This is a genomic window from Bacillus sp. cl96, assembly GCF_900100505.1.
Classification (GTDB): domain Bacteria; phylum Bacillota; class Bacilli; order Bacillales; family Bacillaceae_G; genus Bacillus_A; species Bacillus_A cereus.
Window position 1 is genome coordinate 115,344 of record NZ_FNDM01000004.1, and the last position, 115,343, is coordinate 230,686.

Below are 115,343 nucleotides of genomic sequence, written 5' to 3' on the forward strand. Positions count from 1 at the left end.
TTATCTTTTCTAGAACTAAACCATCCAGACAATCCTGGCAGTCTATTAAAATGTTTACTATTTACATAAAGGCCTGCAACACTACCCGGTCCTGCATTTAAATATTTATAATTGCACCAAACAGCAAAATCGACATCCCAATCTTTGAAATGATGCGGAATAGATCCTATTGAATGGCATAAATCAAATCCAATGTGAATGCCGCGTTTATGAGCTTCCGTTGTTAAACGTTTCATATCAAGAATTTGACCACTTCTATATAAAACAGAAGGTAATAAAATTAAAGCGATATCATCTTCCATCGCATGGATAATATCTTCTTCAGAAAGTGTTCTACCATCTCGGCTTTTCACTCTTACTAAATGCTCCTCTGGATCTAATCCTTTTAAACGAATTTGACTTTGAAGTGCATAAATATCTGATGGGAAAGTTAATTCATCCGCAAGTATTTTTGTACGTATTCCTTTTGGTTCGTAAAACGTCGCAATAACTTGGTGTATATTTGTAGTTGTAGAACCGGTTACAATAGTTTCTTCCGGTAAAGCACCAATAAGAGGGGCTGTAAGTTTACCTAATTTCTCTGAAAGGAAAAACCACGGGTGCTCACCTTCTGTCCAGCCGTCAATGCCATAATCTTTCCACGAATCTAGCAACGTAAGTAATGATTTCTCTGCTCTTTTTGAAAGTAGCCCTAATGAGTTTCCATCTAAATATATAGTACCTTCTTTTTTATAGAATTCAGTTTGAAAATCTTTCAGTTCATCATGTTTATCACATTCAAGCGCATACTCATAAGTTGGTTGAAATGGTTCTTTATACATGGTGTCACCTTCTCTTAATTTTCTTTTTATTCTAACTAATTGAAATATATCACCTTAATTGATACAACGTCAATGATATTATGTCAGTTGACTTTATATATGAACTTCTTTTACAATACAGTTATATTTTCAGATATTTCAGTATAAAGAGGTGATTCTTTGAAAAACCCTACTCTTTCATCAAGAAAACACCGCTCCTTAGAAACGAAGAAGAAACTATTACACTCTGGTTACACTATTTTTATAAATAATGGATTTCAAAAAACGACAATTACACAAATTATTAAACATGCAGAAACTGGTTACGGAACAGCATATGTATACTTCAAAAACAAAGATGATCTCCTAATTAGTTTAATGGAAGATGTTATGAATCGTTTTTATAATATCGCTGAGCGCTCTTTTTCTCCACAAACAAAAGAGGAAGCACGTATAATGATCCAAAATCAAGTTAGAGCATTCCTGCAATTAGCAGATGAAGAACGCGCTATTTTGCAAGTTGTAGAGGAAGCGATAGGATTATCAAGAGAAATACGGCAAAAATGGGATGAGATTCGGGAACGTTTTATAACAAGTATTAAACAGGATATTACTCACTCTCAAGAAAGTGGATTAGCACAACCTAATTTAAATAAAGAGATTGTAGCACGCAGTTGGTTCGCGATGAATGAATCGTTTCTTTGGACTATTACGCAAAATGATAAAAAGATTAACTTAGAGGAAATTGTGTATACGTTAACGGAGATGTATACGACCGGGTTATATAAATAGCACACCTTCAATAAGGAAGGTGTGTTATTTTACATCTATAAAAATATATTATCTGGGTATGGTAGCGCTAAAGTAGGCTTTTCAGAAAATGAGAAATATTGTAGTTTTAAAGATTCACCATCTATCGATTTCAGTTTTCCACTAGTAATTTCACATTCAAACACAACAACAATATATTCTACTTGATCGCCATTCGGATATATATGACGGAACCTTTCCCCTCCAAATACCCCTTTTTGTTTTTTTACTCGTACTTTCAATCCTGTTTCTTCCCATACTTCCCGAATTACTGCTTCTTCTGGAGTTTCCCCAGGTTCAATCGCTCCAGCTGGCAAACTCCAGTATTCCCCGCCAGGATATTGAAACAAAATATCTCCCTGTCCATTCTTTATAACAGCAGCTACACTCGGTATTAGAATTAGTTCATGGCCTAATTGCTCACGGATTTTTTTATAATATAGCGACATCGACATATAATTCTCTCCCACTCCAATAATAAACAACTGTATTTTCTGACACCTATTGTATAATAATACCAATAGCAATTTCTATATAGAAAGGATAAGAAAATTACTCCCCTTTATATCTGCTACACTAGATAATTTATACAGTTCTAAACCTCGCGTTTTCCATTCTTGTGAATCTTGTTTAATTATCTTTTTAAAATATTTTAGTAGTGGCCATAAAGCATACTCCTTATGATCTACATAACTAACAACATCCCATTTTAACTTTTCATTAATTTCACTCATAAGTTCGGGTATTACTACTTCACCATATTTTTTAAAACATTCATGAGTTTCTTCGTAATTTTAAAATAAAGTTTGATTAAAAATATCGTGTTAACCCGTATTCTATGGTAAATAAAAAGAATCCATTTTGAAAAAGATTGATCAAAATGGATTCTTATCCAGCAGGTTTATGTTTTGGTTTTATAAAAAAGTTTGATCATTTTCTATCAATGAAAACAATTAATTGACTATTTTTATTATGAAAAGGTCGGAGCAGGAAATTCATCAATTTTGATACGAAGTAAACTATAAGGTTTCTGTCGTAAGTCTTTTCCATAATGAAATCTAGGCTGTCGATGTAATTGGTTCACAATGACATACAAATATTGATCCGGACCAATTGAAAAAGTATCCGGCCACAAAATTCTCGGATCATGTGCGATAGTTTCCATTATGCCATTTGGCAATATCTTACGGATACTGTTGTTTTCATAATCTCCAGCATAAACAGTTCCCTTTGCATCAGTGATCATTCCATCAGACGCACCTTTTTCTCCCCAATACTCCACATGATAAGGTAAATTCATGTCCGGTATCGTTCTGTTTCTCAGGGCTTCTGTTGAGATCGAGAACAAATGCCGACTGGTTAGTGGAGCAAAAAATAATATCTTTCCATCGGGAGAAATCGCAAGACTATCAGACGCCAACCTAAATGGAGAAGTTGAACCGTCTTTGTTTCGATTCATTAAAATTTGACCTTCTACTTTCGGTAAAAAATAGGGGTCGGGTGAAGTTGAATTTGCTCCATTTAACCGTCTAAACGCGTTTCCATTTGATAAATCTACGACGATAATAGCTCCTGGTCCTCTCGAAGAAGAATCCGTTATATAGGCATAACCTGCTTTTCCAACACGAAAATCAAAACGGACATCATTCAGATAAGTTGTAGGCAGGACAATATCTTCTGTAAAGGTATATACTTTTCTTATTGTATTGGTTTCTAAATCAACAGCGACTAATTTTGCTCCCCCTTTAATAGGTTCAGAAAAATTGGGTGCCGCTGTATCTAATATCCAAAGCGTTCCCCTTCCATCAGCAACTACACTTTGGACACTGATGAAAGTCATTGGGATATTCTCGGGGTTAGCCAAATTGGTTTGTAAATTAGGATAAGGCTGCAATTTATCCTCAAAAATTTCCGCCACCGTAAATTTAACATCGTCTCCCCATTTCGGAAAGCAAATGAAAATACGACCGGTTTCTGAAACAGTAACACCTGTAGGCATAGCCCCATAAAATGCATAAACTAGTTCTAAATTACCGAAATATTTTTCACTAGGTAACATAGGTTTCATAATATCCTCCTCAAGCGTTCAAACGGGATATCTCCTATATATGATTTATATTTTTTCTAGTGCATGTTTCTTAATAAGTTTTTCTATACGAAAAGATGATTGAATTGATTTTTTTCGAAATTTAATAAGTCTGTCAGAAGAAAGGAAGCATTTTAATTTAAAGGTCTCCAGATGAAGTAGAATTCAATTAGCAGGTAGCGAAGTTCAATATTCCCGAATCAACGTTAAGCTGGTATAAAAAATGGGGAAATTTCCCCATTTAAATTTGTGAAAAAATGTACTTAAGCTAAACTGCCCGTTAGTTTAAGTGTAACACTTCACAAACAATATTTTGAGTATTCTTATTATTCCTGTTTCCTCAACAATCTGGCCCTTTAATTGAACAATACAACTGAAATTTAAGGGGCAAAAGAAAAACCTTATATTAATACAGGGTTTTATCAATCTTTTTTATAAATTATCAAACTTTATTTTAAATCAATACCACACTTTATTCCATGTTCCATGAGTGACTAACGGGGGCTTTGAACAATAAAATAAAGGTGAGTACATATTATACATGACTAATATGCGCTCACCTTTATTTTTTTAGGATTTTTAGCTTTTAGGTCTTGATAATAATTTTTAGTGGTTTTATTAACAATTTATATTTAGTAAAATTACTTTTTATGAGTTTGATATAAGTCAATAGAATTTCCTGGCCAATATAACTATGTATGTTAGCACACTTTTTCTTTATTCAGTCTACTTACAATTCCAACTATAAATTTATATTCAATCCTCTTCTTCTTAATCTTTTTAAATCCTTCTTTCGTATCAAAAATTAAACACGTTTTCCGAAACCACATTCGTACATATAGTGACTCAAAATAAATAGGTTTTATAATTCCTCGTTCTTCAAATTCAGTTCCATCTTTATTTTCGGTTTCTGTTCGAACGAACCACCTATTTCCGAAGCCAATTTCAATATACTTCACATAAGTCCCCCTTCCGGGAATTATTTTCTAACAATTCTATTATTTCCCCGGTAAGCGCACATTCCGACAGAACATGAGCCCACAAAGAAAAAGTAGATTACAAAAATCTACTTTATAGCTTATATTTCTGCATTCGTTTATAAAATGTACTACGGGGTACATCTAACAGTTTTGCGGCTAACGAAACATTTCCGTTCGTCTTTTCTAACGCTTCAATCATGCTATCACGCTGTATTTTTTCGCGAAAATTCAATGTATGTTCTGTTTTATTTTCAACTTGTAACTCAAGTTGTTGTTGATTTCCCATCATTGTTTGTATCAAAAAAGCGACTTGTTTTTCGCATATTTCCCGTCCTTGCGACAAAATGTAAATGCGTTCTAATGCATTTACTAGTTCTCGAATATTTCCTGGCCATGTATGTTGTAAAAATTGATTACAAATACTCTTCGGAAATACAACATTCCAATTCTTCCGTTCGCAAAAGTGTTGTATAAAATATGGAATATCCTCTTTTCTTTCTATTAACGATGGAACATATAGTGGATAAACATGTAAACGATAATATAAATCTTGACGGAATTTCCCTTCTTCTACTAACCTTAGTAAATCTTTATGTGTGGCAGTAATAATACGAATATTTACTGGTACCTCTTTTGAACTTCCTATTGGAGTTATTGTGCGTTCTTGTAAAACACGCAATAAGGCTACTTGCATCTCTGGTGGTACTTCACCAATTTCATCTAAAAATAATGTTCCTCCATTCGCTTGTTCAAATTTCCCTTTATACCCTTGACGTCGCGCACCTGTAAACGCACCTTCAGCATAACCGAACAATTCACTTTCCATTAATTCTTTAGGCAAAGAACCACAATTAACAGCTATAAAGGGCCCGTCTTTTCTTGGACTATTTTCATGAATCGCTCTCGCGACATATTCCTTTCCTACTCCTGTCTCACCACATACATACACACTAGCATCAGTCGGTGAAACAAGCTTAATTTCTTCTAGTGTGTGTTGAAATGCTTTGCTTGTCCCGGTAACTCCTGGAAAAGTAATTCCTTTTATAAATGTGAAAGCAGAATATGTATTCATTTGTTTGTTTTCCTTTAAATACATACATTTCCCAATCATTCTTTCATTACTATATACCGGTATCTCTAATTTAGTTTCCAATCCATGGTGCACTAAATCTTCAAGTTTCATTCTTGACCAATTAGTTACTCGTTCCCGAACGCTCTTACTCGCAGAAACGATAACATCACGATGATTACAAATAACTACTTGTTCATCACTATCAATGACATCTAAAAAACGATGGATTAAGTGTAATTCATTTTGATGAACTCTTATGCTACATTCACGTTCAATCGCATGTGCAATTGAAGTTACCATACCGAGCATATATGGATGTGAACATTCAATTGGACAGGAGAAATCTAGAATACCAATTAATTTCCCGTCATCGTTATGAATGGGAGCAGCCGCACAACTCCAGCTATGAGATGCCACGGAGTAATGTTCAGTACCACTTATCATAATAGCTTCTTCAATTTCTAGCGCTGTTCCTATTGCGTTTGTCCCCACAGCTGCTTCCGTCCATTTTACACCTTCAATAAAATTAATATGTTTCGCTCGCTTTAACGTTTGTTTATTTCCACTTAAGGATAGAACATAACCATCTGGATCGATTAATAATGCCATCATTTGTAGTTCATCAATGGTTTTTCTCAAATTTTGTATTTGGGGTAATGCTATATCAAGGAAAATTTCACTCTTTTTCTTTTGTTCTCGAAAAATATTAGAAGACAAAACTTTCTGACCTTTATTCATGTGAGGATTAACATTAGCCTGTTTACATCGATGCCACGATTCTGAAATTCTTTGATTTATGCGATTTGAATCAAGAACACCTTCATTAACAAACTTTTTCCATGCATGTAAGTAAAACGGTGAAGCTAACATTGTATCATCTCCCTTTTAATTGTTTTGGAGATTTATAAAACATACTTTTATTATAAAACTGAATAAAAGCGTTTTCAATACAACTAGCAATACGACACAAATATGTTAATAATTTGAATATCCTAATGCACTTCTTTATTCTTTTTTAGTAGCACTATATTTTGTATAATGGACGCAAACAAAATACATAACCAAAACCACTTTTGTGGATTACCATTTATAAAGAAAACAATCACGGCTATTGCAAATAAAATAGCGGATGCTAAACTAAAATATAATTTTGTTTTAATTTCTATTATCCCTCACCCCTCACCCCTCTGTTACTTTACAGTACATACTAACTCTTCATTTTTCATCTCTACTATGTACTCCTGTAAAACATATTCTTTCCCGCCATGGTTTTCATACCATTCATGTATTCCTTTAATATGCCTCTCGTCACTTCTAATTTTCGATTCTATTTCATTATACTGTTCATAACTATCATATTCCCATATGGCAAATACTTCAGACGTACCATTCTTATTATCTTTCATCCAGCGTCCTATTAGCCTAGAACCATGCTTTAATTGATTAGGTAAGTTCGTATTATTGAAATGATCATTAAATACTTCTATGAATTCATTTTTCACTACATAGTACTTCCTTCTGTAAAACATACTTCTTCACCTCTTTCATGAAAAGTATTAGTAAATCTTCCCATCAATACCGTATTATAATACTTTCCATCCGATAGTCTTTTGTCATTTTTCAAAATGCCTTCTACTTCAAAACCTAATTTTTTATACAGATGAATAGCTTTCTCGTTTGTCTCTAATACTTGTAAAGATATTTTATTTACTGCATTTTCGTCAGCCCATTTAATAGATTGTTGTAATAGGCTCTTACCCATTTTATATCCCCAAAACTCTTTTAAAATGCAAACGCCAAACTCCACTTTATGAGATAATCTCTTAAAATTTGATCCTTCACACCTTGAAAATCCAACGATTCGATTGTGCACTTCTGCAACTAAAAAGAGATTCTTCGTCTCTTCACTATCTGTTTTTATTATTTTTTGAAATCCTAGATTATCTATAAATCCCTCTCCAGCATCTCTATCCATATTTTCAGTTTCTCCATCAATCTGAACTCTAATTTTCGATAACTGGTCAGCATCTTTCTCAGCTGCAGAACGAATTGTATAAGTTAATCCATTTATATGAAACTCTTGCTCTTTTACAATCATGTCAAACTCCTTTCAAATGAATATAATGGCGCTATTACAACTTGTTTACCTTGTTTCTCAAAGTCCTGAACAGTTTCTTTACTAGCCTCTTCGTCAGTTATAATAATGTCAATTTCTTTTAGAGACTCTCCTCTTATAAAACAATCTATTCCAAGTTTATTATGCGGAACTAAACAAATATTTCTTCTAGCAATTTCACTTACTCTTTTACTAAAATAAGCAACTTCAGGTGTTGCAGTACTAATACCTTGTAATGAAATGCCTCCACCTGTGGAGAAATAAAGATCAATAGAAAATCTACTTATCAATTCAGAGGCAAGTGTATCAGTAATATTCCCTGAAGGTTTTACTTTTCCGCCAATTAAATACGTATCAATATTCTTATATTCTCGTAGATAACCAGCTATTTCTATAGAATTCGTAATAACCGTAAATGATACTTCCGGTAAATATTTCAGCATCGCATTATGAACGGGAGCCCCGCCAATAAAAATTGAATCACCTTCTTGTATATAAGATACCGCAACTCTTGCAATTGTGTCCTCATATATTGAGCTATCACTATAACGTTTAGTTGGTTCCGCAGCTAAGTTTCTCACTCGCGTAAGTTCAATTGCACCTCCGTGCGTTCTTTTTAATAAACCATCCTTTTCCATAATAGACAAATCTCTTCTTATAGAATCAATAGACATATCAAATCTTTCCGCAAGATCCTTTGCTATTACTCTTCCATCTGTATTAAGTCGTTCTAAAATTTTCTCTCGACGTTCTTCAGTAAACATGTTATCACCACCGTTATTGAAGGTTCAGAAACTTAAACTTTATTTTAATTATATGCATGCCTCTTCCGTTTTACAATATTTTCAATTCTTATTTATTCCGTTTTATACAGTCTTCTCCCTCTTTCTATCCTGTTAACTTGACAACCAAATAAATATATATCTGTATATTACGCAAAAACACTTCCATTTACCTTCCTATTGATGTAAAATTATTCCTATGTTTTACTTTTTAATACAGAAAGGGATTACTATGAAATCATTAATCAAAACGACATGTACAGCATTGTTATTTACTGGAATATTAACAGGATGTAATAGCAATACTACATCAAAACAAGAAAAGAGCGCTCTCGAAAAGAATGCAATGCACTATGGAGAAATAGTTAAAAACGAATACTATAGAGCGACAGTTGAGAATGCAAAGTTTGAAAAAATAGACAAAGAGCGGCGCCTTACTACTCGTGTTATGATTAATAATGTTCGAGACGATGGACAAACTATTGATCTTTCGGAAATAAAATATTTCATACAAGATGAAAAAACTGGTGAGAAATATGAAGGTGAAGCTCATCCGATAGATGACGAGCACTATAAAAATGTTCCACACGAGTTCTCTTTAACTACTGACGTTGTATTTGAACTGAAAACTTCACCAAAAGATTTAAATAATATGTATTTATACATAGATAGCAAAGCAGCGCCGTTAACAGATACATATTGGAAGCTTGATAATTTAGTATCTAAATAGAAAGACCAGTCTTACATGACTGGTCTTTTACATTCATACATTTAACTTTCATTAACACTTATATTCATTTTCTAATAACAACTTGAATAACATCAGCTAAACCAGTGTGCCCTTTCCCTTCAATTCGCTCTTGTTCGCCATTAAAGAAATGAATTACCTTATGTTCTTCACACCAAGTAAGGATATCAATTGGATCATACAGCATATCAACATCTTTTGGTCCACCAGTACCATAGTTTATTTGTTTTTTTGAGTAAACTTCAAACATAATTAAACCACCAGGCTTTATCGTTTGTATCATTTTACCTAATATCATTTTTTTATAATTATCATGAAAATGTCCAAATACCATAATTGCTGCATCATATTCATTTTCTGGCAAACTATCAGCTAATAAATCTACTTTTTTTGTATGCACGTTTACGTTATGCTTCTCTGCCAATTTTTTTGTCTTCTCTAATCCATCTTCCGAATAATCAATAGCTGTTACTTCGTTCCCTTGTCTTGCTAGAAATACAGCATTTCTACCTTCTCCTTCCGCGAAAGCTATTACTTTATTGTGATTTGCTAAACGAAATGCTTGTTCTTTAATAAATGTATTAGGTTCTTCCCCGTAAAAATATTCATCTGATTTATATCGATCATTCCAAAATTTAGTCATCATCTTCTCTCCTTCTTCATATCATTTTCTAACTACAATTAAAGATATCAAAGAGTCTTTTTATCCTTAATTAATTTAAAAATAAAAGCAGATTAAAAATCCACTTTTATTTTTTTCGCAAGATCTACGATTTTTTGATTTCGTAACTCTTCTTCCATTTTCTCTTCTGCTGCAAGCATTACTTCATTAATTAAACATCCCGGTTTGTCATGTAAACAACATTCAAACAATGATGTTTTACCTTCAATTGCATGTATAATATCTAAAAATGAAATATCTTCCCAATTCTTACTAAGCGAGTAACCGCCCTTTGGACCAGATGATGAATGTATCATCCCTTCCTTCGTCAACTTAGTTAGTATTTTAGACAAGTACGTTGGTGAAACATTTTGCATTTCTGCTAATTGGTGAACACTAACTAACTTATTTGGTGTAGCCTTTGCCAGAAAAAGTATTGTATGAAGAGCATAATTTGTAGCTTTAGAATATTTCATAGTACAGCCCCTATTGTAGACTTCATGTATCTACAATAACTTTATTTTTTTATTATGTCAAACGTTTGTAATGCTCCATAAAAAATTATTTATTCACAAGTAATACATCTGTCGCACAAATCGTCACTTCTCTAAATGGACAGTCAAATAAAACACCTAGTTCAAAACCATCTTCAGTAAGAGCTATTTCATGATATAACCACCAAGCATTTTCAAAGTTTTCCAGCATAGAACAATTTGTTACTCCTATAAAGGTTACTTCAAGTTTATCAAATTCACTAAAAGTACCACTGCAATCTAATACGATAGACAAAGTATCTTCTGATTCTCTCTTTATTACTTTAATTACACTATCGTGTAGTGATGTCTTGTGTAACTGAGCGACATTTGACGGAAGTTTTTTCTCAATGGAATTAAAATATTCTACGTATGATTGATCTAATTGTGCCATTCTTTTCTCATAATCTGTTGTCCACTCTTGCATACGTTTTTTCAGTTCACCTGATGGATATTCTGAATTAATTGTGATGTTTTGTATAATTGAGTATATCGATTCAGGAAGGAATTTTAATAAATCTATTTTCCTTTCCTCTATTTCTTCCTTTAAACTTTGTATATCCATTTCCGACCATTCTTTTATAGACTCTATAAAACTTACAAATTCTAAAACTTGCATTTTTTTATACCATTCTCTTGTAAAATATTTCAATGACACCTCTCCTAAAATATCTTTACATCCAGTAAAAGCAATACATCCACTTATTATATCATTCCAATAACCATTTTTTCTAAAGAAATAATGTAAAAATGTAAATATTCCGCCTATTATTTCTAAAACTTCAGAATATTTACAAAAGTATAAAATTAGAATACATTTTAGCTGTACAAGATTCACCTGTACAAAAATTCAAACAAAAAGGGATGGTTATATGTTGAAGAAATTAGTAGCAGGGACATTAGTAGCGGGTTTTGCACTAACTGGAGGACTAGGTGCGGTAAGTGCTGAAGAAAAAAGTAACACAATTAAGTCATTTGATTATTTAAAAGTGGATGAACAAAATGTTAATTCCTTTGCAAAATTAAGTGATCAGGATAAGAAAGATATCCAAATTACTATGGTATTACCTAAGCAAAATGAAAATGGAGATTGGCTAGCTTATGGTTTTACTAGCCGTGAAACATTAGATGCGTATATTGAAAAGGATAAAAAAGCAATTAAAAATAAAATTAATCCTTTAGGTAGCGGTGCTGGTAGTACTGATTTTTATGAACATAAAGATAAAGGTGGCCAATATATTTACTGGAGTAGCGGCTTTAAAAACTTACCATCTAGCTGGAATGACAGAATTTCTTCTGTAAGTACAGCGTCACCTTCTGCAAGTTATTCAACGACACTTTGGGAGCACACTTCAACACAAGGATATGGAAAAGGCGTTTTATTTAAACATGCTGATTGGTACGGTAAAACTGCTAATTTAGCTGCTGATTGGAACGATATTACTTCAGCGATTGAAATTAAATAGTAATAAGATATTTAATTTCTTCTATAAAAATTCAAACCACTATTCTCTCTTTCGTTTAGAGAATAGTGGTTTATCATATTTCCATTTAAGCATGTACAGCATGTCCTACCGCTTGCATTAACGCTTCATGAATCGCCTCAGATAAAGTTGGATGTGCTGCAATATAATCTCTCATTATATCAGCGGTAACTTCTGTATGAATCATTACGGTTCCTTGACCAATAAGTTCAGTTGCATAAGGACCGATAATAGAAATCCCTACAATTTCTTGGTATTTAGGTTCCACAATGACTTTTACTTTCCCTACTTGTTCTCCTAAAATAAGAGCTTTTCCGTTCGCTGTAAAAGGAAATTCTCCGATGAGAATATCACCATATTGTTCTCTTGCACCTTTTTCACTTAACCCGACACTAGCTATTTCTGGAGCTGTGTATATACATCGAGGCACAGCGTGATAATTTACTTTCACGTCTTCTCCACTTGCGTGTAATGCTGCTGTCGTTCCTTCATGAAAGGCAACGTGAGCAAGCTGAATTCCACCGATTACATCACCAGCTGCGTAAATATGCGATACGTTCGTTTGCATATGTTCATTCACAGAAATCCCTTTATTTGAAAACTGAACCCCTGCCTTTTCTAATCCTAATTGTTGCACTCGTGGTTTTCTTCCTACAGAAACAAGAACAAATTCTGGAGTTACTTCGTGAGTAATTCCCTCGTACTCAAATGAAGCTTGCTTCTTATAGTTATTTAATCCTTTTAAAACTGCTCCCGTAAAAATTTTCACACCATCTTTTTCTAATTTCTCTCTTAAAATATTCGCGATATCTTCATCTTCACCAGGTAGTAATTGCGGTGCCATTTCAACTATCGATACTTTTGTGCCAAGTCTACTATAAATACTTGCAAACTCACATCCTATTACACCACCGCCAACGATTAACAATGAAGATGGTACACTCTCAAGAGACATGGCATGGCTACTATTTAAAATCCATTTTCCATCGAACGGAGCGAATGGTAATTCTGTAGGTTCGGAACCAGATGCGATAATAAAGCTCTCTCCATCAACTACTTCTTCTTTATTTCCTTGTACAACTCGCACACGATGATCCGTTTCGAATTTCGCTTTTCCTTTTACAACTTTAATTTTATTTTTCTTCATTAAATATTGTATTCCTTGGACGAGTTGCATTACGATTTGTGATTTTCTCGCCTGTATTTGATCCCAATCAATTGATATACTTCCTGTATTAAGCGTAATTCCATAATCATTCGCTTTTCTCACAATGTCATGTATTTCAGCACTTTCTAACAGTGATTTCGTAGGCATACAACCAACATTTAAACACGTTCCGCCAAGTTCAGCTTCATCAATAAGAGTGACACCTTTGCCATTTTGAGCCGCGGTAATTGCCGCTACATATCCAGCTGGTCCGCCTCCCATTACAACTAGTTTACTCATTCTCTCACCTTCTCTTTATAAAAGAATTGTTATAGGTTCTTCTAAATAATGTTTAATTGTGCGTAAAAATGCAGCTGCTGGTGCACCGTCTAGTACACGATGATCGAATGTTAAACTTAAAGGTAACATACTACCTTTTTTTAATTTTTTCCCTTTATATACAGGAACATGTTCAATTGCGCCAATACCTAAAATGCCAGTCTCAGGTGTATTTAATACAGGTGTGAAATATTCAATACCAAAGCTACCTAAATTACTAATTGTAAATGTCGTTCCGTGCATATCATCACTACTTAAGCTACCTGCTCGCGCCTTTTGTGCCACATTCTTAATCTCTTTAGACAATTCTACTAAAGATAAATTATTTGCAAAGCGAATAGCTGGAACGATTAACCCTTTTTCTAATGCGACTGCCATGCCTAAATGCACATGTTCAAATTGATGAATTGCATCATCTATATAAGCGCTGTTCATTTCTTTATGCTCTCCAAGTGCTAATACAGCAGCACGCGAGACAAAATCCGTAATGGTTAATTTATTATCATATCTTTTTTGTACAATTTTCGCTATTTCTTTATGTAAAGCAACTAAATCTGTTACATCTACTTTCATCGTTAACGTTAATTGTGCGCTATTTTTTAAGCTTGCGTGCATACGATTTGCGATCGCTTTACGCATACCAGTAACAGGAATCACGTTACTTTCTTCTTGTTCAGATATTTCCGGAACGATTCCTCTTACCTCAAGTGCTTTTAATACATCTGCCTTTGTAATCCTTCCGCCAGGACCTGTACCAACTAATGCCTTGATATCCAGATTTTCAGACTTTGAAATTTTAATTCTTTGCTTCGATACTTCTTTCCCATTTGCTTCTTGATTTTGTACATTTTGTACTTCTATATTAGATGTTTTTTCTTCTACAACATGTGTGCTTTCCTGCATTTCTACCTTTTCATTCGGTTTACCGATGTAGCAAATTACAGTACCAGGCGGCACTCCTTCATCTTCACTTACAGCTATATCAAGTACCGTACCATCAGCTGGCGCTTCAATTTCCGTTTCAATTTTTTCTGAATTAATACTAGCAATTAGTTCTCCTTTTGCTACATTATCGCCTGCTTTAATATTCCAGCTCGTAATAATACCTTCTTTCATCGCCATACCTAACTTCGGCATTACAACTTCTACAGCCATGTCTCTCTCTCCCTTCTCATCGTTTTATTACACATGTAATAAAGATTGGTCTCCAATCATTTCTGATACAGTTTCAATTACTTTTTCTGGTGTTGGCAAATACAACTTTTCAAGTGGTGGTGAGAACGGAACAGGTGTATGTGGTGCTGTAATTCGTTTAATAGGTGCATCTAACAAATCAAAACCTTTATCCGCTACAATTGCCGCAATATCTGTTGCAATACTACATCTAGGATTCGCTTCGTCAATGACGATAAGACGATTTGTTTTTTCAACAGATGATAAAATAGTATCTTCATCAAGTGGTGATAAAGATCGTGGATCAATTACTTCTACTTCAAGCCCCTTTTTCGATAATTGCTTTGCAGCTGCAAGCGCTGTATGAACTTGCTTTCCGATTGCGACAATTGTTACATCAGAACCTTCCCGTTTAATATCTGCTTTTCCTAATGGAATTGTATAGTATCCTTCTGGCACTTCACCTTTCATATTGTAAAGTGTTTTATCCTCAAAGAAGATTACTGGATCATCATCTTCAATTGCCGCTAATAATAAGCCTTTTGCATCATACGGTGTGGAAGGAACAACAACTTTAATACCTGGTATGCTCGTAAATAATGCGTACAAACTTTGTGAATGTTGAGCTGCTGCACTAAAACCAGCGCCATGCATCGTACGTACTGTAACGGGTACTTTTGCTTTACCTCCAAACATATAACGGAATTTCGCACCTTGGTTTAATACTTGGTCAAGACAACTACCGATAAAATCATTAAACATTAACTCAGCTATCGGACGTAACCCAGTTGCAGCAGCTGCCATCGCAGCTCCCATATAACCCGCTTCAGAAATTGGTGTATCCAATATACGATTTCGGCCAAACTCTTGTACAAGTCCTTTCGTAACACCAAGAACACCACCCCAAGCTTCATCATCTTGCAGGTGATCAACTTGTGCACCTCCTGCAACATCTTCACCTATTAAAATTACATTTTCATCACGACGCATTGAGATTTTCATCGCTTCATTAATTGCAGTTGACATACTTACTGTTCTAGTCATAATTTTTCACCCTCCTCTTATTTGTAAGAAACGTATACATCTTTTAATAATTCTTCATCGTCTGGGTATGGACTATTTTCACTAAATTCAATGGATCTTTGTACTGCATCATCTACTGCTTTTTCCATATCAACAAGTTCAGATTCTGTTAATAAACCTTCATGAATTAAATGCTTACGGAAATTCACAATTGCATCTTTTTCGTTTAAATGTTCTTCTTTTTCTTCTGATGTTTTATATGTTTGCGCTTCACCTTCGAAATGACCATAATTACGATATGTCATACATTCAATAATTGTTGGACCATCACCATTACGCGCACGTTCCACTGCTTCTGCAGCAGCTTTATATACAGCTAGAAGATCTTTTCCATCTACTTGAACACCTGGAATATTATAAGCTTTTGCGCGATCAGCGATAGAATCACAACTTGAAGCATATTCAAATGTAGTTGCTTCACCGTAACCGTTATTTTCTGCGATAAAAATAACTGGTAACTTCCAAATCGCCGCTAAATTAACCCCTTCATGGAATGTTCCTTCATTATTTGCTCCGTCACCGAAGAAGCAAACACTTACATCTTTTGTTCCTTTATATTTAGCTGTTAATGCTGAACCGCAAGCAAGTGGGAAACCCCCGCCTACAATGCCATTCGCACCAAGCATTCCTTTATCTAAATCGGCAATATGCATGGAACCGCCTTTACCTTTACATAATCCTGTCGCTTTCCCGAAAAGTTCAGCCATCATACCATTTAAATCACAACCTTTTGCGATACAATGTCCATGACCTCTATGTGTACTTGTAATATTGTCACTATCCGTTAAGTGGGCACATACACCAACTGCTACCGCTTCTTCACCTGCGTATAAATGAACGAAACCTGGCAAAACGCCTTGCGCGAACAATTCATGCACCTTATCTTCAAACTTACGAATCTCTAACATTTTTTCGTACATCCAACGAGCTTGTTCTTTCGTAATTTCATTCCCTTTACTTTCAGTTGTTTTTAACATGTCCAGCCCTCCTATTTTCTTGTTCGTCTTTTATATTGCAAGTACCGTGCCAAATTCTAATCCTTGTTTTAATAGGTTTTCTCTATCTTTTAACAATAAAAAAGTGGACAAAATGAGACGTTTGTCTCGTTTTGTCCACTTTTGTTCCCTTAATAAGAGAATTGTTACTTTATTCATTATCAAAGCTCTTCTGTAATTTTCGGATGTAAATAATTTGACCAATATGATATGCATTATGAGTTGTTACATTCGCTAGCACTTCCCACCACTTTGCAGAAACAGGAAATCCCACTACATCACTTTCAACCTTTTCTTCATTTATGAGATTTTGCCATTGTAACAGTTTTTCTAGTAGTTTTTCCCGTAATTCATCGAAAGTTTGATTATCTGAGAGCATAAAACTTTTGTTATTATCTCCTATAGCGGGTACTGCATTCACATTTGATTCTTTATACCTAGTTTGCCACGTAGAGTTCCAATACAGTAAATGTTGTACGATTTCAGCTATACTATTACTCTCTTCATTCGGTTTCCAGAAAGCTTCCCTCTCAGATAAATCCTTAACTGCATCTGAAAATGGCATATACCAACTGGGATCATTTGCATTCGCTAATAGCTGATCTGCTAATACAGCTTTTACATGGACCATTTTTCTTCCCTCATTTCATTATCATATTAATATACACTACTCTATATACGCTGATTCCCTATAATCCCCTTTTTTTACATACAAATTGGTTTCATAATGAATGTAAGAATAATAGATTTTCTTATCATAACTCGTTATGATAAAAGAAAAAGAAAGCTGGCGAAAAATGAATAAAAAAATCGCAATAATTACTGGAGCCTCAAGTGGATTTGGACTATTAACTACACTCGAACTCGCAAAAAAAGATTATTTAGTTATCGCTACAATGCGAAACCTTGAAAAACAAGGAACCTTACTATCCCAAGTTACTCAACTTAACTTACAGCAAAATATAAAAGTTCAACAATTAGATGTAACAGATCAAAATTCTATACATAATTTCCAATTATTTTTAAAAGAAATTAATAGAATAGATCTCCTTATAAATAATGCAGGATATGCAAATGGGGGCTTTGTAGAAGAAATCCAAGTAGACGAATATCGAAAGCAATTTGAAACGAACCTTTTTGGAGCTATATCAATTACCCAGCTTGTTTTACCATATATGAGAAAACAAAGAAGTGGAAAAATCATTAATATAAGCAGCATTAGCGGCCAAGTTGGATTCCCTGGTTTATCTCCTTATGTATCTTCAAAATATGCATTAGAAGGCTGGAGTGAATCGCTTCGCTTAGAATTAAAACCTTTCGGAATAGATGTCGCTTTAATTGAACCTGGTTCTTACAACACAAATATATGGGAGGTTGGTAAACAACTAGCTGAAAACCAATCTGATACAACATCTCCTTACAAAGAATATATGGATAAAATACAAAAACATATTAATAGCGGTAGTGATACATTTGGTAATCCGATAGATGTTGCTAAAAAAGTCGTTGATATTGCTGAAGCTAAGCGCACAAATTTACGCTATCCAATCGGTAAAGGTGTGAAATTTATGATTTTTGCGAAGAAGATTCTTCCTTGGAAATTGTGGGAATACCTTGTTTTGAGAAGCTTTAAGAAGATGTAAATATAAAGAGTAACTATCAAGATAAATAATGGTAGCTACTCTTTTTAAATATTCATCATGAAAAACCAAAACGACATTAGTATGTAGAAAGAGGATCAAAATAAAGTAACATTGAAACCATAAAAACAAATGCAAAGAATCCAATTATAGAAAGAATATATTCCTTTGTCTCTCTGCTATACTTCCATTCCATCCATACGCGTAATAAGGAAATTGCTCCAAAATAAGTAAGTACAGCAATTCCTATATTAGCATTTTCTACTTTGAACAGATAAATAAAACTTACTATAAGATATACGATAAAAAGACCTATTTCTAATTTTACATGTAAACTATTTACATGCTTATATATCCAAGCATTGCCCTTTGGCATATTTAGTTTTTTTCTTAAAAACTTTTCTAAAAAATATCCTCCAATTATTATAATAATAACTATAATCCAAATAGTAGAGTTGCCCATTGCATTCCCTCCTATTAAATTAATTATGTTTTCGTAACAAAATGGATTATATATTTTTTAATATGTAGATAATGTATTCATTTTCTTTATCTTCTTTAGTAGTAGTTTTATCAAGACATGTTTTATGTATTGTATAACAACAATCTATTTCCCATCCCTTTTGTTTCGGGATGTTTAATCCTTTTTCTTTCTATTTTTTCAAAAACGAATATAGATAGTACCGATAAAATTAATAGAGTTATTTTTATAATTGACAGAAAACCCTATCCTTTTATTTTCTTACTTGCATTTTCTCCGGCTGATCACTCGGATACGTGGCATTCCTTTTATTTTCTACGTCCCAACTAATAATTGTCGCACTATCACGTCCCAACTGATGATGCACGTGTTCTAAAACATTGTGAATATTTTCTTTAAGTGTTTTATCATTTCTGTTCATAGCATTATACAAATTTACAGGTGTTTCATATCGGCGTTCCCCGCATTCTAATACTCCATCTGTCACCATCACAATTCGGTTCTTTCCAGTACGTAATTCACGAATACCTGATGAATAGCAAGGCACAGGTAAATCAAATGTGTTTACATTTCCAATCCATTCGTAAAAATGACGTTGATTTAATGCATATTGTCCTAACTTATGTAACTCTTCATGAAATACATACACTAAACAATCACCGATAGAAAGCCACCATATATAATTTTCTTTCCTTACACATAGTAAGCAAGCTGTTTCACCTTTAATTTTTTTACACTTTTCCTTAAATGAAGATGACTGAAAAATTGTAAGTATATGATTTTCAACAGACTGAAATACTGAATTAATTGGTTCATTCAAAATTACTTTTATATTTTCATATTCTTTTTCGATTGTATTTACTACTAAATCAACACTTTCTGCACTATTATGTCCATCTAATATAGCTGCAAATTCCCACTCACCATTTGACCAAACTAATGCACCATCTTCATTCTTTTTCGCTCCGGCACTAATATTCCCACCATATGCACCGAGCACGATATCACCATATTGCTTTACCGAAATTTCGTCTAAACACATTTCTCTACTTCCAACCCATGAATGTTGTCTATTATTTTTTGTATGCATATTCACTCACCATATACTCTCGTATTCTTTCGCATAGTTTTTTGATTTTCGCTGCGTCACCATATGGTGCGCCAGTCCATTTCGCTATCTCGCTTGGTGACCAAAACTCTTTTGGTGTATTCGGATAACGCGGAATTATGTTTCTTCACTATCCCAGTGGACATGTCCAACGTAAACGAGTTCATCTTCGTAAATAGCTCCACCTGGAACTATAATATTTCCTTTATGCTTTTTGCAAATGAAGCAGTTTTGTTCTACTTGATTGTTTGTTGACATGTCCATCACCTTCCTTTTCATATATAATATCACAAAAAAAGGAAAAACAGGTTTTGTATTCCGAATTTTCATTCTTTTGATACAGCAATTTTTGAAATGAATTTACACCTCATTATTTCTTCAAAAACACAATCCCAATTATAATCCCAATCACAATTCCGATTACTAAATTATTTGTAAAGTGCCCTTGAAATACACCAATTACAACCCCTATACCGACACCTATTGCCAAAGCATCATTTCTTTTTTTATTTTTAGCCAAAATTGCATCTCCTCCCATCATTTCTCCCTAAACAACATGCATTCACTTAAATGTATTAATATACGCACTATCTCGCTTGAATCTTTTCAAAAAATGCACTTTAACTTCATATATAATATTTTCCATTTTCTGTACATACTCCTTTTATAATGAAAAAATTTCAAGTAACCATTAAATATATATAGGCATTTACTATAAGAAAGATCCGTAATTTATTGAAGGGGGAACGATTCAAATGCATCCTCATTGGAATCGTTCCCCCCATCCTGTAAGGAATACATTGCATCATGATTCACAATATATGATGCAATGTATCGCAAGTCTTGAAAATCAAGTAACTAAATTAATCTCATTAATCGAGGAAAATAATCAATTCATCAAATCAATGGAACAACAACAAAACCAAGTTTGCGCACCAGCTGGAGGTTCTGTTATCGTTCGTATGTGATCTGGATGCAATAAAAAACACACTTTGTATTATAAAAGTGTGTCTTTTGGTCATTATTTTCTTTTCGTATGGAACCCTTGTGTAATACGGTCTAATATAATTGCGATTACTACGATAGCTAATCCAGCTTCAAAGCCCATTCCGATATTAACTTGTGTTACAGAGCGATATACATCAACTCCAAGTCCTGGAGCTCCTACAAGTGACGCTGTTACAACCATCGATAACGAAAGCATAATACTTTGGTTCACACCAGCCATAATCGTTCCGGTTGCAAGTGGTAATTGTACTTTAAATAGTTTTTGTGATGCAGTGGATCCAAATGCATTCGCTGCTTCAATTAAATCTTCTGGAACTTGTCTAATTCCTAAGTCAGTAAAACGAATTGTCGGTGGCATTGCAAAGATTACTGATGCAATAATTCCAGGTACTACACCTACTCCGAAAAATGTGATCGCTGGAATAAGGTATACGAATGCAGGCATTGTTTGCATAAAATCTAATGTTGGTTTTAAAAATTTTGAGAAACGTTCATTTTGAGATGCTAATATACCAATTGGAATTCCGACAATAATTGAAATAATAACAGACGTAAGTACGAGTGCTAATGTTTGCATCGTTTGTGCCCAGTAGTTAATATTCAAAATGAATAATAATCCAATAAGCGTAAAAATGACTAAAGATAATTTCCTCGTTGTGTACCAAATGAAGAAACACAAGATAATAATCATCAATATGGCAGGTATTATTGTTAAAAAATTAGTGAGTAAATCAACGAATCCACCAATAATATAAGAGAATCCTCGGAATAAGCCTTCAAAGTGCTCATATAAACTTGCAACAAATGAGTCGACCCATTCCCCTAATGGAATACGTGGTATACTATTCATCGTCTTTCACCTCTTCCTCAATGTTTCCTGCAAGAGCTTGAATGACACTTTCACGTTTAATAATTCCTCTTAGCCTTTTCTTCTCATCGATTACTGGTAACGGATATTTCATCTCTGCCATTTTTGCATATGTCTCTTCCAGTAAAGTATCCAAATACACATGCGGAATATCATTAAGTAATAAATCAGCAATCGGCCACTGTTTTTGTACTGCTTTACTCGCATCATCCGCAGTTAATATACCTAAAAACTCATACTTTTTGTTTACAACATATACAGTTGAGACGCCTGCATTCCTCATAATTTGAAGAGCCACACGAGGTCCACGATCAATTAATAAAGTTTCTGGTCGTTTTAAAATAGACTCAGCCGTAATTACTTTTCCTAAATTCACGTCCGCAACAAACTTTTCTACAAATTCATTTGCGGGGCTCATCATAATTTCTTCTGGCGTTCCAATTTGGACGATTTCTCCATCTTTCATTAATGCAATACGATCTCCAATTCGAAGCGCTTCATCTAAATCATGCGTAATAAATATAATCGTTTTTTCCATTTTATCTTGTAACTCTAACAATTCATCTTGCATTTCTTTTCGAATAAGTGGATCTAATGCACTAAATGACTCGTCCATTAGTAATACATCTGGATTATTCGTTAGTGCCCTTGCGATTCCAACGCGCTGCTGCATACCACCACTAAGTTGACTTGGATAATTATCTTTATGATGATCGAGTCCTACTAACTGCAGCGATTCTAACGCTTTTTTCTCTCGCTCTTCAACCGGAACTCCTTGTATTTCTAAACCATATGCAACATTTTGTATAACTGTACGATGCGGAAATAGAGCAAATTTCTGAAATACCATACTCATTTTCGTTCTTCTTACTCTCCGTAACTCTTCTTTTCCCATCGTTGCGATGTCTTCACCATCTATGTATATATGACCTGCAGTTGGTTTAATCAATTGATTTAACATACGAACTAGCGTAGATTTCCCGCTGCCAGACAAACCCATAATAACGAAAATCTCTCCAGAGTAAACTTCAAACGTTGCTTTTTTCACCCCAACGTTCATTCCTGTCTCTTTTAAAATTTCCGATTTACTTTTTCCTTCTTTTAATAAGGAAAGGGCTCTTTGCGGATGTTTCCCGAATACTTTTGTTACGTTTTCAACACGCACCTTTGTATTATCCATGTCACTACTCCTTTTCTACCCATCTATTCACATAGTGTTGCGATTTTACAAAGAAATATTACATAAAAATGACATTCATAAGATTTCTTTAAAATTCTCGTTTCCGTTCATAATAAGAATGCTTACTTATACATTTATTTTATAAGGCAAACGTTACTTAGGAGGTTTTCGATGCGAAAGAAAATTTGGTTTATATGCCTTGCATTATTTATTACTATGATTTTCACTTCATGTAATGCAACAAATGCAAATTCGAAAGGAAAAATTAAACTTGGTGTAACAAGTTGGAAAGAAAATATTGCAACTGCAAACATGTGGAAAGTTTTATTAGAAGAAAAAGGCTACAAAGTTGAGCTCATGTATTTAGAAAAAGCCGCAATTTGGACTGGTGTCGCTCGTGGCGATGTTGATGCGAATTTAGAAGTATGGCTACCAGTTACAGATAAACCGCTAAACGATCGTTATAAAGATGATATTGTCTTAAAATCAAAATGGTACGAAGGTACTGGACTAGGTTTAGTCGTCCCTTCTTATATGAAAAACATAAACAGTATCGAAGATTTAAATGCTCATAAAGATGAACTAGATAATAAAATTGTCGGTATCGAACCCGGTAGTAGTCTTATGAATTTAACGAATAAAGCAATGAAAGAATATGATATAAAACTAAAACTTGTCCAATCTTCTGAAGCTGCGATGATGAGTGAACTAAAGAAAGCATATACAAAAAAGAAACCAATCGCTGTTACGCTTTGGAATCCGCATTGGGGTTTTTCAGAATTTGACTTAAAATATTTAAAAGACCCTAAGAAAGTATATGGTGAAAAAGATGACATTTATTACTCCGTTCGTAAAGGTTTCGAAAAAGATCACCCGGATATCATAAAATACTTTGATAAATGGAAAATGAACGATGAGCAGCTTGGTACATTAATGGTCGAGTTAAATAAAACGAAAGATCCCGAAGAAGCGGCACGAAAATGGATTAAGAACAATCAAGCGCTAGTTGATGAATGGGTAAAGGATTAATAAAAAGGCTAGAGAATTAACATATCCTCTAGCCTTTTTCATCTTATTTTTTCGTAACAACATCATCTACAATCCCATATACCTTCGCTTCTTCTGCAGTCATAAAATAATCTCTTTCTGTATCATGTGCTACTCTTTCAATCGGTTGGCCTGTTTTTTCTGCAATCATTTTATTAATATCATGCTTTAACTTTAATATTCTTTTCGCAGTTATTTCAATTTCTGTTGCTTGCCCTTGTGCACCACCAAGCGGCTGATGAATCATAATTTCACTGTTAGGAAGCGCAAACCGTTTTCCTTTTGCTCCTGATAATAATAACAATGCACCGAATGATGCCGCAAAGCCCATGCATAGCGTTTGCACATCTGGTTTAATTAAATTCATCGTATCTAATATTGCAAAACCTGCTGTCGTTGAACCTCCTGGGCTATTGATGTATAAATATATATCTTTTTCTGCATCTTCTGCTTCTAAAAATAATAATTGCGCTACGACACTACTCGCTACTTGATCGTTAATTTCTGAGCCGATAATAATAATGCGGTCTTTTAATAACCTTGAATATATATCATAGGAACGCTCTCCTAATTTTGTTTGTTCTACTACATATGGAATTGTATTCATTTTAAATTCCTCCAATACTTGTTATGCTGCGCAAAGCATACAACTGTAGGAAGAAGGTTGTTTCACATTAAATAATAAGACTGGCTGTTTAGATGGTAACTTAGTAAAATCTATTGACGGAAGCAGTTTCGTTAATAATTCCGGTCTCTCTTCTCGAATAGACGTTACTACAACTTCCATATCATCTGTGAATTCGACTATCTCGACCCCTTCTTCACTTACAGTTTTCAGCCTATTTCTACTCCGAAATAAAGAAGCTTTCACTGCACCTTCTGATACAGAACACACTTTAGCAATATCAGCGATACTATATTGAAAAACATCTTTTAATAATAAAATTGCGGATTGCTGTACATTTAATGAAGACAATACTTTCCCTACCATTTCATGCAAATCTGCAATGTTCTCATGTGGTTCTTCAAAAGTGATTTGTTCTCTTATTTTTTCATGAACAGACTTAGACTTTATCTGATCTAACCAACGATTTCTTGCTATTTTATAGACGAGTGTCATACAAATATCTTTATTTCTATATTTTTGAAGTACTTTACACACTGTTTCTTGGGCGAGATCTTCCCCATCCCATTTGTTTTTCGTTAAAAAAGTACAGTATCTTTTTAACTCTCCATATTGTTCAATTAAAAAGTTTATATTTGAATGATTCATATCGATATGGTTCTTTAAAACATGAGTTACTTTTGTGCACAAAATAACCACTCCTTTTCAGCGCTTACTTAATAAACGATTCAACATTAAAAAAAGTTACGGGGATATAAAAAAATAATGTTTATGTTCAATAATTCGCGGTCATAAATATGTTATGTACAATTTTACGTGAGGAGGAACAAATTTGCCAAAATTAACAATTGAAGGTGCGGGAACTTTTGATGTAAAAGAAGGAACAAAGTTAGTATTAGCAATTGAAGATAGCGGTGTCAACATTCTTCATCGTTGCGGCGGGAATGCACGTTGCACAACTTGTAGAGTAGAAATACTAGCAGGTGATTTCTGTGAAGCGAGTGCGAATGAGAAACATGCAATGACGGAAAAAGGAATTGAAGATCATTTACGATTATCTTGTCAAATGCGTGTACATAAAGATATAGTCGTTCGTCCGGTACTTACAGTTGAAAATTCAGGTCTTGATGCTGGGCCACGTCCGGCGGAGTAAAGCGATGAATTTAAAACAGCTCGCTGGCGAATATGCTGCTAACTTTGTAAACGATGGCATGAAAATTGGGCTTGGTACAGGTTCTACTGTATATTGGACAATACAAAAATTAGGTGAGCGTGTAAAAGAAGGATTATCATTTCAAGCTGTACCAACATCAAAGGAAACTGAAGCATTAGCACAGCAACTAAATATCCCCCTAATTTCGTTAAACGACGTACAAAGTCTTGATCTTACAATTGATGGAGCGGATGAAATTGATTCAAATTTACAACTTATAAAAGGCGGTGGCGGTGCATTACTTCGTGAAAAAATCGTTGCCTCTTCCTCTAAAAAACTAATTATCATTGCTGATGAATCGAAACTTGTAACACATTTAGGTACTTTTCCATTACCTATTGAAATCATCCCTTTTTCATGGAAACAAACCGAAAATAAAATTCAGTCTTTAGGATGTCAAACAACATTACGTTTGAAAAACAATGAAACCTATATAACCGATAACAATAACATGATTATCGATTGTATATTCCCTAATCATATTTCTAATCCTGCCCATTTACACACTCAATTAAAAATGATTACTGGTGTAGTTGAAACAGGGTTATTTATAAGTATGACGAGTAAAGTAATTATCGGCGCTAAAAATGGGATAAAGGAATTGTAATAAAAGCTAACTTTTTAAAGTTGGCTTTTTAGTATGTTCTTCTCTTTATAGCGCTTTATTATGATATACTATGAAAACACAAGCTGATTACATTAGAAAGGACTGAATATTTTGCAATCCAAACTTATAACAGAACTTGCTGATTTAGAAACTGCCTTTCATATTCGAAAAGAAGTATTTGTAAAAGAACAAGGTGTCCCTCTTGCAGATGAATTCGATACATTCGATGAAATCGGAGAGCAATGTAAACATATTTTAGTTTATTATCATGAGCTTCCTGTAGGTACAGGGCGTATACGATTTGTTGATGGCGTCGGAAAATTAGAACGTATTTGCATTTTAAAAGATTATCGTACATACGGATTAGGTAAAGTCATCATTCAAACGTTAGAAGAAATTGCTCGTAACGAACAAGCTACAAAAGTGAAACTACACGGGCAAACACAAGCTGAAGGATTTTATAAAAAATTAGGTTATGAAACTTCTTCTGATATATTTATGGAAGATGGCATTCCGCATATACTTATGACGAAAATGTTATCATAATAAAAAGGGTAGTATATGAATCTTATGTATTCATACACTACCCTTTTTTATAAATAGAAAAGTGAATTCTCCAGATTCTCTTTTGAAATCAAAGCCCATCATCTCTTAGTTCATATCTAGGTAAAGCTTACACTGTTTTCCATAATGATAATGCATAAATCCAGTTCGGATCACCATTTCCTTGATAACTCTGGACTGCTTCATATACTTTTCCTTCGTGTAGAACTCTATCTCCCTTTTTATATGCTTTTTTTGCATCCCACGCTTCATATGAAGCGATTTCGGTTTTTGTAGTAATTGTGAATATATCACTCTGTACGGATTCATTTCCAGCTACATCAACAGCTTTTACTACATATTTATAAGTAGTATTAGCGAGCAGATTTTTATCCATATAAGAAGTTGTATTGGATGTTGCAATCTTTTTCATTGATCCTTCTGTTTCTCTATAAATATCGTAATGGTCTACACCAATATTATCGTCAGATGGACTCCACATTAAATCCACACTTGACGCTGTCGTTCCCATACTATGTAATCCTTTTGGTTGTGTTGGTGCTTCTGTATCTGGAATCTCAACTGTTGTTTTTACTGTAAGCGCTGTACTTTCCTTCGATACATTGCCAGCTGCGTCAATTGCTTTTACAGTATAAGAGTATTCTGTGCTTGGTTGTAATTTCTTATCAATAAAATGAGTGCCTATTACTGTATCAATCATCTCTCCGTTACGGAAGATTTGATATCCTTTTACCCCTACATTATCCGTAGAAGCGTTCCATGTTAGTTCTACACTATTTGCTGTTACTTTTTGCGTCTGAAGTCCATTTGGAATACTTGGCGCTTCTATGTCTGGTTTCACATCATTAATAAGATTAACATCAATTACATTATAGAATGCATTTGCTGTATCAGCTACATCCCATACTGCTAAAATCACATGATATCCACTACGATCAGTAGGTACATTGATTTTATGAGTTAAATTATTTGAAGCTGCAGAACCATCATGTTGTACAGTTCCAATTGGTTCAAAATCTGCTCTTGTTAGCGCTTTATTTGGATTCCATCCTTTTTTAGTAATATAGTAATGCCACTTACTCGTTAAGTGAGGCGCAGTATACTTCCAAGTAAATGTATTTTCCCCACCAGTGATTGTATTTTTAAACCAACGATTTGCTGTTTGTTGATCTAAAATACCACCAAATTTTCCGCCTGCTGAAGCAATTTGTCCATCTACTGGACCACCTTGTGGGAAACCTTTTGGAGCTTCTAAACTTTGTGGTTCATACATAACACTTCCACAGTTTACATTTAGCGCACCATAAGTTGAACTACATAAAGCGGATCGGCTACCGGGCTTTTCAACAAAACCGTGCGCATAAGCATTTTGAGGAATAAGTGTCGTACTAATAATTCCAGCTGTTAATGCTACAGCTCCTAAACTTTTTTTGTTCATTTTCATATTTTGTAGTTGTTTTAAAAATCGATTATTCATGTTCATGTCTCCTTCTTGTTATACTTTGTAGTGGAATGTGGGCTTTGATGTAAAAGAATAACAAGAGACAAACTTGTACCGATGTATGTGTTAATTATGCATACACCGCAGTGAAATTATATTTTTCTTGTGAAATATTTCACTTTATGAATATATCATGACATAGAAATTACCTGAGTATGTGCAGAAGTTGTGCAGAAACAGTGAAATTATTACTAACATGTAAAACTAAGTCCTAACATTTTAAAATAAAATTCGAATATATTTATCTATCATCTTTACTTCATAATTGACAATACATTTAACTGGTTAACTTTTATTCTTATACTTATATCTCTCAGTGCCTTAGTTTTAACCATACTAGATATTAAAAATAAGAATTATAAAGTTAAATAAAAAGCATCCTATTTAGATGCTTTTCTAATGTATAATTTCATTTTTTCACTGACCTACAAATATAAAAATTTCATCAACAGCTTCCTTATATCCACCTGATTTTTGGAAAGATTTCTTCAAATTCAAAGCAACTTCTTTAAATGACGGATTATTTAATACCATTTCTACACTTTCACTTAGTTGATCCGCAGTTAATCCTTGCATTTGTAATTTTATTCCTGCTCCAAGACTCTCCACTTGCTTTGCGACTACTGGCTGATCTGCACTTTGCGGTATTACAACGAGCGGAACCCCGTTATACAGTCCTTCATGCGCACTGTTCATCCCGCCGTGTGTAATAAATAGTTTCGTATATGTAAGCAGCTCAGTTTGGGGTACATAGTTTTTCACAATGAAGTTTTTAGGAATTTCGCCTAGATCACTTATTTTTGTTTTACTACCAATAGACATAACAATTGTATGCTCACTATTCTCAAAGGCCTTCATACACAGTTTATAAAAGTCAATCGCTTCATTAAAAACAGTACCTAATGAAATATAAATCGGACTTTTTTCTTCAATTGAAGTAAAATCAACGTCTCTGTTTTTCATTTGTGCAGAGATAGATGGTCCTACAAATTTATATATTTCATCAAACGTATCACCAAAAGGCTGGAACTCCTTAATTGTATATACAATAGTAAGGGGTGCAGGATTACAGAAAACTTCATACGATGATTTTATTTCAACACCATATTTTTCAGCAATTCCCTTCGTTAAGTTTTGAAAATCATTCTGTATTTTATCATAAATTTCTACTGGGATATTTTTTGATAGATGACCTAACATTTGCTCAAAGGATTTTTCATCCTGCGCAAAAGATGTGCATGAATTTATGGCTGGAAGTTTAAGGATTTGAGCAATTAAATGGCCACAGCCAAACATAGAATCATGAATTATGTAATCAAAATGTTCACCTTCAATTTGTTCTAAAACGCTAGGTATTACAATATCTGCTGTATGTAGAAGGCCATTTATTCTTTCCTGTAAATAATTTCTGCCTCCAGATAGAAACGCTTTTATAAATTTTTGATCATCAATCGTTCGTACAGTAGCACCTGTCTTCTCAATCCGCTCCCTGAAAGCTTCTATTGAAAAATAAACGACCTCTTCACCACGAGAAATCAATTCATCTACAACTTGTAAAGTTGGATTTATATGTCCTTCTGATCCAGCATTAATAAATAAAACACGCGCCATAATAAACACTCCTTACGTTAAATCATTTCTATGTTGGCAAGAGTACGGATTCTCTCCATACTCTTTTCCTAGCTGTTCGTATCATGTTCCTACTAAATTGACCTAGCAAGTCTAAAACCGAGATCATCTATATGAAATGTAGGATGGCTTCGACGACGACAAGTAGCGCCGCACCCTCTCGCTGTTTCAGCCCAACTACCACCACGAAAAATGCGGTATGATCCGTACACTGTTTCATCATACAAATCATAACACCATTCCCAAACGTTCCCTAGCATATCATAAAGTCCCCATGCATTCGGTTCTTTTTGGCCAACGTCATGAATCTCTCCATTTGAATCTAAATTACATTTCACAATTTGACCACCATCACTAATAGAATAATATTCTTTTAATCCCGCTTTTTTTGAAAGTACATTACAAAACGCAATGGCATCGTTCCATGAAATATTGACAACTGGTTTATGATTTTTATCAAAATTATTTAATGTACTATTTGTAATAGCATCATATAGTTTCATTGTTACAGCATACTTTGCAAGAAGAAATGGTTGAATTTGTACTAGCCATTCTTTTTTTATTCGATCATCTCTTAATACTACCTCTCCAGCTGGAATATTGACCATTAATGAATCGATTAGTTGAATTAAATCGTTAGTCATTTTCTATTCCTCCAAACGTTCATTTTATATGAAATTAAAGTCATATACTCATTACAAAATACAATTTTCAAAAAGCGGTAAATTTTTCATAATAAAAAACGATTAGTTTTATTAAACTAATCGGTAAGATTCACAAAGAATTTTTGTGTTACATTCTATAATTATATGTGCTCTAAAAATTTCCGAACCTCATTTGGAGATTTTAAAACAATAACCTTTTTCTCTTCCGGCAATTGCTCTAACTCTTTTAAAATTGTAGGTCGTTTAGCATTAGGATATTCCCATATCCATTTAAAAAATTGCAAATCAAATCTTTCTTCACATCCCGCGCCCATATCTGGTCTTGTTTTATTCCGGTATTTTACAATTCTTTTAAAAGCACGATAAATACAAATTGTTCTATGAATATCAAGGAAGATAATTGTATCAGCTGCATTCAGTCTTATACCCATCGTCCCGCCATAATTCCCATCAATAATCCACTTCTCATCTTTAATTAAGTTATTTTGAACTGCTATTTGTTCTTCTCTCGGAACACCTTCCCAATTCGGTTTCCAAAATAATGCATCAAGATGATGCACCTTAATATTTAATTTATTTCCTAACTGCCTTGCTAATGTAGATTTTCCTGAACCACCAGAACCAATTAATATTATTTTTTTCATACCTTTACGATACCTTCTATAACTTCTTCAATAGTTTCCTTATTAGCGAAAATCCAGAAGAACATTTCTTCATTTAACTTTAATGAATCTGGTAACTGGACAAAATAAGCAATAATATTTTTCTTTATATAATACATATTGTTCATCATTTTCTGTCTTTACTACTCTCTGTACTTTAATTCCCTTTTCATACAGTTGCTTCAAAACATCGAATTCAACTAGAAGTTGCTTTATTGATCCTGTTTTCTTTAAAATATACTCTTTATTCTTGCATATAACCTTCGCTACTTTTTGTTGAATTACAGTAGCTGTGACATGTTCATTTTGAAACCAAAACTTTGCAATTTCCAGTGCTTGTTCCATTTACAAATACCCCTTTTACAATTCTTATGTCTTCCGAAAAATAACCTCACACAGTACTCCCACTCCAACACCAATTGTATAGGCCACTAAATCACTCCACAAAAAACCGTATCCCAACACGAGTCCGCCCAAAGTCGTTGCACGCATGCTATCTATCCATTCCGCATGATACAATTGGCTCGCTTCAATCCCGTAGCAAAACATTAAACTAATAAAAGCCAACTTCTTCGTCTCTGTTTTAGGAAACAAAAATCCAAAGCCAGTGAAAATCATTAATGCCCATAAAGCATCGCCTAAGTAATCATTTAATAGATGTGGTAGTGCAAAAGAAAACTTTCTTGAGCTAAGACCTAAAATAATAATAACTATAGTAAATAGTGCATATACTACTCTATTTCGTTTCGTATTCATTTTAAAGTCCCCTAATATGTAATGTAAAACTGTAAATAGCTAGTAAAACAAAGTTATTTTACTAGCTATTTATTAGTTGCTTTAATGATAAGAAAATGTGGATTCGTATTTAGATAATAATATGATTTTTCGTCTACTTCTTTCATTTTTTCAATTGCCTTCGGTTCTACTATCTCTTCTAATACAAAATAATTTGTAGTTTCATTTAGTATGTCTTGTAATGATCTTCTAAAAAACTTGACTTCAATAGTAATATTCGGTTTAACCCAAGTATCTATTAATAACTGTTTTTCAAAATAATTTTCACATGGAAACTTTGTGAAATCCATAAAAGGATGATGAATAGAATATATAAGTTCTCCACCTGGCTTCAATACACGACGAAATTCTTGAAATACTTGATTCCAATTTTCTATATAATGAAGAGTTAATGAACTTACAATCACATCATATGTATTATCTTTAAATGGCAATGTTTCTTGCAGATCATGACAAAGGAACGTTGCTTCTTCTCCTATATTTTCTTTTGCTGCTTTTACCATTTCAGGACTTACATCAATTGCTGTAACATTTGCTCCTCTTTTTATGAATTGAGAAGTATACCATCCAGCTGCACATCCAGCATCTAGTATCTTTTTTCCTTCTAGTTCCTTTGGAATAAGCTCCATCATCGCCGGTCTTTCATAATAACTGTTATATGGATTTGCGAAATCTAGATTTTCTTTATATGTACTCGCTAATTTATCATACGTATCTTTAATCGAATCTTTCATTACACACACTCCTAATACATATTAATCCATTAACTCCTGCTGCTTTTTCTTTGAAAATGATTGTAGTACTAAATCATACGACCAATCAATCATTTTATTAATTTGCTCCTGCACTATATCCTTATGAATATAAACAGTATTCCAATGTTTTTTATTCATATGATACCCTGGAATAATGGTTTCTGGATAATCTTCTCTTATTCTTAATGCGACTTCTGGATCACACTTCAATGTAATCGCAGCTTTTTCGCCTTCTTCATGATTTACTATCGCAAATATTTTATTATTAAGCCTCATACATGTTGCACTCCAACCATCTGGAGAATCTTCTGTCGCTTTTCTTTTCGATAAACAGTATGCTCTTGTTGCATTCATTTTAATTGGCACCTCTTATTCTTTCCCTGTTTGATTACGATGCATCACAATTTGCTTCGTTGCTTGAAATTGCTGCTCACCGTAAAACTTTATTAGCTTCTCTCCGCAAAATAGACTAACAATATGAATATGAGATATTTCTCGAAGTAATATTGTAAGCATCTTCTCTCCAATACCTTTATTTCTTACACTCTCATGTACGACAACATCTTCAATGTATGCTCGAAAAACACCATCAGAAACGACTCTAGCAAATCCAACTAATTCATTTTCTTCCCATACTCCAATGGCTATACTATTCTTTAACATTTTTTCAATATCGACTTCTTTTCTTTCTGGCCACCAACCGACAGAATCATAAAGCTTCTTTATTTTTTCTGCACAGATTGGTTGTTCTTGTTGCAATTTATACGTGTACATATTCGTTCTCCTATCAATCAGTATACATAATATTATTATAATCTCTTTTCAAAAAAGTGCTGACTATAACCTTTCGGATGATCTTCAACGACACCATACTCCCTGTAACCGTGCTTTTTATAAAATTCTGGTGCTTGAAAACTAAATGAATCTAGCAATATTAATCTACACCCTTTCTCCTTCGCAATCCCTTCAATTTCATGTAAAAGTTGGCTGCCATAACCGTCATGACGAACTGATTCATCAACCCATAAAAAGTCGATATGAAGGTGATAAAAATACATCGTACCTGTTACGCCACCAAAAATTTTTCCTTCTTCATTTTTTACTACGAGGCTTACTTCTTCCATCGTCTGTCTTGCCTCATCTGTTAAGATGGACATATTATATTGAATAACTTTATTTTTAATATATTCTCCTTCAGTACGTGTACCGTTCTTTATATGTTTCATTTATATTGCTCCCTTTCAGCTTAGTAATCTACATTTTATTTTTTCTCTTTAAAATACTAATACATACGAATCCACCATATGTAACAAAACATGAAAAGCCAATTATACCTGGTACAGAGACATATCCTACCCTTATGTAACTTATAACCGCAAAACAAACGATAGACAATAAAATAGATGGCCAAAATATAAGAGCTGTTTTTCTTCTTCCTCGTTGCGATGTACTTTCTTTCTCTCCAGAAACACGTGTGCCAAAAAGCAATACAATACAAATAAGGATCGCTGCAAAGTAAATTGTATCTAATGACAAATTGTGATCATATAGTGCGATTCCAACTTCAAGAGCAATAATCGTTAAAATTAAAATAATGATTGTTGAAGTCTTTAAGTTTCTTTTCAATCGCTCACTCCTAGCATGCTTTCACTATATTCTTTGTATATGTACTTTAAAACTGCTGCAAAAGCTTCATCTACCTCTTTATTTTCACGTCGATTCGGTAAATCTTTTCCCCCCATCACATAAAGAAGCGGAAATTCGTTAAACATTCCTATTATACCAATAAATTCAATATCGAATATAAAAAAACTTTTCGGCAGCTCATATCAGCTATTTAAATAAGAAAAAGGTAGCATGAATTTTTTCTTGCTACCGAAAAATATTTATTCTTCTATAGGATTTTCAGGACCGTTAAGTTCCAGCTGATAAAAAGCTAAATCTAGCCATTTATTAAACTTATAACCAGCTTTTTTTATTGTCCCTGCATGAACAAATCCATAGTTTTGATGCAAGGCAATACTTTTCTCATTCTCTGCATCAATTCCAGCAATTAAGGTCATATACTCTCTTTCCTTCGCAATTCTGATTAATTCTTTCATTAATGAAGACCCAATGCCATTTTTTCTATATGCCTTATCTACATACACAGAATGTTCAACTGAATATTTATAAGCAGGCCACGCTCTAAATGGGCCGAATGTCGCAAATTCTACTACTTTATTATCTAATTCATATACGAAAATGGGATACCCTTCAGCCTTTTTTTGTTCATACCAATCTACTCTATTTTCAAGGGTTACAGGTTTATACGCATATACAGCTGTTGTATAAAGTATCGCATCGTTATAAATATCTAAAATGTATGCTAAATCTCTTTTCGTTGCTTCCCTTATCATTATTTTCTTCCTTTCATCATGTTCATCTTATTTCACTATTTTTTAATAGTTTTATTTTATCGAAATTTCCGTTTTTTATCTACATACGAATACTAGCTTTTCGGAAACCATCAAATATATTTATTGCAGCAGATAACATATAAAAGAAAATTCCTCCCCCAATGAGCCGCGTTTTAAACTCCTCTGGGGAAATAGTAAATGCATTTGCCAAATACGTAATAAATCCTGCGTTAAATAAATGTGGATTTACTACAATTACAATGAATACTATCGTCCCAGCTACTTGAAGAATAGCATTTCCAATCGCCAATCTTTGCGTCCATTTTCCTTGTACTAATTTATAAAGGGATATACCTATTTCAAAAACGATCATAATTACAACGATTGGCCAGTACTGCAGTAAAATATCTTGATTAAAAGTTGGCGAGACAAACTTCAGTCCATTTGCCGTACCATGATATACGCCAACAAGATGATTCGCATAAAAGTAAAGTGTAGCCCAAACTGCTGTCCACATTAAACCTCCAAAAACTTCAAACTTCGAGATTGCTTTTTTCTTTGGGATATACGAGATGTTTTTCAAATCATCTGGTGTCCATTTTTTAAAACTTGTCGTCAACGGCTGAATACCTTTGTCTTTATCTGTTCTTTCTAAAATAACAAACACAAGTGTCAACCAGAAAAATACATGAAGACCCACTTCAAAAATTTCCCCAATACCTTTACCTATCAATTGTAAAATAACATTTAATACCGCTTGATCACCACTATAGCCTATAAAATTTTCTGCAACCATTGATATGAGTGCAATGATTGCCGCGATTGGTATAATCATTTTTAACAATGTCGTATATACATCAAAATAACGTGGTCCAATTAAATGCATCGGTCTATCCAAATAACCATTAGCCAATGAAACCGGACTCCCCAATTTTTCGAGAACGCTCTTTACATCTTCTTCATTATAATCTTCAGGTAACATATCCTCTATAGTTGACCTTAGTTCAAGTGTAATATCTTCACGATTTTTTTCAGGTAATCTCTTCGCAACTTCCTGGATATAGAGATCAATTAAATTCATTCTCTTCCTCCTCCTTTAATAAGTTATAAAGTTCTTTCGAATCCTTTATCCATTCCTTTTTTAACTGCAAAAATATTTCTAATCCATATTCACTTAAAACATAATATTTACGAGGTCTACTCTCCGTTTTATCCCAACTACTCGTTACTAGCTCCTGCTTTTCTAATCTGCGAAGTAGTGGATATAAAGTACTTTGATCAATTGTAATCCCTGATTGCTCCAATAACTGGACAAGTGAATATCCGTACTGTGGCGTTCTTAATTGGCTTAAAACAGCTAACGTTAATGTCCCTCTTCTTAACTCAGTAATTAACGAGTTTAATAAAGTATCCATTCACTCACCTCATTTCCATTACTATATGTCATACAGTATGTGTTTTATACTATGTATCGTACAGTATTAGTGTGACAAAAACTGTGCTTTTTTTACCAAAAACAGATAATGAAAAGCGCAAATTATATGATTTGTGCTTTTTTAGCTAAGTTATATATATCTATAACACTCTAAAAGGTAGCAACCTTAACTACTAATTTTGAAATTCCAGTAATGCTATGTTACAAATATCGTATACATATGATGTGAACATAACATCTCACTATAGGAAGCCATTAAAACGGCAAATTACCATGGTTGAATGATTCCTGTTTTATTCTTTAGGCACTGTTGATTTCACACTGTTTTCAGCACCTAATCAACGTTATTTCCTTCATAAACTTCATCTTGTTCAAAATCTCTATTTTTATTTGGTTTATTAAAGTAAAATAAAAAAACAATTAAATTAGGTTAATTGTTTTTCAAATGCAAAATCTTTATTTTTTTAAATAACCTATGATATTCGAAAAGACAAACTCTCCAAATGCAAGTGGTATATAAATAAACCATAACTTTAATATTGCCTTTGTTTCTTTGTGATCAGAATCCCCCATTAAAACCAACCCAATCCTTTTTCTTCTAATATTTTCATTTTAATTCCAATAACAAGGAAATTATACCATTTATCAATATTATAGTCTATGTTTTCTAAAAATTAGATAAATAAAACTCTTGTATTCCCTCAACATTCAGATAAACATAATAATTTTTTTTACGTTTCATCTTCAAAGTCTATAATGAGTCCTGTTAGAACTGCTTCATTACCAATCGATTGGATCCCGTGACCAATAAAATCCATCTTAAATTCTTCCCACTTTAATTTATGTAATGATATAATAACACTAAATTTTCAACACGTGCTTAATAGATTGGGGACTTATAATGGATAAACCTCTCACTACATTACAAACTATTATTATACATATGAATACAAATGAGCATTGGCATGATTTTATTTGTTACTGTCAGCATCGCGAAGCGGGACTTCGAAAATTAGCTTATAAACATTTAGAGACATTTATTTCAAATGCAAAGAAATGGGAATCAAAAGATCAAGAAGAGTTTGCCATTTCACTGTTTACTATTTTAGATGCATTAAACGAAAAAGATGAGGTCTTAACTTTCGCACTAAATAGTTTTCTAATAGACATTCTATATAGATGGACAGAAAACAACCCATTTGATTCAAGACCTTTTAGATGGATAGGAATTTATATGGACTCTAGCAATAAAGATGACGATTTAGAAAAATTCCTTCGAAAAGCGATTGAATTAGGTGGTGATACCGAACAAGAAGCTATGATATACCTAGTTTCTAATTACATCCATACTTTAGAATTTGGTACACATGAATTCCCTTCAGGTTATTGCGGAGATTTAAGCGAATGTATAGAAAAACTTCCCTATATGCTTCAATTAATTAATAGAATTCAGAATAAGAACATAAAGGAGCAAAACATTGGTCAAATACAAGAACAACTACACCTTATTCTAGATTGGTTAAAACATACACAAACTCCAGTAGATGCTGTTCGTACATGGGAAAAAGAACAAACTAAGGAATTAGAAAAAGCATCGTATATCATTTAAACAACAGCTCAAGTCATTAATTCGTCTACCATTTTAATATAAAAAAGAGGATCTTCATACTGTACTAGAAAATCCTCTTTTTATATTTATCCCACATTAGCTTGCAGTAAAACTCCCCACTGATTATAGTTCCACTTTATTTTAATCCTTTAATTAAAGGTGACGCTTCCCCACTATGGAAAATCCATAAGTCATGAAGTGATCTCGTACATCCGACATATAGTAATTTTGCATCATGTTTTGTGTTTTTGTAATGTTCTTCATCCACATCAATTAAAAGCACCGCATCAAATTCTAAACCTTTCGCTAAATAGACAGGTACTACTGATATACCACCTTCATATTTACTTTGGTTTGCTTCAATTACGTTGACCGTTAATCCTGCATTTGTTAATTTCACATATATATCACGGCATTCATCTTCTGTTCTTCCGATTACCGCAATTGTTTTCACATCTGCATTTTGCAAATGTTTTACCGTCTTCACAATTTCAGTAAATTGATTTTCTGCATGAATTACTTTCACATCTTCTCCACTGCGGAAGACTGGTGTTGCGAGTCCTACTGGGATTTCTGCATTTTTAATTATTTCATTTGCAAATTCAATAATTTCTTTTGTAGAACGATAACTTCTTGTCAATTCATAATAACCGGTTTCTTGGAATACTTCCTTAAAAGCATTCCAATCTTCAATTCCTTGGTAATCATAAATCGCTTGCGATAAATCACCTAATATAGTGAAAGAATTACCTAATGTAATTTCTTTTAATACATAAACTTGGAAAGGCGAAAAATCTTGCGCTTCATCAATAACAACGTGATGAAACTTCTGTCCGATTTCAATCCCTGTTATACGATGATGTATGTATATTAAAGCTGGTAAATCTTCTACATACACTTCTTTTTTACGACAACTCTTTTCTGTTTCTTGAACAAGTTCTTCAGGTAATACTTCGAGTATTTCTTTGCTTTTCAACATTGAACTGTATAGTGAAAGTGGGCTCATTTTTGGCCAAAAATTCATATAGGTGTTCAATCTCTTTGTTGCTTCTTTTTTTAGTAACTTTTTCTCGTTTGTTTCTCCATACTTTTTAAGTTCAATTTCAATCCAACGTTTCATACGGCCGACTAAACGTTCTCTTCTCTTCTTTAATGGATAATGTTTATATTCCACTTGCATCCATTTTTTAACGTCTTCCACTGGAATAACAGCTTTATCCCATGCCTCAAAATCTTTTGTTGGCACTAAATCATTTTCAAATTGAGTCATTCTTTCTTCTATAAACGCCTTAAATTCTAGCGTACCTTTTAATTTACCGATCATAAGCTTTCTTTCATCGCGATTAATTGAAAAGGCTTCTTTCAATTTTTCTTCTGTCTGCTTTAGTTTCACTGAACCCTCTAACGTACGTAATGCCCAATTTGGAAACGTTGTTTGACTAATATTCCCTACACCTAATTCAGGAAGTACACTCGAAATATAGTCTAAAAACAGACTATTCGGCGCAAATACGATCATTCTTTCTGCTTCTAGTTGTTCACGATATTCATAAATTAAAAAAGCAAGGCGATGTAAAGCGATTGTTGTCTTTCCGCTCCCTGCAACCCCTTGAATTAATAATGGCAAGTTTCTTTCCGCACGAATAATATCATTTTGTTCCGATTGAATCGTTGAAACAATATCCTTTAGCTTATTATCTTTATTCTCACCTAATCGATATAGAAGAAAATCATCGGCATGCGATACATCTTCATTTCCTTTTACATATGTATCAACAACACGTTCAAGTTCTCTTTTTCGAATGGAAATGTTTCGTTTTAAATACACATCACCTTCTACTAACCCATCTGGTGATTGATAAAATGCTAATTCTTCTCCACCGGTAAATGAATAAAACATACTTGCGACAGGTGCTCTCCAATCAATAATGATTGGTTTCATCGTGTCCATATCCGAAACCCCTACTTTTCCAATATAAATCGGCATAACTGCTTCTTTACCATCTTCCTGAAAATCTAACCTTCCAAAGTACGGCTCTTGCACACCAATACGTAAATTTTGTCTATTAGACTCTCTCATACTTTCAAGAATTTGCTCTTTAAAATCTTCTCCATAATAAACTGGGATTTTTTCAAGCTTATCCAATTGCTCATCCATCGTATGTAAAGTATCCTTCATTTTTTGTAACTCATCTTCAAATATGTTGCTCATTTCGACGATTCCCTCCTGTCCGTTCTAATTTTTCAGTCGAAATACCATTGTATTAAAAATTCAATCGTAAAGTCAATAGTTTCCAATTAAATTTTCCGAAAAAACTTACTTTTTATCTTTCTAATTTTAAAGATATATACAACATCTAAATCACATCACTACACATATAGTATAGTGATGCATACAAAAGATACCTCTTTCTATTTGTGACCTATTTAATTTATATATTGACAAACAATGTAAAAATCAAAGATACATAAAGTGAAAATTTTATAAGGCGGTTTTACTGCCCACAAATAGTAGGCTAAATAAAAGTAAAGGAGTCTATTCAAATGAAATTCGCGAAAAAGAAATCACTAAAGTTATATTTACTTATTTTTGTATTAACTGTTTTGGCCAGTGGATGGATTGGGGTATTTCTAGATTCTCTTCTAACAAATCAACCTGAAGGAAATACTTTAGGTATGGGGTTATGGCTAATATTACCTTTCCTCGTAAGCATTTTACTTAGAGTTATTAGCCGAGATTGGAATCATTTTGGCATCAAGCCAAATTTGAAAGGAAACTTTATATGGTATTTCACTGCACTACTTATTTATCCATTCGTTACAGTAATAACGATAAGCATATCGCTCATTTTTGGAGTAGCTCATATTTCTAGTTTTGATATATCCACGTTATTGTCACTCATAGTCATGTCTACTATTGGTAACTTTATTAAAAATATTTTTGAAGAGTTTTCTTGGCGTGGTTATTTAACTCCAAAGTTGATTGAACTAAATCTAAACGATTGGTACATTTATATTATTTCTGGTTTAATTTGGGCACTTTGGCATGCTGCATATTATATAGTCTTTTTGCCAAATAAATATTTTGAATCTATCTCAAGATTAAATATGCTTTTATCTGGCTGTATCCTTATGGTTTGTTGGTCAATTATGTATGTTGAAATATATAGACTTACAAAATCCGTCTGGCCATGCGTTATCATGCATGCGATCGAGGATGCTGTTCCTACTGTTTTAGTCACAATAACAGGGATTATTACTCTTACAAACAGTAGTGATTTTTGGTTAAATCCTATTAGCGGGGTCGCTGCTACTGTTTTATTTCTCGGAATTGGAATCGTACTAAGAACTATAAGAATAAAAAGAGAACGACAATTATTCACACAATAAAAGTAAAAAGAGTAAGGATTTAGTGAACTGCACCCCAATTGTTAGACACAGTCTAACAATTGGAGGTGCAGTTTTTCTATGGCTAAATTTACAGCTGATGAAAAAATACAAATCGTTCTACGTTATTTGAATGGAAATGAAAGTTATCGAGAAATGGGTAAATCGATTGGTATAAGTGACACAATTATTTTGAATTGGGTAAACCAATATAAACAGAATGGTATGGAAGCTTTTCTAAAACGATGTACAAATTACACACAACAATTTAAACTAGACGTACTAAACTTTATGATTGAAAACGGTATGTCCTTATTTGAGACGGCAGCTATCTTTAATATTCCTGCCCCTTCAACGATTTCTGTTTGGAAAAAACAGCTCGAAACACAAGGAATTGATGCCCTTCAATCTAAGAAAAAGGGGCGTCCATCCATGAAAAAAGATTCAAATAAACAAGTAAAACAACCTTTAGCTGAAGGATCAGTCGAAGCACTTGAAGCACGTATTCAACAGCTTGAAATGGAAAATGAGTACTTAAAAAAGTTGAATGCCTTAGTTCAAAACAAGGAAAAATCACGAAACAAGACAAGGCACAAGTAGTCTATGAATTAAGGCATAAATATTCGGTGAAGGCACTCGTGGAACTAGCTACTATTCCTCGAAGCACGTATTATGATTTAGTAAAGAAAATGAATCGTCCGGATCAAGATGCCGATTTGAAAGCTGAAATTAAAGCAATTTATGAGGAAAATGAAGGTCGTTATGGCTACCGTCGCATTCGTGATGAGTTAACGAATCGTGATCAGAAAGTGAATCACAAGAAGGTTCAGCGCATTATGAAAGAGCTTGGATTAAAGTGTGTTGTGCGTATGAGGAAATATAAATCCTATAAAGGGAAAGTCGGTAAAATTGCACCTAATATTTTAGAGCGTAATTTTTATACAGATGCCCCGGATCAAAAATGGGTAACGGACATCACAGAGTTTAAATTGTTTGGAGAGAAACTGTATGTATCACCTGTATTAGACTTGTATAATGGTGAAATTATTACCTATACAATTGGTTCTAGACCGACGTATTCGCTTGTTTCAGACATGTTAGAGAAAGCATTGGAACGTTTACCTGAAACCCACCAGCTACTGATGCATTCGGATCAAGGATGGCATTATCAAATGAGACAGTACGTCCGGACACTTGAATCAAGAGCTATCGTCCAGAGTATGTCTCGAAAAGGCAACTGTTACGACAACGCAGTAATAGAAAATTTCTTTGGGATTATGAAGTCGGAGTTCCTCTACATAAAAGAATTTGAAAATGTAGAGCACTTTAAAATAGAATTAGAAAAATATATAGATTATTATAATACGAAACGGATTAAGGCGAAATTAAAAATGAGCCCGGTACAATACCGGACTCACTTTTATCAAGTTGCCTAATGAAATAACCGTGTCTAACTTTTAGGGGTCACTTCATTAGTCCCTACTCTTTTTCACTTTTACTCGATATGATAAACATTCATTTAAAGATGATTGCTCTTCATATTTCCCAGCTTCAAAATCATACGCTCCTCCTGGGAAAATCCCAACTATACTTAAATGAGCCTCGGCACATAAATTACTAATCTCATCTACAGCATAGCAGCGTAAAGATTGTGTCACGATATCATTTGAAGAATCTATTTCCCACCAATGGTCTAGCATTCTTGCATTTTCACTATCATATTCATACTTTCGCATTGCAGAACCTATCGGCATTTCTTGTCCATTGGCCTTTTCCCAATATAACGGTTGATAAATATCAATAAGTGCACATCCATCATCTTTCAACCAGTTATGTATACGTTTTAATAAAAATAATTGTTCTTCATCGGTTCCTACACCAAATCCGTCTAAATAACAAATAACATCAAACTTTTCTTTAAAGTTAATTTTATAAAAATCGGCGCAATGAACCTCAATGTCATTAGTAGAATGTTCTTTTGCAAACATAGCTAACTCCGGTACAAGCTCAACAGTAGTCATTTTTACATTCAAATTAGACATCGCCCTTGCAAATCCGCCATTTCCAGCCCCTAATTCTAACATCGTCTGAATTGGATATCCAACTTGTTCTTGCACTTCTTTAGCAACTTCCTGTAACCAATTTTCATTATTTATATCATAGCTTATTAGTTCAAATTGTTTTTCATAAAATTCTTTTACATTTAATTCGTTCATTATTATTCTCCTCCTGCAAATTATTTTACTGTTACAGGTGAGAAACTAAATTTCTAATCCCCATGAAAAATCCTCCTTTTGATTTCCCTATATTTACAATTTATCAAAATAATAAGGATTTTGAAAGTGAAAGTATAAAAAATAGATAATGGATTATTCCACTATCTACTCTTTAGCTACTCTTATTTTTCTTTTTTATACTCCACCCAGTCACCAGAATCAATAACTTTTAATATCATCTTTTTATCTTGAGCGATATACACATATGCCTCTATTTTCCTATCAGCAACATATACTGTTTGCGTAATTCGATCATATAAATCAGTCTCCGCATTACCTGTATATTCTTCTAGTTCATCTAACTTACACAATATCTCATCATTTACTACATAAACTTCTCCATACACCTTTTCTTCAATCGAATAAGTCATGGCCGGATATCCTTTGTTCGTATCAAATAATTTTCCATATGTCCAAGCTCTGTCTGCAATGCATGTTGCACCTAGCATATAATGAGCATTCGTTTGTCCTCTTCTTAACGTGCCATAAACGAAAACATGATACATAAATTCTTATCCCCTTTATATGTCTCTACTTTCTTATTTGTAAATAAGCACGAATCATAAAGTAACTCACTTCATTCGGAAGCTGTTCTTTAATAGATTTCAGACCACCCTCTGCATTTTGAACGGCAGTTTCAATAAGAGATTCATACTCTGATGGAACAAAACTTTGCCACTCTACTTCCATTCCATCCTCGTAGCAGCGAATTAAATGGTTTTCGATTGTTTGTCTTGATAAGTTGCGTTCTTTTGCAATCTCATTCAAATCAATACCTTGTTTATACATTTCATACGTTTCTAAATGAGAATTTGCGGACGCTTTTCCTGACTTTTTACGCTCTGAAACTACTTCTGTCTTAATCGTTTCAGCATAATTTGGATTTTCCTCAATAAAATGCTGAACTGCTTGTAAGAAGTGCGAGCCATATTTCACAAGTTTGTGTTCTCCGATACCTTTTACCGTCAACAATTCGGAATCACTTTGCGGCATTTTCACACACATATCTTTTAATGTTTGGTCAGAGAAAATAACGAACGGAGGTACACCTTCTCCTTGTGCAATTTCTTTACGTACTTCACGAAGCACTTCAAATAAAGGATGGTCTTGAACAATTTGTCTTGTCTCTACTCGTTCTTTTCGTAAAACATTCTCTTTACCAAGTAATACTTCTTTCCCTTTTTCAGTTACTTTTAACGTCGGATAAGTGCCATGCTCAACTGCAATTAACTCGTCTGAAATTAAAAACTCAATAAACTCACTGACCTCTTTTACACTACGGTTCGATAAAAGCCCATACGTTGGTAAAGTCTGAAAATTAAATTCAATAACTTTCTTATTCTTCGACCCAGTTAATACTTGCGCTATCATTTGCTTTCCAAAGCGTTGGTTCGTTCTAATCATGCATGATAAAACCATTTGTGATTCCCTTGTCACATCGATGCTCTCGCGATTGTCTGTACAATTACCACAGCGTCCACAATCTTCTTTCGGTTCTTCTCCAAAGTATTGCAAAATGAATGATTGTAAACATTGTTCTGTATGACAGTAATCGGTCATATTTTGCAATTTTTCAAGTTCATTTGAAAAACGTGATTCTCCAGTTGATTGATCAATTAAAAAACGCTGTACTTGTACATCTTGAGAAGAATATAACAATATACATGTACTATCTAATCCGTCACGACCAGCACGTCCTGCTTCTTGATAGTAACTTTCCATATTTTTTGGAAGCTGATAATGAATTACGTAACGAATATTCGATTTATCAATACCCATCCCGAATGCAGATGTTGCTACCATTACACTTACTTCATCTCGTAAAAAGAGTTCTTGTTGCTCATTTCGATCACTATCACTCATACCAGCGTGATATTTTGATACAGAAACTCCTGCCTTCATTAAATCTTGATATAACTGATCGACTACTTTTCTAGTAGCTGCATATATAATCCCAGATTCCTTTTGATTTTGACGAATATAATCCGCCAAATATGCATTTCGATCTTGCCCTTTAATGACAGAAAACGATAAGTTCTCACGCTCAAACGTTGTCATAATTGTATTTTCTTTATTAATTTCAAGTGTATTACAAATATCATCACGTACTTGCGGTGTTGCTGTTGCTGTTAATGCTAATACGAGCGGCTTTTCTGGAAGATAATCTAATATGCGATGTATATGTAAATAACTTGGACGGAAATCATGTCCCCACTGTGAAATACAGTGTGCTTCATCAATCGCAATCATAGGGATTTTCATATCGATAAGTTGGTCAACAAACTCCATCGAATCAAGACGCTCAGGCGCGACATAAAGTAATTTGTAATGTCCTTGCTTCGCTAATTGAATTCGTTGATTCGCTTCAGCAATCGAAATAGAACTATTAATATAGGTAGCTGAAATACCGTTTTGTACTAATGTATCTACTTGGTCTTTCATAAGTGATATTAAAGGCGATATAACTAACGTTGTTCCTTCAAATACTAATGCGGGAATTTGATAACAAATTGACTTACCACCACCTGTAGGCATAATACAGACAGTATCTTTCCCATCTAATACATTTTTAATTGTTTCATCTTGTCCTCTTCGGAATGACGAATAACCGAAATAAGACGCTAAAAGTTCTTGTGCTTTTGTAAACAAAAAAGAGTCACCTGCTTTTCTTTATCTTTCATCTACTCCTATTATATCATCTCTTATGCATCATGAAAGTGATGAATACATGACTAACAGCCTGCTTTTTCATTATTTTATGCTTCTTTACATTTTTGAGAATGATTAGCAATTATAACGAATTTCAAAATAAATACACATTTTATTAATTCTCCTTGAATACTACTAATCTTATACATATGAATTCAGGGGGTTACTATATGAAGCACCGTAATATTAGTTCCATCAAACAGAAAACGGTATCGAACCAACTCCAATTCTCAAATAATGAAGCGTGGAAATATGAATCATACTATAAGTACCAGCCATTACTCTCTTATAAAAAGCTTTTACATTTTCTTTCTCAACTTTTTAGACGTTAATATATGCGCAAAAAATGTATCATTCACAGAATTTTTCTCAATATTAAATGTATAGACTTACTACAATTCAGTTGTTACCATATATAATAATCTGTTGGATAAACCCCTTAAGTTGACCTGCTTATATTAGCAGGTCTTTTTCATGATTACATACTTCTGTGTACCTCGATCTCACTTCCAAGTCTTTTCTCCATTTTATAACCATATTTAACTCCCAACAATTCATGATAATCATGAATTGTTGGGAGTTAAATTGTTCACATATAATTATGCAATTCTTCTTTCTCAATACACAAAAGACATTTTACTTGCTACTATAAAAGTACTCCAGATGAGTTTTTTGCTCATCGACATTATCTAGTTATTGGGGCCTGCCGCGGGAAGCAGGTCCCTTTGACTGTATGAAGGTCCTAATTTCATTTGGACACATTTACCAGGGTTTTTCAAAAGAATTTTATGATAACATTACGTAGTCGAGTCCGACATCTCGGCAATACCCTTTTGAGGGTCTGCAACTTCCCTTGCAGACCCTCTTTTACTTTATATTCAATTTATTCATATATACCACAACATCATTCATTGAATTTCTCCATTTCAAATTCCCTAAAAATAATCTAGGACACGTAACTAAAAATAAATCTTCATCATACTTTGAGTTATACATGTTCAAAGGAGTGTTACTATTTATGTATTCTTATTGGCAATCGTATTACTCCCCCTACCATAACCCTTATGTAAACTATGATTTATCCGTACGGAACTACCGAATTAGTAAAAATGAGAATTTTTTAAAAGGGTATATGCGTTCTTTATGGGAACAACACGTCGCTTGGACGAGATTGGCTATTATAAGTATAGTCTTTAATTTACCAGATGTTAACGTTACTGTTGGACGACTTCTACAAAACGCAACACATATGGGACTATCACTTGAACCATTTTACGGTGAGGATGCAGTGAAAAAATATAGTGCATTAATTAAAGATCACTTAGTAATTGCAGCGGATCTTGTTAAAGCCGCAAAAGCTGGTAATCAAAATGCAGCGGCCGCTATAGAGAAAAAATGGTACGCTAATGGTGATGAAATTATTGAATTTCTTAACAGTATCAACCCATATATAGATAAAGAAGAATTTAGAAAAATGTTTTATGAACATTTAGCACTAACGAAAGCAGAAGCACTTGCCTTCCTAAATAAAGATTATGAAGCAGGAGTAAAACTTTACGATAAAATTGAAAAAGAAGCATTAGAAATGGCCGACATGATAACAAACGCAATCGTAAAACAATTCCCGCAAGTATTTCAATAAAGTGAAACTTTAATCAGAGTAGGTATTACTACTAAGTAATACTTGATAAAAATAAGTCGGTTTCCAAACATAAATCGGCTTATTTAGTTTTCTCTCCATGATATTTCACCTCTCCTCTTTACATTTAGCTTATATCGATATATTTTATTAATATCCGTTTTTTATAGGAGGAAATAGTTTGATTAACGCGATTGGTCTCGTTTTTATACTTACAAATAAACACGAGAAAAAAAAGAAAGTTTACTTAAATGAAAAATTTGCACTAATAGATATTATTGATTCTAAAGAAGTATTTGATGATGAAGGGAATCCTTTAGTAGAACTAACATGTAAATACAGTATATATTTAGATGAAAAATATTACTGTAAATCTCTCGATGATTATACCGGACAAGTATTTCCTTTCTTAAGTGCAAAAATAGGAAAAGGTCTTCTAAGAAACTTAAACTACTACTTTTCTTACGTTGATGCCTATGATAAGAAACCACCAGTTAAAGAAATAAGACCACTTATGAAACAAGTAACGAACAGATAGCCAAAAATACAAAAAAAGAAAGCATCTAACTCTGGATGTTTTCTTTTTTATTGAAAACTCATTAACTTTCATCCTCTTCTAAAAGTATGTATCCAAGCATATTTTAAATTAAAAACATTGGAGGATTAGAGTGAATGAAATACTCAGAAACAATTATAAGCAAACGACTTCGAATACTTAAAATGACGGGTATGTTTTTCATGCTAGTGTTAATAGCATGGATTGGCTATACAAAATTACTTTATGAAAACGGCTTTCTTCAAGAAAAAAAGAATTCAGTAGAAGTAATGAACACTAGCATTACAGGAGAAATAGAGCAGCTTTTTCATATAAACTTGCAAGGTTATCGAAAAACAAGCCTTGATGCTGTTATAGAAGCAAGCAAAACCGATCCAAGTGAACTATCCCTAATTGAACTGGTCAACAAATCCTGCTCGCGAGATTGCATAGGCGAACCAGTAACATATGTAAACTCAAACAATGGATATATCTTTTATAAGGAATCTAATGGAACTAATGTAGCTATAACGGTTAAAAAGAAAGACACATGGGTAATTGTAAAGAAATCTGTTCAAGATGGAATATAATCACCCAAAAAAAGAGTACGTATCGTACTCTTTTTTATTATTAATACCCTTCCTCTTCATGAATACAATGGCATTTCGGTTTTGTTTTACAATGACATTTTTCACACTCACATTTCGGTTTCTCTTTGCAACAACATTCGTGAAAATCATTGCGTTTACATCTACATCTCCCAAACATTAAATTATCCCAAAATGTATTACAATTTCGGGAATGCCCACAATGACAAGTATTCCCCATGAATCTGCTTCCTCCTTAATAGAATTCATCATATTCTATGTTTGAAAGTATACAAAGGCTTGTTTATTAGTCTATTTTCTCCATATTATAAGTAGAGTTAAAAGATTACATAAAAATAAAAAACCGTCACATGACGGCTTTTTATTTAGCAAACTACTCTTTTGTATAAAAATATTTAATTCCTTTCGTATCTAACCAAGCAGTTGCTTTGTCCAGTTCGTTCCCTTGACGATAATCTGTTTCGAAATACACAAGCCCTTGATTATCTCCACGAGATATTATTTTAGAAGTATATCCAAGCTTATCCATCATTTGAATCATGTCAGGAATTAAATTTACACCAAATTCATAAGTAACTACTTTGTTATATTTATTCACTATAATTCCAACCCCTTCTTGTTTTTTTATCGGCTCAACAATTTGATTTGTAAACCAAGCTAACGGCTTATTTCCAATCAGCTTATTTAAATCACATTTGCCGATACCAGCCACATTGCCTGTTTCTGTGTATTGCCAAATATCACATGGATATGCCGGTTTGTTACCACCATAACGAGGAATCCATACAAAATCAGAATTGACATTTGCCATTCCAAATGGAGCATACATATGATGAGCAATATATAAACCAGCCTTCTTAGCTCCTAATCTGCGTAATTCATCAATAAAAGCTTGTGTACCTGCTCTCATATCGTTCATTGTTCTTACTTCTACGTCAGCTACCCAAACTGTTGCATTTTTATCACCACGGTTCCAAAAGTCTCTTGCTTCTATCCGTGCATCCTCTACTGAAACGAAACGACAGAACGCATAATTACCAAACGGAATATTTCTTGCTTTCATTGCTTGTACATAATTTTTATATAAAGGATCTACATAATTTGAACCATCTTGCACACGTGCAATTACAAAATCTAATTGTGGTGCTGCGATATCCCAGTTAATGTCGCCATTCCATTTCGAAATATCTACAATATAACCCATTATTTAACATCTCCTTTTTCATTATTATATTCAAAGCTTGTTTTTTTGCTATTATCAACTAATAAATAGTATGAGAGGTATTATATTATTGGGTAATAATTTAAAATTCGGCTTATGTATTGAGAAAACAAAATATTATTACGGGTTGAATAAGTAAAGGTTTACAAAACTCTAAACTATATAAAGTGAAACTATAATTAGTAGGAGGCTACGAGCAGTGGAATTCCCACCTAATTTCTTAGCTTCATCCGAATTTTGAGGTGAGAATTTTACTACCCACAAATAGCTTGATAAATAAAACCACCTTTCTGACAGGTGGTTTTGTGTACTAATTTACATATACATTGTCCATATTTTTATAGTTACATAATTATTAGTTACTTAATATACTTGTTAACTAAATATAAGACAATTTTTAGTTTTTAATCAAACTAATTTTCATTTTATCTCACGTACTCATAGTACCATTTTCGTGCATCTAACCAAGCTGTAAATTTATCGATATTTCCAGACGGATAGCCATTCGTTATAGCATAACCAATGCCATCTTTCTGAACGACAATTTGTCCATCAATACCCGCATCTACCATAGCTTGAGCCAAATCTTGTAAATTACTAAATGCTACACCACCAGTTTTTACTTTGAGCAAATCCGCTGCACCTCCTCCAGTTTGTCCTGTAAGAGCAAATACAACAGAATTAGCGATTTTATCAACATTCCATTTTGCCATATCAGATTCATTGTCAATAAATCCTAATTCTATAAGAATAGCAGGTGCTTTCGTCCCATTTAATACCGCTAAATCTGTACGCTGTTTCGCACCTCGATCACGCCATCCAATATCTTTTGCTAGTTGAGCTGAGATTTTAGCCGCCAAATCTTTCTGATCATAATACAAAACCTCAACACCCTGTCCATTTCCATCACTTGCATTAAGATGAAAAGAAATAACTAAATCCACAGCATGGGAATTGCTATTCCGAATGATATTATTTAAATTTTGTGATTGAGTTGCCCCTACCTCGTCCGTATCGTCATAAACCGTGTGTCCTAGGGATCTTAACTTAGCCGCCACAGCATCTTTAACTTGCCTATCTAAAACGTGTTCTTTCCGATTCCCAAAATTAGCACCTTGAACAATACTATTGTGTCCTCCGTGCAAACTATATCTGGCCATTATTTATCAACATCTCCTTTCTTAATATCCTATTCAAAACTTGTCTTATTGCTATTCCCACTTACAATTTTAACTGTACCCATATGTCCTACATTTTCTAGAAGTGAAGCAATTTGTTTTCGATATAAAAAAGCTATCGCTTCATAAATCGAATGATTTATTCTCTAAATTACTTTTACATGAATGACGACACGAACAAAAAAGCATCACCCTTTCGGCGATGCCTAAAAACTCTATTTTACTTTTCAGCTCCCTAAATAAATAGAGTTTAAAATCACTGAAACTACACCTATATTTCCTCCCCTTCCTTCACAGCTTCTTTCAACCTCTGCAACATATATCCAATCCCTTTACACCCCTCTAGCGGATATGTAATCATTTCTTCTGGATATAACTTTGTCACTACTTTTTTATGCTTCTTCCCTGCTAGTAAGACGATTTCGTCAAACTGTAATAAACTTTTATCTACCATCTGTTTTTGTAATTGCTCTATATTTATTACCTCATCGCTTTTTGAATCAAATGCAAGATCATAGTTTTCTAATACAATATCATTTGGTCTTAAAAATCCATGTTTCGCCGATAATATAACCCAGTTTTCGAAAAACATAGTTGCGTACGCCTGACATGCTTTTCCGAACGGACTAATATACACATCTTTTGCTTCCATCGGTCCGTAGTCTGAATGTTTATCCCAAATTTTCTTTTTTCCACATGGAATTATACATATCCTTTTCATATATATTTCTACTCCCTTTACTTTGGTAAATAAAATTCATTATTTTGTACATTTTTCTCTCAAAATACTATATAATAATTCTGAAAAGTTTAAATTACACATTTTACCATATATGTACTATGGATCACTCTCATTGCAAATATTATAATACCATAAAAATTTTTGCATTTTTTTCTTCAAATTTTTATAATTAAATTTAAATATTATGATTTATAAATTAAATTAGGAAGGAGGTCCATAAAAATGAAAAATATTATCCCTGCACTATTAGTCTATTTTATTGTTTGCGTTATTTCCGTTATCATCCCAGCATCTGAAGGCTATAATTATGTCGGCTGGAAGTTATTTGTTGGGCAAGTGTATGCGATACCTATTTTCTTCATTACTGCTATAATTACATTTTATATAAACAAGAAAAAATCTTACGAATAAACGATTATAAGGATAGCTAACGCTATCCTTATTTTAATTCGTTAATCAAATTTAGAATGACCCTTGCAGTACTTTATATCCTTTCTTCTAAAAAGTCAAACGCCACTTCTGTATTTCAGCGTTTAAACGTAGCTCCTCCGAGAGCCAGCTCTCTAATTCTGAAACCGACGTAATATTTCGTTCTAAAAGTGACTGTAATTTACTCTCCAAATCATTAAACATACACAATCCTCCCGTTTTTAATTTTCTGTTTTTTAGAGATAAAAAAGGACAAGTAGCCAATCTGACTACTTGTCCTTACTGTTCATCTGTACGCAATACGATTAAGCTTGGAATGCTTCTGTTAATACTGGTACGATTTGTTTTTTACGAGATACAACACCTTTTAAAGTAGCTGTGTTGTTTTCTAGTGATACGTTGTATGCTTTCTCAACAACGTTTGCTGCTTTACCGATCGCAAGACCGACAGAATCATTAGTTAAGATATCAGTTACAACGAATAAGAATAGGTCTAAACCTTTTTCTTCTACTACTGCAGAGATTACTTTTTCAAGTTCCGCTTGGTGTACAAGAACGTCGTTTGTATCAACAGCGTTTACTTGTGCGATTTCAACTTTCGCATTACCCATTTGGAATTCTTTAGCGTCAAGAGAGATTAATTGCTCCATTGTTTTTCCGCTTAAGTCAGCACCAGCTTTTAACATTTCTAAGCCGTAGTTATCTGCATCTACACCAGCGATTTGCGCTAATTCACGAGCAGCTGCTACGTCTTGTTCTGTGCAAGTTGGAGATTTGAATAGTAAAGAATCTGAAATGATTGCAGATAACATTAAACCTGCAACTTCTTTATGAATTGTTACGCCATTTTCTTTGTACATTTTGTTTAAGATTGTAGCTGTACAGCCAACTGGCTCACAACGATAGTATATAGGATCGCTTGTTTCAAAGTTAGCAATACGGTGATGGTCAATAACTTCTAACACACGAACTGATTCGATATCGTTAGCACTTTGTTGACGCTCGTTATGGTCAACTAAAATAACGTTGTCCACTTCGCTTGCTACTGTCTCAACAAAACGCGGTCCTTCTACTTTAAAATAGTCTAACGCAAATTGAGTTTCACCGCTGATTTCGCCTAAACGTACAGGCTCAGCATTCATTCCTAATTCTTTTTTCAATTCTGCATAAGCAATTGCAGAACAAATTGCATCTGTATCTGGGTTTTTATGCCCGAAAACTAGTACTTTTTCCATGTTTTCCACCTCTTCATGAAAAGGATATCTTAAAGAAGCAAATATGACAATATTTAAAGCATATTTTTTTATAAATAATTGCACTTTCTTCTATATTTTTCATCATTTTCATAAAAAAAATCATCTAAAATGAATTAGATGATCGAAATGTATGTTTCAATTAAAATAGTGTAGGAGCTTGCACTACATTGTTAAAAGCGAAATTTGAGGATAAGCCATTATTCAAAAGGTTTACATCTATAACTTGATAAAACGCATTTCCAGTGTCTGCAATTTCCCAAACAGCTAAAATAAGATGGTATCCACTACGGTCAGTTGGTACATTTGCTTCGTGCGTTACTGTTGTCCCTGGTCTAGCTCCACCGTCATTTTTCACATAGAATGGCACTAAATCTAAATCTGATCGCGTTAAAGGTTTATTTGGATTCCAACCTTTTTTCGTAATATAATATTTCCACTCTTTTGTACTATGAGGAGCCGTTAGTTTCCACTTGAATGTATTCGTCCCGCCATTTAACGTAACTTTCTTCCACCTATCTACAGTTTGAACATCTAAAGCGGGAAAATGACCAGCCCCTGCAATTTGTCCATCAGAAGGTCCTAGTTGCGGAAATCCACCTATCCCTTCTACGCTTTGTGGTTCATATTGAATCGGTCCACAATTTACATTTACCCCTTGCTTACATAAATAAGATCGGCTCGCTGGTGATTCTACATATCCATGAGCTGAAGCCTTTTCTGAAAATCCAAATGTTAATAATCCCGTAAGTAATACTCCACCACTTAAAATAACTTTCTTCATCTTTTGTAAACTATTCTTTTTCATACTTTCATCCCCTTCCGATAATAAAGCGAAAATAACTATAGTTGGCTAGTCATCTTCTCTACATTTATTATAAGACGAGAATCATTACTAAAAGAACCCTCTAAAAAATTTCTCAAATTCATTTAGTGCGTTAATTAGATTATAATTAACTATTTTAACACCGCCAGAAAAATATAGACGGTGTTAAAAATAGTCGTTTATTATTCACTTACTAATAATTAAGCACTCTCCCCGTTTGATTATACCTTAAATGTTTTTATAATAAATAACCGTAGCATCTAACTTACCATTCGGGGAAATTGCATACCCTGGTATTGTTCCAACTTCTTGGTAGTCTAGTGATTTGTACAGTTTATTGGAAGGATCTCCTTCTCTAGTATCTAATACTAAAAGAGACCTGTTTTCTTGCTTTGCTCGTTCCTCTGCTTTTTGCATAAGCGATCGTCCAATACCGTTACGTCTAAAGTTTGGATGAGTCATTAATTTGCAAATCTCGGCTCTATGAATTCCGTTAGGCTTAGTAACTAATTGTAATTGAATACTCCCTGCTACTTCGTTGTTTATTTTAGCCACATACAATATCACTTCTGGCGCTAATACTGTTTGCCAATACTTTGTTGCGTCTTTTTGTTCCAGTGGAGGCAAAAAACCAATTGATGCCCCATCGTTTACAACCATTTTCAAAAGTTTCGAAAGTTCTTCCATATCATTTTCTAGTTGCTTTATTTCTTCAATTACTAAATTTCGCATTACTTTTCCCCCTTTTGTTTCATTGTAACAATTTTTAAAGAAGGAATAATGAAATAATAAGATGAATTTATAGAAAGATATGACTTTTTGTGAAAGGATAACGATATGAAATATATATTAGATAGAACGTACGCAAAAGAATTACTCGAATGGGCATATGAACAAAACCCGGGCCCTTGGTTTGAACATTCACTACATGTTGCTCATGCAACTGAAAACATAATTATAGAACTTATTAAAAATGGGTATAACCTAGATGCTGACATAGCATATAACGCTGCCCTTTTGCATGATATCGGAAGATACAAAGGTTTTACCAAATCGGTCATTCATTCCTATGATGGTTATATGTATATGAATGATTTAGGGTATACAGGAAACGCTGTTATTTGTGTGACACACTCATTCCCATGCAAAAATGAACATATAGATATCGCAGCGGAATGGAGTCTCGTTCCTGACCATATGAGAAGCCGGTTAGTTGAAATATTAAATGAACATTGTAACTACGACTTATACAATAAAGTAATTACTCTTTGTGACGCTCTTGCTGATGCGGGTGGCTTTACTACGCTGGAAAGAAGATTAATTTCTGTTGGTTTGCGTCATGGTACAACATCTCATACATCTTTACATTGGAAAGGGTTTTATGCGATTAAGAAAGAATTAGAAGCTTTAATCGGTAAGAGTATATACACAGTTCTTCCTGATGTAGAAAAATCTATTTATGAAGATATAGAATATTAAATTGAATACAAATTTAATTTCAAATAAAAAACGTTTTAAACATAAAGTTTAAAACGTTTTTTATTCAATGCTTTTGATTTTTCAGTTCTGTTAAACACTCTTGCACTAAAGTTACCGCTTGACTCATCGCAGCTCCGCCAGCAAATGCTGCTGAAACACCACATGCTTCCAGAATCTCTTTATCTGAACATCCTTGATCAAGACAACCTTTTGTATGATAAATTGTACAATACTCATCTTGCGTTGCTAAACTAATTCCTAATGCAATAAGTTGCTTTTCTCTTTTTGTTAAAGCACCCTCTTGAAAACAAGCTTGCGTGAACGCATTATATGTCTCAGCGATTTCAGGAATTTGATTTGTAAAACTACCTATACCTTCTTTATAATGATGTAGAATATCATTTATCGAACTATGTTGCTCATGTTCCATCTTATTCCCTCCAGTCATATTATCCATACCTATTGTAGTATGTGATGAAATGGAGGCAATATACCTTCTTTTAAATTAAGAATTTTCAGTTAATTTACGTTATAATTTTAAATTATCATCTACAATAACTTTTTCTCTAGAACTTTTTCTTTCAACCTCTTTACTTCTTTCTTCCCAAAATGTTAATCCTTCAATCTCCACATTTTTAGGATTAAATACTGGATCTTTCCCTTCTTTTTTCTGCCTTTCATAGTCTTTTAACACTTTTAATGCGATTTTACTTAATAATAGAATCGCGATTAAGTTTAACCATGCCATACTACCGATTCCTAAATCTCCGAGATTCCATAAAAGCGACGCTGATTCAACACTACCGATGTAAACCATAATTAAAAATCCAAATTTTAAAACTGGTTTTAACCAGCCATACTTCAATTGACGATCTAAATAAGTAAGTGTCGTTTCAGCGATATAGTAATAAGCGAGTAACGTTGTAAATGCAAAAAAGAAAATCGCAATTGAAATAAATATTGGACCAAACCCTGTTATCACAGTTTCAACTGCTTGTTGTGTATAAATTGGACCAGCTTCCACATTTCCTATATTTTGTACAATAGCGGTTTTCCCTTCAGGTATAACATTATACATACCTGTTATTAAAATCATAAGAGCTGTCGCTGTACATACGACAATTGTATCGATATATACTGAAAACGCTTGAACTAATCCTTGTTTTGCAGGATGCGATACTTCAGCAGCCGCCGAACTATACGTCGCTTCTCCGACACCAGCAACGTTTGAAAATACAGCGCGTTTTACGCCCCATGCAATAGCTGCACCAACAATTCCACCAAACATTTCATTTACACCAAATGCACTAGAGAAAATTAAAGCAAACATACTTGGAATCTCCGTTACATTCGCAATTAATATGATACATGTAACAATTACATAACCAATTGCCATAAATGGCACAAGCATTTGAGAAACACCGGCAATTCTCTTTACACCACCAAAAATAATTGCTGCTAGTAACACGACTAAAAATATACCAGTTATATATTTGCTAATACCATTAGAATTTTCGAATCCAACTGCGATACTACTAGATTGAATACCTGGTAATAACACGCCATATGAAAGTGTTACAACTACCGCTACAATGACTGCAAACCATTTCATTTTTAAACCTCTCTCAATGAAATATGGAGTACCGCCGCGATATTCATTCCCTACTTTACTTTTGTATACTTGAGATAATGTTGATTCTACAAACGCGCTCGCTGCCCCTAACAAAGCCATTACCCACATCCAAAATACAGCTCCAGGCCCGCCGAAAGCAATTGCTGTCGCTACCCCTGCAATATTACCAATTCCCACTCTTCCCGATAAGGCTAAACAAAATGCCTGAAAAGATGATATTCCCGTCTCTGAACTCTTTCCTTCAAATAATAGTTTAATCATCTCTTTAAAATAACGAATTTGCAAAAAGCGTGTTGCAATCGTGAAATATACGCCTGCCCCTAATGCAAAAACAACTAAACCGATACTCCACACTTGCCCTACTAACCATTCTACTAAATTCTCCATCCAAATCCCCCTTATCATTCTTTGGAAAAGCAATTTTGTATATAAGAAAACGGACAACTATTATCAAACTTTCTAGTTGTCCGCATCTTTCATTATTTCATCCCTCAATTTTTGTCAGTAAAACACCCTATTACTTTATATTTACCCAAACACTTTTCACTTCTGTATAATTATCAAGCGCATATGAACCTAATTCGCGGCCAATACCAGATTGTTTGTATCCACCAAATGGTGCAGCTGCATTTTCTAAGTTATAATCATTAATCCACACTGTTCCTGCTTTTAATTTATTTGCCACTTGATGACCCGTTTTGATATTTTGCGTCCATACACCCGCAGCAAGGCCATAGGATGAGTTGTTCGCTCGTTCAATTACTTCTTCTGTCGAATCAAATGGCAGAACAACAACAACTGGTCCAAATATTTCTTCCTTAACGATTGTCATATCGTCTGTAACATCTGTGAATACAGTTGGCTTAACGAAATAACCCTTTTCAAGTGCACGTTCACCACCAGCCGCAACTGTAGCGCCTTCTTTCTTCCCTTGCTCAATGTAATGTAACACACGCTCTTGTTGTTTCTTAGATACAAGTGGACCCATTTCCGTTCCTTTCTCCATACCTGCTCCAAGTTTTACGTTGTTCGCCATTTTCACAAGTGCATCTACTACAGTTTCATAATGTTTACGATGAACAAATACACGTGATCCTGCGCTACAATTTTGACCGTGATTATACATAATACCTTGGAATGCACCATTAATTGCTTCTTCCAAGTCCGCATCTTCTAAAATGATATTTGGTGATTTGCCGCCAAGCTCTAACGTTACATGCTTAATCATTTCTGCAGACTGACGCATAATATACTTTCCTGTAACAGTAGATCCTGTAAAAGCAACTTTATCAATGTCATGATGATTTACAATTGCTGCTCCTGCTTCAGGACCAAAGCCTGGTACAAAGTTTACAACACCGTTTGGAAATCCAGCCTCTTTAAAAAGTTTTGCTGTATATAGTAAAGATAAAGGCGTTTGCTCTGCTGGCTTTAATACGATCGTACAACCTGTCGCCAGTGCAGCTCCCATTTTCCAAGAAGACATAACGAGCGGAAAATTCCACGGAATAATCTGACCTACAACACCTACAGGTTCATGTCTCGTGTAATTTAAGTAATCTTTTGAAATTGGGATTGTTTGCCCAATAATTTTTGTAGCCCATCCTGCGTAATAACGATAATTTTCTACAGTTGCTGAAATATCATCATCAAGTGCTACTTGATATGGCTTTCCATTATCTAAAGCTTCTAGTTGCGCCAATTCTTCTCTATGTTCTTCAATTAAATCTGCTAATTTATAAATAAGATGCGCTCTTTCAGCAGTAGTCATTTCTGCCCACGGACCGGATTCAAATGCAGATCTTGCCGCTTTTACTGCAGCATCAATATCCTCTTCTTGCGCTTCACATACGACAGCTAGAACATCTTCTGTAGCTGGATTATACGTTTCAAACGTCTTTCCCCCAATAGCAGCAACAAATTTGCCATTAATAAACATTTTAATTTCTTCATTTAAAAACGCTTCCACTTTTGGTTTCAGCTCAATATTTGTCTTTAACATTATGTTCTCCTCCTTATTTAAACAGCTACATGAGCTGCAATATTTGATAAAATCGTTTGAAGCTTTTGATCTTCGTCAACAGTTAATCCTAGTCTTGGATAGCGAGAAGGTCCTCCCGCTTGCCCATGTAATTCCATGGAACGTTTAACGATTTGAACATATTTCCCTGATCCTTCAAGAAACTCGCAAAGTGGTAAAATAGCATCGTTTATTTCCCACGCCTTTTCTAATTCACCATTTTGAAAATGCTCATACATTTTTGTAACGAGACCGGGAACGATATTTCCTGCTACTGAAACCCATCCCGAAGCACCAACTAAATATGATTCCATAACTAAATCTTCAGAACCACAGAAGACTTGGAAAGCCCCTTCACTTTGTCTTACTAAATCTCTCGCTTTTCGAATATCTCCGCTAGATTCTTTAATATGTGTAACATTTTCACACTCTTTTCCAATACGGAGCATTAGCTTTGTACTCATATCAACACCAGAAGTAAATGGGTTATTGTATAGCATAATTGGTATATTTACAGAATTTGAGATTTCTTTAAAATGAAAATAAATCTCCTCTTCCTTCGGTTTACAATAGTAAGAGTTTATAATTAATGCACAATCCGCTCCGTGCGCTTCTGCATGTTTCGTATATTCAATTGTTTCTTTCGTCGTCTCTGCTGCAGTTCCAACAATGACTGGAATACGGCCATCAATTTCTTTCAACACGGTTTCTACCATTTTAAATCGTTCTTCTTTTGATAAACTTACAAACTCTCCTGTACTTCCATTAATGATGACACCTGCAACCTTTTGTTCGATAAAGTAATTTACATTTTGTTTTACCCCATCCCAATTAATTTCCTGAAATTCATCCATCGGTGTTATTAATACTGGAAATGCCCCTTTAATTTTTTGCATATTTATCTCTCCTTATCACATTTTATTTTAATAAGAAACCTGCCGGAAATGGATCCGTAGGGTCTAATAGAAACGTCTGCATTCCTGTAATAAATCCTCTACTTTCAAAACGGAAAATGTATCCTAGTTCCTCCTTCTTCACTTTTTCCACAGTTATAAAACTATTAAATATACTTTCATTTTTAAAAGGTTTATCCGCCATATAATCATTTTTAAATAACGCATGAACATAGGAAACGATAGTAGAAACAAAACCTGGCGAACGTACGATAAAGTTATCTTCATGAAATGTAATCGACTTTATATGGTTCTTTTCTTTTTGCGAAGGATCTACTAAAATAAGCCTTTTTATTAGCGACTGTTTTTGTATAACCTGCAGTGTAGCTTCTCCCCATCTTTTCAATTCTGAAATGTTTTCAACACGAATTTCTGGCGAATACGCACCTTTTTCTACAACTGCATATACTTTATCTGCTTGTATGAGAGAATAACTTACATTACCAACCTGTAAATTTTCCTCAATCAAATAGCATAGTTTGCTTTCAAACGAAACCGATATAACTTCATCATTCTCTACATACGCATGAACTAAAAATATTCCAGATAACGTTTCAATTTTGTATTGATTGGACTCTCTCTTTTTTAAATACCCACTTTCGAGTAACATCGTTATTACTGCAACAATGCCTCCATAATGAAGCGGAATCGAACCTTCATGATTAAAAAATAATACAGCTGCATCCACTTCATTATGGATAGATGGAACGACAATACACCCGTTCAAACCGATAAAACCACGTGGTTCATTTAATAAAAGCTTCATCTCTTCTGCTAATTCACCCGAAAATTGTTCATTTAATTGCTCCAAACTGTAGTAGTATTTGCATGGTACGTCTTTCATTACACGAAATGCCTCGCCATTTACATGTACGTCTACTGCTGTATACATTTTTTGAATGTTCATTTTATATCCTCCGTTTCATGTTCCATCGGCGGAATTAGCAAAAATCCTTCTTTAAGTGGATCCATTTCATTGTAAAAAAATTTATGCATACCCATAAGCCAAGCTGATCCCGTAATTTTCGTTATGACAGCTTCAATATTTTCAACATGTGTCGTATTCATGACATATCCTTTAAATAAAGAACCAACGATACTCTCATGAATGAACTCTTCACCAATTTCGATTTCTTTCTGAGCGTATAATACAGCTAGCTTCGCAGATGTTCCTGTACCGCATGGAGATCGATCTATTCCGCCTGGTGGTACAACAACTGTATTTTTCACATGCGCACATTCATGAGTAGGATCTGTATAAAATTCAACATGTGTTAATCCTCTTATAAACGAATACTCTGGATGAGTGATTTCAAACTTCTCATTAATTGTGTTTCTTATATGAATCGCCTTATCGATGATTGTAGATGCATTTTCTGGTACTAATTCTAGATCTACTGATTTCGCATCAATAATGGCATAAAAATTCCCTCCATACGCAATATCAGCTTCTATAGTTCCAATGTCTTTCACTTGTACAGTAATATTTTTTAATAAAAAAGCTGGTATGTTACAGAAAGATACTTCTTTTGCTTTTCCATCTTGAACAGCAATATCTACTTCAACTAAGCCAGCCGGTGTATCTAGTTTTAAAGAAGTAATTGGTTCAACTACCGGAATTAAACCTGATTCAACTAACGCTGTACATACACCGATTGTATCGTGACCACACATCGGTAAATATCCACCTGTCTCTATGTATATAACACCTATATCAGCCTCAGGATGACACGGGTCTGTTAATAATGCCCCTGACATTACGTCATGACCACGCGGTTCATTCATTAACAATTTTCGAATCCAATCATACTCCTTTTTCATATGTAACATCTTCTCTGCCATCGTCTCTCCAATCAACTTTGGAAGTCCACTAATTAATGTCCTCGTTGGATTCCCACCCGTATGTGTATCAATTGTCGTAAAGACTCTTTGTGACTTCATCCGTTTAACACCCTTTCTGTAAAACGACTCAAACGAAGTGGTTCAATAGGAATAATTGTCTCTTTTTCATTTAATAACTCTTCAATTACTTTCCCAGTAACTGCTGCAAGACTAATTCCATCCCCTTCATGCCCAGCGGCAATGAAATAATTTGGAATATGTTCCACTCGTGAAATAATCGGTAAATGATCTTCTGTCCACGGACGTAAACCAGCGTAAGAACGAATTACCATCATATCTGCCATTTTCGGATAAAAGCGAATCGCTCTATTTGCAATACATTTAATGACTTCATTGTTTATTCTCGTATGAAACCCTACAAATTCACGGCTACTTCCAATTAAGAAATTTTGACTTTCAGTAGGCTCAAATACGAGCGCAACCCCGTATTTTTCAGTTAAAGCATCTACTTTTCGTTTTCCGCCAAATTTAGAAATTAAATAACCGAATTCCATTACTTTACGGCATCCTACGTGTTGTTGCCTTGAAGCTACAATAATATGCCCTTTTCTCGGTTCAATTGGTATATTTATATTTAACATCTGACCAATCTTAGGAGCCCACACACCCGCTGCATTTACAACTTGTTGTGCTGTAAAAGTTCCATTCGTAGTTTCTACAACAAATGAACCATTCGTATCTATGTTTATACTCTTTACTTCGGTCTGTTTAAAAGCTTTTGCGCCAAACTTTTGTGCCTCTGACAGAAGCGAGAATGCAAGGAGATATGGATTCACAGTTGAATCCGTCGCACATTCTAAACCGCCTAATAAATCATCAGCAAAAAAAGGCGACTCTTCTCTTATATCTTGCCTATCAAGCATTCGAAACGGTAATCCAGCTTCTTTTTGCCGATTTACCCATTGCTGCGCAGCTTCCATCTCTTCGTCTGACTCACATACGAGAATACTTCCTGGTGCCCTATATTCAAATGAATGCTCTAATTCTTCACTTAAATCAGTTACTAATTTTTGACTTACTAAAGACATTTGACTATCAAACCCTGGGTCTTTATCAATGGCCAAAATATTCCCATCACACCGTGAAGACGTCCCGCTGACAAATTCTCCTTTTTCAATGATTGTTACGTCTCTTCCGTATTTTGAAGTGTAATAAGCGATAGAACACCCTATTATTCCACCACCTATAATTAAAACGTCGCAGTGCCTCACACTATACTCCTCCTTTCCCTAAACCTCTCACTTTCTTTTATGCAATTGACGTGCCAATTCTGTACATATACAATTTTTATAAATAATATTTTTATTTGTAAAAATATTTTAAATTTATAGTAAATAGGTGTATTATTTTTTTATCACTGTCAAAATTTTTATACATAACAGGAGGACATTATGGCATTTTCATTTCCGACTATACAAGAATTTTTGGAAAGCGCTTTAATCAATCATACATGTAGCCTTGATCGCATTAAGAAAATAAACGAAAGGTTTTATTATCTCCCTTCTACTACAGAAGAATATAATTGCGCAATTATTTATGTAGATGACTCATTCACTGCATTAATTGACGCTTTTTCTTATGAATTAGCTGTTATCATCCTTAATGAAAACGATGAGCCGCTATGCTGTATAACTTCTCAGCAAATGATTCCATTTCTTTATAAGTCCTACAATGAACTACAGTCATTTTATGACACTGTAATACAAACAACTGACTCTTCTGTTACAGTCATTGATAGTAAAGAATACGTTCGAACTTGGACAGATGGCGCTGAAAAAATATTTTCAGTCAATCATAATGAGATTATTGGGCAACCGATTACTCGTTTTTTTGATTATAAAGACTTGGAAATTTTACAATCTTTACATGATGGAAAAAGCATAGTCGCTCAGTTCCATCAGCCTCGTCCCGATTTATTCGTATTAATTAATTCAAATCCAGTTTATTGTAATGATGAAATTATAGGAGCAGTCGTTTCAGAAACAGATGTTACAAATCAAGTCGCTTTAAATGAAAAACTATTTAATATGTCACATGAAATGCACCGTTTAGAACAAGAAGTGGCAAAGTATAAAGATGAATCCGATCCATTCCTTGCGATGAATGGGAAAAGTCCTGTTATACAAAGAACGATACAATTAGCTAGAAAAGTTTGTTCGGTAAAATCAACTGTTTTAATACTTGGGGAAAGCGGAGTTGGAAAAGAAGTATTTGCGAAAGCAATTCATGAAGCAAGTGAGGCAGCGAAGGCGCCTTTCATTTCGATTAACTGCGGGGCAATTCCAGAAGCGTTATTTGAAAGTGAATTATTTGGTTACGAGCGTGGGGCGTTTTCTGGAGCAAATAGTAAAGGAAAAAAAGGGAAAATTGAACTCGCGCAAGGCGGTACTTTATTTCTTGATGAAATAGGTGAAATGCCACTTGATATGCAAGTAAAACTGTTACGTGTACTGCAAGAGCGAAAGTATTACCGAGTTGGTGGTGAAAAAGAAATTAATATTGATTTCCGCATTATCGCTGCTACAAATCGTGATTTACAAGAAGAAATGAGAAAAGGAACTTTCCGAGAAGATTTATATTACCGCTTAAATGTAGTTAGCTTGCATATTCCACCGCTGCGCGAAAGACGCGAGGATATTATTGAATTAACTTATTCTTTCTTAAATGATTTTTCAATCAACTATAACCGACCAATTCGTGACCTACCTTCAAGCATTATGCATGAACTGCTTCATTACAATTGGCCAGGTAATATTCGCGAACTTCGAAACGTTGTTGAACGGCTTGTGGTATTCGCAACAGACGGAATTATAAAACAAGAATATCTACCATTTCATACGACTGAAACTTTAGACAACCATACAGCTCATTCCCTATTACTCAGCAACAATAATACAATCCTTTCTTTACAAGAAGAGATGGATGAGCATGAGAAAAAAGTTATTGAAAGGGCTTTACGAATTTTAAATGGGAATAAATTAGAATGCGCAAAACAACTTGGCGTAACAAGGGCTACTTTATATAACCGTTTAAAGAAACTTGGACTTCAATAAAGAATCATTATGCACCAATCAGGCGTTTACAGGTAGCCACCTCCTCTCTATATTGGCATGATTTTTGCTTATATAATTTGTGAAAATCGAACTAGAGGAGGAATACACATGACAAATAAAAACAACTTAATCGTTTGTCGTTGTGAAGAGGTTACATATGGGCAACTTCAATCAACAATTGCTGAATATAACTGCTCGGCAAGAGAATTAAAACTAAGAACACGTGCTGGCATGGGATTTTGCGGTGGGCGCACATGCAGAATAATGATAGATCGAATGATTGAAAATGCGAATCCTGACGTAAATCTTAATGAACTACCGTTAAAATATCAACCACCAATACGTGCAGTTACTTTTGGATCAGTAGGTGAAAGTAAATGAGTAGAATTACACATCACCCTATTTTAGGTACTTTACAAAGTAGTGAGCGTATTACCTTTCAATTTAACGGTCATCAATACGAAGCATATGAACATGAAACGATAGCTGCTGCCCTGTTAGCAAATGGAATACGGACATTAAGAGTTCATGAAGATAGCGGAACACCGCGAGGTATTTATTGTAATATCGGGCACTGTTCCGAATGCCGCGTGACAGTAAATAATCAAACAAATGTACGCGCATGCTTAACTGTTGTAGAAGAAAACATGGTTGTTGAAAGCGGGAAACAGCATCCGAATATCGTGAGAGAGATGGTGAAAAAGCGATGAGTGATGTAATTATTATAGGTGCAGGGCCAGCGGGATTATCTGCTTCTATCTCTTGTGCTCGTTTCGGACTAAAAGTGCTCGTTATTGATGAATTTATGAAGCCGGGCGGGAGATTGTTAGGACAGTTGCATCAAGAGCCTACTGGAGAATGGTGGAACGGAATAGAAGAATCGAAGCGACTTCATGAAGAAGCAGAATCACTTTCAGTACATATCAGGTGCGGTGTTTCGGTCTATAATTTAGATAGAGATGAAAACAATTGGTTTGTACATACTAATATCGGTACGTTAGAAACACCTTTCGTACTACTTGCTACTGGAGCTGCGGAATATTCTATTCCCCTTCCTGGCTGGACACTTCCAGGAGTGATGTCAATTGGAGCAGCTCAAGTTATGACAAATGTTCATCGCGTGCAAGTTGGAAAAAAAGGAATTATTATTGGTGCTAACATTTTGTCTTTCGCCATTTTAAGTGAATTGCAATTAGCGGGAATTACAGTGGATCATATTGTACTCCCTGAGAAAAGCGAGTTAAGTCAAAAAGCTGGTGAACCTGAAGAAGTTTTAAACTCTCTTTTAAATGCAGCTCACCTCGCTCCTTCTGCTTTCTTGCGAATAGGTAGCCACTTTATGAAATTTGATTGGATTCGAAAAGCTGGATTAACATTCTATCCAAACAACGGAATGAAAATAAACGGAACGCCACTTCACCTTCGGAAAGCAGCTCTTGAAATTATCGGAACAGATCAAGTTGAAGGTGTACGTATTGCTAATATTGACTCTAAAGGAAATGTTATTAATGGAACAGAGAAAATATATGAAGCAGATTTTGTATGTATTGCCGGGGGATTATACCCACTTGCCGAACTTGCAGCTGTAGCCGGTTGTCCCTTCCATTACATTTCAGAATTAGGCGGACACGTTCCTCTCCATTCCGAAACAATGGAAACTCCTCTTCCTGGTTTATTTGTAGCTGGCAATATTACAGGCATTGAAAGCGGAAAAATTGCGATGGCGCAAGGAACAGTTGCAGGTCTATCTATCGCAAAATATGCAAGTAAAAAACGTGATATAGTCGACCAACAATTATCTCACGCCATGCAAAACGTTCACTTTGTTCGTCAGAAAGCTGCAATTCAGTTTAATCCGATGGTAGATATCGGTAGACGAAAAATGAATGAAATTTGGCGTGATTATTCTTCTACATATGCACATACTAAAAAGAGCTGCTGAGATTATTCTCAACAGCTCTTTTCTCTACTCATCTGAGTTATTAAATTTCGCTAATGCGTAAATTCCTTCTTCATCATCTAATTCAAGTTGCAATCTCGCTGCGAATGGATTGACATTATATTCTCTGTCAAGCAATAAGCGTAAAGCTTCGATTAAGTTTGCTTGAATTAAAATTTGCTGGCGACCATTTACCTCTACTTCCGCAGAGAAACCGTAGTCATCATCATACATAAGTTCAACTAATACTTCTTCTGGACCCACTTGTCTTTTTTCAGCGATATATATACAAAGCGCATTTATAAGCTCTTGTTCAGAAATTTTTATTGTTTCCATGCTACTTCATCTGCCTTCTTCTTACGTTGGTCTTTGAAGTATTTAAATGCACGAACCGCTAACATTACGATACCAGCCATTACTAACATATTTACCATAAACGCTAATACAGAACCAAGAGCTCCCATATTTGCAAATAAGCTACCCATTAGTAAACCACCAAGACCACCTAGTAATAAACCTTTCATAAAGCTTCCTTTATTACTTTTTGGTGCTGTATTTGTTGCTTTCGTTTTTGAATCTGGAGTCGTTTTTTGAGAATTTACATTTGAGTCTTTTTTGTTTAAATCAACTTTTGACTTTTGACCTGAACTTGGTGTAAATGATTTTTTACCAGATTTGTAACTTTTCGCTGCCGCATGATCTACGAACATAAAGCTGCTAGCCCCAAAGATAACCATGAATGCTGTCATTACTGCTACAAGTTTTTTCAACATATTATATCCATTCTCCTTTTATATAGATATATGTGAAATCTATCTTTCTAGTAAATTCAGAATGATAGATTTGTTTTTAAGAACATTTTAAAGGTTCTTATGAACTTATTATATGAACTTTTGTCGAAATATGCAAGTATTATTTACTTCCGACAGTTTGGTGACAAAGGAAAAATTAAGCAAAACAGAATTGACTTTAAATGAAACAAAACATATTATAAGTTCATAAGAACTTTTTATTATTTTGGAGGTGAAAAGATGGAAACATTTCATCTCACACGAAACGAAATGGCTACCCTTCTTCTATCACTAAGAGGATGGAATACGAAAAAGCCTCTCGGTATTTTACAAGAAGCTTGGGCAAAGTCACATAAAAAAGATATTGAAAGCGGACAAAGCGTTACAGCTTTTATTACTACCGCACTTTCACCTATTTTTGAAAAGCTGATTAAAATTGACGATACTGATGTCGGTTTTTCTTTAAATGAAATAGTTGCGCTTGGCAATCAGATTGAAAACACAAGTTTCTCTGTAACTGCTATGCAAAACTGGGTGAAACGAGATATAAAAGAAATGATTGGCTCTCCTCAAAAGGGGAAAAAATATTCAATTGAACAAGCAGCCTTACTATTTATTGTCGAAGATTTAAAAACAGCACTTGATTTTGAATCCATTCGTAAGCTATTACGCCTTATTGTAAATGACCCAGCCGATCGAAGTGATGATTTAATCAATCCTGTTCATTTATATGTAGCATACTCTTCTCTATTTGAAGAACTCAATCAAGGGAATTGCTTACAATTAAATGCAACAGATACCGTTCATACAATTGAAAACATCGTAAAAGAAAAAGCTGATAAAATCGCAAGCAAGTTCGATCAAATTAATGACGAACAACGCGAAGCAATTCGTAACGCTATTATTATTGCGACCCTTTCTGTACATACCGCATATGTACAAATGTTAGCAAAACGTTACGTAACAGCAACTTTATTTTTACAGAACTTAGATGTGAAGCCTTAAAAAACAAGCATCCCCCGTCATATACGTAGTACAGGGGGATGCTTGTTTTCAATCAATATAAAATACAAAAATCATTTTACATCTAAATTTACGTTTCCATCTCATTCATTTTTTATTTTCGAACCAAATCAAATTGAATAGGCATATTCTTTTTTAGGCAATTTTACTATCTCTTGAATGAAATTTGATTTCTCTAAAATGTCCTCTAACTGCCCCTCACTATAGACGTAAATACCACCTACATATGAACTGTACGCCTTTTTCTCAGTTATTACTGCTAAGGTGCTATTTTCCTTTTTAAAATCACCCTCTAGTCCTTTTTCAAAAGATAAACTTTTGGCTTCTGAAAAATAAAGGTGAATTAACGTCGCTAATTGTACGTCCTCTGATTTTGCAAAGTACTTTATTTCATTTAAAATCATTTCATCTTGTAACGGAAGAAAGTCTTCTACTTCTAACTTCTCTCCTTTATGAAAGAAGTTTTGAAGTTCAGGAGTATAGAACGAAAGATTTTTCTCCTCTATCATTTTTAAAATTGTTTGCAGCAATATGTCTTTTCCTATCACAAACGGATGGCCAAATCCATTATTGTAAAGCTCTTCTTTCATTTTCATTAATTGTTCGATGAAGGGGATTCCTGATTCTTCAATAACAAGTTTATCGTCAATTAAACGCATGTTAGCAATCAATTCTTCTATCTGTAAACCTTCTAATTCAAGCGATGAGTAATATAAATCTCTATTCCAAAAATCTAATTGATCCATTCCTAATGAATTAAATAAGAGCTCATCTATAATTGGAAAAACTCCATCTTCTGTTAAAGCTTTCGTTACATCATCTAATAATCTATGTGTTTGATTTAAAATCGTACGTATTTCTTCGTCCTCTTGAATGATTCGTACCGTCCACTCACCATGATCTTCACCCGATATTTGCTGAAAACAATGTGAATATGGCCCATGTCCAACATCGTGTAGAAGGGCTACAGTAGATACTAGCTTTCGTTCATATTTCGATAAATGTATGTCACCAATCTCAGTAAGATGTTCTATCACTTTATTTACTAGCACATATACACCTATCGAATGTTCTTCCCTCGTATGTATTGCGTTCTCATGTAAAAAATAAGTATGTCCTTGTTGTTTAATATTCGCCAACCTTTGAAATGCTTTTGTATCTATCAATCGAAGGATATCTCTATCACGAATAGAGATTGGTCCATAAATCGGATCTGTAATATACATACGTTCTCCTCCTATTTTTGTAAATGAAAGACCTATACCATTATACTTAATTTTCAGTCTATTATCATTGATATATGAGAAATTTTTAATAATCTTTTCATTAACCCTTCATGAAAACGTGGCTTATATCTTTTACTATAATAATTATGAGAGACATAAAAGAATTGAAATAGCAATCCCCTATGTAAATAAGGTATAATCTACATATAGTGAACCTTTTACGTCATTAAATAAAAGGTTCTTATACTCAAAAATTCATAAACTAGAAGGTGCAACAATGTTAAGTAGTTTTATTCATTCAGTATTAACGTTTTTTGAAGGATTAGGTTATTGGGGCATTATGCTTGGACTTATGATTGAAATTATCCCAAGTGAAATTGTCCTTGCTTATGCAGGATACTTAGTATTCAATGGAAGTATCTCATTTATAGGCGCTGTTGTATTCGGTACAATTGGCGGTGTTATTGCTCAAATCTTTATTTATTGGCTTGGACGATACGGCGGACGCCCTATATTAGAACGTTACGGAAAATATATTTTCATACATAAAAAACAAATAGATGCTGCAGAAGATTGGTTTAATCGTTACGGAACTGGCGTCATTTTTACAGCACGCTTCATTCCAGTAGTGCGTCATGCGATTTCAATTCCTGCTGGTATTACAAAAATGCCATTACTACGTTTCACTACATTAACAGCACTTGCGATTATCCCTTGGTCTATTATTTTCATTTATTTAGGTGAAAAACTAGGTGAAAATTGGGAGAATATAAACGATATTGCTGGTCCGTATGTGAAATCATTCGCAATTGGTGGCGTCGTACTTATACTTTTATACTTCGTTATAAAAAAATGGACAAAAAAGCGTAAAAATCTCGCTTAAGAATATAATAAAAACCGCTATAAATTCATTCGGAATTATAGCGGTTTTTTATTTATATATGAATTAATCTTCAGGAATTATATAATACCTTTCCATCTACATTTACATGGATAAGCAACCATTTGATCATTTCTTTCGTATATTATCTCAAAAAGGAGTGATTCCCCTATGCATTGGCAGCAAAAAATACCGTACTTAATCGGCCGCCCTATCGGCATTTCCTTCATAAATGGGCAAGGAACTTCTGGTGTATTATGTTCAGCGCATGATGGTCAATTATATGTGTATGAATACCTTTATCAAGCTCAGTTTGCAATGAAACATTATGATTATAGACAGATTCAAGATATACATGCATTCCCAAATTGTCCTCACCAAAATCCTCTATACTAAAAAAATCGGAACGGCTCATAGCCATTCCGATTTCTATACTTTATTTCTCAGAATAAAATTTCTGCACTGCTTCATCAAAATAAATCCAACCTTTCCAGCCCAAATGAATCGTATCTTTTAAGAAATACTTATCATATTCATGACCAGAGAAATCAATTACTGGATATCCTGCTTTCTCAACCTGTTCTCGAACTTTTTTATAATACACTTCACGGCGTTCTTTCGGGAAGCCAGTATAATCATACCAAGGCCCATTTACAGGTACAGAAATAAAGAGTGGTTTGACATTTTTCTCTTTAAATAACTCTAAAATAATTTGTAAATCATCGTATTCTGGTGATTCATCATATGTTTCATTTGCTCTAAAGTTTTTTAAACCTTTTAGTTTTTTCTTCAGATTATTCTTATGATAATACGGATTTTCAATTCCGAATGTATTTGTAGTAGATTCAGCTTTCCCTTCTTGTTCTGCGTGTTTACGTGCGTCTTCCCAAGAAATTGAACGAAGTCTGATATTTGTTTTCTCCTTCATCGGTTCGATTTTAAATAAAGAGTTAAATATATCTCTATGATTTAAAATATTTCGATGCATATAAGCAAGTGGTTTAACTAAACCTGCTTTTATGTTATGTTTCGTATCATTATATACAATACCTTCTAATGAATTTTTTAATATATCATCTTCTTGAACAACTTTATAATCTAATAGCCGTTTCGCGATTTGCTTTTTCATTCCTGGATTTATCTCATCATTAAAAACAAAATGATATGCTTGTTGTTTGGAGAAATTATTAGTGAAATCCCCTTGTGAGACACCAGTCTTTGTAAACCATTGTGGTGAAAGAACAAAGACTACTTTTTTACCTTCTAATTCATCCATAGTAGATGTCATATTTAAAATATGAGCTAAACTTTGTGTACCGCCAGTTCCAATTAAAAACGGTGTAAAACCAGCTGGATTTACTTTGAAATAATTAGACGGATGATATGCATCCATTCGTAAAAATTCTGATGAACCGTACATCGGTAAATACTGTGAATTCTCTAACATTTTTTGCTGTAAGAAAACACTTTGTAATTTCTCTTTTTGTAAAGAAGTTGCCGCATCTTCTACCTTCTTATCACTAATAAGCGATACTAAACTTTTCGATGGGATTAGAATGATAATGAAAAAAAGCACACATGCTAAAATTATAGGACCAAAAGCATGCTTCATTTTCATCTTCTGTCCCTCTTTCTATCGTTATTAAATTGTAACCCTTGTTTTTGACACGTCATCTTTTCTCTCCTTTGTCTCTATACATGTTCCATTCTATTTATCTATTATATACATGTATGTATTTCCTTCCTTGTTCTATTAAGCCCTATATAAATAGCGCAAGAAAATGTTTCCATAGAAACATGTTAATTATACAAGATTCTACATAAATTTCACACTGGAATTTTAGTAATAATTTTATTTTTTAACAATAAAAAAACATATGAAATGTCTAGAATTCTTCGGATGATGTATGAAGTTCAAAATATGATAATAAACGCCCGCTATGATTAACTTCATGAGTATATATAAACCCGAGCTTTCGTAAAAGTTTTTTCGAGCTCTCATTTGCTACTTTAACTCTAGCAATTATTCTTGTTACATTCAGAGTCTCTATTGCATATTTAATGGAAGCCTCTGCTGCTTCTAATGCATACCCATTCCTCCAATGTTCTGGGTCAAGGAGATACATAATTTCTATTGCACCTGTTTCATCTACCTTTCTTAAACCACAATGTCCTAAAAGCTTTCCTGTTTCACTATTAAATAACAACCATACCCCGAAGTCATACTGTTCCCAATGTAAGATAAGTTGCCCAATATAATCATTTGTTTCTTCCTTCGACATTCCTCTTGATTTAGCCAACCATTTGCCAACAGTATCTTTTTTTAATATGTTATAAAACTGATTAATATCTTCTACAATTGGTTTCCTCATAAATAATCTTTTTGTATAAATTACTTTCTCTTCTTCAAACATAGACATCATTTCCCCTCCAAATACTGTTTACAGACTAATAAATTATACCATGAACTATTTTTCTAACTTTAAATAAGAAAAACAGACTATCACATACATGAAGTCTGTTTCTCCATTCTTTTATTTTTGTACATCTGCCCATTTTAAACTTGTAGCTGGACCAAATTGATGTACATATAAATCTTTCACATATGGTTTTTGTAAGTAAGATAATCCACGCTGGAATACCGGTGCAATTACTGCATCATCAAGTAGCATTTTTTCAGCATCTTGCATTGCTTTCCAGCGGGCCTTTTCATCATTACCTAATTCTGTTTTAATCTTCTTAATTAACGCATCATATTCTGGGTTTGCATATTCTGTATTATTGACGCTACTTCCAGAAAGGAATACTTCTAAGTAAGTCATTGGATCTGGATAATCCGGTAACCAGCGTGATAACGACATTTCATATTCTTTCTTCTTCTCAAGTGCTAATTTTTGCGTATGTGGTTGTAATTTCACATTCACTTTTAATCCTGGTAAGTTTTTCTCAAGCTGCTCTTTAATGTACTCTCCAACTTTTTTAAAGTTTTCCAAGTCATAATTTAATAGTTCTAACGTCACTTCATCTGTACCTGTTTCTTGCTTTGCCTTTTCCCAATATTCTTTCGCTTTTTTTACATCAGTTTTATTAAACTCACCTGCCGTACTTCTAAAATCTTTTTTATCTGGCCCCTTTAAAAATCCTTTTGGTACGTAATAGTTTGCTGCAACCGATCCATCATTTAAAAATGAATCTGCGAGTCCCTTCTTATCAAAAACTGTACTTAGCGCAAGACGTGCATTTTTATTTTTAAGAATCGGTACATTTTCATTAAATCGGAAGAAGTACATAACTGGATCTGTATATTGTTTTAGCTCTTTATTATTTTTATATTTATCTACGAATTCTGTAGAAATAACAGCTCTATCAACTTTATCTGTTTCATATAAATTTACCGCAGTTGAAATTTCTTTTACAATTTGATAGTTTACTTCATCTAACTTCACTTCTTTTTTATCCCAATACTTATCGTTTTTCTTCATTGTAAAGCTAGCTTCATGCTTCCACTCTGATAATGTAAACGGTCCATTATATACCGCTTTATTTGCTTCTAATCCATATTTATCACCTTGCTCTTTTGCATATTTTTCTTTAATTGGATAGAAGGATGGTAAAATTAATAATTTCGTAAAATACGGTACAGGATGTTCTAGCTCTACGACGAATGTTTTATCATCCTTCGCTTTTACTCCTAATTCATCTAGACCTAGTTGTTTTTTATTTATCTTCTCAGCATTTTTTACATCGTACGCAATGTATGCATATTGAGAAGCAGTATCTGGATTTATCAATTGCTTCCAAGCGTATACGTAATCATGAGCGGTTACTGGCTCTCCGTTAGACCATTTCGCATCACGCAATTGGAATGTATATGTTTTTCCATCTTTACTCACTTCATATTTTTGTGCGCCGGCTTCAATTATTTCATCATTTTTCGATAGACGAAATAGTCCTTCCATTACGTTATTCAAAACGTTAAACGAGACTGCATCTGTTACTTTCCCTGAATTTAACGACGGAATTTCACCTGTTTCTAGTAACTGTAATACTTTCTTCTCATCTTTCGGCTTTGTTGCAGTTTTTTCTTTTGCGCAACCAACTAAAAATGAAGAAACTAATAGAGTACTAACTAATGAGTAACGAATAACTTTTTTCATTTAAAAACCCCCTTCTATTTTTCAGGTAAGTAACGACGAGCACCAGCGTATTCTTCTATATATCCTGGTGTATTTAGCGGTATAATCTCTACCGACCTTTCAGCTCTTGGTGAGTGAATCATATTGCCATCACCAATATACATTGCAACGTGATGGACACTACCTTTCCCTTGATCATGTGCAAAGAAAATTAAATCTCCTTTTTGTAGATTTTCTTTATCAACTGCAACCCCTGCTCTTGATTGCGGTCCAGAATCTCGCGGAATTGTAATGCCGTGCGATTTATAGATCGTATGTGTGAAGCCAGAGCAATCAAATCCAAAACCACTTGTACCAGCCCATATATACGGTAAGCCTAAAAACATTTTCCCTGTGTTAATTAAATCATTGGCCGCCGGAGTTGGAATATCAGTTTGAGATCGGTAAACTGTTCCATCATTTTTTCGTAGCCATGCTTTCTGACCGTTTGGCAACAATACACGGTATGAAATTGTGTCTTCACTTAATAGCGGCAGTCTTGTATTATAACTGACTTCAAGTGATTTATGTTTTTCAGAAGGATTTATATATAAAATCGCTGTTGGTTTGGTTATTAAGACAAAAGGTTCATTTGTTTTATCTGCAAATTCTTGATTATATGTTAATTGTTTTTCAGGCATCCAGCCCGGATAACCTTCTTCATTTCGTGGTGTTGGCTGTCCATGCACTAATACCTTCACCCATTCACCTTTCTTATCAATAACAGTTACTTCTTGACCGAGTAAAGCTTGTGTTTCTAATTTATTTGCATTTGTTAACCATAGTTTCTCGTCAAGTGTCATTGATTTCGTCCATTTCCATAGATCCACTGGATTTGTTGCACTCGGTGTATCGATTGGTCTTAATGAATCAGGTGCTGTCCATAACGTTGCAGCAGATACATCTATAAATGCTTTATTATCCTTCTTTTCTTCAGCATTTGCCGATGTAAACGATGAAAATATAAATAAAGTTGTTAAAAATGCAGTTCCTACTTTTTTCATATATATCCCCCTTAAAAGATAGTTTACTTGTCTCTTCTCCTAAGATTTACTATTCACTGTCGATTGAAGGTTTACCTTTGATCCAGAATAAGTCATTCCTTCTGGCTCTTCCATTAACCAAAGCGGTGCATCAAGATCAAAATAATGAATATTAGGATGCGCTGCCGCTAAATGCGCAACAGCACTAACGGAAAGTGAAGACTCCATCATGCTGCCCACCATACACTTCACACCAGCTGTTTCTGCGATATCAGCAATACGCCATGCTTCACGTATGCCACCACATTTCATTAATTTAATATTAATGAAATCTGCATATCTTCCTTGAACGAGCTTTAATGCGTCACTTGCTGAAAATATACTTTCATCGGCCATAATTGGCGTTTGCACACGATCTTTGACGTACTTTAACCCATCCCAATCTTTCGCGTGTACTGGTTGTTCAATAAATTCTATATTTAAATTACGATTTTCCATCTCTTGAATGATAGAGACCGCTTCTTTTGGACTCCAACCTTGATTCGCATCTAAACGTAATGTCGTATTTCTTGGTACCACATTTCGAATTGCCTCAATACGTTCCAAATCTAAATGCGCCTCTTTACCCACTTTAATCTTTAATGTTTGAAATCCTTTTTCTATATGTTTCTTCGCTTCTTTTGCCATTAATACAGGCTCATCCACACTCACTGTAATATCGGTATGAATTTCTTTCTTCCCGCCTAACAATGCATATAACGGCACATTTTGATATTGGCAATATACATCATATAAAGCGATATCTACCGCTGCTTTCGCACTTGAATTTCCAATACAACTCATTTGAATGCGCTGTAGTAACTGCTGAAATTGAATGATATTTTGACCAATTAAACATGAACGCATCGGCCCTAAAATCGCTTCTTCCATTCCGCTGGTGAAATCCCCCGTAATAACTGGCGTTGCGGCTGCAGCCCCCTTACCAATCACTCCTTCGTCTGTATGAATATAAACATCTATACTTTCAATTTCGGTTACAGTACGAAGCGCGGTTTTAAACGGTGTATGCAGTTTTACACGTCTACGATTTACTTTTACATCTGTAATTTTCATTTTGTTCATCCTTTCGTTCTCCAATGAAATGAAATTTTAATCCACCGGAGATTTATACCCACGGATTATTAGGTAAACCCATTGGGCATTTACTCTCCTATCTCTCTACTTTATTTTCGTTTACTTTTAATGTAGGACGATAATGTGAAATAAAAAAATCCAGCCATAAGAATGATTCTTACGGCTGGATTTTGTCTATGATTGAGTAGACAAAGCAGCAAGCTGATTATATTTTTTCTGTGCATCTTTTAGCGCTACAAGTAACGCTTTTTGAGAAGAACCGAAATATCGGTTCTTTACTTCCATTACTAACGCCGGGTCATTTATATTTTTATGTAGAAATAAATATTTAACAAATTGAGATGTTAATGCAATTGTCGCTGAGCAGTCTGCATCTACAATTTCCCCTGTATCCTTAACAAGGATAAATGCTACGAAATAGCTTTTAAACTTTTCAGTAATGGGATTATTTTGAGGTGCTTTCGCATCCCCTACGATATAAATTGTATTTGAAGCGTACACAGCTATCTTCCTTTCTTATACGAGGATAACGGGTTTCTTAATAGTCGTATGAGCGAGGAACTCAACGTTGATTAAAAAATGTATCCGCTTACCTTGTATTATAATATAATTGACAGAATTTTAACAACATTTATTTTAGTGTATATTCCATATTTATGAAAACAGCTTAAACTCTTCATTTTTACAATATGTGATTGTTCCTTGTACCATGACATTCATACATAAAAAACTGCACCTCCAATTGTTAGACGGTGTCTAACAATTGGAGGTGCAGTTCAATGGCTAACTGTTTTTTATTACTTTGGCATCACAAATATAGTTTCATTTGACTTAGAAAATTGATACTCTTTTCTCGCTAACTTCAAAATTTCTTCCTCATCGTCTGTTAAATTTTCTATGTTAGTCTTTAAAGAATCTTTATCTTTCTTTAAAGATACTAATTGTTTCTTTTGATCCATAATCGTATCTTTCTTTTTATCAATTACTTCTTGTTGTTTCGTTAAAATATATTGAACGTACAGAGTAGTTGCTGCAATAAAAAGGACCATTAAAATAAGACGCCTTAACTTCTTTTTATTTACCCTACGCTTGTCACTAGGTTGTGATGATTGTTCTGGTATATTAGGAACATTTACTCGTTTGAGTTTCCTCATTCAAATCCCCCTAACCCATATTTTTCACTACCATCGGCACGTTTTCTTACTAAACTAAATTCTATTCTTATAAAATAAACTCCTTCACAAAAATATCCCATAAATTAACCAATTAAAGATAGCATTCGACGACATTTCTACATTTACACCGTTTTTTTTTATACATGCTGCTATAAAATAGTAGTTTCTGTAATTCTTTTTCTACTATTGTAGAAGAGTTTTTTCACACACAAAATTCTTACCCCACATATCCATGTTATAACATGCTTACAAGGAGGAGAAATATGCATTACCGCACATTAGGTAAAACTGGAATAACTGTTTCTGAAATAGGTTTTGGGGCATGGGCAATCGGTGGTGATGAATGGGGACCTGTTAACGATAAACAATCTATAACTGCTATAAAAAAAGCAATTGAGTGTGGTGTGAATTTTATTGATACTGCGGATGTGTATGGTTTAGGACATAGTGAAAAGTTGGTGGCTACCGCGATTAAAGGACATCGTAATGATATTATCCTATCAACGAAAGGTGGTTTAATCGGACACCACTACGACCCTAATGGAGTTCCTGTATATGATACTCCCGAAAAAATCATCGCCGTATTTGAAACAAGTTTACAACGTCTTCAAACAGATTATATTGATCTTTATTTTTGTCATATTTGGTGGCATAATCGTAGAGAAACAGAAGCATTTCTACGTGCATTTGACATATTAAAACGTGATGGAAAAGTAAGGGCAGTCGGTGTTTCGACTCATGATTTACAATACATTCATCATTTCAATAACAACAACGAAATTGATATCGTACAGCTTGATTACAATATATTAAATCGAAAACCAGAAAAAGATATATTACCATTTTTACAAGAGAAAAATTTAGGAGCTGTTATTCGTGGTCCATTAAAAATGGGCATTTTAACTGGAAAATTCACAAATAAAACAATTTTTCCGGATGGAGATTTACGCAAAGATTGGCCAAATGAAACTTGGTTTCAAGAAGACTTACAAACTGTAAAGAAACTTCGGTTGCTCTCAAATAAAAATCAGACCTTAGGGCAACTTGCACTTCGCTATGTACTCTCTCATCCGGCAGTAAGTGTTGTAATTCCTGGTGCCAAAACAGGAATACAAGCACAAGAAAATGCAAATGCATCTGTTCGCCCTATGTTGAGTGATGAAGAGCTTAACTATATTCATTCAATATAAAAAGCCCAATTCGGGCTTTTTAATTTGGGAAACTAATATCATACTCCATTCGCTTCGCTGTGTCCTCCGCAACATGCACACCTAACAAGTTTTTCACAATATGAAATGCCATATTAATTCCAGCTGAAATTCCGGCAGATGTTATAATATGTCCTTCATCTACAAACTTTACATTTTCTATAACTTCAACATTTTGAAACTCATTTTTAAACTTTTCAATACTAGCCCAATGTGTTGTTGCTTTTAAACCTTCCAATAAACCTGCTTTCGCCAGTAATAGCGCTCCTGTACAAACTGAAGTCATCAGCTTTACTTCTTTCATTTGTTGGCGAATCCATTTTATTACTATTTCATTTTTTATTTCATATTCTCTAGCACCTAGCCCACCCGGAATTATTAAAATATCCACTGGTGGTAAATTTTCAATACTATAATCTGGCTGTACCTTCAATCCGTTCCTTGCTGTAATCATTTCCCCATTCTCGCTAACTGTATAAACAGTAAATGGTTTTTCCTCATTCACCTCAGTTACAGAAAAAACTTCAAATGGCCCTGCAAAGTCTAACACTTCTACTTCATTAAATAAAAATATACCAACACTCCATTTATTCATCATAAGTTCACTTCCTGTTTCAAATGATGTAATAGATGATCATATCCTTTTTCTAATGCAATATCATACGCTGTTTTCCCATCATTTTTCTTTATCATCTTATTAGCTCCATTTTTAAGGAGTAACATAATTATTTCTTCATTTCCTAATAATGCCGCTTCGTGAAGTCCTGTCCAGCCACCACTTTGCATAATATTTACATCTAATCCTTTTTCAATTAAGAAAGCAACAAGTTCACTTTGCTTGTTCGCAATTGCTGCTTGCAAAGGCGTATTTTCATTTTCGTTTTTCGCTCTACTATGTATATCTGCACCACTTTCTAAAAGAAAACTCGCTATTTCTTTCTGTCCAAAATAAGCTGCTAAATGAAGTGGTGTCCATCCATCTTCACTACATTCGTTAACAATACTTGGACTCGCCTTTATAAACTTCACTACTTTTTCCTTATTACCACTTATAACAGCTTGTGCTATTGATTGTAAATGCTCCATAATAATCTCCCATCCTTCAAAATATTTAAGCATCTCCTTCTACATGTTCTATTCATTATTATATTTTCCTTTTAAAACCTTAAGTTTACATAATAATATTATATATCACTTTTTGTGCTTAATGCTGAATAGCAATAATGTTAAAAATACTGCCTTTAAACAATGAAGACCATGATTTCATTAGAATGACTGAAAAAGCAAGCAAAAAACTATACACATAGTTTTCATCATATTTGTTCAGTTGCATGAACTAAAACAGGTAATGTTTATTCTGCTATTTATGCTTTCAACATATCAAATAATATTATTCCAATAAAAAAACAATCCATTTTAAAAATGGATTGTTTTTTTATTTCTGTTTTATGCGGTTTATTTTATTTTTGTATTTTCAATGATAGAATAATTATATTTACAAAAATGAAACGCTACTATCTTAGCCCCTCTTATAGTAAATTTTTCGTTCGAAAACAAAAATACAATTTCACCTTACAATTGAAAAAACATATGTAAAAGTTTCTAAAACAGCTGCCTTATCATACTAATCTATAGCAATTCTGTCTTCTTCCCTTACCTGTTTCCTTTAACACATACGATTTTAAAACTAGCGCCGTTAATGCATCTGTTAATGTTTTATATGATAAATTTGATAATGCCAATAGATCGTTCGTATATAACATTCTATGCTTCTCTAATAATAATAGTACTAATCGTTCAGACGGTTTTAATGCTTCGTCACTTTCTAGTATAAAGTCTATATTTTTCATTTCTCTAATTACTACTCCTTATATAAAAAAATACTTTAGGTGCTAATTTAATATGAAAATAATACATAACAAAATTATAGATATATTAAAATAGTACCATCTAAAAACACTATTATACTATAACATAGAAGTAGTGTTTCCCCAAATAGGAAATGCTTTTTTATATCGCTGTAAGATTCTTGCAAATGTACATAATATTTTGTACCATTACCCGCCAAGTTTTCTTCTAATTTCGCTGCTCATCTCGATGTATTTGTAATCAATGAAGTTCTTCTAAAATTATAAACAAATAAAAAACGGTTCGTCTATCATGCCCTAAACATGAATGACAACCGTTTTCTAGTTTCTTCTTAATTAACATGCTCTATCTTAAATATTTCTTGCAATATGCGGCTTACTGTAATGACTTGTTCCACCGCCACCTACAACTACTTTACCGCCTTTTTCGAAAATTAATAATTTACTTGAACCATCTGCAAGAAGCACTATTACTTCAGCATTATTACTTGTTGCTATATAAATTACATAACCACTCTTTGATATACAAGTTTCCCAATTCGCATCAAATTCTGATCTTACTACACGATTTGAATACACTTGATTTTCAATTCTATCTTGTTCTACGTTTTCCAAATTTATTCTCCCCTCTTCCCTGCATAGTTATATATATTAAAATAGCACCATCTAAAATAGTGACCGATTTTAACATAAATAGTATATGTAATTAGTAGGAGAATGCTTGGACAATAGAAACGAAATAGACTTCGGGAATTTTACAATTGAAACTTCTCTTTAATCATTTCCGCTACTTCTTTTGCACTCAAATACGTGTTATTAATTTTTATATACTCTTCTTTTTCAATTTCACCATGAAGAGAGTTTAATCTATGCATTTTCATCGTTTCTTTCAAATTATTTTCAGACCACTCAATATCTCTTTTTTTCGGTTTATGTTCTAATCTATTCGGGCTTTTATTTCGTTCTAATCTTTCATCTAATTCCGCTTCCAGCTCTACAAAATACACTGTCCCACCTTTTGATTCAAAAATATTTTCTACATGATGTATATAATCCCAATCCTCTTGGAGGTCAAATGCCCATATATACGTAAAAATCATTCCAGATAAATCACTTTTAGATACTTCTTCAAATATTTCATTACGAAATAAACTTACTAGTCTTTTTGCTTCTTTCGTACTGTAATCAAAAATTGGACTTACTAAATCAATTGTCATGTGGTTATGAAAAAGTTTTAAACCGGTTAATGTTGCTAATTCTTGCCCCACTGTCATTTTTCCAACTGCTTGTGGGCCAAATATTAATATAAGTTTCATTTATTTCCCCCAATCTTTCTCTATAAACCATTACATAAAATAAAAAATAAGACAGCCGATTTTAAAACGATTGCCTTATTTTTTATTCATAGTTTTAGTTCTATTCTTTTCGCACAGCTTCAAAAGTAATCGTTTGATTTGCATTTGACGGTTCTTTTTCATAAACATATTCAGTAGAGCGAGTAATGTTTGAGAAACCTATACTTTCTAAAAGAAGTATAAACTCTTCTATTCCATACCAGCGCAGCGCAAAGCGTTGCAATTCTGTTTGTACTAACTGTCCTTTACTCCACTTTTCATATTTCAAATATGATACTGTAACTTGGTTCAGCCAATCTATTTCAATTGATTTATTTTCTAATGTGATTCCGTCTCCGCTTGGCAAAGAGAAAGTCGATGTATGAATTTCCCCAGTCTTCCATTTATGCGGGAGCATAATATCTACGATTAATCGTCCACCTGGATTAAGATGTTCATAAAAACATTTTAATGCATTTATAGAATCCACACGATTTTCAATTAAACAAAAAGATCCAGTAGGAATGATAATTGCGTCATATTTATGCGGAAGTGAAAATTGTTGCAAGCTTCCTTCATACAAATTAGGATGTAAGCCTCTCTCTTTACAGCGCTTACGGCAAGAATCTAGCATTTCAGGTGAATAATCTATCCCATCCACTTTAAAACCAGCCTCTAGAAGCGGAATGATGACACGCCCTGAACCTACTGCAGCTTCGAGGATTCTTCCTCTACAATCTTTTAAACGTTCTTTGTAATACTCAATATCACCATTTAAAGAATAACCGACTGGTTTTGTGTAATCATACAGTTCCGTACAAAGTGTACTATAAAAGCTAAACATTTATTTTCTCCTCCGTTTTTACGTACGGAAGATTTCAATTCAACTAATCTTCCTATACCTCTAATTTTAATGAGATTTCGAAAGAGCTGACTGTCATAATATATCACTCACTTTCCATAGAATATAATGATATTGTATTACATAACCTTCCAATTTGAAATATAAAAATTAAAAATTCAGACTACAAATTAAAGAGCTTACTTTAGTAAGCTCTTTAGAAAAAATATTTATTTCACAATCGGCAATGTCACTTCACTTAATTTCACAGTAAGTTTTGTACCAGCTTTCGGTCTAATTGTATAATCATAATCACTTGCAATTAAAACCACTCCGATTTGATGCCCCGCTTTAAATACATAATCATCTGGCTGCATGTCCCATGTGAATGTATAATCTTTGCCCGGTTGAATCGCTGTTGAATTTTCTATACTCTTTACGTTTTGTGGGTCCATCCAGCCTCTCGTTACGATTTCCGGCTTCGCTCCTCCATAGTCAACAAGTAACGCTGTTAAATTTGATACAGATCGATCAATATTTCCTGTAATTGAAATCTTTGGTGTACCACTTATACGCGTATCTTTTTGCAGTACAGGCATTGTATATACTAATCGATTTGCTACTTCTAATTCTGGGTTTGCTACTAATTGGTTTGATTTTATTTGTGCATCATCTAAGAATGAGAAAACTTTATTAGCCGATCCCATACTTAGTGGCAAATTGACTGATTTATTGCTTAAATACATACGGATTTTTGAAGGTACAGCTGCTGGATCTGGCCAATTTTTTATCTTTTGCCACGTTTTATTTTCTCTTTGCACATCAACCATTGGTTCATCCATAATTCCATTTTCAATTCCGTACAACCAATAATCTAACCATTTATTTTGTGTTTGCTGCCAGTTATTACTTGATGTCCCACCATGACCACCTTGGTGTAGCCACATTTTACGCGGAACATTATTTTCTCCAAGTGCTTCCCACCATTGCGCGAACTGTTTCGTTTTAACATTCCAATCGTTTAAACCATGAACAACAAATACACTCGCTTTTACATTTTTAGCATCTTTTACATAGTTACGTTTATCCCAAAAATCATTATAATTACCTGTTTTTCGGTCTTGTCCAGCCGTTAACTCTTTTATAACTTGTCCGCAAACTTCAGGGTTTTCCCTTGTCAGTACTGCTTCTGCCATATTATCTGTATCTTCTCCTTGATATCCGCCTGGAGCAATGACTGCACCATTTGCACGATAATAATCATACCAACTACTAATTGCTGCGATTGGAATAATTGTTTTTAAACCTTCAACTCCAGTAGTCGCAACAGCATTTGGTAATGTACCATTATAAGAAACTCCAGTCATACCTACATTGCCTGTAGACCAATTTGCCTGAACTTCCTCACCCTGTTCTGTAAATGCTTTCGCGCGACCGTTTACCCAATCAATAACAGATTTTGTCCCGAGTATCTCTTGTTCATCTCCAGTTGTAGGGCATCCATCTGATTTTCCAGTACCGATACTTTCGCCTAAAATAACTGCATAACCTCTTGGCACGTAATAGTTCCCATACGAACCAAGATTAATCGCTCCATACGGTTTTCCTTCATACGCATACAATTCTTCATCTACATTATATACAGGAACATCTTTTAATCCAGATCGATATGGACTCATTTCATAAATAACAGGAACTTTCACATTCGGATCTGTCTTTGGACGCATAACTTTTATCGATACTCTGTCTTTCTTACCGTCTTGATCACTATCAACTTCTGTCTCTACATATAAATTTTCGATAATAGCTTCATCGAGAGAATAAATCGGTTTTGTCATCCCATTTTCTAATTCAATTTTCGTATTTTTAGTCTCTTCCTTCTTCTCTGCATGCACATCCATAGTAAAGCTAGGTATAATTGTTGCAGATAGCATTGCTGACAGTGTAATTGCCATTTTCTTTTTACTCAAAATATTCCCTCCCCTTATTCGTTCTCTTTTACTATATAACAAAATAACTGAAAATTCAGTTTTATTTTTATATAAAAGTTGAGAAACTCAAAGATTTCTTATTAAGTAAAATTTAATGGAGGTGTGAAATTATTTTCCCACTCCCACCTTCTTTATAAAGTGAAACTTTAATCAACCCTCACCAATTGGACGTTTACGATCAGCAGGGCCACTTCTTTGCTTTCGCTGAATTTTGAGGTGGGGTCTTACTGCCCGGCAAATAGCGGGATAAATAGAGAAAAAGACAACCAATATTTCTATCGATTGCCTTACATTCCATTTATTATTTTTCTAACTCTTTAAAGGTATCTTTCAAGTCTTTATCAGATACCTTTATATCTGCATTTTTAAGCAGATCTCTAGTAACTTGTTGATGGAATTGAGGATCTTGTATACGTTGCTGTTCTAATTCTTTACGAATATTCTCTTTCTCTTCCTCATACGGTTTAAGCTCTTTTTTATCCGTTAGCTTAATAATATGATATCCGAAAGAAGATTTAACAGGTTCACTCAATTGACCAACTTCTAACTTATACGCAGCATCCTCAAATTCTTTCACCATCATACCAGGTCCAAATTCAGATAGTTCCCCACCTTTTTCTTTAGAACCTGGATCCTCTGAATATTGTTTAGCCAATGCCGCGAAATCTTCGCCACTATTTAATTTTTCTTTAATTTCTTTTGCTGTCTTTTCATCTTTTACTAAAATATGGCTAACTTGAAGCTTTGGCTTATAATGATCTTTAATATCTTTTTCCGTTACGGTTGCTTTAATAGCTTTTTCAAAAGCAAAAGTAAGCTTTAATTTCTCTTTCAACTGATCTTCATTTTTCACACCATTGGATTCCATATATGTATTAAAATTATCGCCCATCTTGTCTTTTAATTCTTTTAGTTGTTTCGTTACCTCTTCATCCGTAACTTTATATTTATCATGTAATACTTTCTCTACTACCATTTCAGATAAATTCTGTTTACCGTAGTTTTCTTTTAATTTTTTGTTAAAATCACTTTCTGAAATGCTTCCTGATTTTGTCGTTACAATATTATCTGATGAACCACATGCAGATAAAGATAACGTCATACCCATTAAAATGCTACCAATTACTAATTTCTTTCTTTTCAAATCTGAATACCTCACTTCATTAAATTCAAATATAACTATGTAAATATAACGTTTTCCTGTGAACTTCACGTGAATTTAATGAAAGTAGAACATTTGCTAATTCTCCATTTAATACATCAATTTTGAAAATTATGGTGATTCATCCTATATCGCTAATCTCTAAAGCTGCAAAAAGGACTAATATTTTCATTAGTCCTTTTTCACATTTATATAAAATTGAATTTCTCCATCTATAGAGGAAACTCCATATTCAAAACCATGCCTTTCTAAAATACTTTTCACTATCGCTAAACCTAATCCTGTACCTGATTTTTCTTTACTACGAGAAGATTCTAGTACATAAAAAGGCTCCCAAATTTTCTCGATATCCTTAATTTTATCCGTAGGAATGCCATTTTTTATTTGGAAATATATACTTTTATTTCTATCTTCTAATGTAATTATTATGTTTTGATTTGCTGTATATTTTATCGCATTAGAAATTAAATTTTGAAACACCATTCTCATTTTATTTAAATCTGCATAAACGATTGTATTGCCCGCATTACAATTTACTTGCAAGTTAATTTCTTTCGAATCCAGTTCAATCTGATGCTTATCTAATATACTCTGGACCAGTGGTTCAATGGGGAATTCTTCTTTTTGTAAAATATCTCTTTCTATTTTAGAAAATCGTAATAGTTCTTCAATTAAGTTTGATATTTGATCTGTTTGTTTAATAATTGTATCTACGTAAGTCCCATCATCTAATCCATCTTTAATCCCCATAGAGTATGCTTTTACTAATGCGATCGGTGTCTTTAATTCATGCGTTACATCACCCATAAATCGTTTTAAATGTTCATTACGATCAGTTAAGTCTTGATGTGCTTCATGTAGTTTTTCACTCATGATATTAATACTATTGGCCAACTCTCCTATTTCATCATTCGTTTTCACTTTCGTTCTTTTAAACTGCAAATGTGAAATATCCTGAGCCACATCACTTAACTCTTTCAGTGGTGTCGTTATTATTTTTGAAAGTATCCACACAAGTAAAATAATAAGAAGGAGCGAGAAACATAGGATATATAAGTAAAATGTATTTAACGTATTTATAATTTCATTTGAATTCGCAATGGAAGTCCCAATTAAAATTATCGTATCATCTTTCGCAATATATTTAGCAAAAAAACTCGCTTTTACCTTTCCTTGATCGTACAGTTTATTCGATTGCCCTTCCGTCTTCACTTTCATAACTTCGTCTTTCGTAATCCAAAGCTTATTTAACGTTACTTTCTTTTTCGTAAGTTGCATGCGTAACGCGTCGTTCATAGCATCTTCTGACTGATTAATTGGCGTATACGCAATTGTAACATTATTTTCACTTTCAATTGTATGAATAACATCTTCTAAATCATTGACTGGCGCATTTTGTATTTGAGTTGTAAATTCATTTAAGTTTTCACGTGTTTTATAAATATTATATTTCGGCAGGAGAAAGTTAATTAATAATAAAGAAATTGTAAATATAAGAATAACGGTTAAAGAAATGCTGAGAAATAGCTTTTTCCCAAGTTTATTCACTTTGTTCCTCCAAACTATAACCCAGCCCACGATGCGTCTTAATAATATCTTCTCCAATTTTTTTACGCAGCCTTCTTACATGTGTATCAACCGTTCTCTCTTCTCCAAAATAGTCAAATCCCCATACAATGTCTAACAATTTTTTACGAGTTAAAATCGTTCCTTTATGATTTAAAAAGCATTTTATTAATTCGAGCTCTGTTTTTGTAATTTCTAACTCTATATCATTTTTATATACTTTATTTTTGGCGAAATTTATCTTTACATCTTGTACTTGAATAATATCATCGTGCTGAATAAGTTTTTTCGCTCGCGTAATTAGTACTCCTGGATGAAATGGTTTTTTCACGTACTCATCTGCCCCACTTTGAAGCGCTGCTAATTCATCTTCGCTTTCACTTTTCGCCGTAAGCATTAATACTTTCACGCTTGAATTCTTTTTTATTTCCTGACAGACAGTAATACCACTATGTTTTGGCATCATCCAATCCAAAATAGCTAAATCAATTTTTTCATCATAAAATATTTGAAGTGCTTCCTCTCCGTCTTTTGCTAAAAAAACTTCGAATCCTTCTTTTTCAAAATAAGCTTTTAAAATCCTTAACATATCTTGTTCGTCATCTGCAATTAATACTTTCATATTTTTTCCTCCATTGCTTTTAAACAAAAACCAATTGTATCATACAACATCTTTGTTACATGAATGTGACAGAAAAATATTTAAAGCTTTTGAGGGGATAGTAATGGTGAGGTGTTGTACTATGATAAAAAAAATCGGGGTCATTTCTCTTCTTATATTTCTATTATCAACAAATGCGTTCGCAAATACAAATCAACAAATTGAAGTATTTGATTGTCAAAAAGAAATGGTCATTCAAAAACAATCTTTAGATCCAGTAATCCAAAAAGAAGCAGTTCAATACGCTAAAGCAATAACTGGTCCATTTAAAAACTTAAATGTCGTTCCAAAAGATGGCTATATGATAAAAATCCCTTTATCTAAGCCGGTTTCTATTACTAATCAATGGTTACACACTACAATAGACGAAGTACTTATACTGCTCCCACTAAATGAAAAGCCTTATATTATGCTTTATGATGATGAAAATAATCCGCATTTTTATTATGTAAAAGGTAAACCAGGATTATTATTGAAACACATGAAGGTTAAGTTATAATGTAAGAAAGATCCCACAAATATGATTTGCGGGATCTTTCTTTATCAATTAACAATTTGATTTTCATTTAAAAAATGAATAACCTGTCTTTTATGATGGTTATCATGATCTACAAATTCTTTAATAATATATATAAGAGAATATGGCGTTCCGGTATGAGGACAATGTGATACTCCATTGGCCGTTAAAGGTTTCTTTAGATTTCCAGCAGATAGTAATCTAAGTTCTTTTACGAGTAACTCTCTTTTAGATTTTGCTTCTTCAAGAAGTTTCATCTTAGATATACCGGATTTGGCATAACTAGATGCTAGTTTATTATATGTATCAAAATCAGGGAACTCCATTCCCTTCCCATCTCTCACTGATGATAATGTCTCACGTAATAGATAGTCATCCCAGTTCATAATATGAGATATTATTTCGCCAATAGTCCATTTCCCCTCTGATATTGGTGCCACCCACAATTCCTCTTTCATACCTTTCAATGTATTTATCCAAATTGAATATTCATTGAAATCATTAATAATTTTATTTTCTCCCATCATCCAATTCTCCATTCTAATATTAGATTCTTATAAATTATAACATCAATCTACACGAAACAGAACAAAAGTTCTACTGGAGAAGTAAACAATAATTCACTATATCCTTTTATATAAGTTCAAATAATAGCTCACTCCCATATATTTTGTCCCTTTCAGAAATCCACTCGAAGTATAAAATTTGTCACCCTGTACTGTATCTGTATTTAAAACAACAATATTAAAATGTTTTTTCGCATCGTTTATAATTCTCGCTAATAATAACCTCCCTAATCCTTTCCTTCGGTATTTTTTTGCAATATAAAATCTCCTTATCCTACCAATCTTATTGTTTATTGTATATGGATCCTCATTTAACCCTCCTATTCCAATTAACTTTTCCCCTTGAAAAATCCCATATAAGCATTCACCAGTTTTATTAAACGTGTTTATTTTATTTTCATATTCACTTATTAGTTTTATTAGGAAATAAAATCCTTCGTCTTTGCTTTCCTGAACAAGATAATCGTGTTCGTATATCATTAAATCTTCAATTTGTTGAATATGTATATCTTTCAAGTAAATCTCCCCTTACTATGAAAATACATAAAAATGCTCTAGAATTTTTGATTCTGAGCATTTTTATGATTGTTATCTTATTCAATTCGTAGTATGTGTATTCTTCACTTTAGATATAAATCGATAATATAGTTGTTTAATTCTTATTTAACTAAAGCATCTGTTTGTTTAAGTGTATACATTCACATTTATATTTTCTCTCAAATATACTATCAGTTTATATATTCCCCCTTCTTCTCTAACAGGTTCAAGATAAATTGTAATTTGTTAATCAATATGTTTGTGTAACCACTGTTCAAATATTTTTAACTGTTCTTCAGTATGAAGGTAATGTTCACCCGTCTCCATAACTTCTAATTCACAACGATGTTTTTTTGTAAAATAGTTAATAGTTTCAAATTCGCACAGTTCATCCTTAGCTCCGTACATAATATATGTATCTGTATTCCATGTACTAATAGGATGCTCTTTTACATAGCATAAATAATCCCAATATAACTTTTGACCAATAGGTGTCTCTATAGTCATTTCTTTTTGTAAAAGCTCCGGTGTTACATTAAACCATTTCATCATATTTTCTATAATTCGTTCCATATTAACTACTGGTGATAAAAATAATGCCTTTTCTATCACATCATTTTGAAAAGCTAAAAGGCTAAAATATGCTCCCATACTACATGCAAACACGTTTATTTCTTTCCAATGTTCTTTTGCGTAGTTCATAATTATAGATAATTCATTAACACAAAACTGTACTTTACAAGGAGTGTTATCATTCTTTCTTTCTCCATGCTCAGGTAAATCAAAGCTTAATACTTGATAACCTTTTCGATCGGCTTCTTCAGCTACTATTTGAATAACTGCATCTTCCTTATTTGACATATTTCCATGTACTGCAATAAAAATTTTTTCACTCTTATCTCCCCACAAAACCGCAGGAATATTACTAATTTTAAAAATATTTTTAAGCATATTCCCCTCCATAAAATAAGACATATAGGACTCGAAAAAAATGCACACACTTTATTTATCTCTGTACAGCAGGCAGTATCCGCTTTAAATCTATTAAATCATCTATTACTATATCAGCCTGAGCAAGTTCATCTTCTTGCGCAAAATCAAAATTGCATCCAATTGCCAGTAAACCGTTGTCTTTCGCTGCATTTATATCAGATAGCCGGTCACCAACTACGGCTGCCTCTTTTATATCATATTTGTTCATAATACTTTTAACTAAGTCACCTTTATTTAGCGATTGTATTTGTTCGATACTAAACGTTTCAGTCACCCACTTGTCTAAAGCATAATAAGTTACGATTGCTCGTAAATATTCTTTCAAACCATTACTAGCAATGTAAATGGAACAATTATTTTCTTTTATATATGTAAATATTTCTTTTACATTTGGATATAAAGCGCCTTTTCCGCTTTTTATGTTTTCAATTAGTCTATCTAAAAAATATGCATCTGTTTGTTCTCTTATTTCAATAGAATGTTCCGGTAATAAAGCTTCCCAAACTTTCGGTAGCGGCACACCCATAATTTCACGGTATTTTTCAATCGGTGTTACCGTATCCCATAATTGAAGTGATCTTAAGTGATCAAAAGTATCATCTAACGATAATTCTAAAATTTTATCTGTTTGAAATAATGTTCCATCCATATCAAAAATTAATGCTTGTAACATTCATATCTCTCCTTTTGGACTATAGTTTTACCAGATATATTTTTAAGAATCTCAATAATAATTTCTGAGCAATAATTTGCAGCAGTTTTCGCGAAATTATCATAAGAAACTTGAGCTTCATCATCTGCACTGTCAGAAATACATCGTATAACAAGAAACGGTATATCATTTATGTAGGCAACATGTCCAATTGCTGCACCTTCCATTTCTGTACAATGAGGTGCATATTCGTCTATTAATTTTGCCTTTAACTTTGAATCTTCAACAAAACATTCACCACTTACAATTCTTCCTTGGTGAGCTTGAATATTTGAACTATTACTGTTACATGCTTTACGTGCTAACTCTATCAATTCCTTACTTGCAATAAACTCCTCTTGAAACGGGAATAATTTTTTCATTTGATTTTTACTTACATCATGATGGGTAACATTAGTTGAAATAACTACATCACCAACTTTTACATCTGGATGTAATCCACCAGCAACGCCCGTATTGATGATAGAGTCTACATTAAATTTATGAATTAATGTTTGCGCACATGCAGCTGCATTTACTTTCCCTACACCAGAACGTGCAATAATTACTTCTGTTCCCATGAATTCTCCAATATAAAATGGCATTCCCGCTATTGTCTGTTCTTCTTGTATTACTAGCTTTTCTAAAAGTAAATCTATTTCAATTTGCATTGCTCCGATAATGCCGGTTCTGTTCATGTATGTAGTCCCCTTTATTAATTAATCCCTTTAATCCTCTCTGACATAACCGACAATAAAAATTTCGGAAGTACAAGTTGTCTCTTTAACCTTTTCGGCTGTGAGAGTAACCTATACAGCCATTCAGTTCCAGTATCCCTCATTATTTTCGGTGCTCTTTTTACAGTACCAGATATTATATCAATCATTCCTCCGATACCAATAGATAGCGGAACGTTTAATGTTTGTATGTTTTCATAAATGAACTCTTCTTGTTTTGGTGAACCTAGTCCTACAAGTAATAAATGCGGTTTGAATTGCTTAATTTTCATTTTTATTTCTTCTATTTCTTCACCATTTACAAATCCATGCTGTCCTTTAAATTGTGCTCCTGGGAACTGCTCATTTAATTTTTCTAATGCCTTTTTATTACTTTCTGGCGCAGCTCCAAAAAGAAAGACACGATATTCATTGTCGTTACAATATTTTATTAAATCGTGAGTTAAATCCGCCCCAGTAACACGTTCTTTCAAAGTTCCTTTTAATATTTTCGAGCCAATTATGACACCAATCCCATCCGCTGTTATTAAATCCGCAGATAGTAACATCTTTTTAAACTCCTTTGATTTTTCCGTATTTTCCTTTGCAGACATAACAATTTCAGGATTTGCAGTTACTACAAACCTTGGTTTCTCTTGTTGTTCATATAACCAACCTTTTAATAAACTTATAGCTTTTGCATATTCTAAAGTTGAAAAAGGTATACCTTTTATAAATTGCTGATCCACTGTACTCTCCCCTTATATAAGCTGCAAATATTCATCAATGTCTTTAGAAATTTGAATAAAAGCTTTATTCCAAAATTCATAATTTCTTATATCTATTTCAAAATGTTTTTTCATAAGCTCCTCTACTGAAGCCTTTCCTGTTTCTCGTAAGAACTCTTTATATTTCGAATGAAAAGTACTTTTACCTTCTTGAGCTATTTCTAATAAGCTAAAACTTACTAAATATCCAAACGTGTATGGATAATTGTAAAAAGGAACATCTGCTATATAAAATTGAATATATTTCATCCATACAAACGGCTGGTATTCACTTAAAGCATTTCCATAAGCTTCTTTTTGTGCAATTATAGATAATTTCTCAATTTCATCAGCACTTAAAGGACCCTCTTTACATTTTTCATAAAATGTTTTTTCAAACTGATACGATGCTCGTATTGCCATTACATAATTAAAACTATTTCTTATTTTCCAGCTAAGTAATGACTTTTTCGTATCTTTACTATCCGTTGTTTCAATTAGATAATTTAAGAGTACCGTTTCAAAGAAAATAGATGCTGATTCAGCCGTACTCATTGGCAAATAATCATCTAAAAAAGATGTAGATTGTTCAAAACTCATATTATAAAAATGCCAAGCATGTCCTAATTCATGAGCGAGCACTCTTACACTATTTATACTCCCATCATAACGAATGGAAATTCGCGATTCTTTCTCACTGAAAAATGGAGCACAAAACCCGCCTGGTGGTTTATTCTCTCTCGGTTCAGCATCTACCCAACCACTTTCTATCGCATTACGTGCAAATTCTGCTAATTCTTCATCAATATTCTTCCATGCATCATAAACGTTTTGTATTGCTACTGAAAAAGGAATCATGACCTCATTACTTTCCTTTACTGTCATAAGTTCATGCCATGTAATCGAAGCTTTCCCTTTCTTATACACGTTTAAAGCACTTACTAATTTATCAAGGTTTTCTTCTGTCGCATTCCACATTTGGAATAATACAGTTTCTGAAATGCCATTCGCATGAAAAGATTGTGTTAAAATCTCTCTATCTTCTATTTCATCACTCTTTGCATTACGCAATCTCCCTACTTGATTTAATACAGTAGCAAAGATTTCTTTTTCCTTATGTAAAGCACATGTTAATGAATCGAATACTTCTAATCTTTCCTTTTCATTATCACTATTCATTGCAATAGTATTTGCTTGTCCAAAGGATAATAGTTTATTATTGTGCTCTATTTCTATCCTATCCCGTAATTGTATGTACATATTTTCCCACGCATTAAGTTCATCTTTTATTAACTTAGTATTATCTGAAGTTTCCACTTCATTATGTTTTATTACTTGCTGTAATTCACTTTTTAGTTCCTTCACTTTCACGGTCAATTTAGTAAGGTCAGATGGAACACTTTCTTCAACCGATCGACAGTACAAATAGTATTCTGCTTTTTCAATAACTTGTATAAGCTTTGAAAGAATCTCTACATCTTTTGTTACAAAATATTGCTCTTTCAACTCCAAAATCGGAAATAGAATATCCTCATTCAAATACAAGCGATTTAAATCCCATCTAGCACTTTCTTGCATTTTTATAGCCACCTCCTATTTTTACAAATAGTTACAGATATTTCTCCACACACAATTATATATGAAATGGAAAAATTTTGATATCTTCAAATATTTAAATTCCTATAAATATATTCTTATTTATACTCTTTTCTTCTACCATTAAGTATCATTACACATATAAAAAATACTCCCTCTACAAGATTGCATTTGATATAGGAAAACTTCAAAGATTTTATCTTCATCAATACCATATCGACCGATTATCACAGATTAAAAAATAAAAAAGGATTGATCAAAAGATCAATCCTTTACTCTACTTCATTTAAGAAAAATAACGTTATAACGCCAGGTCCTGTATGTGCACCGATTGCTGCACCAATTGTATTTACGATAAATACTTCACAGCCAAATCTTTCCGTAATTAATGATTTTAATGCTTCCGCTGTTTCTAAATCGTCACCGTGAGTCATACCGATTGTTTGACCTTTAAGGTCTTTACCACGTTCTTCCATAATATCAACAATACGGCTTAATACTTTCTTTTTCCCTCGTACCTTTTCAAGTGGTACAAGTTTTCCTTCTTCCACGTTTAAGATCGGTTTAATGTTTAGTAAACCACCGATAAATCCTGCGACTTTACTTAAACGTCCACCTCTCACTAAGTACTGTAAGTCAGCTACAGTGAAGATATGTTCCATATGGCTCATTAGAAAATCAACACGCTTTAAAATATCTTCTTTTGATGCGCCGTCTTTTGCCATTTTAGCAGCTTCTAAAACGACAAGACCTTGACCAAGCGAAGCACATTTCGTATCAATAATTTCTAAATCTAAGTTAGCATATGTTTCTTTTACTTCCTCTTTAATGACAACTGATGATTGATATGTACCAGACAGTTCAGATGAAAAAGCTAAATATATACAAGGATTACCTTCTTTTGCATAAGAAACAAATTTTTCTTGGAACGTTTCAAGTGAAGGCAATGACGTTCTATAAACAGCGCCTTCTCTCATTTTTTGCAATAATGTAACTGACTCTAATGTTACTCCATCTAAATACTCTGTTTCTGCTTCATCATATACACGGAGTGGAATTAAATCAATATCATATGCTTGCAGCAATTCTACTGGTAAATCCGCCGCACTATCCGTAATGATTTTAACACCCATTTTTAAACCTCTATTCTGTTATAAATATAAAATAATAAAATAAAAATAGTACTTTTAAATTATATACGTAAAACTTAAATGAAGAAAGGAAAACACTTTATATTGTATGCACTATTCTTCAAAACTTGAACTGTTAATGAAAATGATTCTATTTTAAACACCTTTTTCTTATTATTTTTCTAAAACACGAATAATTTTATAAGTATTTTGTATCATTATATTTTAATTCTTTATCTTAATATAATCTTTTCAAATTCATACTGTTTAAAATTGAAAAGCCAAATCCAATAAAGGAAATGGCTTTTACATTTTCATAAAATAACCAAACTTTATTTTCCATCAAATTGTTTGTTTACATTCATACTTTGGTGATGTTGAATATTAGTCCAGTTATGATAAATATTTATAGCCTGTACTATAATTAAAACAGTGAATATTCACCTGTAAGAATCACTAGATAAAAACAAGTTAAACATTTTATAAAATATTTAATTTTACTAGTAAAGCTAATAAAATTTGGAGAAGAATTTGAACATTTACTGCTATGTCTGTATCCGTAGTCGTAACTGTAACATTTCTAGAATTTCTAATAACAGTTTCTTGTTTATTAATTTGTTTAATAGATGATTTTTGAAACAATTCTTGTGCTACACGGTCAGCTTTTTCACTATCTGCTATAGAAATACTTATTATAACCACGATAGCTGCTTGTAATGCTGCTTGAATAGATAAAGCAGCTTTTGTATCTGTAGTAGTAACTTCTACATCTGCTGAATCTACAATTGTAATAGATTCTTCAGAAATTTGATACGTTTTACTTTCTTGCGCAGCTGCTTCTGAAACGCTAGCATTTTTAAAAGATGGATGAGGATTTGAGGAATCTAATGCACTCCACTTTTTATTTTCATCTGAATGACATGTTTTGTCCATGCGTTCACCCCCTTTCAATCTAAATAATTATTAACTTGTGATTGTATTTCAGAAACAATACTTTTAATTTGCTGCTTTTTTTCTGGTGATAAATTTTTTAATTTTTCTTCATTTATCCCATGCCTATTAAAAATATCTGAGAGTAAAAGGTCTATAATTATATTCTTTTGATCCTTATCAAACTTAAAGGAAGAAAATTTGTTTAAATCATCCATTTACAATATTCACTCCAATCAATTTTCTATAAAAATTTTAAATATCTACGAGCATTATATGTAATGAAATAAAAATTGCTTGGACAAGTAACTTAATCTTCTATTTTCACTTCTTTTTGCTAATAAAATCAAAAGCTGACTTCTAATAAGAAGACAGCTTTCCTTCACTTCACATAAATATAAGTTTCATTACTGTTAAATCATGTATTTTATCTTTATTTGTAGTTTTCCACACTTGCTTTACCATTAATCTTGAATATTAATTCAGTCATAATAAAAAGTCCAAGCTTGTACCACGTATTACAACAAAAAACATTTACTTAGATTGAAAACTTATAGCTAAATATCAATAGGATAGACACTTTATAAAATGTTTAGTTTAACTAATAAAGCTAATAAAATTTGAAGGAGAATTTGAATATTCACTGCAATATCTGTATCAGTAGTTGTTACGGTTACGTTTCTAGAATTTTTAATAAATGTTTTTTGTCTATTAATTTGTTTAATAGCTGATTTTTGAAATAATTCTTGTGTTATTTTATCTGCCTTTTCACTATCTGCTATAGAAATACTTACTACAACTACGATAGCTGCTTGTAATGCCGCTTGGATAGATAGCGCAGCTTTTGTATCTGTAGTAGTAACTTGTACATCTGCTGAATCAACTATTTCAATATATTCCTCAGAAATTTGATCGATTTCATCTGTTTGTATAGCTTCCTCTAAAAAATTTGCATTTTTACTAAACGAATAATCATTTAATGATTCGCAATCTTCTTTTTTCGGATCGCAATCCTCTTTTTTTAGCTCACAAACCTCTTTTTTTGGCTCACAATCCTCTTTTTTTGGCTCAGGAACTCGTTTTTTCGGCTCAAACTCCCGGTTTAATGGATCCCGATTTTTCTTTCGTCTACAAACTTCACATTCACACATAAAATCACCCCTTTTAGTCTTAAAAATTAGCAATATTAAAATATTGACTAACTAATAGCATTTTATGTATTTTTTAAAAATTTGTTTGGACAAGTAACTTAATCTTCTACTTCTTTTTCTAATAAAAAAAGCTGCCTTCTAATAAGAAGACAACTTTCTTTGTGACTACTCTAGAATAGATTTCATACAATATAATTGTTCCTTCCTTATAACCTGAGTTCGTCACTTTAGTTATAAAAATGTGGGTATATCCTATAACCTTTTTTAGGGACCATCCATAATTTATTTCATAAAAAGTGCTTTGTTTTACTGAAAGGTGGTTGCGGAAACAACCGCCTTTTTATTCAGAACAAAATAAAACTTTTATATAAAAGGCCCATAATTAAATACACTTAACTTCATATGATATATTGCATCCTTTCTTTTTAGAATGAGTAGTCGTTACTGAAGGGCACTTTTCGAAGTGCTCTTATCTTTAATCTCCCTCTTTTTTAGGAAGAGTTTTTTTACTAAATCCTAATATGATTTGTATCACTAAGGCTGGCGATTACCACATTTCCTTAATAGCTTCAATGAATACAGTAGCTACTAATTAAAATACTCCTATGATCTTCTCTACACTTAAACCATCGTGCATTACCGAACGCATGAACTAATTTTTATTTTGACTATGTAACACTAAATTCACAAGATTATTATCCTATGTTTGGTGGAGCCATCATTTCAATGCCAGCAACCCCACACTTTTAACTAATAACTTAAACAAATGGGCTACCTCAAGGTTCCTTTGATATAGTATCTTATGTTCTATATAATGAAGAGAGCGCTAGTATTCCGAAGGAGGATATATATGAGTATTCAATTGGCCACATCTAACGATTTAAAATGGATTAATAGTCAATATGACTCAATAGGATTTGTACGAAGTGATTTAAAGAGAGATAAAGTTGCAATTATTACATATAACAACGAGTATGCAGGTGTTGGCCGATTAGTCCAAATAGATGAAGATACTTTAGAAATGGGCGGGATTTTTATTCTGCCTCAATTTAGAGGGCTTCAATTAGCTGGTGAGCTTGTTTCATTTTTAGTAGAAACTGCGAAAAAATCACAAATACAAAATGTATATTGTCTTCCTTTTGAGGAATTAGAAAACTTTTATAAGAAATATGGATATACTGAAGTCGATACTACGACAGAAGCAGTCCATCCAATTATTCTAAAAAAATATAATTGGTGTTTGGAGAACTACGATAAACACGTTCTACTATTTAAATTGTAAATGTAATAAAGTGAAACTTTAATCAGTGGGAGTTTTAATCAAACCCCTCACCAATCGGGCTTTGATTAAAACTCTATGTTCCGTCAATACTATAGATAATATGATTGTATTTCTCCATTCCCCCTGAGAGAGGAGCAGTTGGCTTTTGCTAGCTGCTCTTTTATTTTTTCAAAAAGTCACATAAATATCTTTAATTCCAAACATTCAAAAGATAAAATATGATATGATTGTTATGAAGATATTTACCAACTAATAAATGCGCCCTAGACTTACGTACTAGGGCGCATTTATTTTTTAGTATGTAACTCCTTCACTCATCTATTATCCACAAAATAAGTATCATATGCCTTATCAAATTCATATCCTAACTTTTCTGCTAATTTAGCAGATGTAGTATTCGCTGCGTCCCAGTTTGGATACTTTCCATTTTCTAAGCAATCCAATATAAGAGCTGCACTTACTACAGTTGCCAAGCCCTCTCTTCTATGATTGTGATCAGTCGCAACTTCAATTTCAATCCCATCATTATAAATACTATACGAGGATGCACCGCATACAACTTCTCCGTTATATAAAATGCTATAACCTATACCACGGTTTATATAATCTTCTACCGAATGAAATTGACTTGTGAAATCTTCAGATATCTTATGTAATGTAGGGCTATTTGCGATATGCTCGTCTATTCTTCTTAACTCATATTCTTTTGGAAGTGCTGATATAAAAGATTTTAATTTTGAACGATTAAAAACTTCTGGATTTCGTTTGAATTTATAACGTAAAAACTTATCTATTTTTCTTTCATGGAATGTTTCTAAGCGTTGTTTCCACTCTTCACTATTCACGATAACTAAAATTCTTTCTGGAATATTACGTAATAACTCTTCTGTTTCTTTCGTATTTGGGTCTCCAGCGTAAAATGTAAAAATCCCTACCGTAACTTGTGCTACTTTTGGATTTTCAAGATGATTTACCCAAGCAGTACCCATATGCCCTTGTAAATAAGAAAGTAAAACAACGTTATTGAAATCCTCAAACATAGAAACTAGTTTTTTTCTTGTATGTATATTCGCTTCATATATCATTTACATTCCCGCCTTCTTTAGAATCAACTACTCTTAACATTTTCATGAGCGCTCCATAATTCGTATTCATATACATACCCACCTGTTCATCATAAAAGCAATTGACTATTAAATTAAAACTTTGAATATTTATAAAATATCAGTAAACATAAAATGATTATAACATCTACTAACTATGAAATGATCAACATATAAAATAAGTCAACAATAAATATATTTCTTACCCGTTAACAAACGGTTTGAAGGACCAACATAATTAATTATGTAACAACCCTCAACAATAGTTTGAGGGTGCATTTAAATACATGTGTTATAACTCATTTTTATAAATAAAAGATTCCGTCTCACCGTTCTTATATACTTTAGTCAATTTAACAACTGATTTGTACGTGTTAACGTCATCCTCTATCATTTTTTTCATCTCTTCTATTTCGGCATCACCAGTTCCGCCCTCTATTTTTAAACAGTTCGAAATGGAAAGGTATCCGCTTGATGCCAATATAAAAATAAAAATCGTATCAGGAAAATTAATAAATAATAATCCGTAGTTTAAAGAGTCTCCAGCTAGATGTGATAAAAGTAATCGAAAACCTACCAGTTCAGGTACTTGAACAAAATCTCTAGAAACTTTCGCCTCACCTACTATAGTAATTTGCTTTACTACATTCCCGAGATCATCTGTAAATTCAGTACATCTAGGTGGATTAATTGTTGTTGCTTGGAAAGACACATTTAATTCAGGATTGTTAAAATCGAAAAAGATTGTACTCCCCTCCGTTAAACAATGCGGGCAAACATTTCCTAGCAAGCTAAAGTCCTCTTCAATATATTTAACTTTTGTTTTGCAACTACATACTTTCCCTATTCGAATTGCATCAATCTTTGAACAATCGACAAATATAACCTCATTGTCTTCTTGTACGAATGATACGATACCTGTTTTCTTATTAAATGAAAGAAAATAAGATACAGCAATTTCGTTTCCTGCTATTATGATACTTTCAACTTTTGTATACGGTTCTAGACTCTGTAAAAACTCACATATACTATTTTGGCAACACCCACAATCACGTTTCGGTTCACACCCCACTTACACTCCATCCCTTCTCTATATAGAATTGCTACTACATATATATGAGAAGAAAATAAGAAAAGCTTGGACAATATAACGTTAACGTAGCAATATCGTTACCTAATCGTACATTTATATGGAAATCACACCATTTTTGAGTAAGGACACATAAATTTTACTATAAATACATATAACAATTTCATCTTTCATGAAAAAAACGTTATAATAAGGTGTAGCCTCTACGATTACGTTATAAAGGAGATTAAAACAATGGCTAAAATTAAAGTATACCAAGCAAAAGAGGAAAATATGGAAGCAGTAAAAAACATCATTGATGTTGAGGAACAAAACCCAACTGCTGAAAACTTACAAAATCTATACGCATGTGTATTAGATACTGAAGATATGGCATTGCCTGAATCATACATTGAAGAAGATATCTTAATTGATTCTATTGAAGTTATGGTTAACGCTTCTCAAAGCAAAGTAAGAGACTTAGGTGCTTACGATGTAATCGAAGTTCAAAACAAAGGTAAGAAAACACAAATTTTACTATTAGCAGACGAAGAATACGAAATTATCGAAGGCTAATCTAAATCCGTACATACGAAAAAGCTCCTTTCCAATTAGAAAGGAGCTTTTTCATTACGCTTTTGATGTTTCACTCTTTTTATTCGTTTGTTGTTTCTTAATTACCATGCGCTCATTTCCCATAAAGAAAATAAATATGAATGCTAATCCAGCTGGTACCAATGCCCACATGAATGTTTGAACAATTGAACTAGAAAGAGCGTCAATAATCTTATCTAATATTTGCGGAGGGATTTGAGATCTTGCCGATTCTGATAGAATAGCTCTTGAATCCCCTAAAGCGTTTGTATTCATTCCCCCGCTCCTCCCTTTAAATGCTTCTTCTAATTGATCTTGGAAACCTGTTCTTTGGATCATTCCGAAGATTGTAATGCCTAGTGTCATTCCTAACGAACGAATGAAGTTACTCGTTGAAGTCGCAGACCCGCGCTGTTCCATACCGAAGTTGTGAATAGCTGCCATACTTAGTACAGAGAATGAGAAACCGACTCCAAATCCGATAATAATCATATAAACTGTTAATAATACACGACTTGTTTCTGGTGTTAACGTGCTTAATAAGAATAGTCCAATTAGCATAATAACCGCAGAAATAATCATAATGTTTCGGTAGCTAAGTTTAGTTGTTAAAAATCCGCCTAACTGCGCTGTTACGACTGATCCTAACATCATCGGTAAAAGTAATAATCCTGAGTTTGTTGCGGTACCACCGTATACACCTTGAATAAATAACGGAATGTACACAGTTGCTGACATAAATGCAGCACCGTAACATAAAGCAATAATTGTACTCATTCCGAATAAGCGCTGCTTAAACATCTCAAATGAAATAATTGGTTCTTCTACTTTTCGTTCAATAAAAATGAATGCGATGATTAAAATAGCGAATCCACCAAATAAGCTTAAAATAAAGCTAGAATCCCAATCATATTTTTGTCCGCCTAGTTCAAGCGCAAACATTAAAGAAACTACTGCACCAACTAAAGTAATTGCACCAAACCAATCAATCTTTTGCTTCCTATGAACGCGTGATTCTTTATAAAAGAATGTAATAAAAATAAGTGCTAAAATGCCAAGTGGTAAGTTAATATAAAATACCCAGTGCCAGCTAATGTAGTCGGTAATATATGCGCCAAGTAATGGCCCGAAAATACTAGATAATCCAAATACCGCTCCGAATAAACCACCCATTTTCCCGCGTTTTTCAGGTGGGAAAATATCAAAAACGATAGTAAACGCGATTGGCACTAATGCCCCGCCGCCAATACCTTGAATGGCACGATAAATACCTAACTGTGTAATATTTTCAGCAGTACCACAAAGTGCCGAACCAATCATAAAGACAATTAAACCGAAAATAAAGAATCTCTTTCTACCATACATATCTGATAGCTTACCGAAAATCGGCATGCCTGCCATTTCTGCGACCATATAGGCAGAAACGACCCATACAAAGTTTTCGAGGCCTCCTAAGTCACCAACGATTGTTCCCATCGCCGTTACGACAATGGTATTATCCATCGATGCCATTAAAATACCTAGCAATAAGCCCGCCACAACAAAGCCGAGCTTATTATTCTTCTCAACCATATCTCTTGCTCTCCCTCATACTACTTATATTTGTTTATGTTCTTTTACGACTGCATTACCTTTTTGATTAAAACTAGTATGATATTCTACAACACTAATTTCACATCCAGGACCAATTGTGACGTTGTTGCCTCTTACAACTTCAGCAATCGTATGTTCTAAATAGATATCATCTCCTTCAACAATCGAAGTTTGGAGGTTTCCAGCATGACTAGTAAAAGGAATAAATCTCGCTTTTTTACGAACAGTAATCTTTTTACCACCAATTTCTCTTACCTTACTGCCTTCATAACGAAGTGAGATTTGAATATTTTCAGCATTAAGTAATCCATCACTTTCAAGACCACCAGTTAATGATAAATCTTCTACTTCAATATCTCCTTTTACATTTAAAGCACCTTTTACATCTACGAAATCACCTGAAAACTTTCCTGCAATATCTATCATACCTCTAACTTTTGTTTTTTCAATATGAGCATCACCATGAATTTGTGTATTACCATATACTTTTACATATTCCGCATCTACATTTCCTTGTACTTCGTTATCTCCATATACGACATAATTTTTCACTTTCACATTACCGCGTACATCACTCGTTCCGTACGTTTTAAACTCATTGCAACTCATATCATTCGTAATTGTTCCTTCACCGCGAATCTTCACTTTATTATAATCTCCGCCTGCTGAATTACCAGAACCATTTACTGTGAGACTATGTGGATGTTCCATATTGATTTCTCCCTTCCGTTAAACTTGCTTAATTTCTTTTACATTTGCATTTTTATCAACAGTAAGAACACCGGTATATTCAATCAGTTCAATCTCACAGTTTGCTCCTACTGTAACATTGTTTCCTCTTACCGTTCTTATGTGAGCATAATCAATATCGATATTGTCACCTTCTAATAGTTCAGCTTCTAACTGCAAGCCAAATACTGTTTTAAATAGCCTACTAAATGTACCTGATCTATGTCTTACTTTAATCGTTTGACCACCAATTTCTTTCGCTCGACATGTACCGTGAATATTTATATTAATTTCATCTGCGCTTAATAAACCACCGATTGTAAATTGTCCTTCTGAAGAAAAAGTATCCACTTCACAATTACCGTCAATTGTAGCTTGACCATTGACTTTAAATTCTTCACCAGTGACATTTCCACCTATCGTACCTTTTCCTGCAATTTTCAAACTGTTTGCTTTTACATTTTGCGTAATTGTTGCTTTTCCATCAATTCGCATCGTTTCAGCATGAACTGTGCCATCAACTTTACCAGATCCGCTAATTCGTGCACTGCTACTTTTCAAATCGCCAGTAACTGCACCGTAACCGTTACATTCAAATTGCTCACATTCAACATTTCCATTCACAGTTCCTTTTCCGTTTAATTGCACTTTATGAAACTCGCCACCATTCGATGAACCGTAACCATTTATAATCAAATTATCTGTACGCATACTTTCTCCTCCACTACAACAATTTAGTTTTTAATGCTTCGGTATATTTCATAATCGCTTCGCGTAAAACGATTTTGGTGCCTTTTTCAAAAATTAAATCGTCCACGTTTGAAACTAATAAACATGTAGAAATACCTAACTTTCGGACAATGATTAAGTCACAAGTTTTATGTTTCATTGCTTCATAATTTTCACGTAAAACTTGCAAGACCATTTTTCCTTCTTCTAAACTAATCTCTCCTGATTGTAGTAATTCTTCTAACATGTACACATAAAGAATGTCTACAAATTGAAACTCTGCTGTTTTATTCGTTTGTTCTATGAAAAATTGTAAAACTGGTTCTGATGCAATCCCCTTGCGTAAAATCTCTTCCTTTGTTAAAAGAATTTCTCTCACACTCGGTGAAAACATGTTCGCTAGTTCATCAAGTGATAAATCCTCTTTCATCGTTTGGATTTTATCGATACGCTCTAATATCTTTTCTTTCGGAAAAAATGTCTCTTGACCTGTAAACGTTGATTTTCGTACAAACCAATCTTCCGGAATTAAATTTTTTCTTTTCCACCTATATAACTGTCCGTATGAAATACCAGTTAGTTCTAATAAATCTTTTTTTGAAATTAAATCTGTACTCAACTGTATAACACTCCTTCCTGATAACAATGTAACATAACACTGTTACGCTGTAAATAGACTTTTATCACAAGTAGCGTAACAATGTGTAAAACAAACCTATTCTCACATATAAAAAGGCTCTTACACATCTTATGAAAATGTGCAAAAGCCCTTATATATCAAGATTTAAACCAAATATTATAAAAATCAATCCAACCTTGTGAATTAATCATTATATTTTGAACTTTTTCATGTGTACTTACCTCTTGTTTATTACGATATAAAGGAATAATATGAATTTGACGTAACAAAGTATCCTCGATATCGCGTAACAGTGTAACTCTTTTCTCTAATTCTTCTTGTCTAAAATAAGGAGACAACTTTTCATGAAAGTCCATGCTACTTTGTCCATGAATAAAACTATTTTTTGTAAGAAACATATATAATAAACTATCTTCTATTCGTTCACTTATTGTGGCACTATCATGCATCATATCGGCCTTTTGTATCGTACTTACTTCCAATAGCTCTTCTATCTCAAGAAAATTATTTTCTACACGAATCCCGTACTTCGCACACTCTTTTTGTATCCATTGTGCATCTTCAACATGATCTCGTCCTGTAAATGTGTAGAGTTGTAGCACTTCACTATGATAAGTACTCCTTTTAATTAAACTTTCTACATCTTCCTCAATCTCTACAATGCTTTCACCTGCTAATATTAGTTTCTTTGCCACTTCTCCACGTTCTCCGCCGAGTTCTTGAACGATTGTATAACCATGAATGATTTGATATAACGCTTTCCGAAATAACGCATCTTGCATTGGTCCTTCTTTCGTAAGATTACATGTTATATATGTCACGTTCGACTCAAGCCGGGACAATTCTTTATTATGTTTTTCTTTATCTTTATACTGCGCCTTTACTAAAACATCGTATGTACTTACACCTTGTTCTACATTCCACAACTCAATACGATCTAAAAAAGGTCTTTCACGAAAATATAAAGGATGTCCTTCTAAAATGAACAGATTTTCATTACTTTTATATAATTGAAAAGGCCCTGTTCCAATTAACCCTCCTGCTTCATCTTCATTCACGATAGAACACTGTTCTGCACTTAGCATATGTAAAAACATTCGATTTTCCGTATGTAATTGAATTTCGAAAACGTAGTCATCCACTGAACGGATATTTTCAACGTGTTGTAACATCCATGCGTGTGCATTATTTTCCAGCTTCATAAATCGATTCAACGAGTATATAACATCATGTGCAGTAAGTTGTTTTCCATTATGAAAGTGAACTCCTTTTCGTAAGTAAAACGTCCATATTTTTTCAGCGTCATTATATTCCCAGTGAAATGCAAGTCTTGGCTCTATAATGTTTGTATTACCGTCTACATACACGAGTGTGTCGAATATATGTTTTACCATATGGCATTCTGAACGCATTGTAGCGTATACAGGATCTAATGTGATATCTAAATTCATTTGTACTTGCAACCGGAGTACATCTCTTCTCCCTTCAGATGTCATTTCAACCTTATGACCAAATATTGAATCCACCCAGGAGTGATATTCTCCCTTTACCGATGGAAAATGTGAGCTATAGCGTTCCACAAATATGCTTCCGCTTTTCACATCCCCTTTTTTCGTTATTTCTTTTCCTCTATCTAAAATTAAAGACATCGGGTGCTTTTGAAATATTAACTTAGAACGATTTCCTCTGCCGCGACCTGGAAACCACTTAATCCAATTTAACTCATCTAATTTTTTTATAATTAATTTACTATTACGCTCTGTACAAAATAGTGTTCTAGATATATTTTGCACTGTTACTTCCAATCGTTCTCCCTCTTTTTTCCCTTTTCCATAAGCAATCCATAGTTCAATGTATTGATCTAAAATAAACATCATACTCCCCCTAAAAGGTGAAAAATACTCCCTATTGTTTCTACCCTTTTTCCAACTCTCCTTTCATCTTATCATTTCAATATAGAAAGGAGGAATTAATATTGAATTATCTCTTACTTCGTTACAATAAACCTATTTTCATTAGACTGTGCGGTGAATTATTAACCCGAACGACTGAATCTATGTTAGCTCTCATTATGATTATTTACGTCAATAAAATGTTAAACGGCAATGTAATAATAACTATGCTGATTTTCGGACTGCAGCCACTTTCAGACATTTTATTTACACTTATTGCTGGAGGAATTACTGATAAATATGGCCGAAAAAAGATTATGTTACTCGGATTATTACTACAAGGTGTTGCAATCGGTAGTTTCGTTTTCGCTCAATCCGTTTTTATATTTGCACTGTTATATGTTATTAATGGTATTGGCCGTTCCTTATACATTCCAGCTCAGCGTGCACAAATTGCTGATTTAACAAAACAAGAGCAGCAAGCAGAGATTTTTGCTCTCCTACAAACGATGGGAGCAATCGGATCCGTAGTCGGCCCTTTAATCGGTGCAAGTTTTTATAATACTCACCCAGAATATTTATTTATCGTGCAAAGTGTAACTCTTACGATATATGCTGTTGTTGTTTGGACCCAGCTCCCAGAAACTGTTCCACCTATAAGTAAGTCGAAACAAACAGTTGAGGCAAGTTCACCAAAGCAATTTGTTTTTAAACATTACGCCATATTCGGTCTTATGGTTTCTACACTTCCTATTAGCTTTTTTTATGCACAAACTGAGACGAATTATCGTATTTTTGCAGAACATGTATTTCCTAATCTCGTATTCATACTCGCATTTATTTCAACATGCAAAGCCATTTTGGAAATCATTCTACAAATCTTCCTCGTAAAATGGTCTGAACGATTTTCTATGGCGAAAATCATCCTTATTTCTTACGCCTGCTATACAATAGCTGCAGTTGGCTTTAGTTATTCAACGACGATATTGTCGTTATTCTTCACCTTACTCTTTTTAGTCATTGGAGAAAGTATTGCTCTAAACCATTTATTACGATTCGTTTCAGAAATTGCACCTCATGATAAACGTGGTTTATATTTTTCAATTTACGGTATACACTGGGATATATCTCGAACGTGTGGACCAGTTATTGGTGCAGTTATATTAAGTAAGTTAAATGGAAGTATGCTGTTTTATATTTGTGCTAGCTTCTTATTAGTTGGAGGTATTGTTCAAGCGCTATTTGTTCAAAGTTTGGAACGTAAAAAAATCGTGAACCATCCTACACATAATTTATAGGTTACTACTTTTTCAGTAGATCAACATTTCTTATTGGATAAATGCTAAAAAATAAAAGTGAAGTATTTCGCATATGAAAGTATGTTTTATATGACAGGAGACGTTCCTTGTTTACAACTAAAAACACCTCACTTCAAGAAAGTGAGGTGTTTTTGAAATCACTTAATTTCTTATCCTGCCATTTTATTAATACTATCCTCTGGCGAAAATACGGAAATATGATCGACCTTACCAGTCGATTTTGGAATGACAAATTTCAATTCATACTGGTTATTTACTTTGTATACATATATTTTATCTTCACCATTCTCTTTAACTGAAGATGGTTTTCCTAATGCTTTTTCAATTTCTTGTAATGTAATCAATTTTAGTTCTGCATGATATGAGCGTACATCAAAAACTTGTGACCCTTTATTAAATCCGAAAACAACATTTTTATTTGTAAAAGTTGCGTACATTCCATTCCCTGCATATTCGGTTTTATTTGCTTTCCCCCACGCTTTTTCAATTTCTTCAATATCCCCTGTATGGGCTCCAAATGGCACATTAGGTACCTTTCCTTCTTTTGCTAGTTCAAACAAATCTTTAACGTGGTTAATTGATTTTTGATTAAGTGTTCTATCTTTCGAATCTTGCTCAGCTGATGGTTTTGTTGTTTTTTCATTACTTGGTTTTGCTTCAAGATTTTTCTTTTCTTCTGAAGAATTACTTTGTTCATTTTTATGATTTTCCGAGGCTGGATTTGCTTCCTTTTTTTCGTCTGTCCCTTTACATGCTGCTAATGCAAATGTGCATGTAAAAGCAAGAAATAACATAACTATTTTGAAATATACTTTCATCATTTTTACCCCCTATTGTATTTTATTCATTTCAATAATCAACCGGATGCGAAGTATAGTATTAATTAAGGACTTCTAATTCTAAATCGTCACTTTCCCATAATTAAAAAAAACTTGGAATTATATTGTTAATCATCGTATTCATCTCCTTCTTTAAACCTTCTCTTCTCGATGATAATATCCTCTATCTATAACTTAAAACATGCTGTCACAACAGCTCCTTGAAACAAAAAAACCAGTAGGAAGTGATTACTCTTTTCCTACTGGTTGAAATGAAATTAAACGGTAAATCTTAGCTTCTTAAAAAATGTAGCGATAGTGTTTTTTACTGTTTCAAAATTATAAGCAAACGTGTTATCTCCACTTAATGATGAAATACATGTTAAACCTGCAGCTTTAATAAAAGCTTTTACATCTACAAGCATAGAATTAGCCTCCAAGAATTTAATTACAATCATTATAACAGGTGTTTTACGACGCTAACATGAAAGTAATAAATAAATTTCTATTATTAATTTATCCCGCTATTTGCTGGGCAGTAAGATCCCCACCTCAAAATTCAGCGGAAACAAAGAAGTTAGGTGGGGGCCCTGCTGCCCGTAAAAGCTAAATTGGTGAGGGCTGATAATCAGTGGGAATGAACAAAACCCCCACTGATTAAAATTTCACCTTATTTAGCTTACAGTACACCATTTCAATGTCATATAAAAAAGCTGCCCAAAAAGAGCAGCTTCAAATATGTATATTACACTTCAATTGATTTACCATCTTCAACAATATGATAAAGTAAATGCGCTAAATGATGAATTGGACCGTATTCTTCCTCTTCCTCATCTGTTTCGCCTTGGAATTCAAGATCGTTTAAGTATAGTGCTAAAAATTGATAGTATAGTTTTAAATCAAATCCGTAGCATGCAGTTGGTTCTTCATGATCCCCTTCATATTGTAACATTAAGTATTGATCATTTCCTTCTGCATCTTCTGCATCAAAGAATACGAAGAAGCCAACGTTTGTATCTAAATCAAATAAATGACGAGTACCTTTTTCAGTTGCTTTATTGAAGTCCTCTTCACTTAATTTATGTACTGTTGTCGCTTTTGCATTATCTTCTTGATGGAAATTTACTGTAAATGATTTCAATGCTGACACCTCCTGATTGTATAATACTAGCATAACATATAAAAAGGACTGCTTACAAATGTAAACAGTCCTTACATTCATTTTCGCATTGCTCGTAATAAGAAGCTTACGATGAAAATTAAAATGATCGCACCGATTAAAGCTGGAATAATTGCATATCCGCCAATGACTGGACCAAAACTACCAAGTAATTTCGAACCAACCCAAGAACCGATAATACCAGCAATAATATTACCAATTACACCACCAGGTACGTCCTTTCCAGTAATTAAGCTCGCAAGCCATCCTAATATACCACCGACGATTAAAGACCAAATCATATAATAACCTCCTTTACATTTCACCAATCAAAATATAATTAGAAACAATTGCTTACCATTAGTTATGTGACATTTTTCATAAGTTATTCATGTTGTTCAACTTTAAGATTTTTGAGAATAATACACACAGATTAAACCTTTTTTTGAACTAACGATTTATCCGACTTGTTATTACACACATTAAGAACAATCTGGCTTCAATATTGTTCGCATAAACTCTTCTTTAAAAGCTGCATAGTTAAAACCAACAGCAATTCTTTGAATCGGCCGATCATCAAACCTTGTTGGCTCAGCTATTTTTCTAAAGTCTGCTACACTTTGGCCCCTAGTCACATCATTTGTCGTACTAATCCACACTGCCGATTTTTTATATTCGAAAATACTGTCATTTATAAACGAGATAAACGGTAGTAAATCGTGTATAGGACTTCCACCAATACCCGGATATTCTTTTTTATAGAAATTCTCATAATAAAAATCAATCATTGGTTTAATGAGTTTCGCCTGTCCAGTTCCTTGTTTATCTATTATATTCGCCATTTCAGGCGTAATAAGCGCGCCCTGTGTTACATTTAACGGGTATATGCTAGCGTTTTTCGCATATTTCATAACAATATTTGCTGCAATTGGATCACCATAAAAATTCGCTTCAGATACTGGTGTAACATTACCTGGAAATAGGAAAGCGCCGCCCATTATATAATACGAACAAATACGATCCATTATATTTGGATACAATAAAAATAACGTAGCAAGCGTCGTTAGTCTCCCTGTCGCCACAATTATAATATCTTCTGGACAAGGTTCGATTAATTTGATTAATTCACAAAAATTTTCTCGTTTACAAATTCTCATCTCAGGTGGAATAATAGGACCTAAACCGTGATCCCCGTGGATTTCAGGGAAAAACAAAGGCTCTTCAGCTGTCATCGGTCTACTCGCACCTTCAATAATTTTCACTTGTGTAGCATAGTACCTTTCTAAAAAATAAACATTTTCCGTAACGATATCTCGTGATACATTCCCGTACTCAGCAACAATACCTAGAATATCTAATTTACATGTTTTATTTGCATAAATTAACGCTACGGCGTCATCAATACCAAAGTCTCCAAAAAAGATAATTTTCTTATTAACTATTCTCACCCCTCTTAAGCATAATCTACTATTATTATTATGTGAAAAAGACAAGGCGGTGAAACAGCGCAAACTAAAAAAGCCGCCTATTTATTGGCGACTTCAATCTTTTTATAAGACAAATATGCAAGTACATTTTTACTTGAATCGTATTTCGGGTTATTTCCTTTTCTCGGCTCTCTCAAATGTGTCTTTTCAAATCCAGGAATGTCCGGCATTTTCTCCATAAATTCAAGCATTTCTTCCTCAGTACCTTCAATGCGTACACGAATCATTATATCTATTCCTCAATTCTCAGTTTCTCTGTACTAAGTATATCGTACTTCAGAAAGACTGCAACACATTTATCTTTTTAATGTTGTACTTTTTTTACATATAAACATAGCCATTTCAGTATAGAACGACTCTACTTTATTATTTTTAAATTGAATATTAAAATATCCCTTCATTTCGTTTGGTGCTTTCATCATACATTCTGTTAATTTTTCACGCTTTTGTAAAGGGACATCCATCATATTACACCACCAGTCAAAATCAAATTTCTTATCAAAAGTAAGACATGACTGCATTTGCAAACCGTTTTTTTCTAATAAAGTAAGCCATTCTGTCTTTTTTAGAGCTCGTTCATGACTTGGGTCTCGCTTTTTTTCTATAAAATTATAAAATGTATCATATTCATTATTTTCTGGCGAAACATTATCTATTAAGATGAATAATCCATTATCCTTCAATGTACGATTTACTTCATAAATAAATTGAGCCGGATTCGTAAAATGATGGGCTGCAATCCGGCATGTGATTGTATCAAAAAAATGGTCTGCAAATGGTAAATCCTCTGCGTTTCCTGCTACAAAAGATACATTTTCATGCCCATTCTGCTTTATAAAAACTTTTGCTTTTTCTAACATCTGTTCTGTTAAATCAAGTGCAACTACTTCTTCAAACATAGGTGCTAACATATTTGCCACATGTCCACCACCAG

Annotated in this window: 131 protein-coding genes and 3 pseudogenes (2 of these 134 cut by a window edge); 29 read left to right on the plus strand and 105 right to left on the minus strand. The window is 33.5% G+C overall.

The genetic code is table 11. From position 1 onward, the window contains the following. Nucleotides 1-821, minus strand: the 5' portion of a protein-coding gene (gene kynU, locus BLT20_RS10745; protein ID WP_000276272.1) for a kynureninase. 466 nt of this gene lie to the left of the window's left edge; 821 of the gene's 1,287 nt are visible here — the first part of the coding sequence; it begins with the start codon at nt 819-821; its stop codon lies beyond the left edge, outside the window. Between the two features lie 159 nt (nt 822-980). On the opposite strand from kynU, the gene BLT20_RS10750 reads away from it, so the two are divergent. Beyond that, on the plus strand, nt 981-1,592 hold the full coding sequence (locus BLT20_RS10750) for a TetR/AcrR family transcriptional regulator (RefSeq protein WP_000795497.1): 612 nt from the start codon (nt 981-983) through the stop codon (nt 1,590-1,592). A gap of 35 nt (nt 1,593-1,627) precedes the next feature. Here the strand turns inward: BLT20_RS10750 and BLT20_RS10755 are convergent, their stop codons facing one another. From BLT20_RS10755 to BLT20_RS10800, 8 genes are all read right to left on the minus strand, one after another. Continuing rightward, nucleotides 1,628-2,065 carry an NUDIX hydrolase gene (locus BLT20_RS10755; protein ID WP_000062936.1) on the minus strand — a complete coding sequence of 146 codons (438 nt, stop codon included), beginning with the start codon at nt 2,063-2,065 and terminating at the stop codon, nt 1,628-1,630. A 75-nt stretch (nt 2,066-2,140) separates the two neighbouring features. Then, nucleotides 2,141-2,344, minus strand: coding sequence for a hypothetical protein (locus BLT20_RS30780; protein WP_001289827.1), 204 nt, complete (start codon nt 2,342-2,344; stop codon nt 2,141-2,143). Nucleotides 2,345-2,580: 236 nt separating this feature from the next. Next, nucleotides 2,581-3,678: an L-dopachrome tautomerase-related protein gene (locus tag BLT20_RS10765; RefSeq protein ID WP_000803863.1), complete on the minus strand. Its 1,098-nt coding sequence runs from the start codon at nt 3,676-3,678 to the stop codon at nt 2,581-2,583. A gap of 719 nt (nt 3,679-4,397) precedes the next feature. Then, the gene (locus BLT20_RS10775; protein WP_000873828.1) at nt 4,398-4,655 is read right to left on the minus strand and encodes a DUF3977 family protein; all 258 of its coding nucleotides are present in this window, start codon (nt 4,653-4,655) and stop codon (nt 4,398-4,400) included. A gap of 112 nt (nt 4,656-4,767) precedes the next feature. Then, on the minus strand, nt 4,768-6,618 hold the full coding sequence (locus BLT20_RS10780) for a sigma-54-dependent Fis family transcriptional regulator (RefSeq protein WP_000881374.1): 1,851 nt from the start codon (nt 6,616-6,618) through the stop codon (nt 4,768-4,770). Between the two features lie 320 nt (nt 6,619-6,938). Then, entirely contained in the window at nt 6,939-7,277 is a 339-nt protein-coding gene (locus BLT20_RS10790) for an NIPSNAP family protein (protein WP_000499992.1), read from the minus strand. Beyond that, complete coding sequence (locus tag BLT20_RS10795) at nt 7,250-7,846, minus strand: GNAT family N-acetyltransferase (protein ID WP_000635671.1); 597 nt, start codon at nt 7,844-7,846, stop codon at nt 7,250-7,252. The genes BLT20_RS10790 and BLT20_RS10795 overlap by 28 nt, the downstream gene beginning before the upstream one ends. After that, entirely contained in the window at nt 7,843-8,628 is a 786-nt protein-coding gene (locus BLT20_RS10800; RefSeq protein ID WP_000493652.1) for a DeoR/GlpR family DNA-binding transcription regulator, read from the minus strand. The genes BLT20_RS10795 and BLT20_RS10800 overlap by 4 nt, the downstream gene beginning before the upstream one ends. A 250-nt stretch (nt 8,629-8,878) precedes the next feature. On the opposite strand from BLT20_RS10800, the gene BLT20_RS10805 reads away from it, so the two are divergent. Continuing rightward, nucleotides 8,879-9,376 carry a hypothetical protein gene (locus tag BLT20_RS10805; protein WP_000838466.1) on the plus strand — a complete coding sequence of 166 codons (498 nt, stop codon included), beginning with the start codon at nt 8,879-8,881 and terminating at the stop codon, nt 9,374-9,376. A 64-nt stretch (nt 9,377-9,440) separates the two neighbouring features. Here the strand turns inward: BLT20_RS10805 and BLT20_RS10810 are convergent, their stop codons facing one another. The 3 genes from BLT20_RS10810 to BLT20_RS10820 form a co-directional block, all read right to left on the minus strand. Further along, complete coding sequence (locus BLT20_RS10810) at nt 9,441-10,040, minus strand: class I SAM-dependent methyltransferase (protein WP_002025884.1); 600 nt, start codon at nt 10,038-10,040, stop codon at nt 9,441-9,443. 89 nt (nt 10,041-10,129) lie between these two features. Beyond that, nucleotides 10,130-10,531 (minus strand): Rrf2 family transcriptional regulator, encoded by a 402-nt coding sequence (locus tag BLT20_RS10815; protein ID WP_000877642.1) that lies wholly within the window; start codon nt 10,529-10,531, stop codon nt 10,130-10,132. A gap of 85 nt (nt 10,532-10,616) precedes the next feature. Further along, nucleotides 10,617-11,240, minus strand: a complete 624-nt coding sequence (locus tag BLT20_RS10820; RefSeq protein ID WP_000873452.1) for a DUF4085 domain-containing protein — start codon at nt 11,238-11,240, stop codon at nt 10,617-10,619. A gap of 220 nt (nt 11,241-11,460) precedes the next feature. Here BLT20_RS10820 and BLT20_RS10825 point away from each other — a divergent pair, with 220 nt between their 5' ends. After that, nucleotides 11,461-12,054, plus strand: coding sequence for a hypothetical protein (locus BLT20_RS10825; RefSeq protein ID WP_000914438.1), 594 nt, complete (start codon nt 11,461-11,463; stop codon nt 12,052-12,054). An 85-nt stretch (nt 12,055-12,139) separates the two neighbouring features. Here the strand turns inward: BLT20_RS10825 and lpdA are convergent, their stop codons facing one another. Genes lpdA through BLT20_RS10850 form a run of 6 tightly spaced genes read right to left on the minus strand, consistent with a single transcriptional unit; the run spans nt 12,140 to nt 17,440 of the window. Beyond that, entirely contained in the window at nt 12,140-13,519 is a 1,380-nt protein-coding gene (gene lpdA / locus BLT20_RS10830; protein ID WP_000041230.1) for a dihydrolipoyl dehydrogenase, read from the minus strand. Between the two features lie 15 nt (nt 13,520-13,534). Then, a complete protein-coding gene (locus BLT20_RS10835) occupies nt 13,535-14,713 on the minus strand; it encodes a dihydrolipoamide acetyltransferase family protein (protein ID WP_073339187.1) in 1,179 nt (392 codons plus the stop codon). Between the two features lie 27 nt (nt 14,714-14,740). Further along, entirely contained in the window at nt 14,741-15,775 is a 1,035-nt protein-coding gene (gene acoB, locus BLT20_RS10840; RefSeq protein ID WP_000198898.1) for an acetoin:2,6-dichlorophenolindophenol oxidoreductase subunit beta, read from the minus strand. Nucleotides 15,776-15,792: 17 nt separating this feature from the next. Beyond that, entirely contained in the window at nt 15,793-16,791 is a 999-nt protein-coding gene (gene acoA / locus BLT20_RS10845) for an acetoin:2,6-dichlorophenolindophenol oxidoreductase subunit alpha (protein ID WP_000921269.1), read from the minus strand. A gap of 30 nt (nt 16,792-16,821) precedes the next feature. Beyond that, nucleotides 16,822-16,968, minus strand: coding sequence for a hypothetical protein (locus BLT20_RS30555; protein WP_001045414.1), 147 nt, complete (start codon nt 16,966-16,968; stop codon nt 16,822-16,824). Continuing rightward, the gene (locus tag BLT20_RS10850; RefSeq protein WP_000233778.1) at nt 16,961-17,440 is read right to left on the minus strand and encodes a DinB family protein; all 480 of its coding nucleotides are present in this window, start codon (nt 17,438-17,440) and stop codon (nt 16,961-16,963) included. The genes BLT20_RS30555 and BLT20_RS10850 overlap by 8 nt, the downstream gene beginning before the upstream one ends. Before the next feature lie 166 nt (nt 17,441-17,606). Between BLT20_RS10850 and BLT20_RS10855 the strand changes: the two genes are divergently transcribed. Beyond that, on the plus strand, nt 17,607-18,452 hold the full coding sequence (locus BLT20_RS10855) for an oxidoreductase (RefSeq protein ID WP_001034797.1): 846 nt from the start codon (nt 17,607-17,609) through the stop codon (nt 18,450-18,452). Between the two features lie 76 nt (nt 18,453-18,528). Here BLT20_RS10855 and BLT20_RS10860 read toward each other — a convergent pair whose 3' ends face one another. The 4 genes and pseudogenes from BLT20_RS10860 to BLT20_RS10875 all read right to left on the minus strand — a co-directional run bounded on the left by BLT20_RS10860 (nt 18,529) and on the right by BLT20_RS10875 (nt 20,576). Then, on the minus strand, nt 18,529-18,912 hold the full coding sequence (locus BLT20_RS10860; RefSeq protein ID WP_000528446.1) for a DUF4181 domain-containing protein: 384 nt from the start codon (nt 18,910-18,912) through the stop codon (nt 18,529-18,531). A 271-nt stretch (nt 18,913-19,183) separates the two neighbouring features. Then, a complete protein-coding gene (locus BLT20_RS10865) occupies nt 19,184-20,020 on the minus strand; it encodes a PP2C family serine/threonine-protein phosphatase (RefSeq protein ID WP_000556966.1) in 837 nt (278 codons plus the stop codon). Further along, nucleotides 20,004-20,317, minus strand: a pseudogene (locus BLT20_RS10870) (hypothetical protein). Before BLT20_RS10870 ends, BLT20_RS10865 begins: the two are co-directional and overlap by 17 nt. Nucleotides 20,318-20,408: 91 nt before the next feature. Continuing rightward, on the minus strand, nt 20,409-20,576 hold the full coding sequence (locus BLT20_RS10875; protein WP_000508403.1) for a glycine zipper domain-containing protein: 168 nt from the start codon (nt 20,574-20,576) through the stop codon (nt 20,409-20,411). Nucleotides 20,577-20,793: 217 nt separating this feature from the next. On the opposite strand from BLT20_RS10875, the gene BLT20_RS10885 reads away from it, so the two are divergent. Continuing rightward, nucleotides 20,794-21,006 carry a hypothetical protein gene (locus tag BLT20_RS10885; protein WP_000553350.1) on the plus strand — a complete coding sequence of 71 codons (213 nt, stop codon included), beginning with the start codon at nt 20,794-20,796 and terminating at the stop codon, nt 21,004-21,006. Nucleotides 21,007-21,059: 53 nt separating this feature from the next. Here the strand turns inward: BLT20_RS10885 and BLT20_RS10890 are convergent, their stop codons facing one another. Together BLT20_RS10890 and BLT20_RS10895 are read right to left on the minus strand one after the other, a co-directional pair. Next, on the minus strand, nt 21,060-21,896 hold the full coding sequence (locus tag BLT20_RS10890) for an ABC transporter permease (RefSeq protein ID WP_001084759.1): 837 nt from the start codon (nt 21,894-21,896) through the stop codon (nt 21,060-21,062). Further along, the gene (locus BLT20_RS10895) at nt 21,889-23,094 is read right to left on the minus strand and encodes a quaternary amine ABC transporter ATP-binding protein (RefSeq protein WP_000370606.1); all 1,206 of its coding nucleotides are present in this window, start codon (nt 23,092-23,094) and stop codon (nt 21,889-21,891) included. The genes BLT20_RS10890 and BLT20_RS10895 overlap by 8 nt, the downstream gene beginning before the upstream one ends. Nucleotides 23,095-23,265: 171 nt before the next feature. Between BLT20_RS10895 and BLT20_RS10900 the strand changes: the two genes are divergently transcribed. Next, nucleotides 23,266-24,123: a glycine betaine ABC transporter substrate-binding protein gene (locus tag BLT20_RS10900; RefSeq protein ID WP_001227613.1), complete on the plus strand. Its 858-nt coding sequence runs from the start codon at nt 23,266-23,268 to the stop codon at nt 24,121-24,123. A gap of 43 nt (nt 24,124-24,166) precedes the next feature. On the opposite strand, the gene clpP is transcribed toward BLT20_RS10900, so the two are convergent. Both clpP and BLT20_RS10910 read right to left on the minus strand, forming a co-directional pair. Next, complete coding sequence (clpP, locus tag BLT20_RS10905) at nt 24,167-24,748, minus strand: ATP-dependent Clp endopeptidase proteolytic subunit ClpP (protein ID WP_001092373.1); 582 nt, start codon at nt 24,746-24,748, stop codon at nt 24,167-24,169. A 21-nt stretch (nt 24,749-24,769) separates the two neighbouring features. After that, nucleotides 24,770-25,456, minus strand: a complete 687-nt coding sequence (locus BLT20_RS10910) for an RNA polymerase subunit sigma-70 (RefSeq protein ID WP_000337511.1) — start codon at nt 25,454-25,456, stop codon at nt 24,770-24,772. A gap of 142 nt (nt 25,457-25,598) precedes the next feature. Between BLT20_RS10910 and BLT20_RS10915 the strand changes: the two genes are divergently transcribed. From BLT20_RS10915 to BLT20_RS10925, 3 genes are all read left to right on the plus strand, one after another. Continuing rightward, entirely contained in the window at nt 25,599-25,919 is a 321-nt protein-coding gene (locus BLT20_RS10915) for a 2Fe-2S iron-sulfur cluster-binding protein (RefSeq protein WP_001125388.1), read from the plus strand. Between the two features lie 4 nt (nt 25,920-25,923). Further along, a complete protein-coding gene (gene rpiA, locus BLT20_RS10920; protein WP_001049991.1) occupies nt 25,924-26,586 on the plus strand; it encodes a ribose 5-phosphate isomerase A in 663 nt (220 codons plus the stop codon). A 111-nt stretch (nt 26,587-26,697) separates the two neighbouring features. Further along, entirely contained in the window at nt 26,698-27,132 is a 435-nt protein-coding gene (locus BLT20_RS10925) for a GNAT family N-acetyltransferase (RefSeq protein ID WP_001190863.1), read from the plus strand. Nucleotides 27,133-27,259: 127 nt separating this feature from the next. Here BLT20_RS10925 and BLT20_RS10930 read toward each other — a convergent pair whose 3' ends face one another. From BLT20_RS10930 to BLT20_RS11000, 15 genes and pseudogenes are all read right to left on the minus strand, one after another. Continuing rightward, nucleotides 27,260-28,627 (minus strand): lytic polysaccharide monooxygenase, encoded by a 1,368-nt coding sequence (locus BLT20_RS10930; protein ID WP_001065159.1) that lies wholly within the window; start codon nt 28,625-28,627, stop codon nt 27,260-27,262. A gap of 441 nt (nt 28,628-29,068) precedes the next feature. Then, nucleotides 29,069-30,262, minus strand: a complete 1,194-nt coding sequence (locus BLT20_RS10935; RefSeq protein ID WP_000124880.1) for a macrolide family glycosyltransferase — start codon at nt 30,260-30,262, stop codon at nt 29,069-29,071. Between the two features lie 92 nt (nt 30,263-30,354). Next, entirely contained in the window at nt 30,355-30,924 is a 570-nt protein-coding gene (locus BLT20_RS10940; protein ID WP_073339190.1) for a formylglycine-generating enzyme family protein, read from the minus strand. 161 nt (nt 30,925-31,085) lie between these two features. Beyond that, on the minus strand, nt 31,086-31,589 hold the full coding sequence (locus BLT20_RS10945) for a DNA topology modulation protein (protein ID WP_000720555.1): 504 nt from the start codon (nt 31,587-31,589) through the stop codon (nt 31,086-31,088). Nucleotides 31,590-31,691: 102 nt separating this feature from the next. Continuing rightward, nucleotides 31,692-31,952: pseudogene (locus BLT20_RS10955) on the minus strand (aminoglycoside phosphotransferase); the annotation flags it as partial. A gap of 24 nt (nt 31,953-31,976) precedes the next feature. Then, nucleotides 31,977-32,363 carry a ribosomal maturation YjgA family protein gene (locus tag BLT20_RS10960; RefSeq protein WP_001093456.1) on the minus strand — a complete coding sequence of 129 codons (387 nt, stop codon included), beginning with the start codon at nt 32,361-32,363 and terminating at the stop codon, nt 31,977-31,979. Nucleotides 32,364-32,428: 65 nt separating this feature from the next. Beyond that, a complete protein-coding gene (locus tag BLT20_RS10965) occupies nt 32,429-33,136 on the minus strand; it encodes a class I SAM-dependent methyltransferase (protein WP_000655262.1) in 708 nt (235 codons plus the stop codon). Between the two features lie 21 nt (nt 33,137-33,157). Further along, the gene (locus BLT20_RS10970) at nt 33,158-33,511 is read right to left on the minus strand and encodes an MmcQ/YjbR family DNA-binding protein (protein ID WP_000994621.1); all 354 of its coding nucleotides are present in this window, start codon (nt 33,509-33,511) and stop codon (nt 33,158-33,160) included. 15 nt (nt 33,512-33,526) lie between these two features. Beyond that, complete coding sequence (locus BLT20_RS10975) at nt 33,527-33,931, minus strand: GNAT family N-acetyltransferase (protein WP_000288973.1); 405 nt, start codon at nt 33,929-33,931, stop codon at nt 33,527-33,529. A gap of 35 nt (nt 33,932-33,966) precedes the next feature. Further along, the gene (locus tag BLT20_RS10980; protein ID WP_000680539.1) at nt 33,967-34,383 is read right to left on the minus strand and encodes a GNAT family N-acetyltransferase; all 417 of its coding nucleotides are present in this window, start codon (nt 34,381-34,383) and stop codon (nt 33,967-33,969) included. A gap of 28 nt (nt 34,384-34,411) precedes the next feature. After that, nucleotides 34,412-34,783 carry a hypothetical protein gene (locus BLT20_RS10985; protein ID WP_000827997.1) on the minus strand — a complete coding sequence of 124 codons (372 nt, stop codon included), beginning with the start codon at nt 34,781-34,783 and terminating at the stop codon, nt 34,412-34,414. Continuing rightward, nucleotides 34,780-34,929 (minus strand): hypothetical protein, encoded by a 150-nt coding sequence (locus BLT20_RS30560; protein WP_000481402.1) that lies wholly within the window; start codon nt 34,927-34,929, stop codon nt 34,780-34,782. Before BLT20_RS30560 ends, BLT20_RS10985 begins: the two co-directional genes overlap by 4 nt. A 114-nt stretch (nt 34,930-35,043) precedes the next feature. Continuing rightward, nucleotides 35,044-35,556, minus strand: coding sequence for a GNAT family N-acetyltransferase (locus BLT20_RS10990; RefSeq protein WP_073339192.1), 513 nt, complete (start codon nt 35,554-35,556; stop codon nt 35,044-35,046). 79 nt (nt 35,557-35,635) lie between these two features. Further along, nucleotides 35,636-36,637 carry an HAAS signaling domain-containing protein gene (locus tag BLT20_RS10995; protein WP_001048882.1) on the minus strand — a complete coding sequence of 334 codons (1,002 nt, stop codon included), beginning with the start codon at nt 36,635-36,637 and terminating at the stop codon, nt 35,636-35,638. Next, nucleotides 36,624-36,971 carry a PadR family transcriptional regulator gene (locus tag BLT20_RS11000; protein WP_000380295.1) on the minus strand — a complete coding sequence of 116 codons (348 nt, stop codon included), beginning with the start codon at nt 36,969-36,971 and terminating at the stop codon, nt 36,624-36,626. The genes BLT20_RS10995 and BLT20_RS11000 overlap by 14 nt, the downstream gene beginning before the upstream one ends. 921 nt (nt 36,972-37,892) lie before the next feature. On the opposite strand from BLT20_RS11000, the pseudogene BLT20_RS11005 reads away from it, so the two are divergent. Further along, nucleotides 37,893-38,620, plus strand: a pseudogene (locus BLT20_RS11005) (hypothetical protein). 116 nt (nt 38,621-38,736) lie between these two features. On the opposite strand, the gene BLT20_RS11010 reads toward BLT20_RS11005, so the two are convergent. After that, nucleotides 38,737-40,812: a HelD family protein gene (locus tag BLT20_RS11010; RefSeq protein ID WP_000065166.1), complete on the minus strand. Its 2,076-nt coding sequence runs from the start codon at nt 40,810-40,812 to the stop codon at nt 38,737-38,739. A 332-nt stretch (nt 40,813-41,144) separates the two neighbouring features. On the opposite strand from BLT20_RS11010, the gene BLT20_RS11015 reads away from it, so the two are divergent. Further along, a complete protein-coding gene (locus tag BLT20_RS11015) occupies nt 41,145-41,990 on the plus strand; it encodes a CPBP family glutamic-type intramembrane protease (protein ID WP_000666536.1) in 846 nt (281 codons plus the stop codon). A 78-nt stretch (nt 41,991-42,068) separates the two neighbouring features. After that, nucleotides 42,069-43,423 (plus strand): IS3-like element ISBce19 family transposase gene (locus tag BLT20_RS11020; protein WP_090782810.1). Its coding sequence is split into 2 segments (ribosomal slippage): nt 42,069-42,522 and nt 42,522-43,423, totalling 1,356 coding nucleotides; the frame shifts between segments, so codons are not numbered across the junction. Between the two features lie 36 nt (nt 43,424-43,459). On the opposite strand, the gene BLT20_RS11025 is transcribed toward BLT20_RS11020, so the two are convergent. The 3 genes from BLT20_RS11025 to recQ all read right to left on the minus strand — a co-directional run bounded on the left by BLT20_RS11025 (nt 43,460) and on the right by recQ (nt 46,912). After that, a complete protein-coding gene (locus tag BLT20_RS11025) occupies nt 43,460-44,203 on the minus strand; it encodes a class I SAM-dependent methyltransferase (RefSeq protein WP_001004292.1) in 744 nt (247 codons plus the stop codon). 182 nt (nt 44,204-44,385) lie between these two features. Then, nucleotides 44,386-44,769, minus strand: a complete 384-nt coding sequence (locus tag BLT20_RS11030) for a gamma-glutamylcyclotransferase family protein (protein ID WP_000274909.1) — start codon at nt 44,767-44,769, stop codon at nt 44,386-44,388. A gap of 25 nt (nt 44,770-44,794) precedes the next feature. Next, nucleotides 44,795-46,912, minus strand: coding sequence for a DNA helicase RecQ (recQ, locus tag BLT20_RS11035; RefSeq protein ID WP_000494265.1), 2,118 nt, complete (start codon nt 46,910-46,912; stop codon nt 44,795-44,797). A gap of 1,078 nt (nt 46,913-47,990) precedes the next feature. Here recQ and BLT20_RS11045 point away from each other — a divergent pair. The 3 genes from BLT20_RS11045 to BLT20_RS11055 all read left to right on the plus strand — a co-directional run bounded on the left by BLT20_RS11045 (nt 47,991) and on the right by BLT20_RS11055 (nt 49,736). Further along, nucleotides 47,991-48,614: a hypothetical protein gene (locus BLT20_RS11045; RefSeq protein ID WP_000287728.1), complete on the plus strand. Its 624-nt coding sequence runs from the start codon at nt 47,991-47,993 to the stop codon at nt 48,612-48,614. Between the two features lie 178 nt (nt 48,615-48,792). Beyond that, a complete protein-coding gene (locus BLT20_RS11050) occupies nt 48,793-49,149 on the plus strand; it encodes a hypothetical protein (RefSeq protein WP_000606231.1) in 357 nt (118 codons plus the stop codon). A gap of 134 nt (nt 49,150-49,283) precedes the next feature. After that, the gene (locus tag BLT20_RS11055) at nt 49,284-49,736 is read left to right on the plus strand and encodes a hypothetical protein (protein ID WP_000877572.1); all 453 of its coding nucleotides are present in this window, start codon (nt 49,284-49,286) and stop codon (nt 49,734-49,736) included. Here the strand turns inward: BLT20_RS11055 and BLT20_RS30565 are convergent, their stop codons facing one another. The 4 genes from BLT20_RS30565 to BLT20_RS11070 form a co-directional block, all read right to left on the minus strand. After that, nucleotides 49,737-49,910: a hypothetical protein gene (locus tag BLT20_RS30565; RefSeq protein ID WP_000503004.1), complete on the minus strand. Its 174-nt coding sequence runs from the start codon at nt 49,908-49,910 to the stop codon at nt 49,737-49,739. Nucleotides 49,911-50,127: 217 nt separating this feature from the next. Further along, nucleotides 50,128-50,958: a GH25 family lysozyme gene (locus BLT20_RS11060; RefSeq protein ID WP_000540616.1), complete on the minus strand. Its 831-nt coding sequence runs from the start codon at nt 50,956-50,958 to the stop codon at nt 50,128-50,130. Nucleotides 50,959-51,401: 443 nt separating this feature from the next. Continuing rightward, a complete protein-coding gene (locus BLT20_RS11065; RefSeq protein ID WP_000135291.1) occupies nt 51,402-52,136 on the minus strand; it encodes an N-acetylmuramoyl-L-alanine amidase in 735 nt (244 codons plus the stop codon). 289 nt (nt 52,137-52,425) lie between these two features. Next, the gene (locus tag BLT20_RS11070) at nt 52,426-52,875 is read right to left on the minus strand and encodes a DUF6884 domain-containing protein (protein WP_000820903.1); all 450 of its coding nucleotides are present in this window, start codon (nt 52,873-52,875) and stop codon (nt 52,426-52,428) included. Nucleotides 52,876-53,118: 243 nt separating this feature from the next. Between BLT20_RS11070 and BLT20_RS11075 the strand changes: the two genes are divergently transcribed. Beyond that, complete coding sequence (locus BLT20_RS11075) at nt 53,119-53,307, plus strand: DUF4017 family protein (protein WP_000789485.1); 189 nt, start codon at nt 53,119-53,121, stop codon at nt 53,305-53,307. A gap of 87 nt (nt 53,308-53,394) precedes the next feature. On the opposite strand, the gene BLT20_RS31020 is transcribed toward BLT20_RS11075, so the two are convergent. The 4 genes from BLT20_RS31020 to BLT20_RS11090 form a co-directional block, all read right to left on the minus strand. Beyond that, nucleotides 53,395-53,529, minus strand: coding sequence for a hypothetical protein (locus BLT20_RS31020; RefSeq protein WP_000481363.1), 135 nt, complete (start codon nt 53,527-53,529; stop codon nt 53,395-53,397). Nucleotides 53,530-53,630: 101 nt separating this feature from the next. After that, nucleotides 53,631-54,560 carry a manganese-dependent inorganic pyrophosphatase gene (gene ppaC, locus BLT20_RS11080; RefSeq protein WP_000416860.1) on the minus strand — a complete coding sequence of 310 codons (930 nt, stop codon included), beginning with the start codon at nt 54,558-54,560 and terminating at the stop codon, nt 53,631-53,633. A gap of 160 nt (nt 54,561-54,720) precedes the next feature. Next, nucleotides 54,721-55,386: a lytic polysaccharide monooxygenase gene (locus BLT20_RS11085; RefSeq protein ID WP_000742279.1), complete on the minus strand. Its 666-nt coding sequence runs from the start codon at nt 55,384-55,386 to the stop codon at nt 54,721-54,723. Between the two features lie 246 nt (nt 55,387-55,632). Beyond that, nucleotides 55,633-56,136, minus strand: coding sequence for a GNAT family N-acetyltransferase (locus BLT20_RS11090; protein ID WP_001245258.1), 504 nt, complete (start codon nt 56,134-56,136; stop codon nt 55,633-55,635). A 105-nt stretch (nt 56,137-56,241) separates the two neighbouring features. Here BLT20_RS11090 and BLT20_RS11095 point away from each other — a divergent pair, with 105 nt between their 5' ends. Beyond that, nucleotides 56,242-56,883: an HD domain-containing protein gene (locus tag BLT20_RS11095; protein ID WP_000875112.1), complete on the plus strand. Its 642-nt coding sequence runs from the start codon at nt 56,242-56,244 to the stop codon at nt 56,881-56,883. A gap of 64 nt (nt 56,884-56,947) precedes the next feature. Here BLT20_RS11095 and BLT20_RS11100 read toward each other — a convergent pair whose 3' ends face one another. The 7 genes from BLT20_RS11100 to BLT20_RS11130 form a co-directional block, all read right to left on the minus strand. Next, nucleotides 56,948-57,340: a carboxymuconolactone decarboxylase family protein gene (locus tag BLT20_RS11100; RefSeq protein WP_001999958.1), complete on the minus strand. Its 393-nt coding sequence runs from the start codon at nt 57,338-57,340 to the stop codon at nt 56,948-56,950. A 72-nt stretch (nt 57,341-57,412) separates the two neighbouring features. After that, nucleotides 57,413-58,903, minus strand: a complete 1,491-nt coding sequence (locus BLT20_RS11105) for an alanine/glycine:cation symporter family protein (protein WP_000429526.1) — start codon at nt 58,901-58,903, stop codon at nt 57,413-57,415. Between the two features lie 130 nt (nt 58,904-59,033). Then, nucleotides 59,034-60,518 carry an aldehyde dehydrogenase family protein gene (locus BLT20_RS11110; protein ID WP_000920988.1) on the minus strand — a complete coding sequence of 495 codons (1,485 nt, stop codon included), beginning with the start codon at nt 60,516-60,518 and terminating at the stop codon, nt 59,034-59,036. 17 nt (nt 60,519-60,535) lie between these two features. Continuing rightward, nucleotides 60,536-61,432, minus strand: a complete 897-nt coding sequence (dapA, locus tag BLT20_RS11115; protein WP_001169456.1) for a 4-hydroxy-tetrahydrodipicolinate synthase — start codon at nt 61,430-61,432, stop codon at nt 60,536-60,538. A 22-nt stretch (nt 61,433-61,454) separates the two neighbouring features. Next, nucleotides 61,455-62,396, minus strand: coding sequence for a proline racemase family protein (locus tag BLT20_RS11120; protein ID WP_001025561.1), 942 nt, complete (start codon nt 62,394-62,396; stop codon nt 61,455-61,457). Next, nucleotides 62,393-63,430, minus strand: coding sequence for a proline racemase family protein (locus BLT20_RS11125; RefSeq protein ID WP_000842047.1), 1,038 nt, complete (start codon nt 63,428-63,430; stop codon nt 62,393-62,395). Before BLT20_RS11125 ends, BLT20_RS11120 begins: the two co-directional genes overlap by 4 nt. Then, nucleotides 63,427-64,602, minus strand: coding sequence for an NAD(P)/FAD-dependent oxidoreductase (locus BLT20_RS11130; protein ID WP_001215257.1), 1,176 nt, complete (start codon nt 64,600-64,602; stop codon nt 63,427-63,429). The genes BLT20_RS11125 and BLT20_RS11130 overlap by 4 nt, the downstream gene beginning before the upstream one ends. A 180-nt stretch (nt 64,603-64,782) precedes the next feature. Between BLT20_RS11130 and BLT20_RS11135 the strand changes: the two genes are divergently transcribed. The 4 genes from BLT20_RS11135 to BLT20_RS11150 all read left to right on the plus strand — a co-directional run bounded on the left by BLT20_RS11135 (nt 64,783) and on the right by BLT20_RS11150 (nt 68,386). Further along, on the plus strand, nt 64,783-66,444 hold the full coding sequence (locus BLT20_RS11135) for a sigma-54 interaction domain-containing protein (protein ID WP_000885732.1): 1,662 nt from the start codon (nt 64,783-64,785) through the stop codon (nt 66,442-66,444). A 108-nt stretch (nt 66,445-66,552) separates the two neighbouring features. Beyond that, on the plus strand, nt 66,553-66,825 hold the full coding sequence (locus BLT20_RS11140) for a (2Fe-2S)-binding protein (RefSeq protein WP_000182617.1): 273 nt from the start codon (nt 66,553-66,555) through the stop codon (nt 66,823-66,825). Further along, nucleotides 66,822-67,154, plus strand: coding sequence for a (2Fe-2S)-binding protein (locus BLT20_RS11145; protein ID WP_000087065.1), 333 nt, complete (start codon nt 66,822-66,824; stop codon nt 67,152-67,154). Before BLT20_RS11140 ends, BLT20_RS11145 begins: the two co-directional genes overlap by 4 nt. After that, nucleotides 67,151-68,386 carry an NAD(P)/FAD-dependent oxidoreductase gene (locus BLT20_RS11150; RefSeq protein WP_001286095.1) on the plus strand — a complete coding sequence of 412 codons (1,236 nt, stop codon included), beginning with the start codon at nt 67,151-67,153 and terminating at the stop codon, nt 68,384-68,386. Before BLT20_RS11145 ends, BLT20_RS11150 begins: the two co-directional genes overlap by 4 nt. Nucleotides 68,387-68,410: 24 nt before the next feature. Here the strand turns inward: BLT20_RS11150 and BLT20_RS11155 are convergent, their stop codons facing one another. Beyond that, nucleotides 68,411-68,719 carry a YxcD family protein gene (locus BLT20_RS11155; protein ID WP_000447747.1) on the minus strand — a complete coding sequence of 103 codons (309 nt, stop codon included), beginning with the start codon at nt 68,717-68,719 and terminating at the stop codon, nt 68,411-68,413. Beyond that, entirely contained in the window at nt 68,707-69,156 is a 450-nt protein-coding gene (locus BLT20_RS11160; protein ID WP_000914478.1) for a hypothetical protein, read from the minus strand. The genes BLT20_RS11155 and BLT20_RS11160 overlap by 13 nt, the downstream gene beginning before the upstream one ends. A gap of 258 nt (nt 69,157-69,414) precedes the next feature. Here BLT20_RS11160 and BLT20_RS11165 point away from each other — a divergent pair, with 258 nt between their 5' ends. Continuing rightward, nucleotides 69,415-70,179, plus strand: coding sequence for a DUF1836 domain-containing protein (locus BLT20_RS11165; protein ID WP_000447230.1), 765 nt, complete (start codon nt 69,415-69,417; stop codon nt 70,177-70,179). A gap of 128 nt (nt 70,180-70,307) precedes the next feature. Here BLT20_RS11165 and BLT20_RS11170 read toward each other — a convergent pair whose 3' ends face one another. Beyond that, nucleotides 70,308-71,423 (minus strand): HD domain-containing protein, encoded by a 1,116-nt coding sequence (locus BLT20_RS11170; RefSeq protein WP_000275987.1) that lies wholly within the window; start codon nt 71,421-71,423, stop codon nt 70,308-70,310. A gap of 277 nt (nt 71,424-71,700) precedes the next feature. Here BLT20_RS11170 and BLT20_RS11175 point away from each other — a divergent pair, with 277 nt between their 5' ends. After that, nucleotides 71,701-72,306 carry an undecaprenyl phosphate transporter UptA gene (locus BLT20_RS11175; protein ID WP_000952913.1) on the plus strand — a complete coding sequence of 202 codons (606 nt, stop codon included), beginning with the start codon at nt 71,701-71,703 and terminating at the stop codon, nt 72,304-72,306. Between the two features lie 168 nt (nt 72,307-72,474). Further along, on the plus strand, nt 72,475-72,699 hold the full coding sequence (locus BLT20_RS11180) for a hypothetical protein (RefSeq protein ID WP_000558689.1): 225 nt from the start codon (nt 72,475-72,477) through the stop codon (nt 72,697-72,699). A gap of 40 nt (nt 72,700-72,739) precedes the next feature. On the opposite strand, the gene dltD is transcribed toward BLT20_RS11180, so the two are convergent. From dltD to BLT20_RS11215, 7 genes are all read right to left on the minus strand, one after another. Further along, the gene (gene dltD, locus BLT20_RS11185) at nt 72,740-73,921 is read right to left on the minus strand and encodes a D-alanyl-lipoteichoic acid biosynthesis protein DltD (RefSeq protein ID WP_000782310.1); all 1,182 of its coding nucleotides are present in this window, start codon (nt 73,919-73,921) and stop codon (nt 72,740-72,742) included. Between the two features lie 268 nt (nt 73,922-74,189). Beyond that, a complete protein-coding gene (locus BLT20_RS11190; protein ID WP_000061617.1) occupies nt 74,190-74,723 on the minus strand; it encodes a GNAT family N-acetyltransferase in 534 nt (177 codons plus the stop codon). A gap of 114 nt (nt 74,724-74,837) precedes the next feature. Further along, complete coding sequence (locus BLT20_RS11195; protein WP_000755966.1) at nt 74,838-76,460, minus strand: peptide ABC transporter substrate-binding protein; 1,623 nt, start codon at nt 76,458-76,460, stop codon at nt 74,838-74,840. A 14-nt stretch (nt 76,461-76,474) separates the two neighbouring features. Then, the gene (locus BLT20_RS11200; RefSeq protein WP_000755418.1) at nt 76,475-77,482 is read right to left on the minus strand and encodes a C40 family peptidase; all 1,008 of its coding nucleotides are present in this window, start codon (nt 77,480-77,482) and stop codon (nt 76,475-76,477) included. Nucleotides 77,483-77,521: 39 nt separating this feature from the next. Beyond that, entirely contained in the window at nt 77,522-78,583 is a 1,062-nt protein-coding gene (locus BLT20_RS11205; RefSeq protein ID WP_001038463.1) for a dipeptide epimerase, read from the minus strand. A 186-nt stretch (nt 78,584-78,769) separates the two neighbouring features. After that, nucleotides 78,770-79,096: a DUF3870 domain-containing protein gene (locus tag BLT20_RS11210; protein WP_000271313.1), complete on the minus strand. Its 327-nt coding sequence runs from the start codon at nt 79,094-79,096 to the stop codon at nt 78,770-78,772. Between the two features lie 296 nt (nt 79,097-79,392). Next, complete coding sequence (locus BLT20_RS11215; protein ID WP_001228741.1) at nt 79,393-79,749, minus strand: FtsB family cell division protein; 357 nt, start codon at nt 79,747-79,749, stop codon at nt 79,393-79,395. Between the two features lie 284 nt (nt 79,750-80,033). On the opposite strand from BLT20_RS11215, the gene BLT20_RS11220 reads away from it, so the two are divergent. Next, nucleotides 80,034-80,960, plus strand: coding sequence for an aldo/keto reductase (locus tag BLT20_RS11220; RefSeq protein WP_000559360.1), 927 nt, complete (start codon nt 80,034-80,036; stop codon nt 80,958-80,960). Between the two features lie 19 nt (nt 80,961-80,979). Here BLT20_RS11220 and BLT20_RS11225 read toward each other — a convergent pair whose 3' ends face one another. The 10 genes from BLT20_RS11225 to BLT20_RS11270 form a co-directional block, all read right to left on the minus strand. After that, nucleotides 80,980-81,576: a DJ-1/PfpI family protein gene (locus tag BLT20_RS11225; protein ID WP_000981423.1), complete on the minus strand. Its 597-nt coding sequence runs from the start codon at nt 81,574-81,576 to the stop codon at nt 80,980-80,982. Beyond that, nucleotides 81,573-82,064: an ankyrin repeat domain-containing protein gene (locus BLT20_RS11230; RefSeq protein ID WP_000400680.1), complete on the minus strand. Its 492-nt coding sequence runs from the start codon at nt 82,062-82,064 to the stop codon at nt 81,573-81,575. The genes BLT20_RS11225 and BLT20_RS11230 overlap by 4 nt, the downstream gene beginning before the upstream one ends. A gap of 533 nt (nt 82,065-82,597) precedes the next feature. After that, the gene (locus BLT20_RS11235; RefSeq protein ID WP_000789029.1) at nt 82,598-82,828 is read right to left on the minus strand and encodes a hypothetical protein; all 231 of its coding nucleotides are present in this window, start codon (nt 82,826-82,828) and stop codon (nt 82,598-82,600) included. Nucleotides 82,829-83,197: 369 nt separating this feature from the next. Next, nucleotides 83,198-83,461 (minus strand): hypothetical protein, encoded by a 264-nt coding sequence (locus tag BLT20_RS11240; protein ID WP_000432421.1) that lies wholly within the window; start codon nt 83,459-83,461, stop codon nt 83,198-83,200. Nucleotides 83,462-83,601: 140 nt separating this feature from the next. Then, nucleotides 83,602-84,162 carry an AAA family ATPase gene (locus tag BLT20_RS11245; protein WP_000767065.1) on the minus strand — a complete coding sequence of 187 codons (561 nt, stop codon included), beginning with the start codon at nt 84,160-84,162 and terminating at the stop codon, nt 83,602-83,604. A gap of 100 nt (nt 84,163-84,262) precedes the next feature. Beyond that, nucleotides 84,263-85,024 (minus strand): class I SAM-dependent methyltransferase, encoded by a 762-nt coding sequence (locus BLT20_RS11250; RefSeq protein ID WP_000490911.1) that lies wholly within the window; start codon nt 85,022-85,024, stop codon nt 84,263-84,265. A gap of 227 nt (nt 85,025-85,251) precedes the next feature. Then, the gene (locus tag BLT20_RS11255; RefSeq protein WP_000038291.1) at nt 85,252-86,991 is read right to left on the minus strand and encodes a Xaa-Pro dipeptidyl-peptidase; all 1,740 of its coding nucleotides are present in this window, start codon (nt 86,989-86,991) and stop codon (nt 85,252-85,254) included. A gap of 322 nt (nt 86,992-87,313) precedes the next feature. Continuing rightward, on the minus strand, nt 87,314-88,156 hold the full coding sequence (locus tag BLT20_RS11260; RefSeq protein WP_000823433.1) for a peptidylprolyl isomerase PrsA: 843 nt from the start codon (nt 88,154-88,156) through the stop codon (nt 87,314-87,316). A gap of 189 nt (nt 88,157-88,345) precedes the next feature. Continuing rightward, nucleotides 88,346-89,722: a sensor histidine kinase gene (locus tag BLT20_RS11265; protein ID WP_001037251.1), complete on the minus strand. Its 1,377-nt coding sequence runs from the start codon at nt 89,720-89,722 to the stop codon at nt 88,346-88,348. Beyond that, nucleotides 89,715-90,362, minus strand: a complete 648-nt coding sequence (locus BLT20_RS11270) for a response regulator transcription factor (protein WP_000865969.1) — start codon at nt 90,360-90,362, stop codon at nt 89,715-89,717. Before BLT20_RS11270 ends, BLT20_RS11265 begins: the two co-directional genes overlap by 8 nt. Before the next feature lie 121 nt (nt 90,363-90,483). On the opposite strand from BLT20_RS11270, the gene BLT20_RS11275 reads away from it, so the two are divergent. Continuing rightward, nucleotides 90,484-90,900 carry a hypothetical protein gene (locus BLT20_RS11275; RefSeq protein ID WP_000591757.1) on the plus strand — a complete coding sequence of 139 codons (417 nt, stop codon included), beginning with the start codon at nt 90,484-90,486 and terminating at the stop codon, nt 90,898-90,900. A gap of 44 nt (nt 90,901-90,944) precedes the next feature. Here BLT20_RS11275 and BLT20_RS11280 read toward each other — a convergent pair whose 3' ends face one another. The 11 genes from BLT20_RS11280 to BLT20_RS11330 form a co-directional block, all read right to left on the minus strand. After that, nucleotides 90,945-91,442 (minus strand): DinB family protein, encoded by a 498-nt coding sequence (locus tag BLT20_RS11280; RefSeq protein WP_000504411.1) that lies wholly within the window; start codon nt 91,440-91,442, stop codon nt 90,945-90,947. A 99-nt stretch (nt 91,443-91,541) separates the two neighbouring features. Further along, on the minus strand, nt 91,542-92,000 hold the full coding sequence (locus tag BLT20_RS11285) for a GNAT family N-acetyltransferase (protein WP_000651657.1): 459 nt from the start codon (nt 91,998-92,000) through the stop codon (nt 91,542-91,544). A 267-nt stretch (nt 92,001-92,267) separates the two neighbouring features. Then, complete coding sequence (locus BLT20_RS11290) at nt 92,268-92,972, minus strand: alpha/beta hydrolase (protein ID WP_000916629.1); 705 nt, start codon at nt 92,970-92,972, stop codon at nt 92,268-92,270. Nucleotides 92,973-93,027: 55 nt separating this feature from the next. Then, nucleotides 93,028-93,687 (minus strand): HAD hydrolase-like protein, encoded by a 660-nt coding sequence (locus BLT20_RS11295; RefSeq protein WP_000938422.1) that lies wholly within the window; start codon nt 93,685-93,687, stop codon nt 93,028-93,030. After that, nucleotides 93,672-94,403, minus strand: a complete 732-nt coding sequence (locus BLT20_RS11300) for a 5'-methylthioadenosine/adenosylhomocysteine nucleosidase (RefSeq protein WP_001082285.1) — start codon at nt 94,401-94,403, stop codon at nt 93,672-93,674. The genes BLT20_RS11295 and BLT20_RS11300 overlap by 16 nt, the downstream gene beginning before the upstream one ends. 17 nt (nt 94,404-94,420) lie before the next feature. Next, nucleotides 94,421-95,170 (minus strand): WecB/TagA/CpsF family glycosyltransferase, encoded by a 750-nt coding sequence (locus BLT20_RS11305; protein ID WP_000372664.1) that lies wholly within the window; start codon nt 95,168-95,170, stop codon nt 94,421-94,423. A 12-nt stretch (nt 95,171-95,182) separates the two neighbouring features. Continuing rightward, the gene (locus BLT20_RS11310; protein WP_001158171.1) at nt 95,183-96,766 is read right to left on the minus strand and encodes a M3 family metallopeptidase; all 1,584 of its coding nucleotides are present in this window, start codon (nt 96,764-96,766) and stop codon (nt 95,183-95,185) included. A gap of 290 nt (nt 96,767-97,056) precedes the next feature. After that, nucleotides 97,057-97,917 carry a DegV family protein gene (locus BLT20_RS11315; RefSeq protein ID WP_000538278.1) on the minus strand — a complete coding sequence of 287 codons (861 nt, stop codon included), beginning with the start codon at nt 97,915-97,917 and terminating at the stop codon, nt 97,057-97,059. Between the two features lie 477 nt (nt 97,918-98,394). Next, nucleotides 98,395-98,847, minus strand: coding sequence for a spore coat protein (locus tag BLT20_RS11320; protein ID WP_000361676.1), 453 nt, complete (start codon nt 98,845-98,847; stop codon nt 98,395-98,397). 14 nt (nt 98,848-98,861) lie between these two features. Then, nucleotides 98,862-99,062, minus strand: a complete 201-nt coding sequence (locus BLT20_RS11325; RefSeq protein ID WP_000342253.1) for a spore coat protein W — start codon at nt 99,060-99,062, stop codon at nt 98,862-98,864. Between the two features lie 363 nt (nt 99,063-99,425). Next, nucleotides 99,426-99,995 carry a spore coat protein gene (locus BLT20_RS11330; protein ID WP_000333037.1) on the minus strand — a complete coding sequence of 190 codons (570 nt, stop codon included), beginning with the start codon at nt 99,993-99,995 and terminating at the stop codon, nt 99,426-99,428. A gap of 850 nt (nt 99,996-100,845) precedes the next feature. Here BLT20_RS11330 and BLT20_RS11335 point away from each other — a divergent pair. Continuing rightward, nucleotides 100,846-101,277, plus strand: a complete 432-nt coding sequence (locus BLT20_RS11335; RefSeq protein ID WP_000027166.1) for a GNAT family N-acetyltransferase — start codon at nt 100,846-100,848, stop codon at nt 101,275-101,277. 314 nt (nt 101,278-101,591) lie between these two features. Here BLT20_RS11335 and BLT20_RS11340 read toward each other — a convergent pair whose 3' ends face one another. Next, complete coding sequence (locus BLT20_RS11340; protein ID WP_073339201.1) at nt 101,592-102,362, minus strand: GNAT family N-acetyltransferase; 771 nt, start codon at nt 102,360-102,362, stop codon at nt 101,592-101,594. Between the two features lie 310 nt (nt 102,363-102,672). After that, complete coding sequence (locus BLT20_RS11345) at nt 102,673-103,452, minus strand: BC_2878 family exosporium-associated protein (RefSeq protein ID WP_000501708.1); 780 nt, start codon at nt 103,450-103,452, stop codon at nt 102,673-102,675. A 252-nt stretch (nt 103,453-103,704) separates the two neighbouring features. Between BLT20_RS11345 and BLT20_RS11350 the strand changes: the two genes are divergently transcribed. Continuing rightward, on the plus strand, nt 103,705-104,025 hold the full coding sequence (locus BLT20_RS11350; protein ID WP_001062733.1) for a hypothetical protein: 321 nt from the start codon (nt 103,705-103,707) through the stop codon (nt 104,023-104,025). A gap of 54 nt (nt 104,026-104,079) precedes the next feature. On the opposite strand, the gene BLT20_RS11355 is transcribed toward BLT20_RS11350, so the two are convergent. From BLT20_RS11355 to BLT20_RS11375, 5 genes are all read right to left on the minus strand, one after another. Beyond that, on the minus strand, nt 104,080-105,615 hold the full coding sequence (locus BLT20_RS11355) for an MDR family MFS transporter (RefSeq protein ID WP_000229621.1): 1,536 nt from the start codon (nt 105,613-105,615) through the stop codon (nt 104,080-104,082). A gap of 24 nt (nt 105,616-105,639) precedes the next feature. After that, nucleotides 105,640-106,347, minus strand: coding sequence for a hypothetical protein (locus tag BLT20_RS11360; RefSeq protein ID WP_000400906.1), 708 nt, complete (start codon nt 106,345-106,347; stop codon nt 105,640-105,642). Nucleotides 106,348-106,365: 18 nt separating this feature from the next. Beyond that, the gene (locus tag BLT20_RS11365) at nt 106,366-107,076 is read right to left on the minus strand and encodes a bactofilin family protein (protein WP_001258384.1); all 711 of its coding nucleotides are present in this window, start codon (nt 107,074-107,076) and stop codon (nt 106,366-106,368) included. A gap of 13 nt (nt 107,077-107,089) precedes the next feature. Next, a complete protein-coding gene (locus tag BLT20_RS11370; RefSeq protein ID WP_000102257.1) occupies nt 107,090-107,713 on the minus strand; it encodes a YhbD family protein in 624 nt (207 codons plus the stop codon). A gap of 158 nt (nt 107,714-107,871) precedes the next feature. After that, the gene (locus BLT20_RS11375) at nt 107,872-109,608 is read right to left on the minus strand and encodes an ABC transporter substrate-binding protein (RefSeq protein WP_000470209.1); all 1,737 of its coding nucleotides are present in this window, start codon (nt 109,606-109,608) and stop codon (nt 107,872-107,874) included. 101 nt (nt 109,609-109,709) lie between these two features. Between BLT20_RS11375 and BLT20_RS11380 the strand changes: the two genes are divergently transcribed. Further along, nucleotides 109,710-110,924, plus strand: a complete 1,215-nt coding sequence (locus tag BLT20_RS11380; protein ID WP_001108464.1) for an MDR family MFS transporter — start codon at nt 109,710-109,712, stop codon at nt 110,922-110,924. 170 nt (nt 110,925-111,094) lie between these two features. Here the strand turns inward: BLT20_RS11380 and BLT20_RS11385 are convergent, their stop codons facing one another. The 7 genes from BLT20_RS11385 to BLT20_RS11415 all read right to left on the minus strand — a co-directional run. After that, nucleotides 111,095-111,766 (minus strand): YjgB family protein, encoded by a 672-nt coding sequence (locus tag BLT20_RS11385; RefSeq protein ID WP_002025942.1) that lies wholly within the window; start codon nt 111,764-111,766, stop codon nt 111,095-111,097. Between the two features lie 275 nt (nt 111,767-112,041). Continuing rightward, complete coding sequence (locus BLT20_RS11390; protein WP_000959548.1) at nt 112,042-112,188, minus strand: hypothetical protein; 147 nt, start codon at nt 112,186-112,188, stop codon at nt 112,042-112,044. A 320-nt stretch (nt 112,189-112,508) separates the two neighbouring features. Further along, a complete protein-coding gene (locus tag BLT20_RS11395; protein WP_000834883.1) occupies nt 112,509-112,904 on the minus strand; it encodes a hypothetical protein in 396 nt (131 codons plus the stop codon). Between the two features lie 77 nt (nt 112,905-112,981). After that, nucleotides 112,982-113,224, minus strand: coding sequence for a GlsB/YeaQ/YmgE family stress response membrane protein (locus tag BLT20_RS11400; RefSeq protein WP_000638306.1), 243 nt, complete (start codon nt 113,222-113,224; stop codon nt 112,982-112,984). 180 nt (nt 113,225-113,404) lie between these two features. Further along, nucleotides 113,405-114,370, minus strand: coding sequence for a nucleoside hydrolase (locus BLT20_RS11405; RefSeq protein ID WP_001223682.1), 966 nt, complete (start codon nt 114,368-114,370; stop codon nt 113,405-113,407). 77 nt (nt 114,371-114,447) lie between these two features. Continuing rightward, nucleotides 114,448-114,636, minus strand: coding sequence for a DUF3970 family protein (locus tag BLT20_RS11410; protein WP_000621878.1), 189 nt, complete (start codon nt 114,634-114,636; stop codon nt 114,448-114,450). Between the two features lie 69 nt (nt 114,637-114,705). Then, a protein-coding gene (locus tag BLT20_RS11415; protein WP_000031317.1) for a class I SAM-dependent methyltransferase crosses the window boundary here: on the minus strand, nt 114,706-115,343 show its 3' portion. Its footprint extends 148 nt past the window's final position; the window shows 638 of its 786 coding nt (coding positions 149-786); its start codon lies beyond the right edge, outside the window; it ends in the stop codon at nt 114,706-114,708.

Bases quoted from the DNA above. Each gene is read 5' to 3' on its own strand.
- BLT20_RS10755 (WP_000062936.1), bottom strand. From the start codon at position 2,065: ATGTCGATGTCGCTATATTATAAAAAAATCCGTGAGCAATTAGGCCAT.
- BLT20_RS30780 (WP_001289827.1), bottom strand. From the start codon at position 2,344: ATGAGTGAAATTAATGAAAAGTTAAAATGGGATGTTGTTAGTTATGTA.
- BLT20_RS10765 (WP_000803863.1), bottom strand. From the start codon at position 3,678: ATGAAACCTATGTTACCTAGTGAAAAATATTTCGGTAATTTAGAACTA.
- BLT20_RS10780 (WP_000881374.1), bottom strand. From the start codon at position 6,618: ATGTTAGCTTCACCGTTTTACTTACATGCATGGAAAAAGTTTGTTAAT.
- BLT20_RS10790 (WP_000499992.1), bottom strand. From the start codon at position 7,277: ATGTTTTACAGAAGGAAGTACTATGTAGTGAAAAATGAATTCATAGAA.
- BLT20_RS10795 (WP_000635671.1), bottom strand. From the start codon at position 7,846: ATGATTGTAAAAGAGCAAGAGTTTCATATAAATGGATTAACTTATACA.
- BLT20_RS10800 (WP_000493652.1), bottom strand. From the start codon at position 8,628: ATGTTTACTGAAGAACGTCGAGAGAAAATTTTAGAACGACTTAATACA.
- BLT20_RS10805 (WP_000838466.1), top strand. From the start codon at position 8,879: ATGAAATCATTAATCAAAACGACATGTACAGCATTGTTATTTACTGGA.
- BLT20_RS10810 (WP_002025884.1), bottom strand. From the start codon at position 10,040: ATGATGACTAAATTTTGGAATGATCGATATAAATCAGATGAATATTTT.
- BLT20_RS10815 (WP_000877642.1), bottom strand. From the start codon at position 10,531: ATGAAATATTCTAAAGCTACAAATTATGCTCTTCATACAATACTTTTT.
- BLT20_RS10825 (WP_000914438.1), top strand. From the start codon at position 11,461: ATGTTGAAGAAATTAGTAGCAGGGACATTAGTAGCGGGTTTTGCACTA.
- lpdA (WP_000041230.1), bottom strand. From the start codon at position 13,519: ATGAGTAAACTAGTTGTAATGGGAGGCGGACCAGCTGGATATGTAGCG.
- BLT20_RS10835 (WP_073339187.1), bottom strand. From the start codon at position 14,713: ATGGCTGTAGAAGTTGTAATGCCGAAGTTAGGTATGGCGATGAAAGAA.
- acoB (WP_000198898.1), bottom strand. From the start codon at position 15,775: ATGACTAGAACAGTAAGTATGTCAACTGCAATTAATGAAGCGATGAAA.
- acoA (WP_000921269.1), bottom strand. From the start codon at position 16,791: ATGTTAAAAACAACTGAAAGTAAAGGGAATGAAATTACGAAAGAACAA.
- BLT20_RS30555 (WP_001045414.1), bottom strand. From the start codon at position 16,968: ATGAATAAAGTAACAATTCTCTTATTAAGGGAACAAAAGTGGACAAAA.
- BLT20_RS10850 (WP_000233778.1), bottom strand. From the start codon at position 17,440: ATGGTCCATGTAAAAGCTGTATTAGCAGATCAGCTATTAGCGAATGCA.
- BLT20_RS10855 (WP_001034797.1), top strand. From the start codon at position 17,607: ATGAATAAAAAAATCGCAATAATTACTGGAGCCTCAAGTGGATTTGGA.
- BLT20_RS10860 (WP_000528446.1), bottom strand. From the start codon at position 18,912: ATGGGCAACTCTACTATTTGGATTATAGTTATTATTATAATAATTGGA.
- BLT20_RS10865 (WP_000556966.1), bottom strand. From the start codon at position 20,020: ATGCATACAAAAAATAATAGACAACATTCATGGGTTGGAAGTAGAGAA.
- BLT20_RS10875 (WP_000508403.1), bottom strand. From the start codon at position 20,576: ATGGGAGGAGATGCAATTTTGGCTAAAAATAAAAAAAGAAATGATGCT.
- BLT20_RS10885 (WP_000553350.1), top strand. From the start codon at position 20,794: ATGCATCCTCATTGGAATCGTTCCCCCCATCCTGTAAGGAATACATTG.
- BLT20_RS10890 (WP_001084759.1), bottom strand. From the start codon at position 21,896: ATGAATAGTATACCACGTATTCCATTAGGGGAATGGGTCGACTCATTT.
- BLT20_RS10895 (WP_000370606.1), bottom strand. From the start codon at position 23,094: ATGGATAATACAAAGGTGCGTGTTGAAAACGTAACAAAAGTATTCGGG.
- BLT20_RS10900 (WP_001227613.1), top strand. From the start codon at position 23,266: ATGCGAAAGAAAATTTGGTTTATATGCCTTGCATTATTTATTACTATG.
- clpP (WP_001092373.1), bottom strand. From the start codon at position 24,748: ATGAATACAATTCCATATGTAGTAGAACAAACAAAATTAGGAGAGCGT.
- rpiA (WP_001049991.1), top strand. From the start codon at position 25,924: ATGAATTTAAAACAGCTCGCTGGCGAATATGCTGCTAACTTTGTAAAC.
- BLT20_RS10930 (WP_001065159.1), bottom strand. From the start codon at position 28,627: ATGAATAATCGATTTTTAAAACAACTACAAAATATGAAAATGAACAAA.
- BLT20_RS10935 (WP_000124880.1), bottom strand. From the start codon at position 30,262: ATGGCGCGTGTTTTATTTATTAATGCTGGATCAGAAGGACATATAAAT.
- BLT20_RS10940 (WP_073339190.1), bottom strand. From the start codon at position 30,924: ATGACTAACGATTTAATTCAACTAATCGATTCATTAATGGTCAATATT.
- BLT20_RS10945 (WP_000720555.1), bottom strand. From the start codon at position 31,589: ATGAAAAAAATAATATTAATTGGTTCTGGTGGTTCAGGAAAATCTACA.
- BLT20_RS10960 (WP_001093456.1), bottom strand. From the start codon at position 32,363: ATGAATACGAAACGAAATAGAGTAGTATATGCACTATTTACTATAGTT.
- BLT20_RS10965 (WP_000655262.1), bottom strand. From the start codon at position 33,136: ATGAAAGATTCGATTAAAGATACGTATGATAAATTAGCGAGTACATAT.
- BLT20_RS10970 (WP_000994621.1), bottom strand. From the start codon at position 33,511: ATGAATGCAACAAGAGCATACTGTTTATCGAAAAGAAAAGCGACAGAA.
- BLT20_RS10975 (WP_000288973.1), bottom strand. From the start codon at position 33,931: ATGTACACGTATAAATTGCAACAAGAACAACCAATCTGTGCAGAAAAA.
- BLT20_RS10980 (WP_000680539.1), bottom strand. From the start codon at position 34,383: ATGAAACATATAAAGAACGGTACACGTACTGAAGGAGAATATATTAAA.
- BLT20_RS30560 (WP_000481402.1), bottom strand. From the start codon at position 34,929: ATGTTTAACGAATTTCCGCTTCTTTATGTGATGGGGGGAAAAGATTTA.
- BLT20_RS10990 (WP_073339192.1), bottom strand. From the start codon at position 35,556: ATGATAAGGGAAGCAACGAAAAGAGATTTAGCATACATTTTAGATATT.
- BLT20_RS10995 (WP_001048882.1), bottom strand. From the start codon at position 36,637: ATGAATTTAATTGATCTCTATATCCAGGAAGTTGCGAAGAGATTACCT.
- BLT20_RS11000 (WP_000380295.1), bottom strand. From the start codon at position 36,971: ATGGATACTTTATTAAACTCGTTAATTACTGAGTTAAGAAGAGGGACA.
- BLT20_RS11010 (WP_000065166.1), bottom strand. From the start codon at position 40,812: ATGAGCAACATATTTGAAGATGAGTTACAAAAAATGAAGGATACTTTA.
- BLT20_RS11015 (WP_000666536.1), top strand. From the start codon at position 41,145: ATGAAATTCGCGAAAAAGAAATCACTAAAGTTATATTTACTTATTTTT.
- BLT20_RS11025 (WP_001004292.1), bottom strand. From the start codon at position 44,203: ATGAACGAATTAAATGTAAAAGAATTTTATGAAAAACAATTTGAACTA.
- BLT20_RS11030 (WP_000274909.1), bottom strand. From the start codon at position 44,769: ATGTATCATGTTTTCGTTTATGGCACGTTAAGAAGAGGACAAACGAAT.
- BLT20_RS11045 (WP_000287728.1), top strand. From the start codon at position 47,991: ATGTATTCTTATTGGCAATCGTATTACTCCCCCTACCATAACCCTTAT.
- BLT20_RS11055 (WP_000877572.1), top strand. From the start codon at position 49,284: ATGAAATACTCAGAAACAATTATAAGCAAACGACTTCGAATACTTAAA.
- BLT20_RS11060 (WP_000540616.1), bottom strand. From the start codon at position 50,958: ATGGGTTATATTGTAGATATTTCGAAATGGAATGGCGACATTAACTGG.
- BLT20_RS11065 (WP_000135291.1), bottom strand. From the start codon at position 52,136: ATGGCCAGATATAGTTTGCACGGAGGACACAATAGTATTGTTCAAGGT.
- BLT20_RS11070 (WP_000820903.1), bottom strand. From the start codon at position 52,875: ATGAAAAGGATATGTATAATTCCATGTGGAAAAAAGAAAATTTGGGAT.
- BLT20_RS11075 (WP_000789485.1), top strand. From the start codon at position 53,119: ATGAAAAATATTATCCCTGCACTATTAGTCTATTTTATTGTTTGCGTT.
- BLT20_RS31020 (WP_000481363.1), bottom strand. From the start codon at position 53,529: ATGTTTAATGATTTGGAGAGTAAATTACAGTCACTTTTAGAACGAAAT.
- ppaC (WP_000416860.1), bottom strand. From the start codon at position 54,560: ATGGAAAAAGTACTAGTTTTCGGGCATAAAAACCCAGATACAGATGCA.
- BLT20_RS11085 (WP_000742279.1), bottom strand. From the start codon at position 55,386: ATGAAAAAGAATAGTTTACAAAAGATGAAGAAAGTTATTTTAAGTGGT.
- BLT20_RS11090 (WP_001245258.1), bottom strand. From the start codon at position 56,136: ATGCGAAATTTAGTAATTGAAGAAATAAAGCAACTAGAAAATGATATG.
- BLT20_RS11095 (WP_000875112.1), top strand. From the start codon at position 56,242: ATGAAATATATATTAGATAGAACGTACGCAAAAGAATTACTCGAATGG.
- BLT20_RS11100 (WP_001999958.1), bottom strand. From the start codon at position 57,340: ATGGATAATATGACTGGAGGGAATAAGATGGAACATGAGCAACATAGT.
- BLT20_RS11105 (WP_000429526.1), bottom strand. From the start codon at position 58,903: ATGGAGAATTTAGTAGAATGGTTAGTAGGGCAAGTGTGGAGTATCGGT.
- BLT20_RS11110 (WP_000920988.1), bottom strand. From the start codon at position 60,518: ATGTTAAAGACAAATATTGAGCTGAAACCAAAAGTGGAAGCGTTTTTA.
- dapA (WP_001169456.1), bottom strand. From the start codon at position 61,432: ATGCAAAAAATTAAAGGGGCATTTCCAGTATTAATAACACCGATGGAT.
- BLT20_RS11120 (WP_001025561.1), bottom strand. From the start codon at position 62,396: ATGAACATTCAAAAAATGTATACAGCAGTAGACGTACATGTAAATGGC.
- BLT20_RS11125 (WP_000842047.1), bottom strand. From the start codon at position 63,430: ATGAAGTCACAAAGAGTCTTTACGACAATTGATACACATACGGGTGGG.
- BLT20_RS11135 (WP_000885732.1), top strand. From the start codon at position 64,783: ATGGCATTTTCATTTCCGACTATACAAGAATTTTTGGAAAGCGCTTTA.
- BLT20_RS11140 (WP_000182617.1), top strand. From the start codon at position 66,553: ATGACAAATAAAAACAACTTAATCGTTTGTCGTTGTGAAGAGGTTACA.
- BLT20_RS11145 (WP_000087065.1), top strand. From the start codon at position 66,822: ATGAGTAGAATTACACATCACCCTATTTTAGGTACTTTACAAAGTAGT.
- BLT20_RS11150 (WP_001286095.1), top strand. From the start codon at position 67,151: ATGAGTGATGTAATTATTATAGGTGCAGGGCCAGCGGGATTATCTGCT.
- BLT20_RS11155 (WP_000447747.1), bottom strand. From the start codon at position 68,719: ATGGAAACAATAAAAATTTCTGAACAAGAGCTTATAAATGCGCTTTGT.
- BLT20_RS11160 (WP_000914478.1), bottom strand. From the start codon at position 69,156: ATGTTGAAAAAACTTGTAGCAGTAATGACAGCATTCATGGTTATCTTT.
- BLT20_RS11165 (WP_000447230.1), top strand. From the start codon at position 69,415: ATGGAAACATTTCATCTCACACGAAACGAAATGGCTACCCTTCTTCTA.
- BLT20_RS11170 (WP_000275987.1), bottom strand. From the start codon at position 71,423: ATGTATATTACAGATCCGATTTATGGACCAATCTCTATTCGTGATAGA.
- BLT20_RS11175 (WP_000952913.1), top strand. From the start codon at position 71,701: ATGTTAAGTAGTTTTATTCATTCAGTATTAACGTTTTTTGAAGGATTA.
- BLT20_RS11180 (WP_000558689.1), top strand. From the start codon at position 72,475: ATGCATTGGCAGCAAAAAATACCGTACTTAATCGGCCGCCCTATCGGC.
- dltD (WP_000782310.1), bottom strand. From the start codon at position 73,921: ATGAAAATGAAGCATGCTTTTGGTCCTATAATTTTAGCATGTGTGCTT.
- BLT20_RS11190 (WP_000061617.1), bottom strand. From the start codon at position 74,723: ATGTCTATGTTTGAAGAAGAGAAAGTAATTTATACAAAAAGATTATTT.
- BLT20_RS11195 (WP_000755966.1), bottom strand. From the start codon at position 76,460: ATGAAAAAAGTTATTCGTTACTCATTAGTTAGTACTCTATTAGTTTCT.
- BLT20_RS11200 (WP_000755418.1), bottom strand. From the start codon at position 77,482: ATGAAAAAAGTAGGAACTGCATTTTTAACAACTTTATTTATATTTTCA.
- BLT20_RS11205 (WP_001038463.1), bottom strand. From the start codon at position 78,583: ATGAACAAAATGAAAATTACAGATGTAAAAGTAAATCGTAGACGTGTA.
- BLT20_RS11215 (WP_001228741.1), bottom strand. From the start codon at position 79,749: ATGAGGAAACTCAAACGAGTAAATGTTCCTAATATACCAGAACAATCA.
- BLT20_RS11220 (WP_000559360.1), top strand. From the start codon at position 80,034: ATGCATTACCGCACATTAGGTAAAACTGGAATAACTGTTTCTGAAATA.
- BLT20_RS11225 (WP_000981423.1), bottom strand. From the start codon at position 81,576: ATGATGAATAAATGGAGTGTTGGTATATTTTTATTTAATGAAGTAGAA.
- BLT20_RS11230 (WP_000400680.1), bottom strand. From the start codon at position 82,064: ATGGAGCATTTACAATCAATAGCACAAGCTGTTATAAGTGGTAATAAG.
- BLT20_RS11235 (WP_000789029.1), bottom strand. From the start codon at position 82,828: ATGAAAAATATAGACTTTATACTAGAAAGTGACGAAGCATTAAAACCG.
- BLT20_RS11245 (WP_000767065.1), bottom strand. From the start codon at position 84,162: ATGAAACTTATATTAATATTTGGCCCACAAGCAGTTGGAAAAATGACA.
- BLT20_RS11250 (WP_000490911.1), bottom strand. From the start codon at position 85,024: ATGTTTAGCTTTTATAGTACACTTTGTACGGAACTGTATGATTACACA.
- BLT20_RS11270 (WP_000865969.1), bottom strand. From the start codon at position 90,362: ATGAAAGTATTAATTGCAGATGACGAACAAGATATGTTAAGGATTTTA.
- BLT20_RS11275 (WP_000591757.1), top strand. From the start codon at position 90,484: ATGATAAAAAAAATCGGGGTCATTTCTCTTCTTATATTTCTATTATCA.
- BLT20_RS11280 (WP_000504411.1), bottom strand. From the start codon at position 91,442: ATGGGAGAAAATAAAATTATTAATGATTTCAATGAATATTCAATTTGG.
- BLT20_RS11290 (WP_000916629.1), bottom strand. From the start codon at position 92,972: ATGCTTAAAAATATTTTTAAAATTAGTAATATTCCTGCGGTTTTGTGG.
- BLT20_RS11295 (WP_000938422.1), bottom strand. From the start codon at position 93,687: ATGTTACAAGCATTAATTTTTGATATGGATGGAACATTATTTCAAACA.
- BLT20_RS11300 (WP_001082285.1), bottom strand. From the start codon at position 94,403: ATGAACAGAACCGGCATTATCGGAGCAATGCAAATTGAAATAGATTTA.
- BLT20_RS11310 (WP_001158171.1), bottom strand. From the start codon at position 96,766: ATGCAAGAAAGTGCTAGATGGGATTTAAATCGCTTGTATTTGAATGAG.
- BLT20_RS11315 (WP_000538278.1), bottom strand. From the start codon at position 97,917: ATGGGTGTTAAAATCATTACGGATAGTGCGGCGGATTTACCAGTAGAA.
- BLT20_RS11320 (WP_000361676.1), bottom strand. From the start codon at position 98,847: ATGGACAAAACATGTCATTCAGATGAAAATAAAAAGTGGAGTGCATTA.
- BLT20_RS11325 (WP_000342253.1), bottom strand. From the start codon at position 99,062: ATGGATGATTTAAACAAATTTTCTTCCTTTAAGTTTGATAAGGATCAA.
- BLT20_RS11330 (WP_000333037.1), bottom strand. From the start codon at position 99,995: ATGTGTGAATGTGAAGTTTGTAGACGAAAGAAAAATCGGGATCCATTA.
- BLT20_RS11335 (WP_000027166.1), top strand. From the start codon at position 100,846: ATGAGTATTCAATTGGCCACATCTAACGATTTAAAATGGATTAATAGT.
- BLT20_RS11340 (WP_073339201.1), bottom strand. From the start codon at position 102,362: ATGATATATGAAGCGAATATACATACAAGAAAAAAACTAGTTTCTATG.
- BLT20_RS11350 (WP_001062733.1), top strand. From the start codon at position 103,705: ATGGCTAAAATTAAAGTATACCAAGCAAAAGAGGAAAATATGGAAGCA.
- BLT20_RS11355 (WP_000229621.1), bottom strand. From the start codon at position 105,615: ATGGTTGAGAAGAATAATAAGCTCGGCTTTGTTGTGGCGGGCTTATTG.
- BLT20_RS11360 (WP_000400906.1), bottom strand. From the start codon at position 106,347: ATGGAACATCCACATAGTCTCACAGTAAATGGTTCTGGTAATTCAGCA.
- BLT20_RS11365 (WP_001258384.1), bottom strand. From the start codon at position 107,076: ATGCGTACAGATAATTTGATTATAAATGGTTACGGTTCATCGAATGGT.
- BLT20_RS11375 (WP_000470209.1), bottom strand. From the start codon at position 109,608: ATGTTTATTTTAGATCAATACATTGAACTATGGATTGCTTATGGAAAA.
- BLT20_RS11385 (WP_002025942.1), bottom strand. From the start codon at position 111,766: ATGATGAAAGTATATTTCAAAATAGTTATGTTATTTCTTGCTTTTACA.
- BLT20_RS11390 (WP_000959548.1), bottom strand. From the start codon at position 112,188: ATGCTTGTAGATGTAAAAGCTTTTATTAAAGCTGCAGGTTTAACATGT.
- BLT20_RS11400 (WP_000638306.1), bottom strand. From the start codon at position 113,224: ATGATTTGGTCTTTAATCGTCGGTGGTATATTAGGATGGCTTGCGAGC.
- BLT20_RS11410 (WP_000621878.1), bottom strand. From the start codon at position 114,636: ATGATTCGTGTACGCATTGAAGGTACTGAGGAAGAAATGCTTGAATTT.